100 protein-coding genes (2 of these 100 cut by a window edge) are annotated in these 115,343 nt (G+C 62.6%); 44 read left to right on the forward strand and 56 right to left on the reverse strand.

Annotated features, from left to right (window positions below):
- From ACYQ12_RS12630 to ACYQ12_RS12645, 4 genes are all read left to right on the forward strand, one after another.
- Positions 1-282 carry the 3' end of an FAD-binding and (Fe-S)-binding domain-containing protein gene (locus ACYQ12_RS12630; RefSeq protein WP_459872243.1) on the forward strand. It extends 2,916 nt beyond the left edge of the window, so 282 of the gene's 3,198 nt are visible here — the last part of the coding sequence; its start codon lies beyond the left edge, outside the window; its stop codon occupies positions 280-282.
- Positions 283-358: 76 nt separating this feature from the next.
- A complete protein-coding gene (locus ACYQ12_RS12635; RefSeq protein WP_459872246.1) occupies positions 359-559 on the forward strand; it encodes a DUF2905 domain-containing protein in 201 nt (66 codons plus the stop codon).
- Between the two features lie 207 nt (positions 560-766).
- On the forward strand, positions 767-2,566 hold the full coding sequence (locus ACYQ12_RS12640; protein ID WP_459872249.1) for a cation:proton antiporter: 1,800 nt from the start codon (positions 767-769) through the stop codon (positions 2,564-2,566).
- 178 nt (positions 2,567-2,744) lie between these two features.
- Entirely contained in the window at positions 2,745-4,760 is a 2,016-nt protein-coding gene (locus ACYQ12_RS12645; protein ID WP_459874521.1) for a TonB-dependent receptor family protein, read from the forward strand.
- 57 nt (positions 4,761-4,817) lie between these two features.
- Here ACYQ12_RS12645 and trpC read toward each other — a convergent pair whose 3' ends face one another.
- The 4 genes from trpC to ACYQ12_RS12665 all read right to left on the reverse strand — a co-directional run bounded on the left by trpC (position 4,818) and on the right by ACYQ12_RS12665 (position 8,423).
- Positions 4,818-5,630 carry an indole-3-glycerol phosphate synthase TrpC gene (trpC, locus tag ACYQ12_RS12650; protein ID WP_459872252.1) on the reverse strand — a complete coding sequence of 271 codons (813 nt, stop codon included), beginning with the start codon at positions 5,628-5,630 and terminating at the stop codon, positions 4,818-4,820.
- A 20-nt stretch (positions 5,631-5,650) separates the two neighbouring features.
- Complete coding sequence (trpD, locus tag ACYQ12_RS12655; RefSeq protein ID WP_459872254.1) at positions 5,651-6,670, reverse strand: anthranilate phosphoribosyltransferase; 1,020 nt, start codon at positions 6,668-6,670, stop codon at positions 5,651-5,653.
- A gap of 16 nt (positions 6,671-6,686) precedes the next feature.
- Positions 6,687-7,274, reverse strand: a complete 588-nt coding sequence (locus ACYQ12_RS12660; RefSeq protein ID WP_459872257.1) for an anthranilate synthase component II — start codon at positions 7,272-7,274, stop codon at positions 6,687-6,689.
- 270 nt (positions 7,275-7,544) lie between these two features.
- Positions 7,545-8,423, reverse strand: a complete 879-nt coding sequence (locus ACYQ12_RS12665; RefSeq protein WP_459872260.1) for a hypothetical protein — start codon at positions 8,421-8,423, stop codon at positions 7,545-7,547.
- Positions 8,424-8,561: 138 nt separating this feature from the next.
- Here ACYQ12_RS12665 and ACYQ12_RS12670 point away from each other — a divergent pair, with 138 nt between their 5' ends.
- Together ACYQ12_RS12670 and ACYQ12_RS12675 are read left to right on the forward strand one after the other, a co-directional pair.
- The gene (locus ACYQ12_RS12670; protein WP_459872263.1) at positions 8,562-9,713 is read left to right on the forward strand and encodes a glycosyltransferase family 4 protein; all 1,152 of its coding nucleotides are present in this window, start codon (positions 8,562-8,564) and stop codon (positions 9,711-9,713) included.
- Between the two features lie 40 nt (positions 9,714-9,753).
- The gene (locus tag ACYQ12_RS12675) at positions 9,754-10,413 is read left to right on the forward strand and encodes a YrbL family protein (protein ID WP_459872265.1); all 660 of its coding nucleotides are present in this window, start codon (positions 9,754-9,756) and stop codon (positions 10,411-10,413) included.
- Between the two features lie 21 nt (positions 10,414-10,434).
- On the opposite strand, the gene ACYQ12_RS12680 is transcribed toward ACYQ12_RS12675, so the two are convergent.
- From ACYQ12_RS12680 to ACYQ12_RS12705, 6 genes are all read right to left on the reverse strand, one after another.
- Entirely contained in the window at positions 10,435-11,616 is a 1,182-nt protein-coding gene (locus ACYQ12_RS12680) for a glycosyltransferase (RefSeq protein WP_459872267.1), read from the reverse strand.
- Positions 11,617-12,918 (reverse strand): O-antigen ligase family protein, encoded by a 1,302-nt coding sequence (locus tag ACYQ12_RS12685; protein WP_459872270.1) that lies wholly within the window; start codon positions 12,916-12,918, stop codon positions 11,617-11,619. It lies immediately after the preceding gene.
- A gap of 324 nt (positions 12,919-13,242) precedes the next feature.
- Entirely contained in the window at positions 13,243-13,518 is a 276-nt protein-coding gene (locus ACYQ12_RS12690) for a hypothetical protein (RefSeq protein WP_459872272.1), read from the reverse strand.
- A 135-nt stretch (positions 13,519-13,653) separates the two neighbouring features.
- Positions 13,654-14,793, reverse strand: coding sequence for a mechanosensitive ion channel family protein (locus ACYQ12_RS12695; protein WP_459872275.1), 1,140 nt, complete (start codon positions 14,791-14,793; stop codon positions 13,654-13,656).
- A gap of 161 nt (positions 14,794-14,954) precedes the next feature.
- Positions 14,955-16,442: an anthranilate synthase component I gene (trpE, locus tag ACYQ12_RS12700; RefSeq protein ID WP_459874522.1), complete on the reverse strand. Its 1,488-nt coding sequence runs from the start codon at positions 16,440-16,442 to the stop codon at positions 14,955-14,957.
- A gap of 183 nt (positions 16,443-16,625) precedes the next feature.
- A complete protein-coding gene (locus ACYQ12_RS12705) occupies positions 16,626-17,291 on the reverse strand; it encodes a phosphoglycolate phosphatase (protein ID WP_459872277.1) in 666 nt (221 codons plus the stop codon).
- 238 nt (positions 17,292-17,529) lie between these two features.
- On the opposite strand from ACYQ12_RS12705, the gene ACYQ12_RS12710 reads away from it, so the two are divergent.
- Both ACYQ12_RS12710 and ACYQ12_RS12715 read left to right on the forward strand, forming a co-directional pair.
- The gene (locus tag ACYQ12_RS12710) at positions 17,530-18,828 is read left to right on the forward strand and encodes an NAD(P)/FAD-dependent oxidoreductase (RefSeq protein ID WP_459872280.1); all 1,299 of its coding nucleotides are present in this window, start codon (positions 17,530-17,532) and stop codon (positions 18,826-18,828) included.
- Positions 18,829-18,844: 16 nt separating this feature from the next.
- Entirely contained in the window at positions 18,845-20,527 is a 1,683-nt protein-coding gene (locus tag ACYQ12_RS12715) for a dihydroxyacetone kinase subunit DhaK (RefSeq protein WP_459872283.1), read from the forward strand.
- A 67-nt stretch (positions 20,528-20,594) separates the two neighbouring features.
- On the opposite strand, the gene ACYQ12_RS12720 is transcribed toward ACYQ12_RS12715, so the two are convergent.
- Together ACYQ12_RS12720 and rpe are read right to left on the reverse strand one after the other, a co-directional pair.
- On the reverse strand, positions 20,595-20,831 hold the full coding sequence (locus tag ACYQ12_RS12720; protein WP_459872285.1) for a GIY-YIG nuclease family protein: 237 nt from the start codon (positions 20,829-20,831) through the stop codon (positions 20,595-20,597).
- Between the two features lie 77 nt (positions 20,832-20,908).
- Complete coding sequence (gene rpe, locus ACYQ12_RS12725) at positions 20,909-21,601, reverse strand: ribulose-phosphate 3-epimerase (protein ID WP_459872287.1); 693 nt, start codon at positions 21,599-21,601, stop codon at positions 20,909-20,911.
- Positions 21,602-21,861: 260 nt separating this feature from the next.
- Here rpe and ggt point away from each other — a divergent pair, with 260 nt between their 5' ends.
- The 8 genes from ggt to ACYQ12_RS12765 all read left to right on the forward strand — a co-directional run bounded on the left by ggt (position 21,862) and on the right by ACYQ12_RS12765 (position 29,938).
- Positions 21,862-23,592, forward strand: coding sequence for a gamma-glutamyltransferase (gene ggt / locus ACYQ12_RS12730; protein ID WP_459872290.1), 1,731 nt, complete (start codon positions 21,862-21,864; stop codon positions 23,590-23,592).
- 134 nt (positions 23,593-23,726) lie between these two features.
- Complete coding sequence (locus tag ACYQ12_RS12735) at positions 23,727-24,890, forward strand: MFS transporter (RefSeq protein WP_459872292.1); 1,164 nt, start codon at positions 23,727-23,729, stop codon at positions 24,888-24,890.
- 151 nt (positions 24,891-25,041) lie between these two features.
- The gene (gene cysP, locus ACYQ12_RS12740; RefSeq protein WP_459872294.1) at positions 25,042-26,064 is read left to right on the forward strand and encodes a thiosulfate ABC transporter substrate-binding protein CysP; all 1,023 of its coding nucleotides are present in this window, start codon (positions 25,042-25,044) and stop codon (positions 26,062-26,064) included.
- 14 nt (positions 26,065-26,078) lie between these two features.
- Complete coding sequence (cysT, locus tag ACYQ12_RS12745) at positions 26,079-26,921, forward strand: sulfate/thiosulfate ABC transporter permease CysT (protein WP_459872297.1); 843 nt, start codon at positions 26,079-26,081, stop codon at positions 26,919-26,921.
- The gene (cysW, locus tag ACYQ12_RS12750) at positions 26,921-27,748 is read left to right on the forward strand and encodes a sulfate ABC transporter permease subunit CysW (protein ID WP_459872300.1); all 828 of its coding nucleotides are present in this window, start codon (positions 26,921-26,923) and stop codon (positions 27,746-27,748) included. Before cysT ends, cysW begins: the two co-directional genes overlap by 1 nt.
- Positions 27,745-28,827: a sulfate/molybdate ABC transporter ATP-binding protein gene (locus tag ACYQ12_RS12755; protein ID WP_459872303.1), complete on the forward strand. Its 1,083-nt coding sequence runs from the start codon at positions 27,745-27,747 to the stop codon at positions 28,825-28,827. The genes cysW and ACYQ12_RS12755 overlap by 4 nt, the downstream gene beginning before the upstream one ends.
- A 72-nt stretch (positions 28,828-28,899) precedes the next feature.
- Positions 28,900-29,499, forward strand: coding sequence for a YajG family lipoprotein (locus ACYQ12_RS12760; RefSeq protein ID WP_459872306.1), 600 nt, complete (start codon positions 28,900-28,902; stop codon positions 29,497-29,499).
- A 142-nt stretch (positions 29,500-29,641) separates the two neighbouring features.
- Positions 29,642-29,938, forward strand: coding sequence for a hypothetical protein (locus tag ACYQ12_RS12765; RefSeq protein WP_459872309.1), 297 nt, complete (start codon positions 29,642-29,644; stop codon positions 29,936-29,938).
- Between the two features lie 196 nt (positions 29,939-30,134).
- On the opposite strand, the gene ACYQ12_RS12770 is transcribed toward ACYQ12_RS12765, so the two are convergent.
- The gene (locus ACYQ12_RS12770; RefSeq protein ID WP_459872312.1) at positions 30,135-30,386 is read right to left on the reverse strand and encodes a hypothetical protein; all 252 of its coding nucleotides are present in this window, start codon (positions 30,384-30,386) and stop codon (positions 30,135-30,137) included.
- 221 nt (positions 30,387-30,607) lie between these two features.
- Here ACYQ12_RS12770 and ACYQ12_RS12775 point away from each other — a divergent pair, with 221 nt between their 5' ends.
- From ACYQ12_RS12775 to ACYQ12_RS12805, 7 genes are all read left to right on the forward strand, one after another.
- Entirely contained in the window at positions 30,608-31,600 is a 993-nt protein-coding gene (locus ACYQ12_RS12775) for a Bug family tripartite tricarboxylate transporter substrate binding protein (RefSeq protein ID WP_459872314.1), read from the forward strand.
- 89 nt (positions 31,601-31,689) lie between these two features.
- Positions 31,690-32,061 (forward strand): hypothetical protein, encoded by a 372-nt coding sequence (locus tag ACYQ12_RS12780; protein WP_459872316.1) that lies wholly within the window; start codon positions 31,690-31,692, stop codon positions 32,059-32,061.
- Between the two features lie 103 nt (positions 32,062-32,164).
- Complete coding sequence (locus ACYQ12_RS12785) at positions 32,165-32,947, forward strand: helix-turn-helix domain-containing protein (RefSeq protein WP_459872319.1); 783 nt, start codon at positions 32,165-32,167, stop codon at positions 32,945-32,947.
- A gap of 254 nt (positions 32,948-33,201) precedes the next feature.
- Positions 33,202-36,393 carry a bifunctional proline dehydrogenase/L-glutamate gamma-semialdehyde dehydrogenase PutA gene (gene putA, locus ACYQ12_RS12790; protein ID WP_459872322.1) on the forward strand — a complete coding sequence of 1,064 codons (3,192 nt, stop codon included), beginning with the start codon at positions 33,202-33,204 and terminating at the stop codon, positions 36,391-36,393.
- Between the two features lie 224 nt (positions 36,394-36,617).
- Positions 36,618-38,096 carry a sodium/proline symporter PutP gene (putP, locus tag ACYQ12_RS12795; protein ID WP_459872324.1) on the forward strand — a complete coding sequence of 493 codons (1,479 nt, stop codon included), beginning with the start codon at positions 36,618-36,620 and terminating at the stop codon, positions 38,094-38,096.
- 246 nt (positions 38,097-38,342) lie between these two features.
- A complete protein-coding gene (locus ACYQ12_RS12800; protein ID WP_459872327.1) occupies positions 38,343-38,945 on the forward strand; it encodes an OmpW/AlkL family protein in 603 nt (200 codons plus the stop codon).
- Between the two features lie 187 nt (positions 38,946-39,132).
- A complete protein-coding gene (locus tag ACYQ12_RS12805) occupies positions 39,133-39,756 on the forward strand; it encodes an OmpW/AlkL family protein (protein WP_459872330.1) in 624 nt (207 codons plus the stop codon).
- Between the two features lie 84 nt (positions 39,757-39,840).
- Here ACYQ12_RS12805 and ACYQ12_RS12810 read toward each other — a convergent pair whose 3' ends face one another.
- Complete coding sequence (locus ACYQ12_RS12810; RefSeq protein WP_459872333.1) at positions 39,841-40,263, reverse strand: gamma-glutamylcyclotransferase family protein; 423 nt, start codon at positions 40,261-40,263, stop codon at positions 39,841-39,843.
- Between the two features lie 75 nt (positions 40,264-40,338).
- Positions 40,339-40,665: a YqcC family protein gene (locus ACYQ12_RS12815; RefSeq protein ID WP_459872336.1), complete on the reverse strand. Its 327-nt coding sequence runs from the start codon at positions 40,663-40,665 to the stop codon at positions 40,339-40,341.
- A 348-nt stretch (positions 40,666-41,013) separates the two neighbouring features.
- Between ACYQ12_RS12815 and ACYQ12_RS12820 the strand changes: the two genes are divergently transcribed.
- From ACYQ12_RS12820 to ACYQ12_RS12835, 4 genes are all read left to right on the forward strand, one after another.
- Positions 41,014-42,042 carry a DUF3549 family protein gene (locus tag ACYQ12_RS12820; RefSeq protein WP_459872338.1) on the forward strand — a complete coding sequence of 343 codons (1,029 nt, stop codon included), beginning with the start codon at positions 41,014-41,016 and terminating at the stop codon, positions 42,040-42,042.
- A 3-nt stretch (positions 42,043-42,045) separates the two neighbouring features.
- Positions 42,046-42,483: an ATP-dependent zinc protease family protein gene (locus ACYQ12_RS12825; RefSeq protein WP_459872341.1), complete on the forward strand. Its 438-nt coding sequence runs from the start codon at positions 42,046-42,048 to the stop codon at positions 42,481-42,483.
- 154 nt (positions 42,484-42,637) lie between these two features.
- Positions 42,638-43,549, forward strand: a complete 912-nt coding sequence (gene rimK, locus ACYQ12_RS12830) for a 30S ribosomal protein S6--L-glutamate ligase (RefSeq protein ID WP_459872344.1) — start codon at positions 42,638-42,640, stop codon at positions 43,547-43,549.
- A gap of 116 nt (positions 43,550-43,665) precedes the next feature.
- Positions 43,666-44,112: a hypothetical protein gene (locus ACYQ12_RS12835; protein ID WP_459872347.1), complete on the forward strand. Its 447-nt coding sequence runs from the start codon at positions 43,666-43,668 to the stop codon at positions 44,110-44,112.
- A 1-nt stretch (position 44,113) separates the two neighbouring features.
- Here ACYQ12_RS12835 and ACYQ12_RS12840 read toward each other — a convergent pair whose 3' ends face one another.
- The 7 genes from ACYQ12_RS12840 to ACYQ12_RS12870 all read right to left on the reverse strand — a co-directional run bounded on the left by ACYQ12_RS12840 (position 44,114) and on the right by ACYQ12_RS12870 (position 50,974).
- Complete coding sequence (locus tag ACYQ12_RS12840) at positions 44,114-44,797, reverse strand: SanA/YdcF family protein (RefSeq protein WP_459872350.1); 684 nt, start codon at positions 44,795-44,797, stop codon at positions 44,114-44,116.
- A gap of 121 nt (positions 44,798-44,918) precedes the next feature.
- Positions 44,919-45,482, reverse strand: a complete 564-nt coding sequence (gene sufT / locus ACYQ12_RS12845) for a putative Fe-S cluster assembly protein SufT (protein WP_459872353.1) — start codon at positions 45,480-45,482, stop codon at positions 44,919-44,921.
- Between the two features lie 8 nt (positions 45,483-45,490).
- On the reverse strand, positions 45,491-46,732 hold the full coding sequence (locus ACYQ12_RS12850; protein ID WP_459872355.1) for a SufS family cysteine desulfurase: 1,242 nt from the start codon (positions 46,730-46,732) through the stop codon (positions 45,491-45,493).
- A gap of 2 nt (positions 46,733-46,734) precedes the next feature.
- Positions 46,735-48,075, reverse strand: a complete 1,341-nt coding sequence (gene sufD / locus ACYQ12_RS12855) for a Fe-S cluster assembly protein SufD (protein WP_459872358.1) — start codon at positions 48,073-48,075, stop codon at positions 46,735-46,737.
- A complete protein-coding gene (sufC, locus tag ACYQ12_RS12860) occupies positions 48,072-48,824 on the reverse strand; it encodes a Fe-S cluster assembly ATPase SufC (RefSeq protein ID WP_459872361.1) in 753 nt (250 codons plus the stop codon). Before sufC ends, sufD begins: the two co-directional genes overlap by 4 nt.
- Before the next feature lie 180 nt (positions 48,825-49,004).
- Positions 49,005-50,447, reverse strand: coding sequence for a Fe-S cluster assembly protein SufB (gene sufB, locus ACYQ12_RS12865; protein ID WP_459872364.1), 1,443 nt, complete (start codon positions 50,445-50,447; stop codon positions 49,005-49,007).
- Between the two features lie 59 nt (positions 50,448-50,506).
- Positions 50,507-50,974 carry an SUF system Fe-S cluster assembly regulator gene (locus ACYQ12_RS12870; protein WP_459872367.1) on the reverse strand — a complete coding sequence of 156 codons (468 nt, stop codon included), beginning with the start codon at positions 50,972-50,974 and terminating at the stop codon, positions 50,507-50,509.
- Between the two features lie 844 nt (positions 50,975-51,818).
- Between ACYQ12_RS12870 and ACYQ12_RS12875 the strand changes: the two genes are divergently transcribed.
- From ACYQ12_RS12875 to ACYQ12_RS12910, 8 genes are all read left to right on the forward strand, one after another.
- A complete protein-coding gene (locus tag ACYQ12_RS12875) occupies positions 51,819-53,216 on the forward strand; it encodes a UDP-glucose dehydrogenase family protein (protein WP_459872369.1) in 1,398 nt (465 codons plus the stop codon).
- Positions 53,217-53,770: 554 nt separating this feature from the next.
- Positions 53,771-55,708: a glycosyltransferase gene (locus tag ACYQ12_RS12880; RefSeq protein WP_459872371.1), complete on the forward strand. Its 1,938-nt coding sequence runs from the start codon at positions 53,771-53,773 to the stop codon at positions 55,706-55,708.
- A 55-nt stretch (positions 55,709-55,763) separates the two neighbouring features.
- Entirely contained in the window at positions 55,764-57,284 is a 1,521-nt protein-coding gene (locus ACYQ12_RS12885; protein ID WP_459872374.1) for a PilZ domain-containing protein, read from the forward strand.
- Positions 57,285-57,405: 121 nt separating this feature from the next.
- Positions 57,406-58,299 carry a polysaccharide lyase gene (locus ACYQ12_RS12890; protein WP_459872377.1) on the forward strand — a complete coding sequence of 298 codons (894 nt, stop codon included), beginning with the start codon at positions 57,406-57,408 and terminating at the stop codon, positions 58,297-58,299.
- 116 nt (positions 58,300-58,415) lie between these two features.
- A complete protein-coding gene (locus ACYQ12_RS12895; RefSeq protein WP_459872380.1) occupies positions 58,416-59,669 on the forward strand; it encodes an alginate lyase family protein in 1,254 nt (417 codons plus the stop codon).
- A 346-nt stretch (positions 59,670-60,015) separates the two neighbouring features.
- Positions 60,016-61,260: an alginate lyase family protein gene (locus ACYQ12_RS12900; RefSeq protein WP_459872383.1), complete on the forward strand. Its 1,245-nt coding sequence runs from the start codon at positions 60,016-60,018 to the stop codon at positions 61,258-61,260.
- Positions 61,261-61,302: 42 nt separating this feature from the next.
- Positions 61,303-63,195 carry a tetratricopeptide repeat protein gene (locus ACYQ12_RS12905; protein WP_459872386.1) on the forward strand — a complete coding sequence of 631 codons (1,893 nt, stop codon included), beginning with the start codon at positions 61,303-61,305 and terminating at the stop codon, positions 63,193-63,195.
- 167 nt (positions 63,196-63,362) lie between these two features.
- Entirely contained in the window at positions 63,363-66,005 is a 2,643-nt protein-coding gene (locus tag ACYQ12_RS12910) for an SEL1-like repeat protein (RefSeq protein ID WP_459872389.1), read from the forward strand.
- A 163-nt stretch (positions 66,006-66,168) separates the two neighbouring features.
- On the opposite strand, the gene ACYQ12_RS12915 is transcribed toward ACYQ12_RS12910, so the two are convergent.
- The 11 genes from ACYQ12_RS12915 to ACYQ12_RS12965 all read right to left on the reverse strand — a co-directional run bounded on the left by ACYQ12_RS12915 (position 66,169) and on the right by ACYQ12_RS12965 (position 79,459).
- Complete coding sequence (locus ACYQ12_RS12915; protein WP_459872392.1) at positions 66,169-67,461, reverse strand: adenylosuccinate synthase; 1,293 nt, start codon at positions 67,459-67,461, stop codon at positions 66,169-66,171.
- A gap of 55 nt (positions 67,462-67,516) precedes the next feature.
- Complete coding sequence (locus ACYQ12_RS12920) at positions 67,517-68,698, reverse strand: ATP phosphoribosyltransferase regulatory subunit (RefSeq protein WP_459872395.1); 1,182 nt, start codon at positions 68,696-68,698, stop codon at positions 67,517-67,519.
- Positions 68,699-68,950: 252 nt separating this feature from the next.
- Positions 68,951-69,856, reverse strand: a complete 906-nt coding sequence (gene hflC / locus ACYQ12_RS12925; protein WP_459872397.1) for a protease modulator HflC — start codon at positions 69,854-69,856, stop codon at positions 68,951-68,953.
- Positions 69,856-71,082 carry an FtsH protease activity modulator HflK gene (hflK, locus tag ACYQ12_RS12930; protein WP_459872400.1) on the reverse strand — a complete coding sequence of 409 codons (1,227 nt, stop codon included), beginning with the start codon at positions 71,080-71,082 and terminating at the stop codon, positions 69,856-69,858. Before hflK ends, hflC begins: the two co-directional genes overlap by 1 nt.
- A gap of 61 nt (positions 71,083-71,143) precedes the next feature.
- Positions 71,144-72,463 carry a ribosome rescue GTPase HflX gene (hflX, locus tag ACYQ12_RS12935; protein ID WP_459872403.1) on the reverse strand — a complete coding sequence of 440 codons (1,320 nt, stop codon included), beginning with the start codon at positions 72,461-72,463 and terminating at the stop codon, positions 71,144-71,146.
- A 15-nt stretch (positions 72,464-72,478) separates the two neighbouring features.
- Positions 72,479-72,730 carry an RNA chaperone Hfq gene (hfq, locus tag ACYQ12_RS12940; protein ID WP_459872406.1) on the reverse strand — a complete coding sequence of 84 codons (252 nt, stop codon included), beginning with the start codon at positions 72,728-72,730 and terminating at the stop codon, positions 72,479-72,481.
- Between the two features lie 127 nt (positions 72,731-72,857).
- Positions 72,858-73,796, reverse strand: a complete 939-nt coding sequence (miaA, locus tag ACYQ12_RS12945) for a tRNA (adenosine(37)-N6)-dimethylallyltransferase MiaA (RefSeq protein ID WP_459872408.1) — start codon at positions 73,794-73,796, stop codon at positions 72,858-72,860.
- A gap of 2 nt (positions 73,797-73,798) precedes the next feature.
- The gene (gene mutL / locus ACYQ12_RS12950; protein WP_459872411.1) at positions 73,799-75,886 is read right to left on the reverse strand and encodes a DNA mismatch repair endonuclease MutL; all 2,088 of its coding nucleotides are present in this window, start codon (positions 75,884-75,886) and stop codon (positions 73,799-73,801) included.
- 29 nt (positions 75,887-75,915) lie between these two features.
- The gene (locus ACYQ12_RS12955; protein ID WP_459874523.1) at positions 75,916-77,331 is read right to left on the reverse strand and encodes an N-acetylmuramoyl-L-alanine amidase; all 1,416 of its coding nucleotides are present in this window, start codon (positions 77,329-77,331) and stop codon (positions 75,916-75,918) included.
- An 80-nt stretch (positions 77,332-77,411) separates the two neighbouring features.
- Positions 77,412-77,885, reverse strand: a complete 474-nt coding sequence (gene tsaE, locus ACYQ12_RS12960) for a tRNA (adenosine(37)-N6)-threonylcarbamoyltransferase complex ATPase subunit type 1 TsaE (RefSeq protein ID WP_459872414.1) — start codon at positions 77,883-77,885, stop codon at positions 77,412-77,414.
- A 14-nt stretch (positions 77,886-77,899) separates the two neighbouring features.
- A complete protein-coding gene (locus tag ACYQ12_RS12965) occupies positions 77,900-79,459 on the reverse strand; it encodes an NAD(P)H-hydrate dehydratase (RefSeq protein ID WP_459872417.1) in 1,560 nt (519 codons plus the stop codon).
- Positions 79,460-79,571: 112 nt separating this feature from the next.
- On the opposite strand from ACYQ12_RS12965, the gene queG reads away from it, so the two are divergent.
- Complete coding sequence (gene queG, locus ACYQ12_RS12970) at positions 79,572-80,678, forward strand: tRNA epoxyqueuosine(34) reductase QueG (protein WP_459874524.1); 1,107 nt, start codon at positions 79,572-79,574, stop codon at positions 80,676-80,678.
- 34 nt (positions 80,679-80,712) lie between these two features.
- Here queG and orn read toward each other — a convergent pair whose 3' ends face one another.
- The gene (gene orn / locus ACYQ12_RS12975) at positions 80,713-81,276 is read right to left on the reverse strand and encodes an oligoribonuclease (protein WP_459872420.1); all 564 of its coding nucleotides are present in this window, start codon (positions 81,274-81,276) and stop codon (positions 80,713-80,715) included.
- An 86-nt stretch (positions 81,277-81,362) separates the two neighbouring features.
- On the opposite strand from orn, the gene rsgA reads away from it, so the two are divergent.
- Positions 81,363-82,385, forward strand: a complete 1,023-nt coding sequence (gene rsgA, locus ACYQ12_RS12980) for a small ribosomal subunit biogenesis GTPase RsgA (RefSeq protein ID WP_459872422.1) — start codon at positions 81,363-81,365, stop codon at positions 82,383-82,385.
- A gap of 30 nt (positions 82,386-82,415) precedes the next feature.
- A complete protein-coding gene (locus ACYQ12_RS12985) occupies positions 82,416-83,333 on the forward strand; it encodes a thioesterase family protein (RefSeq protein ID WP_459872424.1) in 918 nt (305 codons plus the stop codon).
- 108 nt (positions 83,334-83,441) lie between these two features.
- On the opposite strand, the gene ACYQ12_RS12990 is transcribed toward ACYQ12_RS12985, so the two are convergent.
- Positions 83,442-84,776, reverse strand: coding sequence for an NCS2 family permease (locus tag ACYQ12_RS12990; RefSeq protein WP_459872427.1), 1,335 nt, complete (start codon positions 84,774-84,776; stop codon positions 83,442-83,444).
- A gap of 205 nt (positions 84,777-84,981) precedes the next feature.
- On the opposite strand from ACYQ12_RS12990, the gene ACYQ12_RS12995 reads away from it, so the two are divergent.
- Positions 84,982-85,812, forward strand: coding sequence for a sulfurtransferase (locus ACYQ12_RS12995; protein ID WP_459872429.1), 831 nt, complete (start codon positions 84,982-84,984; stop codon positions 85,810-85,812).
- Between the two features lie 81 nt (positions 85,813-85,893).
- On the forward strand, positions 85,894-86,739 hold the full coding sequence (gene asd, locus ACYQ12_RS13000) for an archaetidylserine decarboxylase (RefSeq protein WP_459872432.1): 846 nt from the start codon (positions 85,894-85,896) through the stop codon (positions 86,737-86,739).
- A 51-nt stretch (positions 86,740-86,790) separates the two neighbouring features.
- Here the strand turns inward: asd and epmA are convergent, their stop codons facing one another.
- Both epmA and efp read right to left on the reverse strand, forming a co-directional pair.
- Complete coding sequence (gene epmA / locus ACYQ12_RS13005) at positions 86,791-87,765, reverse strand: EF-P lysine aminoacylase EpmA (protein ID WP_459872434.1); 975 nt, start codon at positions 87,763-87,765, stop codon at positions 86,791-86,793.
- A gap of 130 nt (positions 87,766-87,895) precedes the next feature.
- A complete protein-coding gene (gene efp, locus ACYQ12_RS13010) occupies positions 87,896-88,462 on the reverse strand; it encodes an elongation factor P (protein ID WP_459872437.1) in 567 nt (188 codons plus the stop codon).
- Between the two features lie 97 nt (positions 88,463-88,559).
- On the opposite strand from efp, the gene epmB reads away from it, so the two are divergent.
- Positions 88,560-89,576, forward strand: a complete 1,017-nt coding sequence (gene epmB, locus ACYQ12_RS13015) for an EF-P beta-lysylation protein EpmB (RefSeq protein WP_459872439.1) — start codon at positions 88,560-88,562, stop codon at positions 89,574-89,576.
- A 168-nt stretch (positions 89,577-89,744) separates the two neighbouring features.
- Here epmB and ACYQ12_RS13020 read toward each other — a convergent pair whose 3' ends face one another.
- From ACYQ12_RS13020 to ACYQ12_RS13050, 7 genes are all read right to left on the reverse strand, one after another.
- Complete coding sequence (locus ACYQ12_RS13020; RefSeq protein WP_459872441.1) at positions 89,745-90,335, reverse strand: DUF4202 domain-containing protein; 591 nt, start codon at positions 90,333-90,335, stop codon at positions 89,745-89,747.
- Positions 90,336-90,429: 94 nt separating this feature from the next.
- Complete coding sequence (locus ACYQ12_RS13025; RefSeq protein WP_459872444.1) at positions 90,430-90,861, reverse strand: DUF3465 domain-containing protein; 432 nt, start codon at positions 90,859-90,861, stop codon at positions 90,430-90,432.
- Positions 90,862-90,922: 61 nt separating this feature from the next.
- Positions 90,923-92,632: a 2-isopropylmalate synthase gene (gene leuA / locus ACYQ12_RS13030; protein ID WP_459872447.1), complete on the reverse strand. Its 1,710-nt coding sequence runs from the start codon at positions 92,630-92,632 to the stop codon at positions 90,923-90,925.
- Positions 92,633-92,768: 136 nt separating this feature from the next.
- Complete coding sequence (locus ACYQ12_RS13035; RefSeq protein WP_459872449.1) at positions 92,769-93,095, reverse strand: protealysin inhibitor emfourin; 327 nt, start codon at positions 93,093-93,095, stop codon at positions 92,769-92,771.
- Positions 93,092-94,141 (reverse strand): M4 family metallopeptidase, encoded by a 1,050-nt coding sequence (locus ACYQ12_RS13040; RefSeq protein ID WP_459872452.1) that lies wholly within the window; start codon positions 94,139-94,141, stop codon positions 93,092-93,094. The genes ACYQ12_RS13035 and ACYQ12_RS13040 overlap by 4 nt, the downstream gene beginning before the upstream one ends.
- 91 nt (positions 94,142-94,232) lie before the next feature.
- Positions 94,233-95,195: an alpha/beta hydrolase gene (locus tag ACYQ12_RS13045; protein WP_459872455.1), complete on the reverse strand. Its 963-nt coding sequence runs from the start codon at positions 95,193-95,195 to the stop codon at positions 94,233-94,235.
- A gap of 73 nt (positions 95,196-95,268) precedes the next feature.
- Positions 95,269-97,299, reverse strand: coding sequence for a TonB-dependent siderophore receptor (locus ACYQ12_RS13050; RefSeq protein ID WP_459872458.1), 2,031 nt, complete (start codon positions 97,297-97,299; stop codon positions 95,269-95,271).
- A 290-nt stretch (positions 97,300-97,589) separates the two neighbouring features.
- Between ACYQ12_RS13050 and ACYQ12_RS13055 the strand changes: the two genes are divergently transcribed.
- Positions 97,590-98,582 carry a helix-turn-helix domain-containing protein gene (locus ACYQ12_RS13055; protein ID WP_459872460.1) on the forward strand — a complete coding sequence of 331 codons (993 nt, stop codon included), beginning with the start codon at positions 97,590-97,592 and terminating at the stop codon, positions 98,580-98,582.
- Between the two features lie 48 nt (positions 98,583-98,630).
- Here ACYQ12_RS13055 and ACYQ12_RS13060 read toward each other — a convergent pair whose 3' ends face one another.
- From ACYQ12_RS13060 to pgi, 6 genes are all read right to left on the reverse strand, one after another.
- Positions 98,631-100,328 carry an HD domain-containing phosphohydrolase gene (locus tag ACYQ12_RS13060; RefSeq protein WP_459872463.1) on the reverse strand — a complete coding sequence of 566 codons (1,698 nt, stop codon included), beginning with the start codon at positions 100,326-100,328 and terminating at the stop codon, positions 98,631-98,633.
- Positions 100,329-100,571: 243 nt separating this feature from the next.
- Positions 100,572-101,795 carry a phosphoserine phosphatase SerB gene (serB, locus tag ACYQ12_RS13065; RefSeq protein WP_459872466.1) on the reverse strand — a complete coding sequence of 408 codons (1,224 nt, stop codon included), beginning with the start codon at positions 101,793-101,795 and terminating at the stop codon, positions 100,572-100,574.
- A 90-nt stretch (positions 101,796-101,885) separates the two neighbouring features.
- Positions 101,886-104,156 carry a DNA topoisomerase IV subunit A gene (gene parC, locus ACYQ12_RS13070; protein WP_459872468.1) on the reverse strand — a complete coding sequence of 757 codons (2,271 nt, stop codon included), beginning with the start codon at positions 104,154-104,156 and terminating at the stop codon, positions 101,886-101,888.
- A 339-nt stretch (positions 104,157-104,495) separates the two neighbouring features.
- Positions 104,496-106,376, reverse strand: a complete 1,881-nt coding sequence (parE, locus tag ACYQ12_RS13075) for a DNA topoisomerase IV subunit B (RefSeq protein ID WP_459872471.1) — start codon at positions 106,374-106,376, stop codon at positions 104,496-104,498.
- 117 nt (positions 106,377-106,493) lie between these two features.
- Entirely contained in the window at positions 106,494-107,159 is a 666-nt protein-coding gene (locus tag ACYQ12_RS13080) for a YqiA/YcfP family alpha/beta fold hydrolase (protein WP_459872474.1), read from the reverse strand.
- A gap of 48 nt (positions 107,160-107,207) precedes the next feature.
- A complete protein-coding gene (gene pgi / locus ACYQ12_RS13085) occupies positions 107,208-108,893 on the reverse strand; it encodes a glucose-6-phosphate isomerase (RefSeq protein WP_459872477.1) in 1,686 nt (561 codons plus the stop codon).
- A 220-nt stretch (positions 108,894-109,113) separates the two neighbouring features.
- Here pgi and cmoA point away from each other — a divergent pair, with 220 nt between their 5' ends.
- Together cmoA and cmoB are read left to right on the forward strand one after the other, a co-directional pair.
- Entirely contained in the window at positions 109,114-109,887 is a 774-nt protein-coding gene (gene cmoA / locus ACYQ12_RS13090) for a carboxy-S-adenosyl-L-methionine synthase CmoA (protein WP_459872479.1), read from the forward strand.
- Between the two features lie 4 nt (positions 109,888-109,891).
- Positions 109,892-110,881: a tRNA 5-methoxyuridine(34)/uridine 5-oxyacetic acid(34) synthase CmoB gene (cmoB, locus tag ACYQ12_RS13095; protein WP_459872481.1), complete on the forward strand. Its 990-nt coding sequence runs from the start codon at positions 109,892-109,894 to the stop codon at positions 110,879-110,881.
- 100 nt (positions 110,882-110,981) lie between these two features.
- Here the strand turns inward: cmoB and cysN are convergent, their stop codons facing one another.
- The 6 genes from cysN to ACYQ12_RS13125 form a co-directional block, all read right to left on the reverse strand.
- Complete coding sequence (gene cysN / locus ACYQ12_RS13100) at positions 110,982-112,433, reverse strand: sulfate adenylyltransferase subunit CysN (protein WP_459872484.1); 1,452 nt, start codon at positions 112,431-112,433, stop codon at positions 110,982-110,984.
- 42 nt (positions 112,434-112,475) lie between these two features.
- Positions 112,476-112,829: a four helix bundle protein gene (locus ACYQ12_RS13105; protein ID WP_459872487.1), complete on the reverse strand. Its 354-nt coding sequence runs from the start codon at positions 112,827-112,829 to the stop codon at positions 112,476-112,478.
- Positions 112,830-112,885: 56 nt separating this feature from the next.
- Positions 112,886-113,797 (reverse strand): sulfate adenylyltransferase subunit CysD, encoded by a 912-nt coding sequence (cysD, locus tag ACYQ12_RS13110; protein WP_459874525.1) that lies wholly within the window; start codon positions 113,795-113,797, stop codon positions 112,886-112,888.
- Positions 113,798-113,999: 202 nt separating this feature from the next.
- On the reverse strand, positions 114,000-114,722 hold the full coding sequence (locus ACYQ12_RS13115) for a phosphodiesterase (protein WP_459872490.1): 723 nt from the start codon (positions 114,720-114,722) through the stop codon (positions 114,000-114,002).
- A gap of 153 nt (positions 114,723-114,875) precedes the next feature.
- Positions 114,876-115,322 (reverse strand): DUF1249 domain-containing protein, encoded by a 447-nt coding sequence (locus tag ACYQ12_RS13120; protein ID WP_459872493.1) that lies wholly within the window; start codon positions 115,320-115,322, stop codon positions 114,876-114,878.
- 4 nt (positions 115,323-115,326) lie between these two features.
- Positions 115,327-115,343, reverse strand: the 3' end of a protein-coding gene (locus tag ACYQ12_RS13125; RefSeq protein WP_459872496.1) for an NUDIX domain-containing protein. 613 nt of this gene lie beyond the right edge of the window; 17 of the gene's 630 nt are visible here — the last part of the coding sequence; its start codon lies off the right edge, out of view; its stop codon occupies positions 115,327-115,329.

Here is a 115,343-nt window from a genome sequence, read left to right on the forward strand (position 1 = left end):
AAGGCCTGGCAGCAGGTATTCGCCACCTTCGGCCTGGACCTGGCACTGGTCGCTACCGGTTGCTGCGGCATGTCCGGCACCTACGGCCATGAGGCGCGCAACCGCGACACCTCCGAGCGGATCTATGATCTTTCCTGGCGGGAGGTGACGGAGGATCCGGCCAACAGCGGACGCCTGCTCGCCACCGGCTACTCCTGCCGCAGCCAGACCAAACGCCTGTCGGATGAGGCGCTGCTGCATCCGCTGCAGGGACTTCTCGCGGCGCTCAAGCGCGCCAGTTGAGCCACATAAAGTCCGATTGCATCGCGAGGGCACATCGTGCGCCCCGCCGCTTTCCACCCTCAAAGAGGATATCGGCATGTCTCGCACGCTGATCGTCATCGGTCTGCTCGTCGTGGTCATCGGACTGTTATGGCCGTGGCTGTCGAAACTCCCCTTCGGCCATCTGCCCGGCGATATCGTCATCAAGCGCGAGAACTTCGCCTTCTACTTTCCCATCACCACCATGATTCTCATCAGTGCGCTGATTTCGGCCGTGTTATGGCTGTTCAACCGTTGACATCCGGTGAGCATCGTCACGCCTGACGACACGAAAGCCTCTTTCATCTCCGCCGCCGCGATGCCGCCACCACCATGGCGGCACTGCAGGCCCTGGCGGATCATCGCGCGGGTAACCGAACCTCCGCAGCCATGTGCCAAGGCACATGGCCTTGCAAGGCCACCGACACGACGCTAGGCTGCGCGCTCTTTTTCATGGAGCTCGACGATGCAGCATTCCGCCCTGGCGCTGACAGCGATCGGGTTATTGGCCCTCATCTGTCAGTGGGTTGCCTGGCGCCTGCGCCTGCCGTCCATTCTGCTGCTGTTGCTGGCCGGGATCGCCTCGGGCCCCGTCACGGGATTGCTGGAGCCCGACGCTCTGCTCGGCGATCTGCTGTTTCCGCTGGTATCGCTGTCGGTGGCCGTGATCCTGTTCGAGGGCAGCCTGACCCTGGACTTCAAGGACCTGCGCGGTCACGGCCACACGGTTCGCCGCCTGGTGACCTGGGGCGCGCTGATTACCGCCCTGATCGCCACCACCGCCTCGCACTTCCTGCTCGGCCTGTCCTGGGAGATGGCCAGCGTACTGGGGACACTGCTGGTCGTCACCGGCCCCACCGTGGTCCTGCCGCTGGTGCAGACCCTGCGCGCCCGCGCCCATCTGACGCAGATCCTGCGCTGGGAAGGCATCCTCATCGATCCGGTGGGTGCCATCGGCGCGGTTCTGGTCTACGAGTTCGTCGCTCTGGGCCAGGCCAACGGCGCGGCCACGCATACCCTGCAACTGTTTGCCCAGACTGCCGCCATCGGCTTTGGCCTGGGGGTGGGCGGCGGTTACCTATGGGGGCAGGTGCTGCGCCATCACTGGCTACCGCAACATCTGCACAACTTCGGCACCCTGATGATGGTGCTTACGCTGTTTACCGCTTCCAATACACTGTTTCACGAATCGGGCCTGCTCACCGTCACGGTGATGGGCGTGTGGCTGGCCAACATGCGCGGCGTGCCGACTCAGCAGATCATCGAATTCAAGGAGACGCTTTCGGTCCTGCTGATCTCGGGTCTGTTCATCCTGCTCGCCGCTCGCCTGACGGTGGAGCAGCTCGCCCTGCTGTCGTGGCCGGCCTGGGCGTTTCTGGTCGTCCTGATCTGGGTAGCCCGCCCTCTGGCGGTATGGCTGTGTACACTGGGCAGCGGTCTGCAGTGGCGCGAGAAGGCACTGCTGGCCTGGCTGTCGCCGCGCGGCATCGTCGCCGCTGCCGTCGCCTCGCTGTTCGCCATCAAGCTCGAGGAAGCCGGCGTACCCGGTGCGGAAATGCTGGTTCCCGTCACCTTCCTGATCATCATCAGTACCGTGGTCATCCAGAGCCTGCTGTCGCGTTACGTTGCCCGCCTGCTGGATGTCAGCGAAGCATCGCCCTCCGGCTTTCTCATCATCGGCGCCAATCCCGTGGCGCGTGCCATCGGCAGAGCCTTGGTCGATGCCGGTTTCACCGTGCGCCTGACCGACAACAACTGGGATGCCGTACAGGAGGCGCGCATGGCGGGCCTGCCGGTCTATTACGGCAATCCGCTTTCCGAACACGCCGCCCAACACCTGGAGCTGACCGGCATCGGCCATCTGTTGCCGCTGTCGCCCTATCGTGAGCTGAACAACCTCGCCGCCCTGCACTTCGAGCATTTGCTCGGGCACGGCAAGGTCTTCCGTCTGGCCGTGGATGTAGGCAAGAACGCACGGCGTCACCAGGAACAGGCGCTCGGTCATCTGCCGCGGCTGTTCGACGAGGACACCACCTATGCCCGCCTGTCGAGCCTGCTGGCTCAGGGCGCCAAGCTGCGCAGTACCAAGCTGACCGAAAGCTTCAGCCTCGAGGATTACCTTGCGCTTCATCAGCAGCGCCTGCTGCCCCTGTTCGGCATCAATAGAAACGGCCGAATCCGGGTCGCCACTGCCGAAACGCCGCTCGCGCCCAAGCCCGGCGAAACGCTGATCAGCCTGATTTTCCCCGACTCGCCGGAAACCTAGCGTCTGTCCGCAACTAGACCTGTCCGCAACTAGACCTGTCCGCAACTAGACCTGTCCGCAACTAGAATAGCCTTAAGCCGTTTCGAACGGTCCCGCATCGGGACGCTGCATGTTAGGGTCGGAGAAAACCACCGACCAGGAGGGGATCATGACAAGGAATGTGTTCCGTCATCTGACGATGTTGAGCTGTCTGTCGGCAGGAGCGGCCTGGGGGCAGGATGCCCCCGAAACGTTGACGACGATCGAGATCAGCGCCCCGCGCCTCGAGCGTGAACTCTACGCGACGCCAGCCGCCGTCTCCACCCTGGACGAGCAGCAGATTCAGCGCGGTCAGCAGCGCGTCCGCCTCGATGAGTCGCTGAATAGGGTGCCCGGTGTGTTCCTGCAGAACCGCAACAATTTCGCCCAAGGCCAGCGCATCGCGATTCGTGGCTTCGGCGCCCGGGCGCCCTTCGGCGTGCGTGGCATCACCGTGATGGTGGACGGTATTCCCTATACCTTGCCCGACGGTCAGGCCCAGCTCGATGCCATCGATCTCGACAGCGCCGAGCGCATCGAGGTGATTCGCGGCCCGGCCTCGGTGCTTTACGGCAATGCCGCCGGCGGAGTGATCTCGGTCACGACCGCCGACGGGCGCGATACGGAGACCAGCCCCACGCTACGCGTGGAAGGCGGCAGCGACGATTATCGCAAGATGGCCATCCAGGCCGGGGGGCAGCAGGGCGACTGGTCTCACCATGTCAGTCTTTCGGCGCTGAATTACGACGGCTATCGCGAACAGAGCCAGGTGGAAAAGTACCTGCTCAACGCCAAGCTACGTCGCGAGCTGGGCAGCGACCGTGCGCTGACGGCGATCGTCAACCTCCTCGACAATCCACGCTCCGAGGATCCCGGCGGGCTGAATGCCGGCGAGGTGGCCGAGGACCGTCAGCAGGCCGCGCCCAATTCGCTGGCCTTGGACGCCGGGCAGAGCGTCGATCAGCAACTGCTGGGGCTGCAGTACGAAGATCTCTCGATGGGGCCTGGCAAGCTGTATGTCAGGGGTTTCGTATCGCAACGCGATTTCGAACAGCAATTGCCCTATGTCGGCGATAGTCTGATCGATTATCAGCGCGACTATTATGGGGGCAGCGCCGAATTCCATCATTCCCTGACGCTCGGCGACATGCCGCTACGCTATGTCGCCGGCGTCGACATGGCGCGCCAGGAGGACGATCGTGGGCGCCGCGATGTCGACGAGACCGGGCAGGCTCTCGCCGAGGTGGCGGACGAGACGCAGACAGCCACCTCGGCCGGGATCTTTCTGCAGGGCGACCTCGAGTTGACCGATCGGCTCACGCTGGCGCTGGGGGCGCGCTACGACCGCGTCGAACTCGATATCGATGACGACTTTCTCAGCGACGGCGACAACAGCGGCGAGCGCACCTTTCACGAATGGAGCGGGTCCGCCGGGCTCAGCTACCGTTACCGGCCGAATCATCAGGTCTACCTGAATACCGGCACCGCCTACGAGACGCCGACCTTCTCGGAGTTCGCCAACCCCTACGGTGGCGGCGGCTTCAACCCGGACATCGAGCCGCAGAAGGCCTGGAATCGCGAGATTGGCCTGCGCGGCAATTTCTCCAATGGACTCGATTATGACGTCGCGCTGTTCTCGGTCCGGGTACGCGACGAACTGGTCCCCTACGAGATCGCCGGACGCTCTTTCTACCGCAACGCCGGTGACACGGATCGTGACGGTATCGAAGTGGCCCTGGGCTGGCGATTGACGCCCCACTGGCGTCTCGATAGTGCGCTGACGCTGGCGCGTTACGAATTCGATAGCTTCGATAGCGAAGATGGCGCGTACGACGGTAACCGCCTCCCCGGCCTGCCGGAGAGGACGTGGATCAACCAGCTGACATGGCAGGGGCTCGATCAGCGTTTCGCCACGCTGGAAACCGAGTACATCGGCGATCTTTACGCCGACAACGCCAACCAGGTCGACGTCGACAGCTACTGGCTGGTCAACCTGCGTGCCGGCGACGGCTGGCGTCTGGGGGGCAGTGATACACGCCTGTCACTGTATGGCGGAGTACGCAACCTGTTCGACGAGGAACACTTCGCCAACGTACGCATCAATGCCAACTACGGCCGCTACTACGAACCGGCTCCCGGACGTACCTTCTATGCCGGAGTGGAAATCGGTTTCTGATACCGACCGGTACGGGGCACTTGGCTGGCCCATGCGCCCCGTACCAAGGCATTCCGGCTAGAAGAACATCCTGCGCAGGGCATCGCCGGGATCCGCCTCGCGCATGAAGGCCTCACCGACCAGAAAGCCATTCACGTTGTGCTCGCGCATGTGCTCCACGTCGCCGCGGCCATGAATGCCCGACTCCGTCACCACGACCACGTCGGGCGCAATCCTGCCCAGCAGTTCGAAGGTGGTGTCGAGCGAGGTTTCGAAGGTGCGCAGATCACGGTTGTTGATCCCCACCAGCGACAGGTTCAGCGCCATGGCGCGCTCGAGTTCCAGCGCATCGTGCACTTCCACCAGCACATCCATGCCGAGCGCTACGGCCTGCTGGTAGAGATCCTTGAGGCGCGCATCGTCGAGCGCCGCTACGATCAGCAGAATGCAGTCGGCTCCGATGGCCCGGGCTTCCGCGACCTGATACCCCTGGGTAATGAAGTCCTTGCGGATCACCGGCAGCTCGCAGGCCTCGCGCGCGGCCACCAGATAGTCCTCATGCCCTTGGAAGAAATCCGCATCGGTGAGCACCGACAGGCAACTCGCACCGGCGCCGGCGTAGGCCCGGGCAATCTCGGCAGGGTCGAAGTCCTCGCGAATCAGCCCCTTGGAGGGTGAAGCTTTCTTGATCTCGGCGATCACGGCGGGATCGCCCGCCCCGATGCACTCGACAAGCGCACGGGTGAAACCGCGCGGCGCGCTCTGCAGGCGTGCCCGCTCGAGCAGCTCGGCCTCGGTAATCCGGGCCCGACGCTCTGCAACTTCCTCGTCCTTGCGCGCGAGGATTCTGGCCAGGATGGTCGGCAGCGCCGCATCGTTGTTCTGATTCATCTCGTGTCCTTGGGTACGGGCTATGCGGAGAAAACGCGCGAAAAGAGCGCCAGCTCCTTCATTTTTTCCAGCGGCAATCCCGATGCCTGGGCATCCTGCGCCATCGCCACGCCCTCCTTGATGCTATCGGCGACATCCGCCGCATACAGGGCCGCGCCAGCATTGAGGGCCACGATATCCGCAGCCGCCCCTTCGCCCTGCAGCGCCTCCTTGACCAGCCTCAGGCTATCCTCGGCGGTCACCACCTTCAGCGGCGCCAGTGGCTGGCGCTCGATGCCGAACTCCTCGGGGGCGATGGTATATTCGCGAATCTCGCCATCCCTGAGCTCCGCCACTTGGGTCGGTGCCGCCAGAGAGATTTCATCCAGCCCATCCTCTGCATGGACCACCAGCACATGACGGCTGCCAAGTCGCTTGAGCGCTTCCGCCATCAGCGGGACCAGCGCCGCATCGTAAACCCCCAGCACCTGATTGGGAGCTCCTGCGGGATTGGTCAGCGGCCCCAGGATATTGAAGACGGTGCGCACCCCCATTTCACGGCGCGGGCCGATCGCATGACGCATGGCCTGATGATGCATCGGCGCAAACATGAAGCCCACGCCGACCTCCTCGATGCAGCGCGCCACCTGAGCGGCATCGAGATCGAGCTTGATGCCCGCCACGTCGAACAGGTCGGCACTACCCGAGGAGGAGGACACGCTGCGGTTGCCATGTTTGGCGACACGTCCTCCCGCTGCCGCGACGACGAAGCTGGCCGCCGTGGAAACGTTGAACAGATTCGCCCCGTCGCCCCCGGTACCGACGATATCCACCAGGTTTTCGACATTGACCCTCACCGGCAGCATCAGCTCGCGCATGACCTGGGCCGCGGCGGTAATCTCCTCGGCGGTCTCGCCCTTGACCGACAAGCCGATCAGAAAGCCGCCGATCTGGGCATCCGTGGCCTCCCCCGTCATGATGGCGCGCATGACTGCATGCGTCTCGTCGAAGCTCAGGTCCTGACGGCGCATCACCGCACCGATGGCATCCCGCATCTGCATGTCTGCGTATCCTCTGTTAAGCGCGGCGTTTCAGGAAGTTGGCGAGCAGCTCGTGGCCCTGCTGCGTCAGAATCGATTCAGGATGGAACTGCACGCCCTCAATATCCAGCGTCTTGTGGCGCAATCCCATGATCAGCCCCGGTGTGACATCATCCTCTCCCGCCCAGGCGGTTACCTCGAGACAGTCCGGCAGGCTCTGCGCCTCGACCACCAGCGAATGGTAGCGCGTCACCTCCATGGGATCGGGAAGCCCTTCGAAAACTCCCTGATGGCCGTGATGAATCGTCGACGTCTTGCCGTGCATGACCTGAGACGCCCGAATCACCTTGCCGCCGTAGACCTGGCCGATCGCCTGATGCCCCAGGCAGATGCCCAGGATCGGCAGCTTGCCGGCGAAATGGCGAATCGCCTCCAGGGAAATACCAGCTTCATTGGGAGTGCAGGGGCCTGGAGAAATGACCAGATGGCTCGGCGCCATGCGCTCGATCTCCTCCAGCGTCAGGGCATCGTTGCGTATCGTCTCGACATCGGCGCCCAGTTCCGAAAGATACTGCACCACGTTGTAGGTGAAGCTATCGTAATTGTCGATCATCAGCACGGACATAGCGATAAATCCTTGAATATATTGAATGTACCAAAATCTTTCGATGCGCTATCCAGCACGTCACCTAGATCGTTCAAGTCGTCATCGCCAACCGTGAAGGACCCCAGACACAAAAAAGCCGCCCTCACGGCGGCATTTTCCTTCAAGACGAGTGAAAGCGCCGCGCCAGGTTAAGCGCGCCACCACTGCAGGCTTGAAGTCGAGTGTACTGGTTTTTGCATGCCTCAATAGTGCGGATTGCAGGATGAGGTGTCAAGACGAGAGCATGCCCTAGGATGCCGGCCGGCATTCCGACAGGGCCTGCACCATCCGCTTGAGCGCCGGCTCGCCGTATTCCCCCTGAGTGACACTCTCCCACCAGAGTTCATGTACCGCCCGAACCCGCACCACGATGTCATCCAGGCCCAGCACCTGCGCCATGGCTAGGCGATGAAGACCTCGATTGACCTTGAGGATATCCCCGTGGCGACCGATCACCACGCCCAGCGGATCCTTCCCCAGCCCCTTGTCGAATCCCTGGCCTGCCATGCTTTCCATATAGCCGATATAGATCTGCAGATACGCCAGTATCTTGTCCGGGGTATTGAGCAGGATGCCCTTCTGGTGCGAGCGAAACGGTTTCCCCGCCTCCAGGCGCTGCAGGAGCTGTCGATAGGCGTCGCTCCGGGACAGATCGAGGCGATGCTGCCAGATATCCTGAATAAAGACGTAGCGGGAACCCTCGCGGAAGTCGTAGCGCGCCAGGTCCCAGTCGCCCTTCCAGATGAAGGCGCTGGCCGCCCGGCTTCGCTCGCGCTTGCCGGGAAACGACGCTTTCATCGAAAGCGACTGCACTAAATGCTGCGGATCGACATGCAACTCCAGCGCAGGTCCCAGATAAGCGCTAACGCTTCGATAAGGGAGTCCCATGGCTTCGATCTGATGGCCGGGTGGATCCTGCTTCAGCCAGCGTTCGAACAGACGATCTTCCACCGGCCGGACAAGTCGGGCCGTGAATGACTCGCGTACGACGTATGCCCAGCGTGCACGCAGCATGCTCCAGCGTAGATGGGGATCGTACAGCGCAGCATGGACTTCTTCGCCAGAGGGTGTTCTAACCGCCATCTCGTTGCTCTGCCCCCTTCCCGCCGGGTCACTTCGTTTCCACATGCGCCAGATACTCAAGTGATGCCGCAACGAAGGACAGGGTATTAATGATGTTAAGAGTACCTTAAGATATCACACCCCCAACGAATGACGCTGCGCCCCATCCCCTTGTTTAGGGTGGTGGTGACCTCTCATAGAGACATGAACAGACCCAAGCCGATCTTGAAAGAATCGAAACAGAAGCCGTTGGCCGTCATCGCTATTCGCCAGGTCGAAAAGAGCACCGGAGCTTCACGCATCGCGTTTCAGCAGATGGCACTTTTGGCTGAACAGGGATACCGCGTGACTGTCCTGGCTGAACGGGCCGATCGGAAGCTGGTCGGGGCACAAGGTGCCACGCTTGTGCGTTTGCCACGCTGGCCGTTCAAGGGCGCCTTCCGACGATTCTGGTTCAACCGCCGGGTCAAGTCCTGGTGCAAGCGCCATCACCCCGATCTGCTGGTCAGTCATGGCGATGCGGAGAGCCCAGACGTCATCTACATGCACAACTGCGTGCATCTGGCCAGCCAGCGTATTCATGGCAGAGAACTGCCTGCCAATCATGAAGTCGCCGCCATCCACGACCACGTCCTGACTGGCAAGCATTTCCAGAGAGTCGTGGTCAATTCGCAGATGATGGCCGATGACTTCAAGGCTCGTTACGGTATCGAAGACCATCGGATCGAGATCAACTATCCCGGTTACGACCCCGAGCAATTCAACCCGAAGCACGCACGTCGCGAGCGGCAGGCCATACGCGCCTCGCTCGGCGTCGCCGAGGATGAATACCTGATCGGCCTGATTACCTCGGGCAACTTCAAGAAGCGCAACGTGGCGGGTTTCGTTGATATTGCCGCGCGTCTCGAAAAGCATCTGCCTTCGCGCTGCCGATTTATCGTCGTCGGCAAGGACGACGCCTCTCCCTACCAGCAGCAGGCGGAATCGCTCGGCTTGGGCAAGCGTTTTATCTGGCGCTCGACCATATCCGAGGTGGAATCATTGTATGGAGCATTGGATATATTCGTCTTGCCAGCGCATATCGAGGAATTCGGCTGTGTTGTGCTGGAAGCGATGGCCTGTGCCACTCCCGTTGTCGTATCGCCATGGACAGGCGCTAGCGAACTGCTGCAGGACAGCTTCGCGGAACTGATATTGGACGATTCCAGTTTGGAAGCCTGGGCATCGCGTATCGAACAAATATTAAACGACACTCCTCAGGACCTTGGAGTCCAGCTGGCTCAACTGGCTTCAAACTACTCTTACCAACAGCAAGATGAGAAGCTCAAACACTCGCTTTCTTCCTTGAGTACTTGAAAACATCTTTCGGATTGAAGCTTGAACAGGAAATACGACGTTGAAGTATGCCATACCCGACTTCCCCAGCCAGCCTTGCTATCAACTCTCCGACGCCACACTCATAGGTCGTGGAAACAAGCGCGATTGCCATGCTCACCCTACCAATCCCGAGCTATGCATCAAGGTGGCTCGTCACCCTGAACGCTGGAGAGAGTGCCAAGAGCAGAACATTGTCGAATGGCATTACACCAACCATTTAAAGCAAAGTGGGGTCCCGCTCGACCACGCGGCGGATTGCTATGGATGGGTTAACACCAATTATGGTGCCGGCCTGATCATGAAACGCATACGTGAAGCCGATGGCTCTTCTGCCTTAACGCTAAGGAAAGCGCTGATCAAGGACAGGATCGACATCAAGGACACAAAGCTCATGCTAGCGGAGCTTAAGCGCTGGGCTTTTCAACATGCCGTAGTGATTGCCGACCTGAACACGGACAATCTCATGGTCGAAAACCATAACGGCAAGCTGAACTTTGTCTTCATCGATGGCTTGGGTAGCCGTAAAGCGGATAGAAAGTTTACGCTATATCAGCGCTTCCCTTCGATAGCAAGGCTTAAGACCTACCGTCAGTGGAAGCGTCAGGAAAAGACACTATTCAGGACAGTGAATAGTTTAAAAAGCCACTCCGAAGATATTGAGAACGCTGGATACAAATAGATGGCATCATCCCATCAAGGATTATGATTGTTTTGTCTTTTCTTTAATCTCATACGGACAAACCGAGGCTTCGATAAAGCGTTCCACTACTCTTTGCGGCAGGAAATCCTGCAACCAAGCATCGTTAATGACTGGTTTCGGCTCCTGCAGACTGCTTTGAATCTTATCGGCCAGCGCTGTCTCATCATGAGCGGCGATCGCACTCTCCAGCTCGCCTTTGAGCACCTCACGAATACCGCCAGGACAATCAACAGCAATGACGGGGGTACCACATGCCAAGGATTCGGTCAGCACGATGCCCATTCCCTCCACACGCGAGCTCAGCACGAAGAGACGAGCGCGATACATCCAGGGATAGGGATTGGCCCGGTGCCCGACAAAACGCACCTTATCGGCAATTCCCAAGGATGCCGCCAGCGTTTCCAGGGAGGCTCTCTGCGGCCCATCACCGACAATGACCAGCAACTCATCCGGACGGGCTTGCGCATACGCCCGCAATAGTAACGCATGATCTTTTTGCGGCACCAGACGCGCCACATTGACGATGTATGGCTCGTCAGGCACATCGGGCTCGTCTGCAAGCATGTGCTGACGGATGCTGCCTACCGGGCAGGGATTGACGATCACCGTCAGCGAGGCGGGCCGAAAGCCCCAGCGCTCCCGGGCCTCACGCACGGTTTCCGCGACCCCTTCGGACACGGCGACCAGAGGTTTCCCTGAAAACAGGCATCGGGAAAACAGCTTGTGTTTCCAGGATTTGTTGTTGATCGGAAGCGTGTTTTCAAGGACGAAGCGGGCCCGATCATCACGGTAACTCCAGACCGGCTCGATTGTACCAATCCCGCGAAAGATGATCCGATCCAACCGGCCATAACGCCTCTCGAAGCGCCACAACCAAAAACGCAGCAGATACCCCCCAAGGAAGCCGGTCCAGACGAAATGCGAGCGTCGAATCAGAGGATTGAGCAGCAAGCGTGAAATCAGCTCCAGCAACAAGCCGACCCCGGTCAGGCGCTGCCACCAGCGCAGAGCAAAGACGTGCATCCGGACGTTGGGGTTTTCGGGCGCCAGGCCATCGCTGCGCTTGCGATACACCATAAGATGGCTCTCATGTCCCGCTTCCGCGAAGGCATCGGCCAGGTTACAGGCAACCCGCTCCATCCCTCCCATTTTCAGGCTTCTGACGACGACCAGAGTACGCAATCAGTTTTCCTCGCTTCCGGCATGGTGCATTCGCTCAGGGCCAAGGGAATCGCTCCCTCCCGTCAGTTGCCAGCGCCAGTAGTGCGTCACCAGCCCTCCCAGAACCAGATTGTGCACGTAAACCCCGGTCCAGAAGGAGTTGTAAGATTCGAACTGGTTGACGATGACCCAGAAGACAAAGAATGCGGCCCCGAACAGCGCCATGTCGCCCGGCATGACGCCGCCCCGCCACGCCAGCCATGTCGCGCGCCCGACCCATGCGGCCAAGCCGATGAACACGGCGAGCCCCAGCACCCCGTAGGCGACCCAGACTTCGAGGAAATAGTTGTGCAGATGACCGAACTGCTGCTTGATCTCCTCGGGCAGCCACGCCGTCTGATCAATGGCCAGACTGCGTCCGTCACTCCCCCATCCTACGAGCGGACGCTCGGCAATCCACTCACTGGCCGCCCGCCAGGTCTGGACACGGATACCGATACTGGAATAGGGCACCTCGGCAATATCGCCAGACGCCAACATCTCAATGACCGCACGCTCCTGTTCGAGACGCGTCTCGACCGTATCGTAGGCTAAATCACCCGTCCCTATCCCCAGGACGACAAGGGCTGCCGCCCCCGTCACCAGATTCCTTCGGGTAATTTTCGTGTCTTGTCTGCGCCGGAAGGCCCATAGCCATAGCCCTCCCATGACAGGCAAGGCGATCACCAGGGCCAGCCACACCGCCCGGGTCTGGGTGATGACAATCCCTGCCAGACAGAGGGTGACAGCCACGCTCCAGAGAGCTAAGCGCCACACTACGAGCCGCTGACGGTAAATGCTGCGATGCGAGAATGCGACCAGTCCCAGCAGTCCCGAACCGAAAAACATCGACGTATGCTGGGCGTTACGGATATTGAAATCGACGCGAGTCCCTTGCAGCCCCAACCACCATTCCGGGAGGCCATTACCTTGGACGAACAGCGCCGCGAGAAACGCCACCAGCGCCAGCGACCAGAGCAACAATGTGTTGCGAGTGCTGCCACCCAACCACCAGGCTAGCGCGATGAAGATGAACAACTTGGCGAGACGGTCGATCTGCGGATTGTCATCGATCCACTGGGGGTGGTGATAGTAGCCCAGTCCCCAGGACAATACCTGAACCGCAATGGCCGCGAGAAGCAGCCAGATTGCTGCGCTCCTGCGCAGACCACGCCCCCAGACCAACAAGGCGACCAGGCCCAGCACGGCCGTCGCCGTTTCCGCGGGACTCCCCAGCTGGGGCCACATCACCCGGCAGAGGGCGTACAGTACCGTGCAAAGCACACCCACCGCCCACAACACTTGTGGGCAATGCCATGCGACCGCCGGCCGCCATGGGTTCAGGTCACCCAGCTTCATCCGCGTTTCTCGAATCCTTCCCGTAAAGGAGCGCTACCTTAGCAGAAGGCCGAACCCCAGCTAAAGCGTTTCCTGCAGCATTCGAAACGGGATGAGAGAGGAACGAAGCAATGCGTACCGCTTCCTTCCGGAGGTATCAGAAAATGCATACATGCACGAAATAGCCCGCCAATCGAGGACGGGCTAACGAGATAGCTACGAGAATGACATGATGCGCAGACTCGGCAACTGAGTCGAAGCCGCCGCCATTTACGGTCGTCTTGCGGTTCCCAGGTTGAGCTTCAGAGCAATGCCCGTTTCCTTGTCCAGACCACAGACGTTACGCGCATGCGCCGTCATGTCGGCCTCCAACTGGCTGAGCGCGTCGGGATCGCGCTCCTGCAGGGCATACAGGTCATTTTCGCTAAGGTCCCTGCCGCCGATATAGTCGTTACCCGCCTTTCTCAACGCCGTACCGGTTTCCCCCGTGGTCAGTGCACGGAAGGTATCCTCACCCATTCCAGCATTGTGAATCGTGATATCCATGTACGATCCTCCTTGCCTTCTGCATGTTTACGCCTAGAGCCTAGCAATCATTGCTCTGCTCGCAACCGCAGGCATGCCAGACATGGATTCCGGATACGAATCGTGCGCCATCAGGATCACGGCTCCTGCCAGCTTCTATGAGGCTCCTGGCAGCGACGATGCCTCTCCCGACGGTTCCCCTGCCGATATTGTCCCTTCTCCCCGCGCCAGCGGGATATCGTCGAGGAATTCGAGTGAACGCACCGGCATGGCGAACTTGATGTCACGCTCGTCCAGCGCATCGAGCAGGGCCAGATTGATGGCCTGCTGCACATCCATATAGAGGTTGTAGTCCGCACTCAGGACGTAGTAGACCACCTCGAACTTCAGGGCATGCTCATCCAAGGCAAGCAGGTGCGCGCGATCGAAGCGGGTATCGTCGAGCGAAGTGACGATCCGCTTGAGCAGTGGAGGAATCTCGCGAACCTTGTGACCCGGGGTGCGATAGGAGATCGCGAAGGAAAACACCACGCGCCGCTCCTGCATGCGCTTGTAGTTGTGAATGGTCTGCTGCAGCAGTTGGGTGTTCGAACAGATCACCTGCTCTCCGCTCAGGCTGCGGATACGCGTGGTCTTCAGCCCTATGTACTCGACCGTCCCTGCGATATCCCCGAACACGATGAAGTCACCGGTCCGAAAGGGCTTGTCGACACCGATGGACATCGATGCGAACAGATCGCCCAGCACCGCCTGTACCGCCAGTGCAATGGCGATCCCCCCAATCCCCAGACTGGCAATGAATGCAGTGATGTTCACGCCCAGGTTGGCCAGGACCGACAGCACGACCACCGCCCACAACACGACGCGCAGCATCAGCGCGATCATGGTCACGGTCAACTGGTTGTCCAGGCCGAACCCGCCATGAATGGACTCGGCTTTCCACAGCGTAATGGCAGCATCCGCCCATAGCCCGAACTGCACGGCCAGCACCAGAAACCATAGGTGGCTGATCCGCGCATCCCATCCCGGCCCCAGATCGACGACCAGAAGCCCGATCTGCAAGGCCATCACGGCAATGAGCCAACGCTTGGTATGCTTGAATATCTCGGCGGCGTAATGTCCCCAGCGCCCCGGGGTGCGGGAAAGCCAATGGACCGTACGGTTGATGACAATGCTCATGACGGCCCGCAGCACGAGGTAGCTGACGATGGCGATGCCCAGCACCAACGCGAAATTTACCAGGACAGGACCATACGCCCACGCCATCCAGGCGTCCCATGACCTCCAGTCGAACATGAAGCGGCTCCGCTTTGGCAATGACAGGAGCTGTCATTATGGTCAACCGAAAGGCAACATGCTTAACCGGCTAGCGGCTTGACCGCCGTGGCGCTGCGGGAAGGTCGACGCCACGGTGGCCAGAGAAGCGCGCGCAAAGGCGCGCAATGTGAAAGGCTGCGCTATGACAGGTTATCCAGACCGCGCTCGGCCATGGCCACGGCCCGAAACAGAGCACGCCCCTTGTTGAGGGTTTCCTGCCACTCGAGTTCGGGTACCGAATCCGCCACGATCCCTGCGCCAGCCTGGATGTGCAACTGGCCATCCTTGATCACCGCGGTACGAATGGCGATGGCCGTATCCAGGTTGCCGTGCCAGGAGAGGTAGCCTACCGCCCCGGAATAGACGCCCCGCTTGACCGGCTCGAGTTCGTCGATGATTTCCAGCGCACGAATCTTGGGTGCGCCGGAGACGGTGCCGGCCGGAAAGGTGGCGCGCAACACGTCCATTGCCGACAGTCCCGGCTTGAGACGCCCGGTGACGTTGGAGACGATATGCATGACGTGGGAATAGCGCTCCACCACCATGCGGTCGGTGAGCTTGACCGAACCTGTCTGGCTGATGCGCCCCACGTCGTTGCGGCCGAGATCGATCAGCATGAGGTGCTCGGCGAGCTCCTTGGGATCGGCCAGCAGGTCGGCCTCGAGCGCCAGGTCCTCTTCCTCGTTGTGTCCGCGCTTGCGCGTCCCGGCGATCGGACGCACCGTGACCTCGCCATCCTCGAGACGCGTGAGGATCTCGGGTGACGAGCCCACCACGTGGTGGTCAGCGAGATTGAAGAAGAACATGTAGGGCGAGGGATTGAGGCTACGCAGGGCACGATACAGATCCAGCGGCGGCGCCTGGTAGGGAATCGACATGCGCTGCGAGGGCACGCACTGCATGACGTCTCCGGACAGCACGTACTCCTTGATCTTTTCCACCGCCGCCTTGAAGCCCTCCTCGGTGAAGCCCGAGGTGAAGTGGCCCTCCTCGACCGCACTGCGTCCGCTGCCGGGACTGACCGTACTGAGACTGGCGCCGCGCAGCTGCTGCTCCAGACCGTCAAGACGTGCCAGCGCCTTCTCATAGGCTTGCGGCAGGGCCGGATCGATATGCGTCCACAGCGTCAGACGCCCGGACAGATTGTCGAACACCACCAGCTCATCGCAGACCATCAGCAGGATGTCGGGCACGCCGATCGGGTCGGGCTTCTCCACGCCTTGCAGACGAGGCTCGATGTAGCGAATGGTGTCGTAGCCGAAATAGCCGACCAGACCGCCATCGAAGCGCGGCTGATCGTCCAGCAGCGGCACCTTGAAGCGTGCCTGGAACTGCTCGATCCACGCCAGGGGGTCCTCGACTTCAGCGACGCCGATCTGCTCGCCGTGGGAAATGTGTCGCACCACATGGCCGCGCACCTCGATGCGCTCGCGACAGGGCAGGCCAATGATCGAATAACGCCCCCACTTCTCGCCGCCCTGCACCGATTCGAGCAGGAAGGTCCAGGGCGCATCGGCCAGTTTAAGGTATGTGGAAAGGGGGGTATCGAGATCGGCCAGCACCTCGCGGGTGACCGGAATTCGGTTGTAGCCGGCATCGGCCAGCTCGGCAAAACGCTCAGGGGTCATCATGGCCCGGCGGTTCCTCGGTCAGGTTCTTGCGGATCAATGCATAGCGGGCATAGCGAAAAGCGACAGCGTCACCATCGCCAACGCTTCACTTCACGCATCAACGCGTGAGCCTTCCGGGAGAGCCGGGAATCCAACGTCATGAACGCCTTCCATGAGAATGCGGGGTACCAGCGAGCCACCCTAAAGGAGTTCCACCAGCGATTCAACCATCGCATCGGGACGGCTCGTGGCGACCGGCTCGCCATGGTTGTAACCGTAGGGTACGGCCAGGGTGCGAAAGCCGGCCCGCCTGCCGGCCTCGACGTCATGCCGCGAATCCCCCACCATCAGGCAGGCGCGTGGAGGAACGCCGAAACGCTCCGCCACATGCAGCAGAGGAGCGGGATCAGGCTTCTTCTGCGGCAACGCGTCCCCGCCCAGCGTCAACGAGAAGTACCCGGTCAGGGAGAAGCTTTCCAGAATCGGTGCGATGAACGCCTGGGGCTTGTTGGTCACCACCGTGAGAGTCAGACCCTGCCGATGAAGCCCTTCCAGTCCCTCCCGTACGCCGGGAAACGGGGCTGAGAACCGGCTGAGCACGTCCCGGTAATGGTGCAGGAACCGCTCGTGAGCGGCATTCACCCTGTCGCTTCCGGGCTCTTCATTCAGGCTGCTGCGCAGGGCCCGCTCGACCAGCTTGTGCGATCCGTTGCCCACCCAGTCGCGTACGGCATCCTCCCCGGCACGGTTCAGCCCCAGTTCTTCCAGCATGGTATCGATGGCCACCGCCAGATCCGGTACGGAATCGATCAGGGTGCCGTCGAGATCGAACGTCACCAGACGAACGTCGTCGAGGATGGAATGCATGCAACTCTCCCAAACAGATAGCGGAACAGAAGGTCGTCATTTTACGAGCTCTTCGCACCATCCGGCGCGTAATGCCGTGTTTTTTCAATGTTACCGGCGTTATCCTATGCGCCATTCATCGCCGACTCCAGGCGCCACGTCCCGCGGCCGATCAAAAGCACCGTGGAGACGTCTGCCTGACCCGGGCGAACCCTTTTCTTCTTCCGCTTTCAGCTTTTAACAATCTCAGGAGTCATGCATGTCCACTCCACGCATCGTGGTGGTCGGCGGCGGCGCCGGCGGGCTAGAGCTGGTCACCCGGCTCGGGCACAAGCTCGGCAAGCGCCGTCAGGCCGAGATCGTGCTCGTCGATCGCAACCCCACCCATATCTGGAAACCCCTGCTCCACGAAGTCGCCACCGGCGTTCTCGACTCCGGCCTCGACGAGGTCTCCTACCAGGGCCACTCCAAGGCTCATGGCTATCGTTTCCAGCGCGGCGTGCTGAGCAATCTCGATCGAGAGGCCCGCACCATCACCCTGGCGCCGATTCTCGATCACGACGACACCGTGATCCTGCCCGCCCGCACGTTGGAATATGACTACCTGGTGCTGGCACTGGGCAGTGTCTCCAATGATTTCGGCACCCCCGGTGTCGCCAAGCATTGTCACTTCCTCGACAGCCCGCAACAGGCCGAGGTGTTTCACCATGACATGCTCAACACCTTCCTGCGCTACAGCGATCCGGAGCGACGTGTGCATCCCAAGCTCGCGGTGGGCATCGTGGGCGCCGGCGCAACGGGCGTGGAACTGGCCGCCGAGCTGTTCGGCGCATCCAGGATGCTGCACAGCTACGGTTTCACGGCGCTCGACAGCGGCCAGCTGGAAGTCCACCTGATCGAGGCTGCACCGCGCATCCTGCCGGCGCTGCCGGAACGGATCGGCAATGCCGTACATGCCGAGCTGGAGCGTCTGGGAGTGAAGATCCATACCGATACCCGGGTCAATTGTGCCGATGAAGACGGTTTCATGACCGCCGACGGCAAGCGTATCGAGACCGACCTCAGCGTATGGGCGGCAGGCATTCGCGCACCATCGTTTCTTTCGGAACTGGGGCTGTCCACCGAACGCAACCATCAGGTCAAGGTCCACCCGACGCTGCAGAGCATCGATGACGAGCGCATCTTCGCCATGGGCGACTGCGCCTCCTGTCCCCAGCCGGGCGACAAGCGTGTGCCGCCCCGCGCCCAGGCGGCCCATCAGCAAGCTAGCCTGCTCTATCACAACCTGCGCCTGGCCATGGCGCAACGGCCGCTCAAGGAGTTCGTCTTCCAGGATCGCGGCTCGCTGATCTCGCTGGCCCACTTCGAGGCCGTGGGCAGCCTGATGCGCGGCGCCTCGGCGCGCAGTCTGTTCATCGAGGGGCGCCTGGCGAAGCTCTTCTACGCCTCGCTGTATCGCATGCACCAGTTCGCCATTCATGGCGCGGTCAAGACCGGCATGACCGTGGTGGTCGATGGGCTGAACCGCTACCTGCGCCCCCGCATGAAGTTGCACTAACCCCCCGATGGCGACCATGATCGGAACATTTCCGATCATGGAGCCCAACATGCAGCACTTCTACAATCAACCCGCCCACGTGGTCGATGAGCTACTCTTCGCCGCCAGCCACGTGGCGCCTTTGCGCATCGCGACGCCGGAAAGCGGGGTCAGGATTCTGGTTCGCGCCGACTGGTCGCGTGACGGCCAGGGTCGGCAACAGGTGGCGATACTCTCCGGTGGCGGCGCCGGCCACGAACCCTCCCACGCCGGATTCATTGGCCAAGGCATGCTGACCGGCATCATTTCGGGAAGCCTGTTTGCCTCTCCCAGCGTTGACGCGGTGCTGGCGGCGATACGAGAAACCTGCGGCAGCGCGGGCTGCCTGCTCATCGTCAAGAACTACACGGGAGACCGTCTCAACTTCGGCCTTGCCGCGGAGCAGGCGCGACGCGAAGGGCTGGATGTTGCCATGGTCATCGTCGGCGATGACATCGCCCTCCCCGACTCGCCGCAGCCACGCGGCATTGCCGGGACCGTGCTGGTTCACAAGGTCGCGGGTCACTCCGCTCAGCAGCGGGCCTCGCTAGAGGAAGTTCATGCACAAGCCACTCGACTATGCGAGCGTATGGCGTCCCTTGGCATGGCCCTGGCACACGCCGCGCTACCGGGCCAGCCGGTCAGTGAATCGGGGCCGGAACTCGGGCTGGGAATCCACAACGAATCCGGTGCCCGACAGGTTGAGCCCCAAAGCGCCCAAGCCGCGGTAGAAATGGTGCTGACCCCGCTGATGGCCCACCTGGAGGCACGGGGATACCCGCAGCGCTGGATAGCGCTTCTCAACAACCTGGGTAGCTGCTCCACCCAGGAAATGGGAGTGCTTGCTCACGACGTGATCACCCAGTTGGGCACGCAGCGCTTGAGCCACCTGATCGGCCCGGCTCCTCTGATGACCTCGCTGGACATGCATGGCTTCTCCATTACCCTGCTGGCTGCGGACGACGCGCTGCTGGAAGCGCTTTGCGCCCCGACCGAAGCCCCCGCATGGCCCGGCCTCTCCCGCATACGCACACCCGAAACGTTTTCGCCGGACCTGAACAGCGCGGATGCCGGCCTGCAAGACAATGCACCGCAGGAAGCGTCCGTCACGCAGGCGCTGCATCGCGTCATTGCGACACTGCGTCAGGCACAACAGCCACTGGATGCGCTGGATGCCAAGAGCGGTGATGGCGATGCGGGCAGCAGCATGGTGGAGGGAGCCGACGCCATTCAGCGCGCCCTCGAAGCAGGCCGATTGAACACGGCACAGCCGGACAAGCTCTTTGCCGGCATCGGGCAGTGCCTCTCGCAGGGCATGGGCGGCTCGAGCGGTGTGCTGCTTTCCATTCTGTTCACCGCCGCTGCAGCCGAGACCGCACGACACTCGCTCGTCGCGGCCTTGCAGAAAGGGGTGAAGCGCATGCAAACCTATGGCGGCGCCCGCCTTGGCGATCGCACCATGCTGGACGCGCTGATTCCCGCCCTCGAAGCATTACACGCCGGTCAGTCCATGCAGGAAGCCGCAGCGGCGGCCCGTCAGGGCGCCGATCGCACGGCAGAGATGGGACACGCTCAGGCAGGTCGCTCGGCTTACGTACCGGAAAGCGCACTCAAAGGGGTCGTTGATCCCGGCGCAGAAGCCGTGGCCCGCGTCTTTGCCACACTGGCGGAGGCGCTGTAGAGCATGCAAGGCACCGCCTCGCGAAAGACGGTGCCTTGCCTCAGCGGGACATCGGTACGCAGGCCGTTCAGCGCTGCTGCCCGACGATCCAGGCTCGCTTGGCAGGCGGACTCAATGTCTTGATGTAGGCCTCCAGACGCAGCGCCTCGCCATGCGATCCCACCGTCTGCCAATGCCGTAACGTCAACGGGCCCTTACCGCGCAAGGCCCGTGCGCCCCGTTTTCCATTGCGGTGTTCTCGAAAGCGCCGCTCGACATCGGTGGTGATGCCGGTATAGAGCGCGCCTGCCGCCGTCTCGATCATGTACAGGTACCATGTGGGTCCCGACGCGCACGCCTCACCGGAGGATGTTTCCTGCGCCGGCTCCCGTGAGGGCTCGCTCACTTCGAGGCCTTGGTCAGTTCGTCGTGCAGCGCCTGGATGACGCTGTCGTAATGATGGGGATCCTCTTCCCGGCGCGCCTTGAAGATTGCCGACCCGGCAACGAAGGTGTCGGCCCCCGCCCGGGCGATTTCGGCGATGTTATCGACTTTGACCCCCCCATCGATCTCGAGGCGAATCGCCCGCCCGCTGGCATCGATGCGTGCCCGCACCTCGCGCAGCTTGTCGAGCGTGGCGGGAATGAACGACTGCCCGCCGAAGCCGGGATTGACGCTCATCAACAGGATCATGTCGACCTTGTCCATGACGTAATCGAGATAGGACAGCGGCGTGGCCGGGTTGAACACCAGACCCGCCTTGGCGCCGCCAGCGCGGATCAGCTGCAGCGAACGATCGATGTGCTCGGACGCTTCCGGGTGGAAAGTGATGTAGGAAGCCCCGGCATCGATGAAATCTCCGATCAGCCGGTCTACCGGCTTGACCATCAGGTGGGCATCGATCGGCGCGGTGATGCCGTACCGGCGCAGGGCCTCGCATACCATCGGGCCGATGGTCAGGTTGGGTACATAGTGATTATCCATCACATCGAAATGCACGATGTCCGCACCGGCAGCGAGGACGTTTTCGACTTCCTGCCCCAGGCGAGCGAAGTCGGCGGAGAGTATCGAAGGGGCAATCTTGAAATCGGGCATTGGCATGTTCCGCAGTTCAATGATAGAGCGTCGAGCGCATTCTAAAGGAATGGGAGACGGGCTGCATGAAGCGCTCCTTCTCCATTGCCGACGCCTCCTGGCGTGCGCTCAGGCTCTTCCCCCGCGCAGGGCCTGCCCAGCGTTCCGGTGAAAAGCACTATACTCACTCGCGGGCAGCCTCTCGCTGGCCAGGGCCGTGCCGGATGACGCGGCTTCCGTTATTGTTCCGCTCCCCCCTTCGGTCATGACAAGGAGATCCCATGCGCACCGGATTGCAAGGCTGGCACCGTATCCTCGTAATATTCGTCGCACTCAGCACCGTCTCCCTCTCGGTCAGCGCCCAGGAGGCGATCCTCGAAGGCGAGCGCTTCCACCCCGAACAGGGCCGCCATGGCATGGTGGTCACCAGTCACTATCTGGCCAGCCGGATTGCCCGCGACGTCATGGCCAAGGGTGGCAACGCCGTGGATGGCGCCGTGGTGGCAGGCTTCGTGCTGGCCGTGGTGCAGCCGCGCTCGGGCAATATCGGCGGCGGCGGGTTCATGCTCATTTCCGACGAGAAGAGCGACGAGGTGATCGCCATCGACTATCGGGAAAAGGCGCCCTCCGGTGCCTACGAGACCATGTTTCAGGACGAGCAGGGCAATGCGGTGTCAGAGCTGTCGCGCTACACCCACAACGCCTCCGGCGTACCGGGTACCGTCGCCGGTCTCGCGCTGGCGCTGGAGAAGTACGGCACCCTGACACTGGCCGAGGCGCTGGCGCCGGCGATCCGCCTTGCCGAAGAGGGTTTCGTGGTACCGCCGCGCTTTGCCGAGGGGCTGCGCGAGGCGCAAGGTCGCCTGCAGAAATGGGACTCGACGCGCCAGGTATTCTTCAAGGAGGACGGCAGCGCCTATGAAGTGGGGGACGTCTTTCGTCAACCGGACCTGGCGGCGACGCTCCGGCGTATCGCCGAGCACGGCCCGCGTGAATTCTATGAAGGCGAGACAGCCGACCTGATCGTGGCGGAAATGCAGAAACATGGCGGTCTCATGACCCGGGAGGACCTGGCCGACTACCAGCCGGCGATACGCCAGCCCAGCCACGGCACCTACCGCGGCTACGACGTTTACGCCATGAGCCCACCCTCCTCGGGTGGCGTCCACATCGTGCAGATGCTCAACATCCTCGAGGGGTACGACATCAAGGCCATGGGCTTCAATTCGGCACGCACGATCCATGTCATGGCCGAGGCCATGAAGCGCGCCTACGCCGACCGCTCCCAGTACCTGGGCGACACCGATTTCGTCGACGTGCCTCTCGAAGGCCTCACCTCCAAGGCCTATGCCGACGAACTGCGCGCGCAGATCGATCTCAACCGGGCCACGCCCAGCACCGAAATCGCACCCGGCAACCCGCTGCCCTATGAATCCAACGAAACCACGCATTTTTCCGTGGCCGACGACAAGGGCTTGGCGGTATCCAATACCTACACCATCAACTTCAGCTACGGCTCGGGAATCGTCGTCGACGGTGCAGGTTTCCTGCTCAACAACGAGATGGATGACTTTTCGGCCAAACCCGGCGTCCCCAACGCCTATGGGCTGATCGGCGGCGATGCCAACAGGATCGCCCCCGAGAAACGCATGCTCTCCTCCATGACGCCGACCATCGTCAAAAGGAATGGCCGGAACTTTCTGGTCACCGGGAGCCCCGGCGGTTCGCGCATCATCACCACCACTCTGCAGGTGGTCATGAACGCCATCGACCACGACATGAACATTCAGACCGCCGTCAGCGTGCCACGCATACATCATCAGTGGCTGCCCGACGAGATCCGCGTGGAACAGGGCATCAGCCCCGACACGGTGAGCCTGCTCGAGGCCATGGGGCATACCGTCACCCGCCAGGACGCCATGGGAGCCGCGCAATCGATCATGGTCCGTGACGCCATGTTCTACGGCGGCAGCGATCCTCGCCGGGCCACCTCCTCTGCCATCGGCTGGTAACTCCGCCTGCTCCGGACTCGGCAAGTGCCGGCCGGAGCCTCCTCGGTTGTACGCCCGGCTCACGACCTTGGTGTCATCGACACCCCGGTTGTGCCATGGCACAACCGAGGTTTCCCTCGCCGGGTAACCTCGTTATGCCAATCGTCATCATCGCCATCGCCGAACTCCTGGGAACCGCCCTGTGGTTTACGCCCAATGCGGTGATGGGCGATCTGGCCTCGCTCTGGCAACTGGCCCCGGGAGATCTGGGCTGGCTGACCGGTGCCGTACAGGTCGGTTTTCTCTGCGGCACCCTGGGCATCGGCCTGAGCGGGCTGGCCGATCGGCGTGACGCCAGTCGCATCTTTGCCTTGAGCTGCCTGCTTGGTGCCCTGAGCAACGCGGCTCTGCCCTGGGCCGGTGGCCTGTGGCCCGCCGTGGGCCTGCGCCTGGTGACCGGCATGGCACTGGCCGGCATCTATCCGGTGGGTATGAAACTGATGGTGGGCTGGGCCCCGGGGCGTACCGGCCTGGGCCTGGCCTGGCTGGTCGGGATGCTGGTGATCGGTACCGCCATGCCGCATGCCCTGGCCGCCCTTTCGCTGGGCTGGGACTGGCGCCTGAGCGTGACAGGCGCCTCACTCCTGGCTCTGCTCGGAGGCGTCCTGATCTGGCGTCTGGGCGAGGCTCCCGACCTGCGCAAGGCCGGGGTGGGGAACGCTTCCCGTCTGGCCGGGCTTGGCGCCTTTCGCATCGCCGGTTTCCGCCGCGCCGCCAGCGCCTACTTCGGCCACATGTGGGAGTTGTACACCCTGTGGACGCTGATTCCGCTACTGCTACTGCAGCGCCTGCCGGAACTCGCCCCCCGCGACGCCGCGTTCGGCGCCTTCGTGCTGATCGCCGTTGGCGGGCCCGCCTGCTGGATGGGCGGGTGGCTCAGCCTGCGCCTGGGCAGCCGGCGCGTGGCGCAGTTCGGTCTGGCAGGCTCCGCCACCTGCTGCCTACTGTATCCTTGGCTAGCCAGCGGGCCGGCCCTGATGGTGATCGGCGTTCTCGCCCTATGGAGCTTGCTGGCGGTGATCGACTCGCCCCAGTTCTCCGCCCTCTCGGCCATGGCCTGTCCGGCCTCGCTGGTGGGCAGCGCCCTGACCCTGCAGAACGCCATCGGCTTCGCCATTACCGCCATGTCCCTGGCGCTGCTGCTGCCCTGGTGGCCCGTGCTGGGTCCGCAACTGGCCTGGGCCCTGCTGCCTGGCCCGTTGCTGGGGTTATGGGCGCTTCGCCAACCGATCCCGGCGACTTCCCGCCAGGTCGTGTGACCTCCTGCTACAGGTGACGCTGTCGGGTGGGATATGGGAAGCGGCGCATCGATTATTCGAATAAAGAATAAGAATCAGGATTGTAATTCCTTTACGCAGTGATTAGCCTTGACATCCATATTCTCCGTGTCATTGGCTGATAAGGGTTTTTATGTCCTGGCTTCCTACCGCACGTCATCTCGTTGCCTCTTCTCTTCTCGGCGCCGGCCTGATCGCCGGAATCGCTGCACCTGCCGCCGCGGCCGAGCGGGAACTGCTCAACTCTTCCTACGACATCGCCCGCGAGCTGTTCGCCACGATCAATCCGCACTTCGTCGAGTGGTGGCAGGCCGAGCATGGCGATGACGTCACGGTCAAGCAGTCGCATGGCGGCTCCTCGACCCAGGCCCGCGCGATCATGCAGGGCCTGAAGGCCGACGTGGTGACCTATAACCAGGTGACCGACGTCAACGTGCTGGCCGAGGCTGGCCTGGTAGCCGAGGACTGGCAGCAGCAGTTCCCCAACAACGCCTCGCCCTACTACTCCACCACCGCCTTCCTGGTGCGCGAGGGCAACCCCAAGGGTATCGACAGCTGGGACGACTTGGTCAACGAAGATGTCGACATCGTCTTCCCCAACCCCAAGACATCCGGCAATGGCCGCTACACTTATCTGGCAGCCTGGGCCTATGCCGATAAGGCCTATGACGGCGACGAGGAGAAGATTCATGACTTCATGAAAAAATTCCTCAATAACGTCAAGGTCTTCGACAATGGCGGACGTGGCGCCACCACCACCTTCGTCGAGCGCGGCATCGGCGATGTGCTGATCAGCTTCGAATCCGAGGTCAACAACATCCGCAAGGAATACGGCGAGGATGACTACGACGTCGTGGTCCCGCCGGTCAGCATTCTCGCGGAGTTCCCGGTCGCGGTGGTCGAAGAGTATGCCGAGCGCAACGGCAATACCGACCTGGCCCGCGGTTACCTCGATTATCTTTATACCGAGGAAGCCCAGCGTCTGCTGGCGGGCTTCAACTACCGCGTCAACAACGACACCGTCAGCGAGGAGTTTGCCGACCGCTTCCCGCAGACCGAACTGCTGCGCGTCGAGGACGTCTTCGGCAGCTGGCCGCAGGCCATGGAGACGCACTTCGCCTCCGGCGGTGAGCTGGACCAACTGCAGCGTCGATGACTGCGCCGGCTTTCATGACAAGGGCCGCCACGTCGAAACGGGTCCTGCCGGGTTTCGGTCTGTCGCTCGGCATCACCCTGACGTTCGTCTCGCTGGTCCTGCTGTTGCCATTGACCAGCCTCGTGGGTCAGCTCTCCGAGCTGACCCTGGCGCAGTACTGGGCGGTAATCACCGAGCCGCGAATCGTGGCCAGCTACGGCGTGACGATCTTCGCCGCCGCCGTGGCGGCGATCATCAACGCCCTGTTCGGCCTGCTGATGGCCTGGGTGCTGGTGCGCTACGAGTTTCCGGGCAAGCGTATGGTCGATGCCTTGATGGATCTCCCCTTTGCGCTGCCTACCGCCGTCGCCGGGATCACCCTGGCCACGCTCTACTCGAGCAATGGCTGGGTCGGCCGTCTGCTCGAACCGCTGGGCCTGCAAGTGGCCTATACCTGGGTGGGCATCGCCCTGGCCATGGCCTTTACCAGCATTCCTTTCGTGGTACGTACCGTGCAACCGGTGCTCGAGGATCTGCCCAACGAGATCGACGAGGCGGCGCTGACGCTCGGCGCCACTGACGCCATGGCCTTTCGTCGCGTCATCCTGCCGCATCTGTGGCCAGCGCTGGTCACCGGCACCGGCCTGGCCTTCGTGCGCTCGCTGGGCGAGTTCGGTGCCGTGATATTCATCGCCGGCAATACCCCCTACGAGACCGAGATCACCTCGCTGATGATCTTCGTACGTCTGCAGGAATACGACTACGCCGGCGCCTCGGCAATCGCCTCGGTGGTACTGGCGACCTCGCTTGTACTGCTGCTGGTGCTGAATCTCTGGCAGGGCCGCTTCATCAAGCGATTGCATGGAGGGAAAGGCTGATGTACCGCATCGGTGACGCGCCGCGCATACGCCGCACTCTGATCGCGCTGGCGCTGGTACTGACCGCGCTGTTCCTGCTCCTGCCGCTGGTGGCGATCTTCACCCAGGCCTTCGTCAAGGGCTTCGACGTGTTCTGGGCCAACCTGACCGACACCTATACCCTGGCGGCGATCTGGCTGACGCTGTTCGTCACTCTGCTGACGGTGCCGGTCAATCTGGTATTCGGCGTCTTCCTGGCGTGGCTGATTACCCGTTTCAGCTTTCCCGGTCGTCGTGCGCTGCAGACATTGATCGATATCCCGTTCGCCGTATCGCCGGTGGTCGCGGGGCTGGTCTACCTGCTGCTGTACGGGCGCAACGGCTGGATCGGCGGCTGGCTGGACAGCCACGACATCCAGTTGATGTTCGCCTGGCCGGGCATCGTGCTCGTCACCATCTTCGTCACCTGCCCGTTCGTGGCTCGGGAACTGATCCCGCTCATGCAGGCCCAAGGGTCGCGCGAGGAAGAGGCCGCCGTGACGCTCGGCGCCTCGGGATGGACGATCTTCCGTCGGGTGACGTTTCCCAATATCCGCGGCGCGCTGCTCTACGGCGTGGTGTTGACCAACGCCCGCGCCGTCGGCGAGTTCGGCGCCGTCTCGGTGGTTTCCGGCGCCATACGCGGGGAAACCAACACCCTGCCTTTGCAGGTCGAACTGCTCTATCAGGACTACAACACGGTCGGTGCCTTCACCGCCGCCTCGTTGCTGGCCCTGATCGCTCTGCTCACGCTGGCCGCCAAGGCCGGCCTGGAATGGCGCGCCACGCGCCGGGAGAATGCCGCATGAGCATCCGTCTGACGAACATCGCCAAGACCTTCGGTCGCAATACCGCGCTCGAACCGCTTGACCTGGATATTCGCGAGGGCGAACTGGTCGGTCTGCTGGGGCCCTCCGGTTCCGGCAAGACCACCCTGCTGCGCATCATCGCCGGCCTGGAGCAGGCCGACAGCGGCACCATCCGCTTCGGCGAGCGTGACGTCACGCATGTCCATGTGCGCGAGCGGCGCATCGGCTTCGTCTTCCAGCACTACGCCCTGTTCCGTCACATGAGCGTGTTCGACAACGTTGCCTTCGGCCTTACCGCCCTGCCCAAGCGCGAGCGCCCCTCGAGCGGCGAAATCCGTCAGCGGGTCCAGCGCCTGCTGGAGATGGTCAAGCTCGAGGAGTTCGCCAACCGCTACCCGGCCCAGCTCTCCGGCGGCCAGCAGCAGCGTGTTTCCCTGGCTCGCGCCCTGGCGCTGAAGCCTGACGTACTGCTGCTCGACGAGCCTTTTGGCGCACTCGATGCCAAGGTGCGTCAGGAACTGCGCCGTTGGCTGCGCCATCTGCACGACGAGTTGAACTTCACCAGCGTCTTCGTCACGCACGATCAGGAGGAGGCACTGGAGCTGTCGGATCGCGTGGTGGTCATGAGCAACGGCCGGATCGAGCAGATCGATGAGCCGGACACACTCTACCGCCACCCGGCCAACCGCTTCGTGTTCGAGTTTCTCGGTGATGTCAATCGCCTCGAGGGCGACGTCCGCAGGGGAGTGCTGACCTGCGGCGATGCGCGCCTGGCGGTCGAAGGCATGGAGAATGGCCGTCAGGAGCTGTTACTGCGCCCTCACGAGGTCACACTGGCCGAGAAACCGCAGACTACGGCGCATTTGCCGGTCAGCGTCACCTCGATCTCCCCGGTCGGTGCCGAGGTCCGCGTGGAACTGGAAGCCGACTGGCTGGGCGAGCCATGGCTTGCCACCATCAGCCATGGCGATTTCGATCGCCTCGCCGTCAAGCGTGGCCAGCGTCTGTTCGCTCATCCACGACGCTGGCACCGTTTCGAACAGCGGCCCGCCTCGCTCGAATCCCTAGCCACCACCTGACCCTATCCTCAACGCCAGGGCATCCCGCTATACTCGGACGCCTCACGCGTCAATTCTGCAAGGAGTTCAGGAATGCATAAACGTTGGAACTCAGGCCTTGGCACGTTGCTGCTGGCCGTGCTCATGCTGGTCCTGGCAGGCTGTGCCCAGAGCCCTCAGGTACTTCGGGTCAGTCCCAAGGTCAGCGGGAATTTCCTGCACGCGGGGCAAGGCCAGGAAGTCACGGTCACGGCAGTCGACGGCCGGACTTCGGACGTGCTGGGTACGCGCTCAGGCTCGGCCGCCTCCACTGCCACCATCAGCGTCTCACCGCATGACGTGGTGCCCAAGCTTCAGGAGCAGGCGGAGATCGCACTGCGCAGCATGGGCTTCGTGCCGACTCAACAGGCCGGTAACCATCCCAGCCTGACATTGACGCTGCAGCAGCTGCAGTACACACGAGGCAATGCCGACAAACCGCTGCTCGATGCCGCTCACCTGCAGGCGGTGATCGAAGCCAGGGCGGTTAACGGGCGCAACACCTATACCGGTACCTATACCGCCAAGCGCGACCAGAGCTATGCCATCAAGCCGGACTGGGAAACCAACAACCGCATGGTCAGCGATCTGCTCAGCGATGCCTTGAACCGAGTCTTCAGCGACCCGGAGATTGCCCGAACACTGGAGCGCTGAGTCGTCTCTTCGTTCCTTCACATCTTTCCAGGGAGCCTACCCGCGGCCGGATTCACAGGCTTGCGTGGGCAGGCTCGCTTGAATCTTCCTGCTGACGCTCACTATGTTGGGGGTGTCATCGTCAACGGGAAGAGGCCACATCATGAAGCTGGATATCATCGATCCGCCTATCGAACGGGCCAAGGATCTGCAGCCCGGCGATCAGGCTCAGGCACGTGCCGGAAACCGGGCCCTGACATTGAAGATCATCGAACGCCACCCGGACAGCAGCTATCGGGTCCAACTTCTTGAAGGAGGGCCGCCCTCCGATACGAACGAGACAGCGAGCGAAGGCGGGCTGACGGCACATTGGTTCAACTTCGTCAGGATTCGCCAACAGGGAAACGCCGAGTGGGACGATGGCCTGAGCTTCCCTGACGAGAAGCCTGATACCTACTAGAGTCCAGCGCCTCGTCCAGGCCAGGAATCGGAACCAAAAAAAAGCCCAGCGTTCGACAGACCGCTGGGCTGAAAAAGTTAAGGATATCGCCATCCATTTTAGGAGCCTACACACCGGGCCGAAACGGTGAGTAAGCGCTATCTCACGCTCTATTTCACTCTTCACTTCATAATCGCCTTCGATATCAGGCGGCTTCTCATTGTGCGATGTCCGTACCACTACCCATGGTGTTGCGCGTCTTGGCAACCAGTTCGTCGAGCCGCCGGGGATCGCTGTACAGGCCTGGACTTATAGGCCTGTCGATATATAAAGCGCCGCTGTGCTTATCCATGACACGCAGACGCAGAAAGCCACCCGATCCCTCTTCCTTGACGATAACCTGATAATCATTGAACGCATCCATGAGAAAGCGCGACGCGTCTTCGGGGGTCAACGTTTCCTTGTCCATACGAAACGCCTCTTTTCGATGTCATCGTTGTTGTCCTTCGAGTATAGGCAGTCCCGCAGGCGCCATGCCGCGTTTTTGCAATGCCGGGATGCCTCCCGGCAAGTGACCGACGCAGAGCTGGCCGCCGTCATGTCTTCACCTTTCGCATGAGACGTCTCCCCAAGGACAAAAAGTTGGTTAGGCTAACGTTTCTGGACACTAGCCGGATACTACAGACCATCATGACAACTCAACGCTCGCTTATCCGGGCTTTGGTGCTCGGCACCTCGCTCCTTGCCGGAACGGCCTCGATGGCCTTGGCAGCCCCCCAGGGCAAGACGGAGTGCATCGCCCCTGCGCAACCGGGGGGCGGCTGGGATTTCACCTGCCGCTCCGTGGCCCGTACCCTGCAAGAGCTGGATCTGATTCCGGCCGGCATGCAGACCGTCAACATTCCCGGTGCCAGTGGCGGTGTGGCCTTCAGCCATGTGCTTGCCAAGCAGCAAGGCAACGAGGACATGATCGTCGCGGCCTCGACGGCTACCACGACGCGTCTCGCTCAGCGCCGTTATGCCCAGGGACGTCCCGATCAGGTCCGCTGGGCCGCAGCTCTGGGCGCCGATTACGGCATCATTGCCGTGCCGAGCGACTCACGCTTTCAGGACCTGTCCTCCCTGCTCGATGCTCTGCGTGACGATCCGCGCAGCGTCAACTTCGCCGGCGGCGATGTGGTCGGGGGCTTCGATCATCTCAAGGTATTGATGGCGGCTCGCGAGGCCGGGGTCGAAGAGCTGCGCAGCATCAAGTATCTGGCCTTCGATTCCGGCTCGGTGGCCATCACGCAGCTGCTCGGTGGACATCTGGACGCCTTCACCGGCGACCTGTCGGAGGCACTGGGCTTCGTCGAAAGCGGAGATCTACGCCTGTTGGCTGTATTTGCCGAGGAACGCCTGCCAGGCGAATGGCACAGCATCCCCACTGCCCGCGAACAAGGCATCAACGTCGTCGCGCCCAACTGGCGGGGGTTCTATCTGCCCGGAGGAGTCTCCGATGAAGCCTACCAATGGTGGGTTGAAACCTTCGACTCCCTGTACGACTCCGAGGCGTGGCAGACGGTGATGCAGCACAATGGCCTGCTACCCTTCCACAAGTCCGGCGAGGAGATGGAGCATTTCGTCACCCAGCAGATCAGCGACATTCGCACCCTGTCCGATACTCTGGGACTGGTGCAGTGAGCCCGCGCCTGCCTCGGCTGGGCGCTCTCGGTTCGGAATGCCGGGCATGCTAGACTGCTACCTGATACTTCTGTTACCCGGCTGCTGACATGGCGCTTTATCTGCTCGTTTTCACCGTTTGCCTGCTGGTCACGGTAGGCACCGTCACGCTACTGATGCTGTCACGCACGCCCCGCTATCGTACCGAGGCCGAGGATCTGATCGGCCTCTTCGACCAGGTTCTCGACAATCGCGCCAGCGAGGCCCAGTGGCACGCCATCATCGGCTATCCCATCCGACACAACGAGTATCTCGAAGGGGTGCGTCGCCGCTCCCAGCATCTCATGGAAGAACATGGCCGACCCTGGCAGGCGGCTCAGGGCGGCTCGCTCTTTTCACGCACCGGGCGCGAGGAACTCAAGTCCCTACGGGATCATCTCGCCGCCCACATGGCACTCGGTGAAGCGAATTATCGCGCCTGACACTCCACCCGTTCGTTATCCCACCCGTTCGCCACCCTGCCGGCCAGTGTAGAATGCATCTCTCGTATCAGGCTCGTTCGATAGTTTCACTGGAGGTTGCGACATGTCTAGCGCCATTCGCCTGACGCCTCTCGACAACATCATCAAGCACCACGATCACGACTACCATCAGATCGTTATCGGTGTGACCGGCCACGCCGAATTCGAGATCGAGGGCCTGGGCGGCACCATCGCACCGCTCTCGGGCTGCATCGTGCCCGCCAACCATGTGCACCACTACGAGGGCATCGGTGAGAACCGCCAACTGATATTCGATCTTCCCGACGATGCACCGGCCCTGACCGGCGTGCAACGCGAGCTGTCGCGCCTGTTCGACGCACCGCGTTACTTTGCCCTGGACGAACCGCTGCGGGCCTATTGCAACTTTCTGGTGCAGGAACTGACCCAACCCCGTCATGCCCGGGGAGATCTGCTGGCCGCGACCTTTCTGAGCTGCCTGCATGCCCGTCTTCATCCGGCGCTATCGGCCGATGGCGGACGTCGACTCGACATTGCCGCGCTCGACCGTTTTATTCAGCAACATCTCGACAAGAGAATCAGCGTGGCGGACCTCGCCCGACAAGCCTGCCTCAGCGAGGCGCACTTCAGCGAGCGATTCCGCATTCAGACCGGCGTCTCCCCCTACCAGTATGTCCTGCGACAGCGCCTCGAGACGGCCCGCCACCTCCTCGTGACGACCCGGCTACCGCTGGGCGAGATTTCAGCACGCACGGGCTTCGCCAGTCAGAGTGCCCTGTCCCACGCGTTTCGTCGCGCCTACGATCATCCGCCGAGCGCTCTGCGCCAGGCACCTGTTGCAACGCAGCTTCAGGCCCGCATGAGCTGAGAGGCAAAGCCGCGCGCCTCCGAACGGGTCTCGCCCCGTCCGTTTTCCCCGGATTTTGACAAATCCTGCCGTGAAATTGGCAAGACTTGCCCGCCTCTCTCACTCTACAGTCAAGGCAGAATGCCTGTAACACGCGCTTTTCGAGCGTATGCGATGTCGCCCGTCGAGCCCCGGCATGACGACCGATTGCCAAGACGGACGACGAGCCCGCAGTGACAACGACAACGCGCAGCTGCTCATCACGGGGACCTGACATGCTGAATACCCATACCATGCTGGATGCCGCCACTTGGCGGGAAGACCTGGATACGCTGTTCCGTCGCGTCAGTGAGCATTACATCGTCGATGAAGACACTTACGTCGAGGAATTGGTCAAGGTGCTCTCGGTTGACGAGGAGGATTTCCGGCGTATCGCCAGCAAGACGGCCGAGCTGATCCGCGAAGTCCGTGAGATGGACACCGCCGTCGACTCCATCGACGAGCTGCTTCAGCAGTACAGTCTGGACACTCAGGAAGGTGTACTGCTGATGTGCCTGGCCGAGGCACTGTTGCGTATTCCCGACAAGGCGACTGCCGATGCCCTGATCGAGGACAAGCTGGGAGTGGCCGAGTGGAAGAACCACCTCGGCCAGAGCGAGTCATGGTTCGTCAATGCCTCGACATGGGGCCTGCTGATGACCGGTCGCGTCATCAAGATGGACCAGCCCAGGGACGGCAGACCGGCCAGTTTCATCAACCGCCTGACCAATCGCATGGGCGAGCCGGTGATCCGCAGTGCCATGTACCAGGCGATGAAGATCATGGGCCGGCAATTCGTGCTCGGCCGCACCGTGGACGAGGCCCTGAAGCGCTCCAAGCCGCTTTTCAACAAGGGCTACACCTACTCTTATGACATGCTCGGCGAGGCTGCGCGCACCCGTGACGACGCGCGGCGCTATTTCGAAGACTATGCCAGCGCCATCAAGCGTGTCGGTGAAACCAGCAGAACCCTCTCCGAGCGCACTCCCGCACCGTCGATCTCCATCAAGCTCTCGGCACTGCATCCGCGCTACGAGTTCGGCCGCCGCGAGCAGGTACTCGAGGAGCTGGTGGGCACCGTCCGGGAGCTGGCCGCCATGGCCCGCGAACATGATGTGGCCATTACCATCGATGCCGAAGAGGTCGACCGTCTCGAGCTGTCGCTGGAAGTCTTCCGTGCCGTTTATGAAAGTGATACCTGCAAGGGCTGGGGCCACTTCGGCCTGGTGGTACAGGCTTACTCTAAACGCGCGCTGTCCGTGCTGCACTATCTCAACCGCCTCGCCGACCGGCAGGGCGACGAGATTCCGCTGCGCCTGGTGAAGGGCGCCTACTGGGACACCGAGATCAAGGAATCCCAGCAGCATGGCGTGGAGGGCTACCCGGTGTTCACCCGCAAGGCCAATACCGATGTCGCCTATCTGGTCTGCGCCCACTTTCTACTCTCGGAAAACACCCGCGGGCGCATCTTCCCGCAGTTCGCCACCCACAACGCTCACACGATCAGCGCGATTCTCGAGGTGGCCAACGCCGCCAAGCGCGCCTTCGAATTCCAGCGCCTGCACGGCATGGGCGAGGCGCTCTACGACGCGGCGCTGAAACGCGCTCCCGAAGGCACCTACTGTCGTATCTATGCACCGGTGGGCGCCCACAAGGACCTGCTGCCCTATCTGGTACGCCGGCTGCTCGAAAATGGCGCCAACTCCTCCTTCGTCCATCAGCTGGTCGACCCTCGCGTGCCGGTGGAAACGCTGTGCGTTCACCCGGTGGAACAGCTGCGGCAATATACACGCTATGCCAACCCGCGCATTCCCCTGCCATGCGATCTCTACGGCGAGAAACGCCGCAACTCGCGCGGGGTGAACCTCAACATCAACAGCCAGTACCGGCCCTTGATGGATGAGATGGCCACCTTCATGGACCGGGAGCACCATATCAAGCCGCTACTGGCTTTCAACGTTCCCGATGATGCCCCGCAGCGCCATGACGTGCTCTGTCCCTTCGACAATCGTAAACGCGTCGGCAGTGTGCAGTGGACCACCCAGGCGCAGGCGCAACAGGCGCTTGATGCCGCCTGGGCCGCCTATCCGCGCTGGGAGATCACGCCGGTGGAAGAGCGGGCTCTGATCATCGAGCGCCTGGGCGATCTCATGGAAAGCCACATGGCGGAGCTGATGACGCTATGCTCCCGCGAAGGCGGCAAGCTGCTCACCGATGGCGTCGACGAGATTCGCGAGGCAGTGGATTTCTGCCGCTACTATGCCGCCCGCGCCCGGGAGCTGCTCGGCGAGGCGACACCGCTGCCCGGTCCGACCGGTGAATCCAACGAGCTGGTGCTCTCCGGCAAGGGCGTCTTTGCCGCCATCAGCCCGTGGAATTTTCCGGTCGCGATCTTCTGCGGCCAGATCGTTGCCACTGCCGTAGCGGGCAACACCGTGCTCGCCAAACCGGCGGAGCAGACCTCGCTGGTGGCGCATCGGGTGATCGAACTGCTCTACGAAGCCGGCATGCCGCGCGACGTAGTGCAACTGCTGCCGGGCGATGGCCCCACCGTGGGCAGCGTGCTGTCTTCCGATCCGCGTATCACCGGCGTGGTGTTCACCGGCGGCACCGATACCGCGCAGATCATCAACCGCGCCCTGGCTGCGCGCGAAGGGGCCGCCCTACCCACTCTGGTCGCCGAGACCGGCGGACTGAACGCGATGATCGTCGACTCGACGGCCCTGCCCGAACAGGTGGTCGCCGATGTCGTGGCCTCCGCCTTCCAGAGCGCTGGACAGCGCTGTTCGGCGCTGCGGGTACTGTACCTGCAGGAGGATGTGGCCGACCGGGTCATCGAGGTACTCAAGGGCGCCATGGCCGAACTGCGTGTCGGCGATCCGCGGCAACTGGGCACCGATGTCGGCCCGGTCATCGATGAGGAGGCCCGTCGGGGCCTCATGCAGCATATCGAGACAATGAAGCGCGAAGGCCGGTTGATCGCCGAAACGCCGATGAATCCCGCCGATACCGCCCATGGCACCTTCGTGGCGCCCGTCGCCTTCTCCATCGAGGGTATCGAGGCGCTCGAGCGCGAGCAGTTCGGTCCGATCCTGCACATTGCACGCTACAAGGCGGGCGACATCGACAAGGTCATCGCCACCATCAATGCCACCGGGTATGGGCTGACATTCGGCATTCACAGCCGTAACGAGTCCTACGCTTACGAGATCAGCAAGAAAATTCGTGCGGGAAATGTGTATATCAACCGTAATATCATCGGCGCCGTGGTCGGTGTGCAGCCTTTCGGTGGGCAGGGCCTTTCAGGGACCGGCCCCAAGGCCGGCGGACCGCATTATCTGTTAAGCTTTGTTACCGAGAAGACACGCACCATCAATACCGCCGCTCTGGGTGGCAACGCGTCCCTGCTGGCACTCGGTGATGAATGAGCCGTGAGCAAGGCCGTCGGACGAAGCGGCTAGCCGCTTCGTCCATCCCAGGCAGTGCCTGACGTGTCAGGGCACAGCCTTTCGAAACGTCGTCACGACGTCAGCATGGCTGCGAGAAATGCTCCGACACGCTATCACTGCCTGAGTGACGGGAACCTGGAAATGCCGCCGAGACAGCGGCGTTCTCGGGTTCGACAACAACAAACGAACAGGAACAACTGACGATGGTTGAAAACAATATCACCATAGGCATCACCTTTGCCGTCTACCTCCTCGTAATGCTCGGGATCGGCATCGTTGCCTACAAGCGCACCACCAATCTTTCCGACTATATTCTCGGGGGCCGTTCGCTGGGTCCCTGGACATCGGCGATCTCCGCCGGCGCCTCCGACATGTCCGGCTGGCTGTTGCTGGGTCTGCCTGGCGCGGCCTACGTCAGCGGCGTCTCGGCCAGTTGGATCGCCGTCGGTCTGTTGGCGGGCACCTGGCTCAACTGGCTGATCGTCGCCAGGCGACTACGCATCTACAGCTTTGTCGCCAGCGACTCCCTGACGCTGCCCGACTTCTTCGCCAAGCGTTTTCGTGATACCTCGCATCTGCTGCAGGTCATCTCGGCGCTGTTCATCCTGCTGTTTTTCCTCTTCTACACCAGTTCCGGTCTGGTCGCGGGGGGCAAGCTGTTCGAGACGGTCTTCGGTCTCGACTACAGCCTGGCAGTCACCATCGGTACCATTGCCATCATCTCCTACACCTTCTTCGGCGGCTTCCTGGCGGTATCCTGGACCGACCTGATCCAGGGCTTGATGATGGCCGTGGCACTGCTGATCGTGCCGGTCATTGCCCTGACCGACATGGGGGGACTTTCCGAGGCGGCCTCGCGCATCACGGCCGAGAACCCGCAACTGCTCGAGTGGTTCCGTGACGCATCGACCGGCGAGGCCTTGTCGTTCATCGGTATCGTCAGTTCGCTGGCCTGGGGACTGGGTTATTTCGGCCAGCCGCACATTCTGGCGCGCTTTGCCGCGATCCGCAGCGAAAAGGATATTCCCGCCGCCCGCCGCATCGCCGTGACCTGGTCTGCGCTGGGTCTGATCTGTGCCGTGGGCATCGGTCTGCTGGGGCTGGTCTATGTCCCCCGCGACCTGGCCGACGGCGAGCGAATCTTCATGATCATGGTCAACTTCATCTTCCACCCGGTGGTCGCCGGCGTCCTGCTCGCCGCCATTCTCGCCGCGGTCATGTCGACGGCGGACTCCCAACTGCTGGTCTCCTCCTCCGCGCTGACCGACGATTTCTACAAGGCGATCTTCCGCAAGGACGCTTCGCAGAAAGAGCTGGTATGGGTTGGCCGCCTGTCGGTGATCGGCATTGCCATCGCCGCCTATCTGCTGGCGCTGGACCCGGATTCCAGCGTTCTGAATCTGGTCTCCTATGCCTGGGCCGGATTCGGTGCCGCCTTCGGTCCCGCGCTGATCATGGCGCTGTTCTGGAGACGCATGAATCGCTGGGGCGCTCTCGCCGGTATCATTGTCGGTGGCGTGACCGTGGTGGTCTGGAGCAAACTGACCGGTGGAATTTTCGATCTCTACGAGATCGTGCCGGGCGTCATCTTTGCCTACATTGCCATCGTGGTGGCAAGTCTCGTCACCCAGGCACCCAGCACCGCCGTAACCGACGAGTTCGATAGCGTCAGCAAGATCTGATCGCCATCCTGCGCTGGATAACAGACCGCCACACGGCGGTCTGTTGCGTTCTCAAGCATTTCCAGTATCCCGTGCTGCCTCCTTCGAAGCGCTTTAGCTCACCTCATCTCGCCTCGAGTCGATTCGAAACTCTCCCTGCGTTGCACAAAAGTTTACAAACAGTGTTTCAAAATTTTACTCGACTAGGAAACAGTGTTTCCTATACTTTGTGTGTATCTCATATCGCCGAGACTCGAGGAGAGACTCATGACCAAGACAAAACTGTTTTCCGCTGCCGTACTGGCAGGTAGCTGCATCTTTGCCACGCAAGCGGCATTCGCTTACGGTGCTGGGGATATCTTCGTTCGCGCCGGCGTTGCCAAGTCCAGCGCGGATGACGCCGAGATCCGCAACCAGGATCTGGACCTCAACGACGAAAACGGTTTCGTGGGCGGAGTCGGCTACATGTTCCACGATAAGCTGGGTCTGGAACTGAGCAGCTCCGAAAAATTCGAGCACGAATTCTCTGGCGGCTCTTTCGAGCAGCGGCCGATCAACCTGATGGTGCAGTACTATCCGCTGGGCGGGATGGATGCGCGCATTCAGCCGTATGTCGGGGCAGGCGTCAACTACACGCGTTTTTCTGATGAAAGCCTGGATGGCGGCAGCCTCAACATGGACCATTCCTGGGGCGCGGTCGGCCAGGTGGGTGTCGATCTGGCGATCATGGAAAACGTTGCCTTGAACGGTTTTGCCACGTATACCGATGTGGATTCCGATATCAATGCGAACTACGGCGGCAACTCCGCTTCGGGTAAAGCCAAGCTGGACCCGGTCACCATCGGTGGCGGCATTACCTTCCGCTTCTGACATCGAGCAGTTCAGCTTCATCCATCGCCGGGCCTCGTGCCCGGCGATGTCGTTTATAGCCCTTCTACCGTTTACACCTACCTACGCAAGGCTTGCGCTGGATCAAAACGCTTTTCCGCAACCGGAATAGACTTCTACCACGTTGGTAGTACCTCTTCTGAGCAAGACATTCATAAGGAACAGCATCATGCGTAAGCCCCTCCTCACTTCTGCGCTAGCCACGGGCCTCATGATTGGCGGCCTCGTCATCAGCAGCCAGGTTCTCGCCTACGGCGCGGGTGACATCTTCACCCGAGTCGGTGTCGCCAAGGTCTCGCCGAAAAGCGACAACGGCACTCTGAGCGGAGGAATCGACGTCGACGTACAGGATGATCAGGGGTTTGCCATCACGTTCGGTTATCGCTTCCATGACAAGCTGGGCGTCGAGCTGCTGGCCGCCGACCGCTTCGAGCATGACATCGAACTCAATGGCGATAATCTCGCCTCGACCAAGCACCTGCCGCCGACGCTGACCCTGCAGTACTACCCATTGGGCGGTACCCCGTCCCGCGTGCAGCCCTATGTCGGCGCCGGCATCAACTACACGCACTTCTCGGACGACAACAGCGCACTGGGCAATCTCGAGCTGGACGACTCCTGGGGCGCAGCCGGCCAGGTGGGCGTGGATCTGCTGATCAACGAGCACTGGGCACTCAACGCAGCCGCCTGGTATCTGGACATCGACACCGATGCCAGCCTCGATGGCACCGACCTCGGCAATGTCGACATCGACCCGGTCGTGGTCATGGGCGCCCTCAGCTTCCGTTTCTAAGTGCTCAGGATCATTCGCAACGCCAAGGCTCCGGAGCCTTGGCGTTTTGCATTCCAGAGACTCATGCGCTCGATTGGCAGCGAATCAGCGGGAGGTATCGCGAGAGAGACCCAGCATCGTCAGCGAGATCTCACACAATCCACCGACACACTCCACCTGCGTTAGCTGCGCATGGTATTCCGACGAGAGAAAGGGGCGTCCCGCCAGGAGATGCTCGAGATACTCCCGGGCCGGTTTCAGTGATGGTGCCGTCATGATCGGCGAAGCAATATAGACCCAGGCGGGCACGTCGCCTTCCGCAGTGCGCACTGGCAGCACCTCGCGAATGTAATGACGTGGGTGACCTTCGAAAGGATCCATGGCCCGGATCTGGCAATCTTCCTGCAGACGATAAAGCACGCCTTCGACCCGCGCCCCCGGCTGCGGCGTGATGTTGGCATGTGCGACTCCCGGCACGCGCGAGCGCTTGTTGAACGTCAGCCGGTAGTCTTCGAGCGTACCCCGCATGGCGCACCGATGCGTGCCATGACCCGATCGGCATTCATGTTGCTACCGTAAGCGAAGTAATAGGACATGCGGGATTCATGCCTCGGTGATGACACGATCGACTTCGGCAATGGCACTGACCACGGTCAGACGTATACTGGACGAGGCATTCTGCAACCAGGCCTCGGCGGCGGGGGCGACATCGCATTTCGCCGGCAGCGGCGCGTTGGCCTCGATCAGCGCCTCCAACCTGGGGATGAAGACGTACCTGAGCCACTGCGGCAGCTCCATGGTATCGATGCAGAAAGGCTCGGAGCTGTCATATGCAGAGGCCGGAGGCGAGGGAAAGCCCCAGAGGTCCGCGCTTTTCAACGTAGCCTCGAGACGCACCAGCGCCTGGGCGAGTTCGGCATGTGAATCCATGTCATCTTCTCCATCTCGTCATCGGACGCCTATTATCCTGTTCGACAGGGGCACTGGCCAGCCGACTATTCCACTGCCCGGCTGAAGGGCTCCCGACTGATGGTGAACGGATCGCGTCCAGCCTGCGCAGCAATTCACAGAAATCCTGCAAGACCGTGTGGATAACCTCTGGAAAAGTCGTGCTCGCCGCGACATCGCGGCGCTCTGCAAAGGTTGTACGTTTTTTGATCAGACCGCTGTCCCGGAGAACGATACCGAGCCACACATGCCGGGCAGGACTGCTTGGTCAGGCGCTGGAAAGCCTTTCAATGTCAGGTTACAGTGCGCGGCCCGATACGGAGAGAGACCATGCAACCGATCCATACGCTGACCGACTTCTTTACACGTACCGGGGCCGACGTACACTTTTATGACATGGGACGCTGCGTCGCACCTTTTGCGCCGGCCCGGTTGGCCGAATTCGAGAGCGGTACGGTGCCTTGGCCGCTTCCCTGGCAAGGACAGGCACGTTTTGCCTGCGTGTTCCGCTTCGCCGATGAAAGCATGGACCCCTTGATCTGGTTTCTCGCCCTGCCACTCGACGAGGAGGGACGGTTGGTTCTCGCACCACGCGATGCTTTCATCAGCCGCCTGATCGAGACACTGGGGCACACTGCCGAACAGGCCGGCCATCGGGGGGATGACGAAGCGGGCAATCTGATGAAGGACAATCCACTGGCCTTCACACCCGAACTGACGCAGCGGGCCATCCTGCATGCTCGGGCTGCATACGATTTCTCACGTCCCGCCAGCCAGCATCATGAGCTGACCGAGGCGTACCTGACCGGAGCGCAGGAAGTGGACTGGCAGTTTCTCGGCTTGCAGGGCATCGCCGACTTCAGTGTGCGCTACGACGACGAACAGGCCCGCATCCTGGCGAACCGCCTGGCAGGTCTCCCGGTCGAGGTGGTGCGCCCTCTCTGCTACTGTATGGAGCATGTCGGGCCTGAAGACGCCTTGGCGACGGCGCTTCATGAGCGGGGCAGACGCGCCCGGGAGGAAAGCGACATGGAGACCTTCCACGCCATCGTGCGTGCTTTGGGCGCCAGTCCGTCGCCCTTGGCGGGAGAGTGGTATGACGAGCTGCTCGCGGGAGACGCCGCCGAGGACCCGGGATTGCTCACCGCCATTGCGGCCCGCGGCTGGGCGCATCTCGAGCATGCCGAACGCCTGCCGCGCTTTCTGGCCCGGCTTGCCGAAAATTCACAGCTGGATTTCGCTGCACTGGTACGTGATCTGGCGCTGATTCCGCGTCTGCGCCTGCCGGTGCTGATGACGCTGCGTCAGGCCGAGCCGGCATCGCCAGTGGGACAACGATTGGCCGAACTGAGTCGATAATTCATGAAAGCACTGCCCTATCAGGCCAAGGCCGTGATCGGCCGCCGCGAGATGGTCACTCTGCCCGATCTGCAATTGACGCTGTGCTGCAAGGTCGACACCGGTGCCAGGACATCGGCATTGCACGCCGAGCATATCGAACCCTTCGAGCAGGAAGGTCATCTGTGGGTCAGTTTCATCACCCATATGGGCGGAACCGACACCCCGGCGCACAAACTGCGTGTACCTCTTCATGATCGTCGCAAGGTCAAGAGCTCCAACGGTCACGAGCAGTGGCGCTATGTCATTCGTACGCGCATGCTGCTGGGCGGCCTCGATTACCCCATAGAGCTGACCCTCAGCGATCGTCGCAGCATGCGCCATCCCATGTTGCTGGGTCGCCGAGCCATGCGCCGGCTGCTGGTTGCCCCGGGAGCCGCGTTCCTGCATGGCGAACCCTAGTGACGTCCGATGGCATCATGCCACCGGGGACTCGCGTCCCGGCACTGGACCTGTCCAGGCGTTGCCGGACGGAAAACCCTGACGCCTTCTGAGCGTCGGCATCCGCTTCGCCCCTTATCCGTATCCGATCCTTGTTGAGCCACTGGAGAGTCACATGCATATCGGCATTCTGTCGCGTAACCGTAATCTGTACTCCACCCGGCGGCTGGTGGAAGCCGCCGAACAGCGAGGACATAGTGCGCGTGTCATCGACACGCTGCGCTGCTACATGAACATTGCCTCGCATCGCCCATCGATTCATTACAAGGGCGAGGAGATCGAGCCCTTCGATGCCATCGTGCCGCGGATCGGCGCTTCGGTGACATTCTATGGATGTGCCGTGCTGCGGCAGTTCGAAATGATGGGAACCTACGTGCTCAACGATTCCGTCGCCATCACCCGCTCACGTGACAAGCTGCGTTCGTTGCAGTTGTTGTCACGCAAGGGCCTGGGTCTCCCCATCACCGGCTTTGCGCACTCTCCCGATGACATTCCCGACCTGATCAAGATGGTCCGTGGTGCCCCGCTGGTGATCAAACTGCTCGAAGGCACCCAAGGCATCGGCGTGGTACTGGCCGAAACCAACCAGGCGGCGGAGTCGGTCATCCAGGCATTCATGGGCATGAAAGCCAATATCATGGTCCAGGAGTACATCAAGGAGGCCAAGGGCGCCGACATTCGCTGCTTCGTGATCGGTGACAAGGTCGTGGCCGCGATGAAACGCCAGGCGGCGGAGGGCGAATTCCGCTCCAACCTGCACCGTGGCGGCAGTGCCAGCGTGATCCGCATCACACCGGAAGAGCGCTCCACCGCTATCCGTGCCGCCAAGGCCATGGGTCTGCTCGTGGCGGGTGTCGACCTGCTGCGCTCCAACCATGGCCCGGTCATCATGGAAGTCAACTCATCCCCCGGACTGCAGGGAATCGAAACGGCAACCGGCAAGGATATCGCCGGCCTGATCGTCGAGCATCTGGAAAAGAACGCCAGCACACCCCGCAAGACGACACCGCCTAAGCCCAAGGGGTAAAGGATTTGTCATCGCCGATACGCGAATATCGTCAATAATAAAAATTCTTGTCCATGGGGGTAGCAAAACAGTGTTTCCACACGCACAATTTGCGTCACCGGAGGAGGTGACCGCCCATGTTTCTCGATAATCGCCAGGTGGCGATGGATAGCGTGCTGGAAGCGCTAGCTGACAGCCTTGACTACTTCCAGGACAATCTCGAACGCCTGCGTCCCGCCCTGCGTGAAACCCTGAAACCCTACTACGGCGAGCGCGAGAAGGCCCTTCGGGAACTCCAGGTTCTGGCCAGGGAGCACCTGGATCTGCTGCCGCGCGATGCCGATGTCGAACGTGACGATTACTTGTGGCTCTGGAGCCGCATCAAGAGCTTCGTCGGCAACGACAGCCAGGTGCTGATCGGCGAGTTGCTCGAACAGGAACGTGTTCTCATGCAGGCGCTGGGCACCGCCTTTACCCATCCGCTGCCTGATCCCATCGAGCCGACACTGGAGCAGTGCTGGAAGAATTGCCGCGCCCTGATCCGTGAACTCAACCGCTTCCAGAACCAACGACACAAACGCTGACTCAAGCGCTGTCCGACAGCCTTGAAGTCGGCTCCCGCAGAGGCAAGGGCTCGAAAGGGCCCAGGAAGTAGGGTTTACGTCCCCAGAGATAGAGATCTCCTACGGTGGCAGCTCGTGCCAGCCATTCACGCAACCAGAGCTGCCAGGCGCCGGTCGCCGGCTCTCCGGGCGCAGCGCAACCATAAGCCTCGATTCCCATCGCATCGGCGATGAAAAGCGCTCGCGGCAGGTGCCAGGCCTGAGAGATCAATAGCACTCGCCTGACGCCGAACACCTCCTTGGCTCTCACGATGCTATCGAACGTACTGAACCCCGCATAGTCGAGCGTCATGGCCCCTTTGGGCACGTTATGTCCCCGCAGATCACGCCACATGGTGATGGGTTCATTGTAAAAGCGCGTGCGGTTGTCACCCGACAGCAGCAGATGCTGAACGCGCTGCAGACGCAGCAGGCGCGCTGCCGCCATGATCCGTGCCGAAAAATAGGGATTGCGACCGCCTCCACGCAATCCCCGCGCCGTTCCGAAGACCAGCCCCACCGGCTCGGCGACACATAGCGGCAGGTCATGCTCGATTCGAGAGTGCGTCTTGGCGAGAACCCAGACATTGAGCGCCACGACAATCAGGCAGAGCGTGAGCAATGCACCGAACAGCGCGAGTAACAGACGCTTCAATACGCGCCACATGCGAATCTCCACCCGCCATCAATCCCGTTGGCCAGCGGCCCTTCTGGCCGGCTCCTGACCCATCAAACTCGGTGGAGAATACGGGGTTGCCGCCTGATCTGTCACGCTCTGAGGCAGGCGTCTAGAACATGCCCAGTTCAAGTCGCGCCTCTTCGCTCATCATTTCCCGGCTCCAGGGAGGATCGAAGACCGTTTCGACATGGACCTTGGAGATCTGCGGCGCCCCTAGAATCTTGCGGCGCGCATCTTCGGCAATGACGTCTCCCATCCCGCAGCCGGGCGCGGTCAGCGTCATGCGGATCGTCACGATCTTTTCACCGGACAGCAGATGCTCGATGCGGCAACCATAAACCAGACCGAGGTCGACGATATTGACCGGAATCTCGGGGTCATAGCAAGTCCGTAACTGATCCCAGATGAACTGCTCCAATGCCTCTTCACTGGCATCCTCGGGCAAGGTGGGACGAGGCAGCGACTCGAGGCCCAGGGCGTCCAGGTCGCTGCCCTCGATCAGGAACAGGCGCCCTTCGAACGACACGCTGACCGAGCTGCCCTTGGCCTGCATGATACTGACGATACTGTCCTCGACGAGCGTCACCACCTTGCCAAAGGGGATGGAAATGGCCTCGACATCGCGCTGCAGGGGCATCTGCTGCCCCTTGTTCAGGCCTTTCAGTTGATCCATGCCGTCTCCTAGCGCACCATGCCGATGACGCGGATCAGCGCCTCGACGAACTGATCGATCTCTTCCGGCGTGTTGTAGGCAGCAAACGACGCGCGACAGGTCGCATCGACGCCGAAGTGGCCCAGCACCGGCTGCGCGCAGTGATGCCCGGTACGGATCGCCACGCCCAGCTGGTCGATCAGCAGCCCGATATCCTGGGCATGCGCGCCATCCACGATAAAGGACACCACACCCGCCTTGTCGGGTGCCGTACCCAGGATCCGCAGACCATCGATGCCGGACAGCTGCTCGGTGGCATGCGAGAGAAGACGCTGCTCCCAGGCACCAATCAATTCGATACCGATAGCGCTCACCCAGTCCAGCGCCACGCCCATGGCAATGACTTCCGCAATTGCCGGCGTACCCGCCTCGAAGCGGTGGGGAATGGTGTTGTAGACCGTGCCGCGATCGAACGACACGGTCTTGATCATCTCCCCGCCTCCCTGCCAGGGCGGCATCGCCTCGAGCAGCTCCGATTTCGCATAAAGCGCGCCGACTCCCGTCGGTCCGTAGACCTTATGACCGGAGAAAGCGTAGAAATCGGCGTCGATCTCCTGCACGTCCACCCGCTGATGAGGAACCGCCTGGGCACCATCGACCAGGATCAGCGCTTCATGGGCATGCGCCACCTCGGCCATCTCACGGATCGGATTCACCGTTCCCAATGCGTTGGAGACGTGGTTGACGCAGACCAGACGCGTACGCTCGCCGAACAGAGCGCGATAAGCGGCCATGTCCAGCACGCCACGATCGTCGACGGGAATCACCCTGATCACGATGCCTAGCTGCTCGGCCAGCAGTTGCCAGGGCACGATATTGGAGTGATGTTCCATCAGCGAGACCAGCACTTCGTCACCGGCCTTCAGGTTGGCCCGCCCCCAGCTGTTGGCCACCAGATTGATGGCTTCGGTGGTGCCCCGTGTGAACACGATCTCACGGGTCTCACGGGCCCCCAGCATGGCGCGCACCTTGTCACGGGTGCCTTCATAGGCGGCAGTGGCCTCGTCGGCCAGGGTGTGCAGACCGCGATGGATGTTGGCGTTGTAACGGCTGTAATAATCCTCGATCGACTCGATGACGGCAGTCGGGGTCTGGCTGGTTGCCGCATTATCGAGGTAGATCAGCGGCTTGCCATGGACTTGCCGATTCAGAATGGGAAAGTCCCGACGTACCTTTACCACATCAAGTGTCAGATCCTCGAAGGAGGTCATGATCATGCCTCCTCTGCGCTGTCGGCAGCCTCGACCAGGCCGGTCAGGTTGAAGCGCTCCGGCAGTTTGCCGGCCACGGCTCGCTCGACACGTTCGGCAACCTCGGGCAATCCCACCTGCTCCATGACCTCGCCGGCAAACGCCAGAGTCAGCAGTCCTCTCGCCAGCTGTTCGCTGAGGCCGCGGGTGCGCAGGGCAAAGACCGCTTCTTCGTCGAGCTGCCCCGTGGTGGTGCCGTGGGAGCACTTGACATCATCGGCATAGATTTCGAGCTCCGGCTTGGTGTCGACCTCGGCCCGGTCGGACAGCAGCAGGTTGGCGTTGCTCTGGTAAGCCTCGATCTGCTGGCTGTCGCGCTTGACGATGACCTTACCGTTGAACACGCCCCGGGCACGCTCGCCGAGAATCCCCTTGTAGTTCTCGTTGGAGAAGGTGCGCGGCGCATTGTGATTGACCAGCGTGTGGTTATCGATGTGCTGACGCCCCTGACCGAAGAACAGGCCGTTGTAGTTGGCCTCGGCACCCTCGGCGTTGAGATCGGCCACCAGATCGTTGCGCACCAGGGCACCGCCCAGATTCAGGTTGAATGAAGCGAAACGGCTGTCGCGACTCTGATCGATATGGATACTGGCCACGTGCAGGTCATCGGTCGAGGCCTCCTGCAGCTTGTAGTGCTTGAGTATCGCCCCGCGCTCTAGCAGCACTTCGGTGACCACGTTGGTGAAGTTGGCGGCACCCGACTCGCCGGCATAGTGCTCGATGACGGTGGCCTCGCTGCGCCCACCGCCCATGATCAGCACTCGCGGGTGACTCATGACCGGCTGGGCATTCTGGCGAGAAACGAAGCAGAGGTAGATGGGAGCTTCCACCACCGTGCCCGGCGCTAGACGTACCACGGCACCTTCATGGGCAAAGGCCGTGTTGAGCGCGGTAAACGGCGAGAACTCGACCCCCGCCAGACGCCCCAGCGCACCGCCGATCGCCTCGTGATTGATCTCCATGGCAACCGACAGCGGCTCGACGCTGACCCCGGCAGGCAGGCTGTCGACATCGGAGAGCTCCGCCGAGAAGAGACCATCAACGAAGACCAGCCGATGAGCATCGCTGGACAGTGCCAGCGCATCAAAACGTTCCCTGTCGAGCCGGGCATCCTGAGGCAGAGAGAAGTCGGTCTGCGCGATGCGGCGCACATCGGTATACTTCCACGCCTCGTCGCGCGAGGTGGGAAACCCCATCGCTTCAAAGCGCGCCGCGCCGGCTTGGCGACGTGCCGCGACCCAGGTCGGGTCGGCAGCGCCGTCACGCTCGGCGAGGCGCTGCAGAAACAGTTCCGGTGCACTCATGCCGCTGATTCCTCCAGTACCCATTCATAACCGCGGGCTTCAAGTTCGTGGGCCAGATTCTTGTCGCCTGTCTTGACGATGCGGCCGTCGACCAATACATGCACCACATCGGGCACGATATAATCGAGCAGACGCTGATAGTGAGTGACCATGAGAATCGCGCGATCCTCGGCACGCAGCGAATTGACCCCTTCGGCCACGACCTTCATGGCATCGATATCCAATCCGGAATCGATCTCGTCGAGCATCGCCAGCTTGGGCTGCAATATCAGCATCTGCAGAATCTCGTTGCGCTTCTTCTCGCCTCCCGAGAAACCTTCATTGACGGCGCGTTGCAGGAAGCTCGCATCCATCTTCATGTAAGCCAGCTTTTCCTTGACCAGCTTCATGAACTCCGGCGCCGGCATCTCGCCCTCACCGCGTGCTTCACGCTGGGCATTGAGGGCTGCCTTGAGCAGATAGATGTTCTTCACGCCCGGTATCTCGACCGGGTACTGGAAGCCCAGCAACAGCCCGGCCTGCGCCCGCTCCTCGATTTCCATGTCGAGCACGTCACGCCCCTCGAAGGTGATGGATCCTCCGGTTACCTCGTAGCCATCCTTTCCGGCGATCACCGCCGACAGGGTAGACTTGCCCGCCCCGTTGGGCCCCATGATGGCGTGGATCTCTCCTGAATTGATCGTCAGATTCAGGCCCTTGAGGATTTCCTTGTCTTCCACCGTGACGTGAAGATCTTTGACTTCGAGCATGTTTGCCACCTTTGAATTCTGGTTTCGCGAGGCCGACAGCGCGTCCTCTCTAAAACGTTTCGAGAAACGAGCGAGCGGCGCCTGAACACGGCGGAAGCTGCAGAGAAGCGGAGTTTACTGAAGTAAATGAGCATTCTCGAACCAGCTTCCAACGCCGTGCAGGCGTTGCGCAGCCGTTTCTTATCCCACCGCGCCTTCGAGCGTCACGTTCAGCAGCGCCTCGGCTTCCACCGCGAACTCCATCGGCAGCTCTTGGAAGACGTCCTTGCAGAAGCCGTTGACGATCATGTTGACCGCATCCTCCTCGGAGATGCCGCGCTGACGGCAATAGAAGAGCTGGTCCTCGCCGATCTTCGAGGTGGTCGCCTCATGCTCGAGAGTCGCCGTGCTGTTGCCGATTTCCTGATAAGGGAAGGTATGCGCACCACAACGATCACCGATGAGCAGTGAGTCGCACTGAGTGAAGTTGCGCGCCCCCTTGGCCCGTGGCCCGATCTTGACCAGCCCGCGGTAGGCCTGATCACTGTTGCCTGCAGCGATACCCTTGGAGACGATGGTGGAACGGGTACCCTCACCGATATGGATCATCTTGGTGCCGGTATCCGCCTGCTGACGACCGTTGGTCACGGCGACGGAGTAGAACTCGCCGACACTGTCCTTGCCGCGCAGCACACAGGAGGGGTACTTCCAAGTGATGGCGGAGCCGGTCTCGACCTGGGTCCAGCTGATCTTGGCGCGATCGCCGCGGCAGTCGCCGCGCTTGGTGACGAAGTTGTAGATGCCGCCCCGCCCTTCTTCGTCTCCCGGATACCAGTTCTGTACGGTGGAGTACTTGATGTAGGCATCTTCCAGCGCGACCAGCTCGACGACCGCGGCGTGCAATTGGTTCTCGTCGCGCATCGGCGCGGTACATCCCTCCAGATAGGAGACCTGGGCCTGCTTGTCGCAAATGATCAGCGTCCGCTCGAACTGGCCGGTGTTGGCGGCGTTGATACGGAAGTAGGTGGACAGCTCCATGGGACAGGTCACGCCCTCCGGCACATAGACGAAGGAGCCATCGGTGAAGACCGCCGAATTGAGCGCAGCAAAAAAGTTGTCGCCCTTGGGCACGACCGTTCCCAGATACTGGCGTACCAGCTCGGGATATTCGCGAATCGCCTCGGAAATCGAGCAGAAGATCACACCCGCTTCCGCCAGCTTCTCCTTGAAGGTCGTGGTCACCGAAACCGAGTCGAATACCGCATCTACCGCCACGCCTGCCAGGGCCGCGCGCTCATGCAGAGGGATGCCCAGCTTCTCGTAGGTCTCGAGCAGCTTGGGGTCGACCTCATCGAGACTCTTCGGCGCATCGTCTTTCTTCTTGGGGGCGCTGAAATAGGAGATTCCCTGATAGTCGATCGGCGGATAGTTGAGATGCGCCCAGGAGGGCTCTTTCATCTTCAGCCACTGATGGTAGGCATCCAGGCGCCATTCGAGCATCCACTCGGGCTCGCCCTTCTTTTCCGAAATAAAGGCGATGACGCTTTCGTCCAGACCGGGCGGAACCGTGTCACTCTCGATGTCGGTCACGAACCCTTGGGTGTACTCGCGACGGACAAGCTGCTCCATTTCCTGACTTGCCATGATATCTCCCCTCCCGGGCGGTATGCTGTCGAACAGAATACGCGGTCAATGTCGGGCGCTTAGACCTTGGCCGAACTGGCCAGCGTCACGCTCTGTATAGGTAGTTGCACGGGTAGCTTGAGCGGTGAGTCCTGGGCCAGATGCGCCAGCGTCACGCTATCGAGCAAGGCGCCGATCGCCAGCGACACGCGCTGCCAGTTGTCTGCCACGCCACAGGTGCCGAGCAGATCACATCCTCCGTCGGCGTGGCTGCACTCCGTCACGGCAACAGGCCCCTCGATGGCGGCGATGATATCGCTCGCCGTGATGCTGGATGCCGGGCGCGCCAGACGATACCCTCCCAGCACGCCACGCCGCGATTCCAGCAATCCTGCCCGCGCCAGCATTTTGAGTGTCTTGCTTACCGTGGGGTAAGGCAGCTGCACCACCTCGGAAAGCTCCGCGGCAGCATGCGCCTGCTGAGGGTGGCGCGCGATCTGCGCCATCACGACAGCGGCGTAATCGGTCAGCTTGGACAACTTCAACATGCCTGCTCCACCATGTTGGATTCGGTACCATTTTAGTCCTATATGGCCCGCATGTGAAGCATGACCCGCCCGGCCACGCGATGAGGGGCGCAAACGGGCGACAAGAGCGGCCATAAAAAAATAAATAAAATTAACAAAATTTAACCATTTAAAATAATGTAAGCTCTTCTTGGCCATAACCTCCCAACTTTCCTGACAAAAGAAAGGATGTGAAAAAATTTCTCACTTACTTATCTTGCCCCACCTTCTCTCCTTGCGCCCAATGCAGAATCGCCCGTACTGAAACGCCCCAGGCACTTCGGTATAATCTTCCTTTTATGGCAACGCGCACTCTTGAGTCGAACCGGGAAGGAACGCGCACCGCCCTCTGATTCGACGGCTATTTGGCCATGTGGACAACCACCCCTGTCGCCAGAAAGGAAATGCGCCTACAATGCGCCCTACAGCGACACGAAACGAAACCCGAGGCGAAGCGACTGAAACGATTCAGGATAATGGCGCAATACGCTCATCGATTTCTGGCATGCGCAAGAGCTTGTGCTAGTTTTGTTAGGCACGGCTTCGTATCGCTACGCAGGAATCAGTTATTTGTGTCGAAACAGACCATCGCGGATCTGCACGTGTCTTCTAGCACTGATTTATTAAGTAATTGCAGAGTCTCGCCGAGAGGTTTGAGTTCTTCTTAACCAAGAATACTTACAGAAATCATATTAGCTTTTGTAATTCAGCGTTCTCAGCTTGAAGCCAACGTATGAATTCAGTAAGGTGAGGTTATACTTGTTGCCAGTTCGAACATGCTTAGCCTTGAACAGGGAAAGAAGGTTAACCAACAGGGAGGTTTAAGATGAGAGTAACGATTTTCGGCACTGGGTATGTCGGCCTGGTCACCGGCACCTGCCTAGCTGATGCAGGTCACGAGGTGATGTGCGTCGATGTGGATGAAGACAAGATTGCCCGCATCAAGCAGGGTGAAATTCCCATCTACGAGCCAGGCCTGGAACCCTTGGTGAAGCGCAACGTCGCCGAAGAGCGCCTGTTTTTCACGACGGATGCCGCTGAAGCCGTCGCCTTCGGCACCGTGCAGTTCATTGCCGTCGGCACCCCCCCTGACGAGGATGGCAGCGCCGACCTCAAGTACGTGCTGGCGGTAGCCCGTACCATTGCCGAGCATATGCAGGATTACAAGCTGGTCATCGACAAGTCCACCGTACCCGTCGGTACAGCGGACAAAGTGAGCGATGCCATTCGTGAAGTCCTGCAGTCACGTGGCAGCGATCTGGAATACGACGTCTGCTCCAATCCGGAATTCCTCAAGGAAGGCTCTGCCGTCAAGGACTTCGCGGAAGGCGCCCGGATCATCGTCGGCACGGATTCCGAGCGGGTGAAGATGCTGATGCGTGAATGCTATGCGCCTTACAACCGCCGTCAGGAAAAGCTGATGTTCATGGACGTGCGCAGCGCGGAGCTGACCAAGTACGCAGCCAACGCTATGCTCGCCACCAAGATCAGCTTCATGAACGAAGTCTCCAACCTTGCCGAGCGCCTGGGAGCAGATGTCGATCAGGTCCGTCGCGGCATCGGCAGCGACCCGCGTATCGGCTACGAATTCATCTACCCCGGCTGTGGCTATGGCGGCTCCTGCTTCCCCAAGGACGTCCAGGCCCTGTCACGCACCGCCGGGCAGATCGGCTACGACGCCGAGCTGCTCAATGCCGTGGAAGCCGTCAACCATCGGCAGAAGGCCACGCTGTTCGGCAAGCTCTCCCAGGCTTTCGATGGCGACCTGAAAGGCAAGACGATTGCCGTGTGGGGACTGTCGTTCAAGCCCAACACCGACGACATGCGCGAAGCGCCCAGCCGCACTCTCATGGAAGCGCTGTGGGCCGCAGGTGCCAAGGTTCAGGCCTACGATCCGGAAGCCATGAGAGAGTGCCGTCGCATTTATGGCGAACGGGACGACCTCACCTTGTGCGAGAGCCGTAACGCCACCATCAATGGCGCCGATGCCCTGGTGATCTGCACGGAGTGGAAGGCCTTCCGCACCGTGGATTTCGCCTGGCTGAAGAGTCAGCTCGCCATGCCGGTGATCGTGGACGGCCGTAACCTCTTCGAACCGCATAGCGTGAAGGCCGCAGGCCTACTCTACTATGGGGTGGGACGGGGTGACTCACTGCGCATGGCATACGACGCCGGTCATAAGGCTGCGGTCGAAACAGCGACCAAACAAGCCGCCGGTGCCTGAATTATCGGCTCGATAATGCAATAACGCAGGGTAGAAGATCAAACGGATGTTGAACGATCTTCTGCCCTGCGGGGCCTGACACGACATGCGTTCGACTGTCGAGCCATTCACAAGGCAGGGTAAGCGGTAATGACTATCGCTGGAATACCTGACTTATACACGCACCGTTAATGCAAATGACAGGATGTTATATGCAAACACGGCAACTCTTGCATAAATCCCCAGGCCGGATAAATTTTAATTTATCCCTAGCCAATTCCCTGCGCTCCGTCTATCGCTCAGGTGGACTGAAGCGCTCAAGAGTATCGACGCGAAGCACCGGGATATCTGGCTGCCACTCAATATCTTTTAATACAAGAACTGCAGGCGTTAATTACAGTAATTAAAAATATAATTACTTTAAATAACATTACGACTGATCAGAAAGTCACCGATCAGATGCAGTTATGTATTCGCCATTACTGTTGACGTTTTTCCGACGTGCTCTGGCAATACGCCATATGCAATCACGGTAATGATATAGCCAACTCTGGCCGAATTGAGGGGCAGAGCCCATGTCCGAACAACCGAAGACACAAGCACAGCCGACCAAGGCGTCGCGAGTGACCGAGCTAGCGACACTGCTGTTCATGGCGGCATTACTCGTCCTGCTGATTTCCGAGTTACCTCGGGAAGTTTTCTCGCCACAATCGAAGAGCTTCATTCTGGCTATCGGCCTGATCGGTGCCTGGCGTTACTCATGGTGGTTTACACAGGCCATTCGCTCCGTCTGGTACAACCGACGCGTCTTTCCCCGAATGCGGGCCCAGGCCGACGCCGTCGGCGCGGAGCAGAAGCCGGATGCACTCTACATCCTGTGCACCTCCTACCGCATCGAATCCGACGTGACGTTCGCCGTTTATGATGCATTGATAAAGGATGCGGCACACTACGACGTGCCTACCACCATTTTTGCAGCGATCGCCGATCGCAGTGATGTCGACATCATCGATCACGTCATGTCGGACAACGGCTGGCCGAGTAACGTCGAGATCCGCTACATGTTCCAGAAAGGCGACGGCAAGCGCTCGGCAATGGCCGAGGTGCTACGTGCCATTTCCCGGCGCATGCCATCGCACCGGACGCTGGTAGTGACCATGGATGGCGATATTCGCATCGAGCCCGGTACCCTATCGCGCTCCCTGTCCTTCTTCCTGATGAAGGATGACCTGGGCGCCCTGACGACAAACAACAATTCCATCGTTACCGGCAATGACGTCACCAAGGAGTGGTACGACCTGCGCTATGCCCAACGCCACCTGGTGATGAGTTCCATGTCGCTTTCCGAGCGGTTACTGGTGCTGACGGGGCGCTACAGCGCCTTCCGCGCCGAGCTGGCAACGGATCCCGGCTTTATCGATCTGGTCGAGAACGACCACGTCGAACACTGGCGCTTCGGCAACTTCAAGTTCCTGTCCGGCGATGACAAGTCGACATGGTTCTGGCTGCTCAAGAACGGCTGGAAGATGCTCTATATTCCCGATGTCTACGTGACGGGCTTCGAGGAATTGCCTGACCGCAAGCGCTTTTTCAAATCCTCCATGGATCTCATGCGGCGCTGGTTCGGCAACATGTTGCGCACCAGTGACAGAGCGATCCAGTTGGGACCTCGTTCCATGGGCATGTTCACGTGGTGGAGCCTGGTCGACCAGCGACTCTCCATGTGGACGACGCTGATCGGTCCCTCCGTGGCCATCATGCTGACGCTTTTCGTGCGCCCGTCGTTCATCTTCGCCTACATGCTGTGGATCCTGTTCACTCGTAGCATGGCGACGCTGGTCCTGGCGGCGCAACGCGGACGCGCCAGCCTGTTGTGGGTGCCGCTGCTCTATTACAACCAGGTGCTGGGCGCCGCACTCAAGACCTATGTCAGCTTCCGCTTCAACCGTCAGAAGTGGTCACGTCAGGGGATCTCCGCCGGTGAGCCCGACGATTTCAAGGCAGCCCGTCGCCAGCGTCGCATGGGGCATGTCATGCATGGTCTGTTCATGGGAACACTGCTGCTGATACTGGCGATTTCGGTCGGTGTACTCGCGCCACCCGACCGGGTATCCATCGCCGCCATGAATGGCGATGAAAACCCTCTGGCCGAAGAGCGGCGGGACGAAACACGCAATGACGGTTACTGGGTAGCGCTGGCGATGAGCGACGCGCCCCAGGATGGCGAGGTCTATCTTCCCCCCGAGACGATCGTGCTCGGCTCCGAACTGACCGAGAAACTCGCTACCGTCGATCGGATCCGGGCAGCCTGGATATATGGGGCCGACGCGGCAGAGCCCACCATTCTGGAAGTCACCCCGGACGTCGCCGCCATCATTACCGACTCTCGTGGTCGGACATTGGGAGACATCGGCTCCCTTCGCTGCGATAGGCAGGCCGCTTGCAGCATGCACGTCAATGAAAGCCTCGTAAGGCTATCTGACATGGAAGTAAGGCTACGTCACGGCACCTGAACGTGGCGTTCCACAGGATGACTGGATCAAGAGATAACGCGAGGAGACCACGAACATGTCTGATCACACCCCTCCCAACGGTGGCCAGGAGACGCCTCGGCCGAACAATCAGGGCGGACGCGGAGCCGATGAGTCTTCGCGCATGGATGCCGCCCGTGAGGACCAGTTGGGCCATGAGCGCCGCGATGAGCGACATTTCATTCGCGTCCAGGTCCCTTTCAGCGTCAAGCTCGAAGATGGCCGCTCCTTCCAGGGTCACGACCTTTCCCTGGGCGGCTTCTCCCTGGTCAGCCAGGAGTCGTTCGATACCGGTAAGGTCGTTTCGGTCTCCCTGCTGATCACTGCAGGTACCGCGGAGCTGATCGTGCCGGCAGCCGCACGCGTCATCCGTGACGAAGCACAGGGCAGCCGCGACACGGTCGCCTTCGAATTCACCCAGATCGACCGACGCCACCGCGAGCTGCTGCGCCGCGTGATTCGTGCCCACCTCAGCGGCCGTTATGCCAGCGTCGAAGCGCTGCTGGACGAGGAGGACCCGCAGACGCCGCATAAGCGCCGGGCGGCACCCGCTGCCGACAAGCCCGAGCGTCATTCGAAGCCTTGGGGCCGCTATGTCGCGCTGGCTCTCGCGGCCATCGTGCTCTGTGCCGTCGCGGTGGCCACGGCCTATCGCAACTTCATGCTGATCGAGCCCGACTTTGCCGCTGTCACGGCCCCGCGCATCGACATCCTTTCGCCCGGCGCAGGTCAGCTGAGCGAACATGACCTGCAGGCCGGCGACCGGGTCGAGCGCGATCAGCCGCTGGCGCGAGTCAAGGACAGCGATCTGGAAACCGACCTGATCCTGGCACGAGCGGCACACAGCTACAACGCTCAGTTGATCGAAAACATGCGTCAGCGCTTCGACGATCCCAGCGTGCAGCAGGTCAGCATGGCACAGTCCACCACCCCTTCCGATGGGCGTCCGCCGAGCTTCGAGACCGTCTCGCCCGAGATCGCCAAGGTGCGTATCGAACAGTTCGAGACCGCCCGGGATTATGAGAATGCCCGCATCGACGCTCTCGAGGCTCGCATGGCCTCCAACACGATCTATAGCCCCTGCGAATGCCTCGTCGCCTGGGCGCTGAGTAGTGGTGGCGGGACCTATATCAACGAGAGCGACCGCATCATGACGCTCATTCGTACCGGTCCCAACGACGTGATGGTCGAAGCGCTGGTCCACATGGACAAGATTGGTGACATCGAGCCCCACCAACGTGCCTATATCGCGCTGCCCAACGCCTCCGAGCCCATCGCCGCTCGCGTACGCTCCGTGGCACTGGATGTCGAGCGCCAGCCCCGTGCCGGCTTCCCCGAGTGGGTCCGCCAGCAGCAGAACGTCGCCAGTGTGCTACTGGTCCCCGAGGAGCCCCTGCCCGCCACCATGGTCGGTGTACCTGTAGATGTCCGCTTCTCCGAAGCGCCTGTACTCGACGAGGCGGTCGAGTGGGTCTGGCAGGGTGGCCGGGCCGTGGCTCAACAGACGGCACAGCTGTTCAATGCAGCCAAATCCACGGTGTATGACGCGGTTCAATAACCGTGCTCAGGCCCCGGCTTCGGAATTTCTCGAAGTCGGGCCGGTCCATACACTGTCAATGATACTCAAGGAGTCCGTAATGCCACGCATCTGCTCCGGTCGGTTTCTCCGGCAAGCGTCGATGACAGGTCAGACGGCCCCAGACAAGCGATGCACGCCACTCATGGCGCTGGCCGTGACGGGGATACTCATGGGACTGTCCTCCTCCGCCTTCGCTGACGAGGAAAAGGATGACCTTTCCCGTCCTACCGTCGCAACCTGCTCGGCTCGCTACCCCCTGGTGGCCTCTCCTGCCCCGACTGCAGGCATGGGTGATCCCGAGCGGGCCATCGAAACGGGCTATCGGGCCGAGAAGAACTGGGGGCTCGACCGCAACGTCACCCTGCTCTCATCTGCGGAATCCGGCCTGAGCGGAACCGCCATGCGCGTTCTATACCCCAAGGGGACTTCGGCGCCCAGCGATCAAGGGCGCGGAGGTGCCGGCTTCTATGCCCGCCTCGACGATCTGCATGGCACCGAACGGGCCTGCCTGCGTTACAAGGTGCGTTTCGAGCCCGGCTTCGATTTCGTCAAGGGCGGCAAGCTACCGGGGCTGTACGGAGGAGACGCGCCCAGCGGCGGGGACGAGGTGACGGGAACCAACGGCTTCTCCATGCGCTTCATGTGGCGCCAGGATGGCCAGGGCGAACTCTACGAGTACGTGGTCAACAAGGATACGAAGTATGGCGAGTCCGTCGGGCGTGGCGAATGGACGTTCCCGACCGGGCAATGGGTCAGCGTGGAGCAGGAGATCATTCTCAATGACCCCGACAGGGAGAATGGAATCGCGCGCGTCTGGATAGACGGCGAACCTCAGTTGGAGCAGCACGGTATCGTCTACCGCACGACCGGCGACGTGACGATCGATGGCGTCATGTTCTCCACCTTCTTCGGCGGCCATGGCAAGGGGTGGCGCACCCCGCGCGATCAGGTCGTGGATTTCGGCGATTTCCAGGTCTATGCACCCGACCGCTGAGTGAGTCTGCAGGTCCAGCCCTGCAGCTCCCGGATAAGCAGCAGCAATCACTCAATGGAACGCCATCCTCGGCGGAAGCCGGCTTCGCGATGGCGTAAGATCAAGGATGATCGGCTATGCGTTTCATGCCCGTCTCTTTTTACAGCACGGTACGCTTCTTGTTGTGCAGCGTGCTGCTCGCGTCTTGTCTGTTCAGCGTCATGCCACAGGCCTACGCCCTGACCTACGAAGAGCGCCAGCAACTCGATCTCTCGGAGTATGTGGTCAAGAATCCCGATGCCTCCTATTTCGATGTCGACAAGCGTCTCGAGACACTGGCCAATACTCAGAATCCGTTGCTGCTGGGACAGATGGACCAGTTGCAGATCGGTGCCAGCTGCCAGCAGTTGCTGGAAATCCCGCCGCTGGATCAACGCATCCGCATGCCGGGTTTCTATCCCAGCCCGGAAGCCTGGCGTCTGGCGTCGGAGCCAATGTTCCAGTTCGAGGATACCGTCAGCGGCCTGGCAGGCTCCTTCATGTCCACCGGCGATACCTACTATGGCGAGTGCCTGATCCGTTTTCTCGATCACTGGGCCCAGTCCGACGCGCTGATGGACTTCTACTACAGGAGTGATGACCGGCAGGCCTGGTATGCCACGGAGTCGATGATGTTCGCCGCCTCCATGGCCTACTCCATCGTGCGCCCGCGGGTGGAAGGCATGGATGAGGAAAAGACCCGCATCAACGACTGGCTGAACCGCCTGGCGCACAAGCACTCCGGCATCGTTGGTGGTCTCAACGGGAGTTGCTGCAACAACCACTTCTATCGGCGCTCCATCTATGCCGCCATGATCGGTGTGCTGACCAACGATAACGAACTTTTCCGCTTCGGCGTCAGCTCGGTCTACTCGGCTCTCAACGACCTGACCCCGGAAGGTGCGCTCCCCCTGGAGATGCATCGCGGCCGCCGCGCCAGCCACTATCAGAACTATGCCCTGCTCTATCTGATCACGGCCATGCAGGTCGTTGCCCGCCAGGGCTACGATGTCTTCAATCTCGAGGTTGCCGGCCACACCATCAAGGATGCCGTCGATTTTGATATGGACGTCATCGAAGACCCCAGCGAGCTGAAGGGGTACGCCCCCCACGAGCAGTATCGCGGCTTTCTCGAGGATGGGCAGTACTTCTCGTGGATGGAACTCTATCTGACCCACTTCGACGACTCTCGTATCAAGGATTTCATCAGGAAGTACCGCCCCATCGACAACCGTGGCGCGGGGGGCTATGTCACGCTCTACTTCATGGACCCCGATGCCCAGCAGCAGGTGGTGATCAGCGACTCGGTCAAGGAGCGAGTCGACGTGGTGCTGCCCGATGAACAGGGATGAAGCCGGGCACGTGCAGACCGGCTGCCGACCCGGCCGAAGAACTCGGATAAGTCGTCATCCCCTGCCATGCCGGCCGCTCGACGCCGAGGGGCCGGCTTGCAGCATGGCCGAGGTCGGCCAGACATCAGCAGCACGGTAGAACCGAGGTTCGCAACAGGACGGAGAAGCATTTTCCTAGAGGCAGGCTCTGCCACGACGGCATTGTCCGGAGCCCTGCCAAGACAGCGAGGCATCACGGACAAGACCGCACGACCGGGACCAAAAAGAGTCGGCGGTACGCAGGGAACGCATCGGCATGAACGGCTGAACAGGCCGACAACCACTGGATCACAGGATGATCATTGCTATGCGTTCACCCAATGAACTTACGCGTTATCTGACGGGCTTCGGGCTCTGGATGGGAGTGGCGTTATGCAGCGCTCTCAGTGCCGATCCGGCTCGTGCACTCAGCTATGAAGAGCGCCAGAAGCTGGATCTCTCGGCGTACGTCGTCAACGACACCGATGCGTCCTACTTCGATGTGGACAAGCGTCTCGAGACATTGGCGGAAACGGAAAACTCGATCTTGCTCGGACAAATGGATCAATTACAGATAGGCCCCAGTTGTCAGCAACTGCTGGAGATCCCGCCCCTGGATAAGCGCATCCGAATACCCGGTTTTTATCCGAGCCCCGAGGCCTGGCGCCTGGCCTCGGAGCCGCTGTTCCAGTTCGAGACGACAGTCAGCGGCCTGGCAGGTTCTTACATGTCCACGCAAGATGTCTATTACGGGCAATGTCTGATCCGCTTTCTCGATCACTGGGCCCAAGCCGATGCCCTGATGGATTTCTATCATGCTCCCAGCGACCGTCAGGCCTGGTACGCCACGGAATCGATGATGTTCGCCGCCGCCATGGCCTACTCCATCGTCCGGCCTCGGGTGGAAGGCATGACCGAGGAGAAGGCTCGCATCAACGATTGGCTGAATCGCCTTGCCCACAAGCATTCTAAAATTCCCGGTGGCGAGGCCAGTTGCTGTAACAACCACTTTTACCGTCGTGCCCTTTATGCCTCGATGATCGGCGTTCTGACCAATGACGATGAACTTTTCCGTTTCGGTGTCAGTGCCATCTATTCCGCTCTGCACGACCTGACGGAAGAGGGCGGCATTCCCCTCGAGCTGTTACGTGGTCGCCGCGCCACGCACTACCAGAATTACGCCCTGCTCTACCTGATTACCAACATGCAGGTCATCTACCGCCAGGGTTACGACATTTTCAATCTGGAAATCGACGGGCGCACCATTCACGATGCTGTCGATTATGCCCTGACCATCATCGAGAACCCCGAAGCGCTAAAGGATTATGCACCGCACGAACAGTACCGCGGCTTCCTCGAGGACGGTCAGTATTTTTCCTGGGCCGAGATCTATCTTTCCCATTTCGACGACGCCCGTCTCGAGGACTTCATTAGACGATATCGCCCCATCGACAATCGCGGTGCAGGCGGCTACGTGACGCTCTATTTCATGGATCCCGAGGCGCAGCAACAGGCCGTAGTCACCGAGACGTCGGCCAACAGAACCGAGATTGTCGTCCCCGACGAGGAGTGATCTACACAAGAAATGCATGATGTCATGCAGGGAGCACCGCTTATGTCCGGACTGAAAAAAAACCGTCCCGCCAGGTTACGCATGATGCATACCGCACTGATCTCGGTCATGGCTGCGACCGGGCTGAACGGCTGCGCAGTGGGTAGCAGCCAGCGCATGGACGAAGTGACTGCGCGGCTGGACCCGCAATATTATGACTGGTTCGATGGCGGAGCGCCGGTCGAGATGAACGCTTTCGACTGGAATCACGTCGAATTCGCCCATCAGGCCCTGGCAGCCGGGAATACGCAAGAAGCCGTCGGCATCCTGCACGCCATGATGGAGCGGGGCTTCCCCCCGGGCTACTACGAACTTGGCCAGATGTACGAAAAGGGACTCGGCGTGCCCCGTGACCCAGCCAAGGCGGCCCAGTTGTATGGAGAGGCCCTCCGCCGCCCATCTTCCATTCTCGACAATGCTTCATTACGTCTGGCCAGACTGTATCGCGACGGCATTGGCGTGGAACATGACGACACTCTGGCTTATCTCCTCACGCGTCAGGCCGTCGACGCCGGCGGTGACGCCAATGCCAAACTGGAGCTGGCCGATATGCTGGTGGCCGGACGCGGCACCACGGCCAATCTCCAGGAAGCGCGTCTTCTTTACCAGTCCGCGGCGGAGGCTGGCAGTTCCCGGGGATTTTATGCTCTGGCGCAGGCGTACTCCCCCGGCGGCTGGCTGCCGGAGGACCAGAACAGCGCCAGCACGTACATTCAGCGCTATGAAGCCATGCTCGAGCCCCGCGCGCAGTCAGGCGACACTGGTGCCATGGCGCAGCTCGCCCGGCTATATGCCGATGATGGCCTGTTGCCCCGACCGGAGAGGCACCGTGACTGGTGGCTGCAGGCAGCCGAGGCGGGAGACACCGACGCTCAGGGGGAAGCCGGGGAGATCCTGCTGAACGAAGGCCATGCCGCACGCGGTTTGACGATGCTGCGCAATGCGGCCGAAGCCGGTGATGTCGAAGCCATGATGCACCTGGGCCGGGCCTATCAGGGGAAAAACGGTGTCACAGCCGACTCCGGTCAGGCCGTGCACTGGCTGGCCGAAGCCGCCTCGCGGGGGTCTGCCAGTTCGGCGGCCGCACTCGGGCGCATGTACCTGCATGGCCGTGGCGTCGGGCGCGACGCCGCCAAGGGGGTCCGCTATCTCGAGCAGGCCGTTGCCCAGGGACATGCCAGCGCCCGAGCCGATCTCGGTGAAGCGCTACTGCACGGCGACGGCGTATGCGCTGACCCCGAACGTGGCGTTGCCCTGCTACGCCAGGCAGCCCCGGGTAATGCCTCCGTCCAGTTGATCCTGGGTCGCGCCTATCTCGAAGGCACGGGCGTCCGACAGAGCAGCGATCAAGCACGGCGCTATCTCACCGGATCAGCCAATGGCGGAAACGCCTACGCCGCGCAGTTGCTCGGAGAGGCCTATCTGACAGGCCAGGGCATGCCGCAGGATGCCCAACAGGCCGATCAATGGCTTTCACGGGCCAGCCAGGCGGGGCGCCTGTCGGCACGCACCCTGCTGGGGCGGGCACTGCTGCGCGGCGAGGATGGCCTGGCCCAGGACATCGAGCGTGGCCGACAACTGCTACTCAGTGCGGCGGTACGCGGACACGCCGGTGCCCAAGCCACGCTGGGACGCGAGCTGCTGACTGGAGAACACCTCCAGGTGGATCGCGACCAAGGCGTCGAATACCTGGTCAAGGCAGCGCAACAGGGCCACCCTACTGCGCGCCTGGCCCTGGCCAAGGCCTATTTGTGGGCCAACGGGCTGGAGAACGCCAACCAGCAGCAGGCGCTACTGTGGCTGGACAAGGTCATCGATGGTGACAGTCAAATGGCGCTGGAAACCATGCGCCAGTTGCTCACCGGCAACGATTCAATGGCAATCACGATTTTATGAGACCGTAAGAAGCAACCGCACGGTGCCAACTGTCGAAGCCAAAATTGGCCGTCGAATCCAGGTTGGCCGTCGAAATCCGATTGGCATAAGCGGACCGACTCTTTCATGCTGATAGGAATCGCATTGTTTCGAGTCGCGCCGCTACACAACACCAAGGAAGGGATACCATGAAAGATCCGAGAAACTATCTTCGACACTCGCGCGGCACTGCCGTCCAGACGCTGGTCATGGTTACGGCCGTGGCCTGGCTCGGAGGGTGTGCCACGGGTGGCGGCACACACATGGACGAGGTGCATGCGCGTCTCGATCCCCAGTACTACGACTGGTTCGATGGCGGCACACCGGTGGAGATGAGCTCCTTCGACTGGAACCACATCGATTTTGCCCATCAGGCCCTGGAAGCCGGCAACACCCAGGAGGCCATCGGCATCCTGCAGGCCATGCAGGCCCAGGGATTCCCTCCCGGCTACTATGAGCTGGCGAGGATGTACGACGACGGCATCGGCGTGGCCCGCAATCCCGCCAAGGCCGCCGAGCTTTACGGGGAAGCCATCCGCACGCCCTCCTCCATTCTCGACAACGCCTCCCTGCGCCTGGCGCGCCTCTACCGCGACGGCGATGGCGTGGAGCGCAACGACACGCTGGCGTACTTCCTGATGCGCCAGGCCGTCGAGAACGGCGATACCGCCAGCGCCAGGCTGGATCTGGCCGAGATGCTGGTGGCCGGCCGGGGCACTGCCGCCGATCCCCAGCAGGCTGCGGAACTCTATCAGCAAGCCGCCGAGCTCGGCGGCACTCGAGGACTGCATGAGCTGGCCGAGGCCCACGCGCCCGGCGGCTGGCTCGAAGAGGACCCAGAACTCGCCCAACAATATGCGAAGCGTTATGCAGACGCACTTCAGGAGCCGGCTCAGGCCGGTGACACCCAGGCCATGGTCAACCTCGCCCGGCTCTACGCCGATGACGGTCTGCTCGGTCCGCAGCCCCAGTTGCAACGCAAATGGCTGATGAGAGCGGCCGAATCGGGCGACCCTGACGCCCTGGGCGAAGCCGGGGAGCTCCTGCTGTCTTCGGGCGACACCCAGCGCGGCCTGTCCATGCTGCAACAGGCGGCCGAAGCCGGTGATGTGGAAGCCATGACTCACCTGGGCCAGGCCTATCTGGGACAGGAAGGCGTTCCGCCGGATCCCGCAAAAGCGGAACGCTGGTTGAGCGCCGCCGCCGACCAAGGGGCGACCAATGCCGCGATCGCTCTCGGCCGCGCCTATCTCGCCGGCGACGTGCTCGGCCATGCCCCCCAACGGGGTATCGAGCTTCTCGAGCGTGGCGCTGAGCAGGGTGATCCACTGGCCTATGCCGTGCTCGGCAATGCCTACATGGAAGGCAATGGCGTTCCGGCCCAGCCTTCGCGTGCCATCGATTATCTGCAGCGTGGGCACGAGGCGGGCCACCCTTATGCCACCGCGCAACTCGGCGATGCCTATCTCGCCGGAGTGGGTGTCGCCCCGGATCCCGAACGTGCCGAATCCCTGCTTCGCGAAGCGGCCTCCCAGGGCCAGACGACCGCTGCCCGACGCCTGGGCGAAGCCTATCTGGAGGGCAACACGCTCCCCTTCCAACCCTCCGAGGCCGAACGCTGGTTGCGTCGAGCCGCCGATGAAGGCGACGTCACCGCGGCGACCAAGCTGGCCGACGCCTACCTGAGCGGTCAGCTCACCGATGGCCGGCCGGAGCAGGCTATCGCCATGCTGGAGAAATCCGCCAATCAGGGCGATGCCTACGCCATGGTGGTGCTGGGGCGCGCCTACCGCGAGGGGACCGGCGTGCCACGCGATTTCGCCAAGGCCAAGGAGTGGCTGGACAAGGCGCGGGCAGCGGGTCATCCCTCCGCCCAGGAAGCCCTGGCGCGAACCTACCGCGAGCAAGGCCGGCGCGGTGATATCGATGCCCTGCGTCAGGCAGCCGAAATGGGTGACGCCCCCGCCATGGCCGACCTCGGACGTGTCTATCTCGATAGAGGGAATTCCCGTCAGGCACGCCAATGGTTGCAGCGCGCTGCCAGCGAGGGACACGCGGGCGCGACCGCCACACTGGGCCGCATGTATCTGGAGGGCAACGGTGTCGCCAGGAATCCCGACAAGGGGATCCAATATCTGGAACAGGCGATTGCCCGCGGCCATAGCGGCGCCCGCGCCGATCTGGGCGAAATCCTGCTCAAGGGAGAGGGAGTCCCCGCCGATCCGGAACGCGGCCTTTCCCTGCTACGCAGTGCAGCCTCTGCAGGCAACACCTCGGCCAGAATGGTCCTGGGACAGGCCTATCTCACCGGCGACGGGGTCGATCAGGATACCCAGCAGGGCGTGAAGATGCTCAAGCAGGCCATGAACGCCGGCGACCTGACGTCTCGGTACTATCTGGGCCGCGCTTACCTGTATGGCGATTACGGTGTCCCGCAGGACGTCGACCAAGGTCTCGAACTGCTGACCCAAGCCGCCGACAAAGGCCACGTGGCCTCCATGGCCACCCTGGGCCGCGAATACCTGCGTGGCGATATTCTTGCTCAGGATCGTGACCGCGGCGCGGAATATCTGTTCCAGGCCGCCCAGCAGGGCCACCCCACGGCGCGACTGGCACTGGCCAAGGCGTATCTCTGGGCCAACGGGCTGGAGAATGCCAGCCAGGAACAGGCGCTGTTGTGGCTGGACAAGGTCATCGACGGCAACAGCCAGACGGCGCTGGAAATCATGCGTGAGCTGCTCACCAACGACAAGGCCATCGCGGCCGCGGCCGAACAGGCCAAGCAGATCTGAGAAGCTCTGTTTCCGCCCCGTTCAAGCGGGGCGGAGAACGCCGCATTCCTCTGCATCAACTGTACTTGGCACTCGGCTATACTTGGCTATGTGGCCCCGAGACGAAGAAGCCGGCAAATCGCCGGCTTCTTTGCGTCTGTCCTCAGCAGAGTGTCAGCAACGCTCATCCGAAGGGGTTGCGCAACACGATGGTCTCGTTGCGATCCGGCCCGGTCGAGATGATATCGATGGAAGTTCCCACCTGTTGCTCGAGATAGCTGATATAGGAGCGGGCATTGTTGGGCAGATCCTCGACACGCTTGATACCCAGTGTCGATTCGCTCCAGCCCGGCAGGTCCTCGTAGACCGGTTCGATGGCCTCATAGCCCTCGGAGTCGATGGGCGTGTCGAGCATCTCGCCGTCCTTGCTGCGATAGCCCACACACACGCGGATGTTTTCCAGGCCGTCGAGTACATCCAGCTTGGTCAGGCAGATGCCCGATACCGAGTTGATCTGCACGGCATGACGCAGCGCCACGGCATCGAACCAGCCACAGCGGCGCGCGCGCCCGGTAGTGGCACCGAACTCGTGCCCCTTCTCGGCCAGGTGGCGGCCGAACTCGTCGAACAGCTCGGTGGGGAACGGGCCGGAACCGACGCGCGTGGTGTAGGCCTTGGTGATGCCCAGCACGTAATCGAGATACAGCGGTCCCACTCCGGAGCCGGTGGCCGTACCCCCTGCAGTGGTATTGGAGCTGGTCACGAAGGGATAGGTGCCATGATCGATGTCGAGCAGCGAGCCCTGAGCCCCTTCGAAGAGGATATTCTCGCCCTGCTTGCGGATATTGTGAACCAGACTGACGGTATCGCAGACCATCGGACGCAACTCTTCGGCCATTTCCATGGCCTCGTCGAGGACCTGCTGAAAATCGACCGGCGCCTCGCCGTGATAGTGCTGGAGCACGAAATTGTGATAGTCCAGCACCTCGCCCAGCTTGGAGGCGAAGCGCTCGCGATGCAGCATGTCGCCGAGGCGCAAGCCACGACGCGCCACCTTGTCTTCGTAGGCCGGCCCGATGCCGCGACCGGTGGTGCCGATCTTGGCCACGCCGCGCGCCTTCTCACGGGCCTGATCGAGGCGCACGTGATAGGACAGGATCAACGGACAGGCCGGCGACAGGCGCAGACGCTCGCGTACCGGCACCCCCTTGGCTTCCAGCTCGCGGATCTCGCTGATCAGCGCCTCGGGAGACAGCACCACGCCATTGCCGATCACGCAGGTCTTGTCGTTGCGCAGAATGCCGGAAGGAATCAGGTGCAGAACGGTTTTCTCACCGTCAATGACCAGCGTGTGGCCCGCATTATGGCCCCCTTGGAAGCGCACGACTGCCGAGGCCGACTCCGTCAGCAGGTCGACGACCTTGCCCTTGCCCTCATCGCCCCATTGGGTGCCCAGTACGACTACGTTCTTGCCCATTGCTCTCGTCTCTTGAACTAAGGTCTTGACTGAAAGATGTCTGCGCCAGCCCGGCTCATTCCAGGGGTGAAACCTGCCATTCCGCGCCCACCTGCACCAGCTGGCGGTCGCAGCGGTGCGCTTCGGGACCGGTTCGCTGTCCCGGCAAGCCCTGGACGATCCGCTCGCCGGCGTTGCGCAAGCGCACTATGGCAGCCCGCAGCTCGGCGGAGTCGACGGCCGGTGCCCAGATCCCTTCGTGGGGCGGCTCTCGCTCGGCCAGCGACGCCAGCAGCTTGAGGTCCATGGAGAACCCCGTGGCCGGTCGCGCCCGCCCGAAGGCGCGACCGGTATCATCATAGCGTCCCCCCTTGGCCAGCGCCTGTCCATAGCCCGGGACATAGGCGGCAAACACCATGCCGGTGTGGTACTGATAGCCACGCATTTCGGCAAGATCGAAGTACATGTCCACATTGGGATGCTCGTTGGCCACGCCCTGACACAACGCATCGAGCTGATCCAGGGCCATGGCCACAGCCGCCGGGGCACCGGCGAACACCTCACGTGCCTGCGCCAGTATCTCAATGCCGCCGTGCAGACGCGGCAGCTCGGTCAGCATGTCCACCAGAGCCGGATCGCTCACGCCCTCGGTCACCAGACGGTCGACCTCATGATACGCCTTGCGCTCGATGGCCTCGAACAAGGCACGCTCACGTTCGGCCTCGATGGCCGCGGACTGGATCAGGGCCCGGTAGATGCCGATGTGGCTGAGAGCGAGGTGCACTTCCTGCGCTCCGGCCGCCGCCAGGCTGGACAGCGCCAGACGCAACACCTCGAGATCGGCCTCAAGCCCCGCATGCCCGAACAGCTCGACGCCCACCTGCACCGGGCTGCGCCCGCCCTGATGCTTGTCCGCCTTGGCACGCAGCACATTGGCGCAGTAGCACAGTCTTACCGGTCCCTGACGCCGCAGGGAATGCGCATCCATGCGAGCCACCTGCGGCGTGACGTCAGCGCTGGCCCCCATCATGCGTCCGGTGAGTTGATCGGTCAGCTTGAAGGTCTGCAGATCCAGATCAGTGCCGGTACCGGTCAACAGCGAGTCGAGGAACTCCACCGGAGGCGGCATGACGAGATCGTAGCCCCAACAGTGATAGAGATCGAGCAACGTCCGGCGCAGCTCCTCCATGCGGGTCGCCTGCGGCGGAAGCACCTCGTCCATGCCGTCGGGAAGCAGCCAGCGGTCAGCGATGGTCATTAGCCTGTCCTGCCAGAAATGGATGGCCTGTCAAAAGCCTGTCAAAAGAAAGCGATACCGGAGCCGTCCAAGAAAAGCTGTCCGGGAAAACACGCAGGCGGGCAAGGCGCATCGGGTCCGGACATGCTGAAGATATCCATCGCGACGACCTCACCCGGCACAAAAAAACCGGGCCACGCCCGGTCTCATGAGTCTATCACGTTTGGCCCCCGGGTGTACCCCGCGCGGGGTGTCCGGAGGCCAACGGGAGTCCTACTCCCCGGCCCCTTCCTCCGACCCCGCGCCACCAGGCGTCGGGCTGTTCAGATAGCGGAAGAAGTCGCTGTTCGGCTCCAGCACCAGCACGTCGTCCTTGCCGTTGAAGCTGTCGCGATAGGCATTGAGGCTACGGTAGAAGCGGAAGAACTCCGCATCCTGCTGATAGGCCTGCGCATAGATGGCCGCCGCCTGGGCATCACCCTCACCACGCAGCGTCTGCGCCTTGGATTGCGCTTCGGCGATCAACACCTGGCGGCGACGGTCGGCATTGGCCCGGATCTTCTCGGCCTCCTCCTCCCCTTGCGCCCGATACTCACGCGCCTCGCGGTGACGTTCGGTCTGCATCCGCGCGTACACGGCCTGCGACACCTCTTCGGGGAGATCGATCCGCTTGATGCGAATATCCAGAATGGCGATCCCCAGCTCCTCGCGCAGCAGCTCGTTCAGCGTCTGGGTCGGCCCCTGCATCAGATCGTCACGCTTCTCCGAAATGATCTCGGAGAGCTCGTAACGGCCGAACTGGTTACGCAGGCTTTCGTCAACGCGTGGTTCGATCAACCGTTCCGCGACCTGTTCGCTACCCGATGTCGCCTCGTAGTAACGCACCGGATCGACGATCTTCCACTTGACGAAAGAGTCGACGATGACCGCCTTCTTCTCCCGGGTCAGATAACGGCTTGCGTTGGCATCCAGAGTCAGCACGCGGCTATCGAACATGCGAATGGTATTGTAGACCGGCAGCTTGGCATGCAGGCCAGGTTTGATGTTGCCTTCCACCACTTCGCCAAAGCGCAGCTTGATGGCCCGCTCCGTCTCATCGACGATGTACAGGCTGCTGCTGCCCACCCAGGCGACAACGGCCACGCCGGCAACGATAAGTAGGGCTTTGTTGTTAATCATTAACGGCCCTCCCGACGGATCGTGTTGCTGCGCTGATCGCCAAGTCGCTGAATCACGTTCGGATCGACATTGCCGCTCTGCGCCCCGCTCATCTCGGTGCCGCTGTCATCGGCGCTGTCCTGACGCGCCTGGCTAGCCGCCCCCGTCAACTTGTCGAGCGGCAGCACCATCAGCGGACTATTGCGGTCGACATCGATCAGTACTTTGCTGGTATTGCCCATCACATCACTCAGGGTCTCGATATACATACGATCACGCATGATGTCCGGCGCACTGCGATACTCCGTCAGCAGGGAATTGAAGCGGTTGGTTTCCCCCTGGGCCTCGGCCACGACCGACTCACGGTAACCCTCGGCCTGCTCGATCAAGCGCTGGGCATGGCCCTGGGCCTGCGGAATGATCGCATTGGCATAGCCCACGGCATCATTGATGGTCCGCTGGCGATCCTCGCGCGCCTTGATCACGTCATCGAAGGCATCCTGCACCGGGTCGGGAGCGGACGTCGACTCGACGTTGACTGCCTGAATCTCCATGCCCAGCCCATAGCTGTTGAGATAGGTCTGCAAACGGCTGGAGACGGTGTCGGCCAGCAGTTCACGTCCCGAAGTCAGGATAGCGTTCATGTCGGTGCTGCCCACCACGTGGCGCAAGGCCGAATCGGCGGCGTTTTCCAGACTCGTCTCGGGGGTACGCACGTTGAGCAGATAGTCGCGCGGTTCGGCGACCTGGTACTGCACGGACATTTCCACTTCGACGATGTTCTCGTCCTGGGTCAGCATCGATTTGTTCAACGACAGCGAGCGCACCTGGGTCACGTTGACTTCGCGTACGTCATCGATCAACGGCGGGCTCCAATGCAGGCCCGGTCCGACCGTATCGAGATACTTGCCAAAGCGCAGCACGACACCCCGCTCGGCCTGATCGACGAGGTAGAAGCCCGACGCGGCCCAGATGGCGATCACCACCACGGCCAGCAGCCCCGGCAGGGCAAAAGTGTTGCGCCCGCCATGGTCGCCACCACCTCCGCCCGTGCCGCCACCGCCGCGCTTTCCACGGCCCCCGAGCATCCGGTTGAGCTTGTCCTGGAACTTCTTCAACGCTTCGTCGAGATCCGGTGGCCCCTGATTGTTGCCTCCGTTGCCGCCCCCTCCCGGACGACGTCCCCCGCCACTCCAGGGGTCCTGCTTGTTCCCACCACCACCACCACCAGGCTCGTTCCAAGCCATACGTTGTCTCCACTATGCGTTGATTGCGATGCAAGAGTCACCGCCACGTCCGGAGCGCCCTTCAGGCACGTTCCCACTCCGGTACGTCATCATCCTTGAGCGGTAAATAATCGAGCGCATTTTCCCCGAGTCGGGCCAGTAGCTGAAGAAAGTCTCGCTTCGGTAGACGGATATCCAGCAATATTTGGCCCTGCTCGTCAAATTGTTCTTCGCGTACGGCATTCAGCTCGTGCAATCCGGCACGCAGGCGCCCCTGTTCGGGGGGCAGCGTCAGACGGGTATCGAGAACATCGTCGGCCAGCAGCTCGCTCAGCGCCTGCGCCAGCAGCTCGAGTCCCTGGCCGTCCCGGGCCGAAAGCCAGACCACCTTGGGGAGCCCATCGGTGCCATGTTCGATACGCGGCGCCATGTCGAGCAGGTCGATCTTGTTCATCACCAGAAGGCGCGGCACGCTATCGGCGCCGATCTCCTTGAGCACCTCATCGACCTGGGCCACGTTGAGATCGCGATCGGGGTCGGCGGCATCGATGACGTGAACCAGAAGCGACGCTTCCGTAGCTTCCTGCAGGGTGGCCTGGAATGCCTCGACCAGCTTGTGCGGCAGGTGGCGAATGAAGCCGACCGTGTCGGCCATGACCACCGGTCCCACGTCCGGCACTTCGAGACGCCGCAACGTCGGATCCAGCGTGGCGAACAGTTGATTCGCGGCATACACCTCGGCACTGGTCACGGTATTGAACAGCGTCGATTTGCCGGCGTTTGTGTACCCGACCAGCGACACGCTGGGAATCTCGGCACGCTCTCGGGCGCGCCGGTTCTGGTCACGCTGCTTGCGTACCTTGTCGAGCCGCTTGTGGATCGACTTGATTCTCGCCCGCAGCAGGCGGCGGTCGGTTTCGAGCTGGGTTTCACCCGGCCCGCGCAGGCCGATGCCGCCCTTCTGGCGTTCGAGGTGCGTCCAGCCGCGCACCAGGCGCGTGGACATGTACTCCAGCTGAGCCAGCTCGACCTGCAGCTTGCCCTCGTGCGTCCTGGCCCGCTGGGCGAAGATATCGAGGATCAGACCGGTGCGGTCGAGAACGCGGCACTGCAGGACACGCTCGAGGTTGCGCTCCTGGGAGGGGGAAAGGGAATGGTTGAAAATGACCAGTTCGGCCTGGTGCAGCTCGCGCAGTTCGCGCAGCTCCTCCAGCTTGCCGCTACCGATAAAAGTCTTGGGATCGGGCCGGTGCCGGCTCCCCTGCAACAGGGTCGCCGGCTCGGCCCCCGCGGAGCGCACCAATTCCAGAAACTCACCTGGATCTTCGCGCTCCTGCTCGTCATGAAAATCGATATGGACGAGAACTGCCGTTTCACCGGCGTCGGGACGTTCGAAAAACAATCAGCGCCTCACGAATTAGCTGTCTTGGCCCGCCGGCGCATTGGGATCCTGGGCCGGCAGCCGCACGTTACGTGACGGAACGACCGTCGAGATCGCGTGCTTGTAAACCATCTGGCTGACGGTATTGCGCAGCAGGATGACGAACTGATCGAAGGACTCGATCTGGCCCTGCAACTTGATACCGTTGACCAGGAAAATAGATACCGGAATGCGCTCCTTGCGCAGAATATTCAGGTATGGGTCTTGAAGGGACTGCCCTTTGGACATTTCGCTCTCCCTAACTCTGTCTCTAGATTATGGTTCGTTTTCAGCATGACGGCCGTCACGGGGATGGCCCGTCTCAGTCTTTCACCGGGCGCTGCCCCCGGCATTTTACGTGACCGAGCATCTTACGCTAAGTACCGCTTGCGCGCACGATTTTCAGAACTTCACCCAAAGGATCTGCGCCGAGCGCATCGACCCAGAGTACGTCCTTCCAACTACGCAGCCAGGTGATCTGACGCTTGGCCAGTTGCCGGGTCGCGACAATCCCCCGGTGGCGCAGGGTCTCGTCATCGTGGGCACCCTCAAGATACTCCCACACCTGACGATAGCCTACACTTCGCATCGAGGGGAGCCCCGAATGCAGTTCCGGACGCTGCCTGAGCGCCGCGACTTCCTCAACGAACCCCGCCGCCAGCATGGCGTCGAAGCGTGCCGCGATACGCTCATGCAGCACACTGCGCTCGGCCGGCACGAGAGCTATGGACAACGTTCTCCAGGGAAAGTTTTCCGGTTGCTGTTCCTGCCACAGCTCGCTCATGGGGCGGCCACTGACGCGCTGGATCTCCAGCGCGCGCATCAGCCGCTGCGGGTCGTTGGGATGAATGCGCGACGCCGAGGCGGGATCGACCCGCTCCAGTTCGGCGTGCAGGGCCCCCAGCCCATCGCGCTCGGCCCAGGCGGCCAGCTCGGCACGCAACGCGGCATCGGCACCGGGCAGGTTGGCCACGCCCTCCAGCAACCGCTTGTAATACATCATGGTGCCGCCCACGAGCAGCGGGATCCGGCCGGCGGCGCTGATGGCCTGCATCTCGCGGTGCGCGTCCAGGCGGAATTCCGCCGCCGAGTAGGTCTGCTCAGGATCACGGATGTCGATCAGGCGATGCGGTGCCCGTGCCAGCTCTTCGATGCTGGGCTTGGCCGAGCCGATGTCCATGCCGCGATAGACCATGGCCGAGTCGACGCTGATCAGCTCGCAGCCCAGGCGTTCGTGCAGCGCCATGGCCATGTCGGTCTTGCCCGAGGCGGTCGGCCCCATGAGCAGGATGGCCAGCGGCCGGCGATCCCCCATGCTCATTGTCCTCGCAGAAACAGCTTGTCGAGCTCGGCCATGGACATCTCGGTCCAGGTGGGACGGCCATGATTGCACTGTCCGCTACGCTCGGTACGTTCCATATCCCGCAACAGCGCATTCATTTCGGGAGTCGTCAGCCTGCGGTTGGCCCGGATACTGCCGTGGCAGGCCATGCTGGCCAGGAGTTCGTTGATATGCACCTCGAACCGGTCGGAGCGGCCGAAGCGTTCCAGGTCGCCGAGCATGTCGCGAATCAGCGGCTCGACATCCGCCTGCCCCAGCAATGCCGGCACCTGACGTACCAGCAGCGTTTCCGGGCCCGCCACGTCGAGCTCCACCCCGAGCCGGGCGAAGGCCTCGCGCTCGCGCTCGGCGGTTTCCACCTCGCCGCCACTCACCGCCAGCGAAACCGGCACCAACAGCGGCTGAGCGTCCAGCGCACCGCCATGCACCTGGCGCTTCATACGCTCATAGGTGATCCGTTCATGGGCGGCATGCATGTCGACGATTACCAGGCCACGAGCCGTCTGCGCCAGAATGTAGACGCCATGTAACTGGGCCACGGCATAGCCCAGCGGCGGCGCCTGAGTAGCATCGGGCTCAGGAATGGCAGTAGCATCGGACTCAGGAATGACAGTAGCGTCGGGCCCGGGAACGGCAGCAACGTCGCGCTCAGCAGTAACAGCGGAATCGGGTATGGGGAAATCAGCGGTATCGGAACCTGATCGAAGAGCAGCACCGGGCTCGGCCAGAGCGCCATCGCCGGGTCGCGAAGCCGACTGCCCCTCGCCCCACGCCGGGCCTTGAGTAGCGGAAGACGGTGATTGCGGCGTCAGCAACTGCTCCTCATGATCGGGATGAAGTGCCCGGTAACCGGCCATGAACTCGCGAACCCGCGCCGCGTTCGGGCGCGGCTCCCGGCCCTCGTCGTAGCGCGAGTGCAGCGCCATGGGCTGCTGCTGCCAGCGAGGTGCGTCAACGCCCCCAGCCGGCGCGGCACCGGTCTGCGGCTCGGAGACCGACGACGAGGCGTCGCCAGGCGCAGGCTCCTCGGAGCGCAGCGATTCGTTGGGCCGGACCTGAGCCAGCGCCCGATGCAGGCTCGAGAACAGGAAATCGTGCACCAGACGCCCATCGCGAAAGCGCACCTCGTGCTTGGTCGGATGGACATTGACGTCGACGACCCGGGTGTCGAGCTCCAGGTACAGCACGAAGACCGGATGTCGACCATGAAACAGCACGTCGCGATACGCCTGACGCACTGCATGCGCGACCAGCCGATCACGCACCACCCGGCCATTGACGAAGAAATACTGCTGGTCGGCCTGGGCCCGGGAATGCGTGGGCAACCCGACCCAACCCCATAGGCGCAGGCCGGATGCCTCGAGATCGAGATGCAGGGCATTGTCGAGAAACTTGCTGCCGAGCAGGCCTGCCACCCGGCGCTCCATGGCGTGCTGGTCGTCACCGGCGCGCAGCTGGTGCACGGTCTTCTGATTGTGACGCAACACCCAGCCGATGTCGTAGCGCGACAACGCCAGGCGGCGGAAGGCCTCTTCCACATGGCCGAACTCGGTCTTCTCGGTACGCATGAACTTGCGACGCGCCGGCGTGTTGAAGAACAGATCGCGCACCAGCACCGAGGTGCCTCGCGGATGCGGGGCGGGCGAGACGCGCGGCTCCATCTGACGCCCCTCGGCCACGACGCGCCAGCCGCCGCGCGGATCCTCTTCGGCATTGGAGATCAGTTCGAGCCGGGACACCGAGCTGATAGAGGCCAGGGCCTCGCCACGAAACCCCAGGCTGGCGACCTCCTCGAGCTCCTCCAGCGACAGGATCTTGCTGGTGGCGTGGCGCGCCAGGGCCAGCGGCAGATCGTCCTGAGCGATACCGGAACCATCGTCACGCACCCGGATCAGCCGCGCCCCACCGGACTCGAGTTCGATCTCGATACGCCGACTGCCGGCATCGATGGCGTTCTCGACCAGTTCCTTGACCACCGAGGCCGGACGCTCGACGACTTCACCCGCGGCAATCTGGTTGGCCAGACGCGGGTCGAGTACCTGAATTCTTCGACTATGGATCATGTGGCCTCTTGCGCTGAGCGTGGCATCGATCACGTCCGCGGGATCTTCAGCACCTGCCCCACGCGGATGACATCGCCGTTGAGCTCGTTGCTCTGCTTGAGCGCCTGCAGCGACACCTGGTGACGCGCAGCCACTTCGGAAAGCGTATCGCCAGGCTGGATGCGATACTCGTCGGCGCCGCTCCCGCGCCCCTGGTCGCGCTGCCATGCCAACAGGCTGCTGGGCGGCGGATGCTGCTGGAAATGGGCACGAATGCCTCCCAGAATCGCCTTGGCCAGTTGCATCTGGTGCGCCGAGGAGCGCAGCTTGCTCTCCTCCGTGGGATTGGAGATGAACCCGGTCTCGACCAGCAACGAGGGAATGTCCGGCGACTTGAGCACCACGAAGCCGGCCTGCTCCACCCGCGAGCGATGCAGACGGTTGATGCGGCCCAGTTGATCGAGCACCTGGGCGCCCACCGCCAGCGAGTCGTTCATCGTCGCCGTCATGGTCAGATCCAGCAGTACGCCGCGCAGCACCTCGTCCTTGTCGGACAGGCTCAGACTGCCCTCGACACCGCCGATCAGGTCCGAGCGGTTTTCGGTCGCCGCCAGCCATTTGGCCGTTTCCGACGTCGCCCCGCGCTGCGACAACGCATAGACCGAGCTGCCGCTGGGCTGACGACTCTTGACCGCATCGGCATGAATCGAGACGAAGAAATCGGCCTTCTGTTCACGCGCCAGGATGGTGCGCTGCTGCAACCCGACGTAGTAATCCCCATCCCGGGTCAGGAACGCCTTGAATCCCGGCGTCTGATCGAACAGCGCCTTGAGCTTGCGGGCGATGCCGAGCACGACATCCTTCTCCCGCGTGCCGTGAGGCCCGATCGCGCCGGGGTCCTCCCCCCCGTGCCCCGCATCGACGGCGATGATGATGTCGCGCTTGGGATGCGGTTGCGCCTTGGTCTTGGCATTCACGACGGTTTCGGCCGGCTCGACACCGGCCATTTCGGCCTTGGCCAGAGCCCGGCCGGCGGCGATCTCCTGTTCGCGGATCTTGGCCTCGATGGGATCGATGGGATCCTCGATGGCGCTCTCCCCGGGGTATTCGAGATCCACCACCAGACGGTTGCCGTACTGGTCGTTGGGCGCCAGGGCGAAGTGTCGCGGCACCACCTGGCGCTTGAGATCCAGCACCACGCGCAGCCCGGTGCCATTGCGCACGCCGGTACGTATCGCGTCGATGGCGCTGCCGTCGAGCTCGATGCTTTCCGGATCGATCTGCAGGCGACTGTCGTCGAGATCGATCACCAGCCGCTGCGGATTGTCGAGGGTAAAGACATTCGCCTTGGCCGGCTCAGTCAGATCGAAGACCAGCCGCGAGTGATCCGGCGCCGCCCACAAGCGGACATTGTTGACGTCATTGGCGCCCGCCACTGCCGAGAGCAGCATCATCATTCCCGTCATGACCAGGGACAGCAAAAGCCTCGTCGTTCCTGCGCGCAGCAGACCGCCTCCCACTCGCGGCCAACGGCAATTCATCTGCATCATGTTTCCTTGTCGCCGACACTGCGTTCCAACTGCGCGATCACCGCCTCGCCATGGCCGCTACCGGCCTCGAGCCAGGCTTCCCGCCCCGGGCCGACCACCACCAGTCGCACCGTCAGATCCGGCTCAGGCAGCCACCCGGCGCCCCGGCTGGGCCACTCGATCAGACTCAGGCTGTCGTCACCGAGCATGTCGCGGGCCCCCATGAACTCGAGCTCCTCGGGATCGCCGAGGCGATAGAGATCGAAGTGCTGAATGTGAATACCGCCCAGCTCATAGGGTTCTACCAGGGTATAGGTGGGACTCTTGACCGCGCCCCGATGGCCGTAGGCCCGCAGAACGCCTCGGGTCAGCGTGGTCTTTCCGGCGCCCAGCTCGCCTTCCAGGTGGACGCGGCCTCGGCCGTCGAGCGCCCGCCCCAAGGCCTCGCCAAAGGCGACCTGGGCGGTTTCATCAGGCAGTGTGATGCGCATGCTTCATCTTCAATTTACGGATTGGCCAACTTGTGTACATAGCATGCCAGATCGCTGGCGAGCAGACCACGTTCCCCGGCGTCACGCGCGGCTTCATCGGCTGCCATGGCATGCAGGATCGCGCCAACGCGAGCGGCATCTCCCGGCCCGAGACCCTGGGCGAGCAGCGCCCCCAGCACACCGGACAGCACATCGCCCATGCCGCCGCTGGCCATGCCCGGATTGCCGAACGGGCAGACCGTCACGCCGTCGGCATCCGCGATCAACGAGCCGGTCCCCTTGAGCAGAATGGCACCGCCGTAGCGTCGCTGCAGTTCGACGACTGCGCTATGCCGGTCATGCTGAATGTCACGCGTCGAGCAGTTCAGCAGGCGTGCCGCCTCGCCGGGGTGCGGCGTCAGGATCCAGTCGTCGCGACGGATTCCGGCGCCGGAGGAAGCGTCGGCGGTGTCAGCGGAGTCGCTGTTATTGGAACCGGTATCATGGGAGCGATTGTGACAGGGATAGTCGCGTGCCAGCAGATTCAGGCCGTCGGCATCCACGACCAACGGTTTGCCGGACTGAAGCGCGGCCTGCAGCAGCCCCTGCCCCCAGGCGTCCTTGCCCAGCCCCGGCCCCACCACGAGGACATCGCCCGTTTCCAGCAGCGCCGCAAGATCCGGCGCCCCGCGCACACCGCGCACCATCACCTCGGGCAGGCGCACCAGGGCCGCCGTGACGTGTACGGCATCGGTGGCCAGGCTGATCTTGCCGGCGCCGGTGCGTGCCGCCGCCTCGCAGGCCATCAATGCCGCCCCACCGAAGCCGGGCGCACCGCCGATCACCAGCACGTGTCCATTGTGCCCCTTGTGACTGGTACGCGGACGCGGCGGCAGGAACCTGGCGAGCAGGTCCGCATCGAGCAGCTCGCCGGCGGGAGCGAGATCCCCGTGGGCTCTCGGCTCCACCCCCAGCGGCGCCAGATGCAGGTCACCGACATGATCCGCCGCCGCGCCGGTGTGCAGACCGAACTTGTCGGCGATGAAGGTAGCCGTCAGCGTGGCCTTCACCGCAACGCCCAGCACGTTACCGGTATCGGCGGAAAGCCCCGAAGGCACATCCACCGCCAGGACCGGGATCCCGCTGGCATTGATCGTCTCGATCGCGCCACGGAAGGGCTCGCGAACCTCGCCGGACAGTCCGGTGCCCAGCAGGGCGTCGACGATCACGTCGCCTTCCAGACTCATTCCGTCACGCCAGGAGATCGCCTCGAGTCCGGCGTCACGGGCCATGGCATGGGCACGCGCCGCATCGCCTTTCAGTTCGGCAGGATCCTTCACTGCAACCAGTTGAACCGGCAGTCCTGCACTCGCCGCCAGCGTTGCCATGACATAGCCGTCACCGGCATTGTTGCCGGCGCCGCACACCACACTCAGGCGCTGCGCCTGGGGCCAACGTTCGCGCAGCATCCCGAAGGCGGTCATCGCGGCGCGCTGCATCAGGGCGAAACCGGGCAAGCCACCCGCGATGGCGCGCCGGTCGAACTCGCGCGTCTGGGCGGAGAAATACAGCGGTTTCAGGGTCGAAGTCGGCATCCTGTCCTCCACGATTATGTCATTCGGCATGACGTCATACTGAGCTTGATGTAGGGTGAGCGCCCACACTGGCGCGGGTTTCTTCTACTCCATGCCTGAAAATACCGATTCCATGCCCGAAAGTACCGATTCCCTATCCGAAAGCATCGATTACGCCACGCTGGCCGACACCATCAAGCAATGGGGCCGCGAGCTGGGCTTCCAACAGATCGGCATTGCCGACACGGATCTCGAGGCGCATGAACGCTATCTCGAGCGCTGGCTGGCGGCAGGTCATCACGGCGAAATGGGCTTCATGGACAAGCACGGCACCAAACGCACCCGCCCGGCGGAGCTGGTGCCCGGCACCCTGCGCGTCATCAGCGCGCGCATGGACTATCTGCCTCCCGAGGTGGAAACCACCCGCGTGCTCGGCCAGGGCGAGCGTGCCTATGTATCACGCTACGCGCTGGGGCGCGACTATCACAAGCTGATCCGCAAGCGTCTGGCCGAACTGGCTCGCAGAATCGAGAGCGAGGTCGGCGCTTTCGGCTACCGCGCCTTCGTCGACTCCGCCCCGGTGATGGAGCGCGCCCTGGCGCAGAAGGCCGGCCTGGGCTGGTTCGGCAAGAATGCGATGCTGCTCAATCCCCAGGCGGGATCGCTGTTCTTTCTCGGCGAGCTGTATACCGATCTGCCGCTGCCCGTCGACGCCCCCTTCGAGAGCGAGCACTGCGGCAAGTGCTCGCGCTGCCGCAGTGCCTGCCCCACCGGCGCCATCGTCGATGACAAGATCGTCGATTCGCGGCGCTGCATCTCCTATCTCACCATCGAGCTGCACGGTGCGATTCCCGAGCAGTATCGCGAGGCGATGGGCAACCGGGTCTACGGCTGCGACGACTGTCAACTGGTGTGTCCGTTCACCCGTTTCACCCGGGCCAGCCACGAAGAGGATTTCGCCCCCCGCCACGATCTCGATCGCGCATCGCTGGTCACGCTGTTCACCTGGAGCGAGGAGGAATTCCTGGAGCGTACCGCCGGCAGCGCCATCCGTCGCATCGGCTATCAGCGCTGGCTGCGCAACCTCGCCGTGGGCCTGGGCAACGCCCCGTGGAGCGAGAGCGTCGAAAGTGCCTTGCGCGCGCGACTGCCCTACCCGTCCGACCTGGTCCGCGAACATGTCCGCTGGGCGCTGGCACGTCAGCAGCGCAAGCGCCCCGCCCTCATCGCCCGGGGCTGAGGGCGTCCGACACGGTCCGACACCGGGAGCGTGTTCAGGTCTTGAGAAACGTCTTGCGGTAGTGCGCCAGCTCCGCCAGCGACTCGCGAATGTCATCCAAGGCCTGATGCGTGTTGCGCTTGGTGAAGCCCTCCAGCGCCTTGGGATTCCAGCGCTTGGCCAGTTCCTTGAGCGTCGACACGTCCAGATGACGATAATGGAAGAAGGCTTCCAGCGCCGGCATTTCGCGCTCCAGGAAGCGCCGGTCCTGGTGCACGCTGTTGCCGCACAAGGGCGAACTGCCCGGGGTCACGTAAGCGCGCAAGAATTCCAGCGTCTGGCGTTCGGCCTCGGCCGTGTCGGCCTTGCTGTGCCTGACCCGCTCGATCAGTCCCGAATCGCCGTGGGTGCGGGTGTTCCACTCGTCCATGGCCTGGAGCTGACTGTCGGGCTGATGAACGGCAATGACCGGCCCTTCGGCGATCAGATTGAGGTCGGCATCGGTGATCAGCGTCGCCACCTCGATGATACGCTCCTTGTTGGGGTCGAGCCCGGTCATCTCCAGGTCGATCCAGACGAGTAGATCGGAGCGCGGTTCGCGGGGCTGAATATCGCTCATGAGGTCTCCTTACGACGTGCCGCAGGGCGGACAGAAAAGAATGTGAACGCTACAATGCCCGGCATTGTACGCTCTCCCGAGGTCGCATGAGCAAACGCAAGTTGTCCCGCCAGCAACGCTGGCGTATCGAAAAGATCCAGGCCGAACGTGCCGCCCGGGCCGAAAGGAAGTCGTCCGAGGATGACCTGAAGATGGATGCCGGCGAATATGGGCCCGAGCGCCCCGGCCGGGTGATCGCCCACTTCGGTCGCACGCTCGATGTCGAAGCCACCGACACCCGGGAAAATGCTTCGCTGCATCGCTGCCATCTGCGCGCCAACCTCGATGCGCTGGTCACCGGCGATCGGGTGGTGTGGCGCGAGGCCGGCGACGGCAGCGGCGTGGTGGTGGCCAAGGGCGAACGCGACAACGTGCTCGAGCGCCCGGATCCGCGCGGTCAGCTCAAGCCGGTGGCCGCCAACATCGATCAGATCCTGATCGTCTTCGCCGTGGAACCGGCGCCTCACGCCAACCTCATCGATCGGTATCTGGTCGCCGCCGAAGCGACCGGCATCACCCCGGTGCTGGTGCTCAACAAGGTCGATCTTCTCCCGGCGGAAGGTGGCGAGCTGCGAGCCCTGCTCGGCCGCTACGCTGCCCTGGGCTACGGCGTGGTCAGTGCCACGACCCAGCACGCGCACGGACTCGACGCCCTGCACGAGCGGCTTACCGGCCGCACATCGGTATTCGTCGGCCAGAGCGGCGTCGGCAAGTCCTCGCTCATCGGGCGGCTACTGCCCGACGAAGAGTTGCGCGTCGGCGCCCTGTCGGTCGACTCGCGCAAGGGCACTCACACCACCACCACCGCACGGCTCTATCACCTTCCCGCCGGAGGCGATCTGATCGATTCGCCGGGGATCCGCGAGTTTGGCCTCGTTCATCTCGACGAGCGTCAGGTCACCGAGGGCTTCATCGAGTTCCGGGAGTTTCTCGGTCACTGCCGCTTCCGCGACTGCCGTCACGACAACGAACCCGGCTGCGCGCTACTCGAAGCCATCGAGCGTGGCGACATCGCGCCTGAACGATTCGCCAGCTATCGCCAGATTCTGGCATCGTTACCCCCCGCGTGATTTCAATAACAACCACAGGAAAATGACAGCATGGCTGAGCTGATCGACGTCTACCGTGGCAGTGTCCAGACCTGGGAATGCGACCAGATGGGCCACCTGAATGTGCAGTTCTACGTGGAGAAGGCAACCTCCGCCCTGGCCGTATTCGGCGAGAGGATCGGCCTTGGCCCGGTCTTCGTTCGCCAACAGGGCGCGAAACTGGTCGCCCATGATCAGCACATCCGCTTCCTGCGCGAGCAGCACCCCGGCGCGGCGTTGGCCATTCGCGCCGGCGTTCTCGAAGCCGGCCCGCAGGAGATCCGCGTCTATCTGGAAATGATCAGCCGCTCGAATGGCGAGGTGGCCGCCACCTTCGTCACCCGAGCGCACCTCGCCGACATCGGGACCCGGGAAACCCGGTCGATTCCGGCCCATGCGCTGGATGCCGCCGGGGCGTTACGCTGCGACCTGCCCGCTCACGGCCAACCGCGCGGCCTGGAACCCTATCCGCCGCGCCAGCGGCCGACACGGGACGAGGCCCGGCAACGGGGCATGCCCGTGACCTACCTCAATACCGTCAGTCCCGCCCAGTGCGACAGCCAGGGCTTCATGGCCACCCGCCACTACATGGGGATCGTTGCCGAAGCCGTTCCCAACCTGCTGGTGGAAGCCGGCGGCGATGACCGCTCCCGCGGGCGCATCGGCGGTGCCGCCCTGGAGTATCGCTTCGTCTATCATCAGGCGCCCCGCGAAGGCGACGTGATCACCCTGCACAGCGCAGTGAAGGAAGTGGGGCCCAAGGCCTACAAGCTCGGCCACTGGCTGCTGGATGCCAGCACCGGCGAGGCCTTGGCGACGTCCGAGGCGGTCGTGGTGCTTTTCGACCTCGATGCGCGCAAGGCCATCACCATTCCCGACGACCGCCGCGCGGCACTGGAAGGCTTGATCGTACCTGACCTGAGCGTCTAGCGCCCGGAAGCGTCCGAAGAGCGGCGTCGCGAACTTCATCAGGTCGTAGCGCGCCTCGCTGATGCGAGGCGCGCCTGGCGTCCTTTTCAGTCCTCGAACCGCAACGGCTCAACCTTCGAACAGCAATAGCAGCGACAGCACGAACAGCACCCACATGGTGGGCTTGATCTCGTGGCGCTTGCCCACGCCCAGCTTGATCAGCACGAAAGCCAGGAAGCCGAACACGATGCCATGGGTGATCGAATAGGTCAGCGGGATCAGGAGCATGGCCAGGAAGGCGGGAATGGCGTCATCGAAGCTGTGCCAGTGAATCTGGCGAATCGGCTCCATCATGAACACCCCGACCAGAATCAGCGCGGGGGCCGTGGCGATGCCCGGCACCAGCGACAACAGCGGCGACAGAAACAGAAACGGCAGGAACAAGAGCCCCGCCACCACTGCCACCAGGCCGGTCCGCCCGCCCTGACTGATGCCTGCGGCGGACTCCACGTAGGCGTTGGCCGGGCTGGTGCCCAGCGGGCCGGAAAGCAGCGCGGCGCTGGCATCGACGATCATCGACTGACGGATGTTGCGCGGGTTGCCATCCGCGTCCTTCAGGTTGCCCGCCTCGGAGACGCCCATGAAGGTCGACAGCGCATCGAAGAAGGTGGTGAACAACAGCACGAAGATGAACGGTGCATAGGCGATATGCAGCGCCCCCCAGATATCCAGCGCCAGCAGGCCGCTGAAGTCCGGCATGGCGAAGACGCCGTTGAAATTGACCAGCGTCGACGAGGCGATCTCCTCGGGAAAATAGCGGCTGCCGTCGCCCCACCAGCGTCCGATCGGGATCGACGCCAGGGTGGTGAAGGCGATGCCCAGGATCAGTGCGCCGGGAATCTTGCGCACCACCAGAATTGCCGTGACCGCCAGGCCGATCAGGAAGGTCACCAGCACCGGATCCAGCGGCGCCATGCCCACCACCGTCACCGGGTTGGGCACCAGGAACTTGGCATTGACCAGACCGATCACGCTGATGAACAGGCCGATGCCGCTGGCGATCGCATAGCGCAACTGTTCGGGAATCGCGTCGATGACCTTCTGGCGCACGTTGAATACCGCCAGCAGCGCGAACAGCACCCCGGCCCAGAACACGCAGCCCAGCGCAGTTTCCCAGGCGATGCCGGCGCCCAGCACCATGGTGTAGGCGAATAGCGCGTTGACGCCCATGCCGGGCGCGACCAGCACCGGGTTGCGGGCATAGAACCCCATCATCACGCTGCCGAATAAACTGACCAGCACGGTGGCGGTCAGTGCGCTGGAAAACGGTACGCCTGCAGCACTCAGGATCGAGGGGTTGACCACGATGATGTACATCGAGGCCAGAAAGGTGGCGATCCCCGCGAGGATCTCGATGCGCGGGGTGCTGCCCTGGGCGCGGATGCCGAAGAGTCGTTCGAACACGACGGTTCTCCATGAGGTTGGATGAGAGAGCGGCACGGAGTATACCCAATCGTCCCCATCGGCCTCATCCTTCTCGCCCAACTCATGTCCCACTTCCCATCTGTCTACCCGGACCGGACTTACCGCTCGTCCCGTCCTGACGGTTATGCCATCATCACCGCAAGCCGCCCAATCCGCTTCATCCATCGCTTTTCAGGAGGGCCCCATGAGCTCCGAGACCAACCCGTTACCGCTGATCGTCGAGCCCGAACAGCTCGCCGCCCATCTGGGCGATCCCCAACTGTTGATCATCGATGTCCCGCTCAAGGCCGAGAGCTACACCGACGGGCACGTTCCCGGTGCGGTCCTGCTCGACTACCGGCGCCTGTTGGCCGGCACCGGCAAGGTGCCCAACGACGTGCCCGACGAGGCCGCGCTTTCCGAGCTGTTCTCGTCGCTGGGCCTGACCCGGGACACCCATGTGGTGGCCTACGACGACGAAGGCGGTGGCTGGGCCGGCCGCCTGCTGTGGACGCTGGAGCTGATCGGCCATACCCGCTACTCCTATCTCAACGGCGGCATTCATGCCTGGCGCGCCGACGGCCAACCCGTCGCCACCGAACCCAGCATGCCGACGCGCAGCGACTACGAGGCGCAGACTCTGCACCCGGAGGCGATGATCCGCCGAGAGGAAATCGTCGAGCGTCTGGGGGATAAGAATCTGGCGGTGTGGGATGCCCGCTCCCCAGAGGAGTACCGCGGCGAGAAGGGCCAGAATGCGCGGCTAGGCCACATTCCCGGCGCGGTCAACATCGAGTGGACCCGTGCCATGGACCCGGAGCGTCAGCTACGCATCCGCGACTATGCCGAACTGACCACCGAGCTCGAGGCCAGCGGCCTGAACGCCGACATGGAGATCGTCACCCACTGCCAGACTCATCACCGCAGCGGCTTCACCTGGCTGGTGGGCAAGGCGCTGGGCTTTACCAACATCCGCGCTTATCCCGGCTCCTGGCAGGAGTGGGGCAACCGCGACGACACGCCGGTCGAAACCTGAGCGCGTCTTGCGCCCTCGATCTTGCGACAACAGGGCCCGCCCGTTATCGTGGCGGGCTCATCCGTGCCAGGAATCTGCAACGTGGATCGCGACAAGCTGTTCTCCCTCATCCAGTATCCCCTGCCCCACCACCTCATCTCGCGTCTGGTGGGATACGTTGCCGAGAGCCGCACCGCTTGGGTGAAGGATACCTTCATCCAGCGTTTCATCCGCGCCTACAACGTGGACATGAGCCAGGCGCTGGAGCCCGATCCCACGGCTTATACCTGCTTCAACGACTTCTTCACCCGAGCGCTGAAGCCGGGGGCACGCCCCATCGAGACAGGGCTGGTCTCGCCCACCGACGGCACCCTGGCGCAGTTCGGTCGCATCGATAACGGTACACTGGTGCAGGCCAAGGGACACTCCTATTCCCTGAACGCCCTGCTGGGCGGGGATGACGAACGCACCGCACCCTTCCGTCACGGTAGCTTCGCCACTGTCTATCTTGCGCCGCGCGACTATCACCGCATCCATATGCCGGTCAGCGGCACGCTGCGCGAAATGGCCTACGTGCCGGGCCGAATCTTTTCGGTCAACCAGGCCTCGGTCAACCACATTCCCGGCCTGTTCGCTCGTAACGAACGTCTGGTCTGCATTTTCGACACCGAGCACGGGCCGCTGGCCATGGTACTGGTGGGGGCGATGATCGTCGCCGCCATCGAGACGGTCTGGGCCGGCCAGATCACGCCCAGGACGGGACAGGTGCAGACGACCCGTTACAACGCGCCGATCACGCTCGCCAAGGGCGACGAGATGGGGCGCTTCAAGCTCGGCTCCACCGTGGTAATGTGCTTCGCCGATGAGGTCGACTTCTCCGGCGAGCTGACGGACAACTTCATCGTGCGCATGGGGCAGCACCTGGGCGGCTGGCCGACACCGGCCTGATTCACCTTTTCTCCCGGCCTACCCCGCTTCGCTCGAGACCAGCGCTCTTGCCTAACAATCCTGCCAGGCAAAGGCCATCACCTCGCTGACCTGCAGCTTGCCCAGCGCCAGCTGCAGCAGCCGGTCCACGCCCAGCGCCACTCCGCTGCCTGCCGGCATGCCCGCCTGCAGCGCCCCGATCAGGCGCCGATCGACATCGACCTCGGACTTGCCGAGGCGTCGGCGCGCGGCGTTGTCGGCGTCGAATCGCCGGGCCTGTTCGTCGGCATCGGTCAGCTCGTTGTAGCCGTTGGCGAGCTCCAGGCCCTGCAGGTAGACCTCGAAACGCGAGGCGACCCATTCGCCATCCTCCGGATCGCGATGACGGCGGGCCAGCGCGGCCTGGCTGGCCGGATAGTCGATGACCACATCGAGCCCCTCGCAACCCAGCGTCGGCTCGATCGCCACGCTCATCAGCAGATCGAGACATTCGTCGCGCTCGGCCGTGGCCATGTCGAGCTCGCCCTGCACCTCGGCCAGCCGGCGCAGCGCCTCGAGGGGGACATTGAAGGGATCGATGTCGAGCCGTTCGCGAAACAGCTCGCGATAGCGGCGCAGGCGCCGCGGCCCGGGATCGAACGGCAGCACCTCGCGGATCAGCGCTTCGCTCTCGTCGATCAGCTCGGCCAGCGAGAATCCCGGTCGATACCACTCCAGCATGGTGAATTCGAGGTTGTGACGCCGGCCGACCTCACCGTCGCGGAAGCTGCGCGCCAGCTGAAAGATCGGCCCGCTTCCCGCCGCCAGCAGGCGCTTCATGTGAAATTCCGGCGAGGTCTGCAGCCACAACCGCTCGCGGCCATGCGGCGTCAGTGCCGTCAGCGAAAGCGCATCCAGATGGACATCGGTGCTGCCACCGTGACCGAGGATCGGTGTCTCCACCTCCAGCACGTCGCGTTCGGCGAAAAACGCTCGAATGCCAGCCAACAGGCGCGCCCGCTCGCGTAGCGTCTCGATGCCCGCCGAAGGGCGCCAGTCGTCAGTCATGTGTGCTCCTTACCGAAACCAAAAGGCCACGCTTGAAAGCGTGGCCTTATAGCAGTAACCATGCCCCCAGGCGTGTCATGAGCTTGGCGAGCCTGTTTTAACGCTGCATTACCAAGCGCAATAGCGCCGCTCAGGCCCGGGAAACGTACTCGCCGCTGCGTGTATCGATCTTCAGCACTTCGCCCTGGTTGATGAACAGCGGCACGCGGACCACGGCACCGGAGGAGAGCGTGGCCGGCTTGGAACCGCCTTGGGCGGTGTCGCCCTTGAGGCCCGGATCGGTCTCGACGACTTCCAGCTCGATGAAGTTGGGCGGCGATACAGCGATGGCGTTGTCGTTCCACAAGGTAACGGTATAAGGCACCTGCTCCTTGAGCCACTTTTCGGTGTCCCCCAGGGCGCGCTTCTCGACCGCATACTGCTCGAAGGAGCCGTCAGTCTTCATGAAGTACCACATGTCGCCGTCGTTATAGAGATACTCCATCTCGATATCCATGACGTCGGCGCCCTCCAGGGATTCGCCGGACTTGAAGGTGCGCTCCCAGACGCGCCCGGTGATCAGGTTGCGCAGCTTGACCCGGTTGAAGGCTTGCCCCTTGCCCGGCTTGACGAATTCATTCTCGAGAATGTTACAGGGGTCGCCGTCGAGCATGACTTTCAGACCGCCCTTGAATTCGTTGGTAGAATAGTTCGCCATGAGTCCTCGCTATTGAGTGCGTCGCGGGCCGGGCCCGCGATCGTCATATTTTCCCGAAACGCCTGCGCGTTTCGCATACAGTGATCAAGTGGGCCGCATGATAACCCGAACCTTCTCTCCTGTGCAGACCATTGCCCGCTCCACCGACTGGCGGGCTCAGTTGAGCCATGCCGTACGCGATCCGCACGCTCTGTGCCGGCGCCTGGGCCTCGATCCCGCCTGGCTGCCAGGCGCCCGGGAGGGGCACGCATTGTTCGAGGTGCGCGTACCGGAGGCCTACCTGGCACGCATTCGCCCGAATGATCCCCACGATCCGCTGCTGCGTCAGGTCCTGCCGCTAACGGCCGAACGCGATGTCGTGTCGGGCTTCGTCACCGACCCGCTCGAGGAGGCCGAACATACGCCGCGTCCGGGCCTGATCCACAAGTACCGGGGCCGGGTGCTGCTGATCGGCAGCCCGACCTGCGCCATCAATTGCCGCTACTGTTTCCGCCGTCACTTTCCCTATGCCGAGAATTCACCCTCCCGGGCCGAATGGGAAACCACACTGGATTACCTGCGCCAGGACGCCTCGATCCACGAGGCGATCCTCTCCGGCGGCGATCCGCTGGCCAACCGCGACGAGCGTCTGGCCTGGCTGGTCGGGCAGCTCGGCGGGATCGCGCATCTCAGGCGGTTACGGATCCACACGCGCCTGCCGGTAGTGATTCCCGACCGGGTCGACGACGCCCTGCTCGGCTGGCTCTCGGCCACCCGGCTGCAGACGGTGATGGTGCTGCATATCAACCATCCTCAGGAGATCGATCCTGCGGTGGTCGATGCCCTGGCCCGGCTGCGCTGCGCCGGCGTGACGCTGCTCAACCAGAGCGTGCTGTTGCGTGGCGTCAACGACGATGTCGCCACGCTCGCCCAGCTCTCCGAGACGCTGTTCGCCGCCGGAGTGATGCCGTACTACCTGCATGTGCTGGACCCGGTCAGCGGTGCGGCCCACTTCGATGTGCCCGACGCCGAGGCCCGAGCGCTGATGGACGCGCTACGCCTGCAACTGCCCGGCTTCCTGCTGCCGCGTCTGGTGCGGGAGGTGCCCGGCGAAGGCTCGAAGACGCCGCTTTGACGACCGGTCTCGGAGATTGAGCCTGCTCGAGGCCTGCAAGCTGGCATCCCACCAGGGAAAACGGCTGAGGAAAGGACCGGGCTCGCGTACGAGCCTACAAGGCGTAAATGCGAGTTCCGAAGCCGTCTTCAACGACGTTCGATCGACGCGCAGCAGTCTTGGCCAGGCTCAGGCAATGCCGAGCGCCTTCCTGACGTACCCCTGCTCCCGCTCCGGCAGGGTAATGGTCGCGGCGAGTTCATGGCCATGCGGCGACATCTTGCGCCAGGTCTTCTGCACGATACGCACGATCTTCTCCTCGTCGTGGCCGTTAGCGAATTCGGGGAAGTAGTACTGCAGAAAGACCAGGCAGGCGGTATCTTCCAGCGCCTGGGTATCGGCATCCTGGCGCAGATTTTCCTTGCGGATCAGACTCGCGACACGCTCGCAGGTCGCTTCGTCGTAACCCACGTCGCGCAGGATCTCGGCCGCCTGCTCCGCCTGGGTCCTGCCGAGCTCGCGGCGCCAGGCCAGATAGGCGGGCCGCCCTTGGGGATAATCCTCCCTCGGGCTCTGCCAGCGGCGCAGGTGCTGCGCACGCACCGCCAGGCGCAGCGTTTCCGAGGCCTCGGGAGCCACGCGCTCCAGCCAGGCGCTCATGCGCCGGGCGTACAGCAGCTCGTAGGGATAATCCACGCCAGCCACTCTTTCCTGGCGCGGATCCTCGGCGTGAGCGGCGTCCAGGCGTTCGACGGCAATGGCAAAACGATCGGATGACATGGTGGCGTTCCCGGTGAGGTATGGTCGGTTGTGTGGATGTTGCGCCTATGCTGGCACGGCTTGGCCACGAGGCTAACGACAGGCCATGTCGCTCTCATCGATAGCGTCTGTTGTCATGCTCCAGCCAGCCGTCGACATGACGTCCCGCGGGATCATGATGCGTCCAGTGCACCACGCCCCCCTGCTCGTTCCATTCGTACTCGCCATGAAAGGCGACGTGGTCGCCCTCCTGCAGTTCGGGAATGCGCGGCGCCAGGTCGATATTATGCGCCACGAGTACCGTCTGCCCGCCGGGCAGGCGCAGGATGAAGCGCTGATGGCGACTGCCCCGGTTGTCGTCCGCCAGTACCTGCACGACCCGGCCGTGGCCTTGGACCTGCACATCGCTGCGCCGATCTTCGAAGGCCTCCTCGAGTGACGTTTCGGCCACCGAAGACTGCAGCATCGCCGGCGCGATGTCGGTCCGTTCGACGACATAGCCGACACCTGCCAGCGCCAGGACGAAGACGATCAGATAGCGCTTCACGTGGGCCGCCTCGGCGGCCGTTCGCGAGCGTTACGCGCTTTCACGAGCATTCACGCCTCTCTCATCCCAGCGTGTCGGCCGTGACATTGGGCGCCGCCACCTGCCCTGCCGCCTGATGGCGATTCAACGCAGCGAGTACCGCCTTCATCGACGCGCTGGTGATGCTCTCGTCGAGTCCCACGCCGAATATCGGCTGCCCGTCGATACGCACCTCGACATAGGCGATGGCTTCGGCATCCGCTCCCTGGCCGCGGGCATGCTCATGATAGTCGATGATCTCGACATCGAGGCCGTGCCCTCCCAACGCCTTGACGAAGGCCGCCAGCGGCCCGTTGGCGTCGCCCGAGACCGCCCTGCGCTCACCGCGCTCTTCGATGACCGCATCCAGCCGGATACGTGCGCTGTCGGGCTCGGAGGACAGGCGGTGGCTGACCAGCGCATAGGGCGAGGCTGCCTCCAGATATTCGTCGGCGAAGGCCTGATAGATCATCTTCGAGGTAATCTCGCGCCCGGTGCGGTCGGCGACCTGCTGGACGACCTGGCTGAACTCGATCGACAGTCGACGCGGCAGCTCGATGCCGTACTCCTGCTCCAGCAGATAGGAGACGCCGCCCTTGCCGGACTGGCTGTTGACGCGAATCACCGCCTCGTAGCTGCGTCCCACGTCCATCGGATCGATGGGCAGATAGGGCACTTCCCAAAGGCCCTCGCCCTGCTCGCGCCGCGCCGCCAGGCCCTTCTTTATCGCATCCTGATGCGAGCCGGAGAACGCCGTGAATACCAGATCGCCGACATAGGGATGACGCGGGTGAACCGGTAGCTGATTGCAGTACTCCACCTCGCGCATGATCGGCGTGATGTTGGAGAAGTCGAGCTGCGGATGCACGCCCTGGGTATAGAGGTTCATCGCCAGGGTCACGATATCGACGTTGCCGGTGCGCTCGCCGTTGCCGAACAATGTCCCCTCGACCCGATCGGCACCGGCCATCATCGCCATCTCCGCCGCCGCCACGCCGGTGCCCCGGTCGTTGTGCGGGTGCACGCTGACGACCAGGCTGTCGCGATGCTTGACGTGCCGGCAGAACCACTCGATCTGGTCGGCATAGTGGTTGGGTGTGGCCACCTCCACCGTCGCCGGCAGGTTGACGATCATCGGCTGCTCGGGCGTCGGCTGGTAGACGTCCATCACCGCCTCGACGATGTCCACCGCGAAATCCAGCTCGGTGGAGGTGAACACCTCCGGCGAGTACTCGAACTGCCAGGCGGTTTGCGGATGCTCGGCCATGCGCTGCTTGATCCGCGCCGTGGCATCGGTGGCGATCTGGATGCATTCGGGCTTGTCGACGTCGAACACTACCCGGCGGAAGACCGGTGCCGTGGCATTATAGACATGCACGATGGCACGCCTGGCCCCTTCGAGCGCCTCGAAGGTACGATCGATGAGATGCGGCCGCGCCTGGGTCAGCACCTGGATGGTCACGTCGTCGGGGATACGGTCGTTCTCGATCAGATCGCGCACGTAGTCGAAGTCGACCTGCGAGGCCGACGGGAAGCCGACCTCGATCTGCTTGAAACCGATCCTGACCAGCATTTCGAAGAAACGCTGCTTGCGCTCGAGATCCATGGGATCGATCAACGCCTGGTTGCCATCGCGCATGTCCACGCTGCACCACTGCGGCGGTTGCGTAAGGCGCTTTGACGGCCAGCGGCGATCGGGCAGATCGACAGCTTCGAAGGGGCGATATTTCACCGTTGGGTCCTGCAGCATCATGGCGTGGTTCCTCGATTGACAGGTAAAGCGAGATGGCAAGGCGGGAGCCTTTGCTTCCGAGGATATCGCAGAAGACCGGGCGTGACTGCCCGGGAAGCAACGGACTCCTGCAGGAGCGCCAGACAACCGGACGATGTCACCGGTCCATGCCGCCGCGCTTCCATAGCATGATCAACTCATCCGGCGTCTGCTCCTCTGACACGACTGCCGTCCATCGAGGCTGGGCTTCCTCCTCCACGGCCAGGCGAAAGATACGCCGGTCGGCTCCGCAGACCGGCTCCTCGCTCACGTCATGCTGGGCGGCCCACGTCAGCAGTTGGTGCAGGTGTCGGCGCTGCTCGTCACTGCACTGTGCACAGGGAATACGCCGGGGCGCGGCCAGCCCCGGCAGGTGAGCCAGCCCGCCCTCGCGACTGACGGCGACGACGCTGGACGCTCCCAGAGGCGGCGGTGACGGTTTCATGCCAGCACCCCCACCTCGCGCCAGGCGGCGAAGATCGCTTCCATCTCGCGGCTGCTCCTGCCGAAACGGCGATCGGCATTGTCCACTGTCAGGCTGGCGAAGGTCTCGAAGTCGATCTCACGCGTGAGGCGAGTATCGTGCAGGGTGTCGTACCAGACGCGCCCAGCCGTCTCCCAGGCGTATCCGCCCAGCGCCACGGCCGCCAGATAAAAGGCGTGGTTGGGAATGCCCGAATTGATATGCACGCCGCCATTGTCGGCCTGGGTATCGACATAGCCGCTCATGTCGCCCGGCTGGGGGTCGCGCCCCAGTACCGGGTCGTCGTAGGCCGTCCCGGGAGCCGCCATGGAGCGCAGCGCCCGGCCTGCCACCCGCTCCGTCAGCAGCCCGGCGCCGATCAGCCAGTCGGCCTGATCGACGCGGTGGCCGCGATGGTACTGCTTGACCAGGCTACCGAAGACATCCGATAGCGACTCGTTGAGCGCGCCGGATTGATAGGCATAGACCAGCCCCGCATCGCGCTCCGTCACGCCATGCGAAAGTTCATGCGCCACCACGTCCAGAGCGATGGTGAAGCGGTTGAACAGTTCGCCATCGCCATCGCCGAACACCATCTGCGCGCCGTTCCAGAACGCATTGTCGTAATCCTGACCGAAGTGCACGCTGCCGAGCAGCGGCATGCCTCGCGTGTCGATGGAGTCGCGCTGGAAGACTTCCCAAAAGAAGCGATAGGTCGCGCCCAGGCCGTGATAGGCCTCGTCCACGGCCAGGTCCCCGGTCTCGGGCTGCCCTTCCCTTCGCACCAGGCGTCCGGGAAGCGTCTGCCGGTTTTCGGCCGTATGGATATAGCGCATCGGCTGGCCCGGTCGTGATCCCGGTTCGGGCCTCGGGGCGGCACTAAAGGACGTCCGCGCACGAAACTGCTGGTCCGCCCGCAACGTGTGCTCGGCGCTCTGGCGCAGACGATCGGTGCCGTGCGCGATGATCCGCTCGAGCACATAGGGGGGAATCACTCCCGGCGTTCGGGAAAGGAGGGGGTAAGCCATGTAGAGCCTCCTGGCAGTGACGACCGGGCGCATTCCCGGGCGTCGTGACTGTCAGTGTGGCTCAAGACTGCCAGTGTGGCTCAAGTTGGCGTTAATGGGGGTCGAGGCCCTTCGATCGCGGCGTCTCTCCAATGCTCTTTTTCTGAACCGGACCAAGAAATTCGATGGCTTGACGGGCAGCCGGCCACATCACGCTGCCATGATCCTCGCCGGGATAGACCACGAATGTCGTCGCCAGCGCCGGTCGTTCACGAACCAGGCGCTGCGCCAGCTCACGGGCATTGTCGACCATGGCATTGGCGCGGCGACGCTCGCCATGCGGCGTGCCCCGCTCGGACGCAAAGGGGGTCTGCTCGAGCCCGCCCACGCCGATCAACAGGCGACGTCCGGCAGCCTCGGCGCCGGTGCTGGCCAGGAACGTCTCGAGCTCCTCGAACGCCACACGCTGCTTCCACCACAGGGAGGGACTGATCGCCAGATAATTGGTGAAACATTCGGGACGCGTGAAGAGGACATGCAGAGCGAACAAGCCTCCATAGGAGTGCCCCAGCAGGGACTGCTGCCTGCCGTCGATCGGATACTGCGAGGCGATTTCAGGCTTGAGCCGTCGTTCGATGAAATCCAGAAAACGATCCGCACCGCCGTGAAGACGCCCGGGCGACTCATCCTCCTCTTCTCCCCTGCCACGATGGCTTGCAGGCGGCGTGTAATCTTCGGCCCGCGCCTCGACGGCGAAGCGCTCGGCACCGGGATAGCCGATACCGACGATCAGCAAGGGGCTGCCATCGCCCCGCGGTCCACCGCGGGTCAGGGTCTCGCGGGCTTCACGCAGCAACGGGAACCGGGCGTTGCCATCGAGGACGTACAGGACGGGATACCCTTCGGGAGGAGGTGCCGCACTGGGCACCGCCACCTGAATGAGGTAATCGCGACCGGTCTCTGTCGAGTTGAGAACGAACTCCCGGGTAAGCGGCAGCGAGACCGCCAACGCCTCGTCCTGCACCGGCTCGGCATTGGCATTCGCAAGCGCGCTCGCCATCAGCCAGAGCGCCATCGTCTGCCAGCCTCCCCGCCGCCGCCAGGCTCGCACGGAGCCTGGCGAACGCCTGCCGCTTCGTACGCCCCTCTTAAAAATCATAGCGCAGCGACGCCACGACACTGGCCGGCTCGCCCAGCATGTTGAAGGTGCCGGTACTGCCCACCCGGGTGTAATACTCCCGGTCGAAGATATTGTTGAAGTTGAGCTGGCCCGTCAGTTGCGAGGTGAAATCGTAGCCGAGCATGGCGTCGAACACGGCATAGCCCGGCGCATGCACGGCAGTCGTCTCGAAGTCGCTCATTGCCGTCACACCGCCCCCCAGATGGACGCCGTCGAGCCTACCTCCCGCGAAGCCGTACTGGGTCCAGAGATTGACTGTATGCCGCGGCATCAGCATGAACGTGGTCGGCACATCGCCGCGATCCACGTCGGTTTCCATGTAGGCGTAACCGGCGATGATGTCCCACTGTTCGGTGACGCTGCCGGTGAGTTCGATTTCCCCTCCCTGGATGCGACGCTCACCGATTGCGTCGGAATAACTCTCGCTGGGCACGCTGGCCGCGAAATTGTCGTCGTACAGGCGGAAGGCGGAGAGGCGCGCGCCGAGATCGCCGCCGAAGTAGCTACCCTTGACGCCCACTTCGTACTGGGTGCCCTCGCGCGGCTCGAGCAGATCGCCCTCGGCGTCGTAGTCGGTCTGCGGCTTGAACACCTCGGAGTAGCTGGCATACAGCGAATGATGCGAGTCGAGGTCGTAGACCGCGCCAGCGTAGCCGGTGAACTCGTTGTCGTCGCGCGTATAGTCGTTTCCGGACAGGTGGTTTTCCAGCTCGACCTCATACCCGCTGATGCGGCCGCCGACGATCAATGCCAGCGGCGCGACCGGCCGGAACGTCAGCTTGGAATATAGCCCGGTTTCCTTGAGCGTTTCCCGCGTATCAGCCGACAGGTAATTGTCGAGAATATCGACGTAGGCGATGTCGTCGAACGCGTCGACGGTGGTAGTGCCCAGACGCGCCCGACCGTTGAGCGAATCGGTCTCGTAGTGCTTGTAGTCGGCTCCGACCACGAATTCACTGACGTTGCCCAGCGCGGCAAAGGGCTGGCTGTAACTGGCATCCATGGAAAGTGCCTGCTGATCGATGTCCCCCGCCGTGCCCGCGACGCTTAGCGTGCCGGCATCGGTGATGCTGCCACCGCCAAAAGCGTAGTTGTAGTCGGCCTTGCGATCGGAATAGCGCACTGCGAAACGCCCGTAGCCGCCATTGCTGAACCGATGGGTCAGCTCGGCGAAGGTGTCGTTGCTCTGCATCGTGAAGTCGTTCCAGTCCGCCCCGAAGAAGGCCGAACGATCGGAATACAGCAGGTTTCCATTCGCGTCGGTTGCCTGGCCGTTGTTGACCGTGATGTCCTTGAGCTGACGCAGGAAGGCCAGTGACAGCGTCGTGGCCTCGTCGAGATCGAAATCGAGCGCCCCGTAGAAGGTCTGGTTCTCGTTATCGTTGTGATCGACGAAACCGTCGGTACTGCGGTCGGTAATCACCAGTCGCCCGCGCACCCGTCCTTCGGCATCGATCGGTCCGGCAATGTCGGTTTCCAGGTAGCGCTGGTCCCAGCTGCCGTAGCGGCCGGTGACATGGCCCTGAAAATCATGGGTCGGACGCTTGCGCACCAGATTGACAATACCGCCCATCTCGCTGGTGCTGTTGAACAGCCCCGACGGGCCGCGCATCACCTCGACCCGGTCGAAAGCGGCAAGGTTGGGCACGGTACCGTTGATGCTTTGCATCGGCGCCGGCAGGCCGTCAATGTTGTATTCGTCGTACTCATAGCCGCGGGCATAGATCGACGAGCGGCCATCGTCATTGCTCAGCACGCGCATACCCGGCGTACGCCGGCCCAGCTCGTCGAGGGTGTCGAGATTGCGATCCTCGATGGCATCGCGCGTGATTACCGTGATCGACTGCGGAATGTCGCGCAGCGCTGCGGGCACCTTGGTCCCGACGGTAGCGGCATCCACGCTGTAGCCTTCGGTCTCCTCCGAGGGCAGCATTTCATAGAGCCGGTTACCTTCCACGGTAATGGTATCAAGGCGAGCATTGGAATTTTCCGTTGCCAAAGTCTCCTGCGCCCAAACATGAGAAGACGTGCCTAGCAGCAAGATCCCGCCAACCGCCAGGGGCAAGGCCGTTTTTCTACTCGTGTCGCTCAAGGTGTTGGTTCCCATTTGCACCTACCCAATCAAGTGGCAATGATAATCTATTGCAACAAATGCCGAAGCCAAGCATTATTCCAGTTACAAGATCGCCTTGCCTTTGCGAAATCAGCGAATTGCTTTGTGAATCGGGCAAAATGTCCAGCCCCTTGGAACCTTTCTCAGCCGCAACCAGTGACACAAGAGTCCGCACCATGTCTGCCACTTCCTCGCCGACAATCGATCAGCAGCGACTTCGTGCCATGGCATCACCACTCGTAACGCGTCATCAACTGCATGCGCTGGACTGGGATCAGCATGCGCCCCTGCTTGAGGGCAGCATGCGCATGATTCAGCCCCAGCCCGGCATGTATGTCCGGCTGACGGACGTCAGGGATTTCTATGATCTGCTCAGCGAGGCTGAGTTACCGCCCGGCATTCGACTGGCCCTGGTCCTGTCCGGGCAGGCTCGAGTCAGGTTCGGCCAACATCAGCTCACTCTGGGACCGGAAAACGCCGAGGGCCCCGCAATACAGGCCATGCTGGTTTCGCTGAACGAAGCGGAAGCCTTCCGGCGCGAAGGGCATGCCGGTGGACACGAGCGGACCCTGACGATCACCCTCACGCCCGAATGGCTGCAGCGTCATCTGGTCTCCGAAATGGACAGCGAGCTCAGCAGATGCCTTGAGCGGCACCTGACGCTGACGACCTGGTTGCCGTCACCTGCCTTGCAGGCCCTGGCCCGAGGGCTGTTTGAACCCTCGCCGGCGCATCCGGGCAGTTTTGCGCAACGGCTGCAAGTCGAGGGATGCGCCCTGTCGCTCATCAGCGAGGCGCTAGCCGCGGTACACCCGCCGGATGAGCCTGCCACCGCCCGGGCAAGCGCTCATGAGAGCCGCCGCTTGAAGCGCCTGCGCGAGATGATCGAGAGTGGCGAAGCCGCGTGCTTGACGCAGGGGGAGCTGGCGGAGCGCCTCAGCATGAGCAACAGTAGCCTGCAGCGCCAGTTTCGCGCCCATTTCGGCATCAGTCTGGGACGCTACCTGCGTCAGCATCGGCTGAATGCGGCACGTCACGCGCTATGCCATGAGCGGATCAGTGTAGAAACCGCAGCGGCGCTCGCCGGATACACCAGCGCCGCCAACTTTGCCACCGCCTTCAAGCGTCATTTCGGAGAGAGTCCCAGCGACGTTCGTCGCCGGAAATGATTCACGTCCCGGCCACGCTCTGGGGCCCGCGAACACCGCCGCCCATGGCTACACCGGTGTCAGGCCAAACTCTCGCGCCTCGACCGTTCCCTCCAGGCGACCCAACTGGCCAATCTGGCCCTCGTCGAGACGCTGATCGAAGCGTCGTTCGCGGTTGTTGAGATTCATCACCGCCCGGACTTGGGCCGGCTGCCCGCGGATATCCAGGCGCTGCACCCAGGCCAGCGTGCCGCTGGAGTACTTGACCAGCGAGCCAATGGGCGCCATGCCGAAGCGCTTGATGTAGCGTTGCACCCAGACATTGTCGAACTGGGCCGGACTGCCGAGCAGATGGCGATAGATGTCCATCAGCGGCCAGGCGGGCCGGTCGACGCGCTTGCGTCCCATGGCATCCGCCACATCGACGATAGCCATCATCCGCGCCAGCTCGGGAAGTTGCTTCCCCTGCGTCGCCTGCGGATAGCCGCTGCCGTCGAGCCGTTCGTTGCCCATGCCGATCACCGCGGCCACCACTTCGGGTGACAGCCAACGACACGTCTCGAGACGCGCCATGAGCAGCGCCACATGCTGCTGCATGTCCTGGCGTTGAGCGGCAGAGAACGGCGCGGTGGCCTGGAGAAGTGTCTCGGGCAGCAAGGCCTTGCCCAGGTCGTGCACCAGAGCGCAGGCGATCATCGCCTTGATCACATCCGGCGCCAGACGCCGGGCCTGGCCCAGATCGGCCAGGCGTACCGCCACCGTCAGGGAGTGCTGGACCAGCAGCGGCTGCTGGGGCAGGCATACCGTGGAGTACAGCAGCGCTTCGCGGTCCTGCTGCAGCAGCGCCAGCAAGGCATCGCTTTGGCGTGACAGCAATGCCGGCTCAACCGCTTCACCGGCCTGCAACTGCAGCAGCTGGGCATTGAGGTAGGCGGCCACCTTGGCCAGCCGTCGGGTCATCGCCCCCCCCGCGAGCTGTACCGCCGATTCGGATTCCAGCGCCCGGTTCGTCGCGTCGTTCGCCGGCTGGAACAGTGCGGAAGGTGACAAGGCGCTATTGCCCTCCAGCGCGTTGCGTGCACTCTCCCGCTCGATCTCCTTGACGAAGTACCACACCAGACGCTCGACGCTGGGCGTGGCACCGACGAACTCGCAACCGACCAGCGCCGTGGTCCAGGTATCGTTGGTCCGCACGTGGCGGATATGAGCCTGCGCCTCGAGCGCCTGTCCATTGGGAAAGTGGGCTCTCAGCCGGGTGGCGTGCCGGGCGTTCTTCAGCAGCACGGCGTTCGACAGTGACACTTCCAGCATGCATCCGCCCAGCGACAGGTTCTTCAGCTCGCCCCGGATCGCTTCAGGCTGAGAGGGCAGGAACAGATCAGCGTGGACGTCCATGCCGGGCTTGAGTTCGGCACGAAAGGCGTTGCGCCGATGCACGACATTGGCCGATTGCGGATATTCGCAGCGAAACTGTAGCCGCTCAGGCGTCTCGAGGCGCTCGCCAGCGACCAGTGAAGCCGTCCTCACCATGGCGCCGTGGGCCTGGCCGATCAGACAGAATGCTTGCCCCGCCATGAGGCGCTGGGCGATTTCGGGCGTCGCCGTCACGTCCAGGATCAGTTTCTCGCCGGGAGATATCTCCATCAGCAGTGCCGGCCACAGGACCCCCGCCGCTTCTTCGAAGCACAGGCTGGCTCCCCCCGGCTGACACAAGGCTTCCAGCAGCGAGAGCAACTCGCCTGGATGATTGACTTCGGTGGGAGACATGCTTGGCTCCAGCATATGGGCCTCTCGTTGCGATGAAGGAAGACGCGGATCCAACCATGGACATGGATGCTTTTCCTGACTATCGGCAGCGATGGTTCTGACTTGAGTCAATGAACGGGTTCGGGCGTGATATTTCGTCAGCTATCGATTTTCTTGCCGGGCATAAAAAACCGGAGGCAGGACATCCAGCCTCCGGAGCCGTTCACGGCGGGAGTGACGGTGATCACCCGGCGATACCGGGCCTCAAGGCAGTCGTGTACGCTGCTCTTCCAGATCCCCTTCCCGGTAGCCGATCAGATAGAGCACGGCATCCAGACCCAGCGTAGAAATCGATTGACGCGCCTGCTGGCGTACCAGCGGTTTGGCACGAAAGGCAATGCCCAGCCCGGCGGTCGCCAGCATCTTGAGATCGTTGGCGCCGTCGCCCACGGCAATGGTCTGCTCCAGGCATAGCCCCTCACGCTCGGCGATCTCCTTGAGCAGCGCGGCCTTGCGGTCGGCATCGATAATCGGCTCGCGTACTTCCCCGGTGACCTTACCGTCGCGGATGACCAGTTCGTTGGCATGCACCTCATCGAAGCCGAGCCTTGCCTGAAGATAACGGGCGAAATAGGTGAAGCCGCCAGAGAGGACGGCGGTGCGGTAACCCAGCCGCTTGAGGTGCGCCATCAGACGTTCGACACCATCCATCAGTGGCAGGCTCTCGGCGATCTCCACGAGCACCGATTCATCCAGCCCCTCGAGCTTGCTCATGCGCTCGCGAAAGCTCTGCTGGAAATCCAGCTCCCCGCGCATGGCTCTCTCGGTGACGGCCGCCACCTCGTCATAGACGCCGTGACGGCGCGCGAGCTCATCGATGACCTCGGCCTGGATCAGTGTGGAGTCCATGTCGAAGCAGATCAGACGGCGGTGACGGCGCCAGATGGAATCCTCCTGCAGCGCGATATCGACGCCATGCATCGCGCCCAGCGCCAAGGCCTTCTCGCGCAGCCGTTCGAGATCGATCTCTTCACCGCGCAGCCAGCACTCCACGCAGGCACCACGCGGCGTGATCTCGCCATCCAGCGGCTCGCGCCCCGACAGGCGGTGGATCAGCTCCACGGTGAGCCCATGCTCGGCGGTCAGGGCGCCTACCTCGGCCAGGATGCCGGCCGGCAGGCGCGGCGCCAGCAACGTCAGAATCAGTCGCGGACGGCTGGCCTGCGTGCTCCAGCGCTGATACTCCTCGGCACTCACCTGCAAAGCCTGCACATCCAGTCCCAGGGCTTCTCCGGTGTCGTTCAGCGCCGTCTCGAGATCGGCGTCGCGCTCGAGCGCCACCAGGGCTTCCAGCGACACGATACCGAAGGTCACGCTCTGGTTGATGTCGAGCAAGCGGGCGCCGCTTTGCGCCAGCGCCCGTCCCAGGCCAGCCAGTTGGCCAGGCCGGGCATGGCCCGTGGCACGGATAAGAATGCGTTGCGTCATATTACCCCTTAGAAGAAAGAAGGAAGTGCGGCGCTTCGCGCCTGCAAGAAGGAAAGAAAACCATAACGGCCACCGTCCGTCTTCCCTCTTCTATCGTCCCTCCTCCGTCTCGAGTCGATCGACCTTCTGGAAGCCACGCGGCAACTTGTTGCCGCGACGTCCGCGTTCGCCGAGATAATACTCGAGATCGGCCGGCTTCAGGGTCAGCTTGCGCTTGCCCGCATGCACGGTCAGCGTCGCACCGGGTGCCAGCAGCAGCATATCCCGTACGAACTCCTCGCGGTTCGCGGCTCGCGCACCGGGTATGTCGAGCATCTTGTTGCCCTTGCCCTTGGCCATCTCGGGCAACTGATCGAGACCGAAGATCAACAGACGTCCCTCGTTGGAGACGACCGCGACACGTAGCTCGGCATGATCCTCCTGCGGATAGGGAATCACCACCGGCGGCAGCACATTGCAGCCCTTGGGCACCGAAAGCACCGCCTTGCCCGACTTGTTCTTGCCGATCAGATCTTCCAACCGGGCCACGAAGCCGTAACCGCCATCGGAAGCCAGCAGGAAGCGGGTTTCCGGCGCCGCCAGCATCAGCCCCATCATGTGCGCCCCCGCGGCGGGATTGATGCGCCCGGTGATCGGTTCGCCTTGGCTGCGTGCACTGGGCAGATTGTGTGCGGCCAGCGTATAGGTCCGACCACTGTCGTCGAGCAGCACCAGCGGCTGGTTGGTCTTGCCACGGGCGGACAGATGGAAACGATCCCCGGCCTTGAACGACAGACCGGCCGGATCGATCTCGTGGCCCTTGGCACTGCGAATCCAGCCCTTGTCGGAGAGCACCACGGTCACCGGATCGGCCCCCATCAGCTCGACCTCGGAGAGCGCCCGGGACTCCTCGCGCTCGACCAGCGGCGAACGCCGGACATCGCCATGCTCGCGTGCCGCCTCGCGCAGCTCCTTCTCGATCAGATCGGTGAGTGCCTTTTCGCTGCCGAGCAACCGGGTGAGCCGTTTGCGCTCCTTCTCGAGCTCGTCCTGCTCGCCGCGGATCTTCATCTCCTCGAGTTTGGCCAGATGACGCAGACGTAGTTCGAGAATCGCTTCGGCCTGGCGTTCGGAGAGGCCGAACGCCGCGATCAGCGACGCCTTGGGCTCGTCCTCCTCGCGGATGATCCGGATCACCTCATCGATGTTGAGGTAGGCGGTGAGCAGCCCCTCGAGGATATGCAGGCGATCCTCGACCTTGCCCAGACGATGCTCGAGGCGCCGGCGTACCGTGGCGCGGCGGAAGGTCAGCCACTCGCCGAGCATGTCAGACAGCGGCATGACCCGCGGACGCCCGTCGAGCCCGATGATGTTGAGATTGACGCGAATGTTCTTCTCGAGGTCGGTGGTGGCGAACAGGTGCGCCATCAGCGCCTCGACGTCGACGCGGTTGGAACGCGGCTCGATGACCAGGCGCGTCGGCGTCTCATGGGTCGACTCGTCACGCAGGTCGGACACCATCGGCAGCTTCTTGGCCTGCATCTGGGCAGCGATCTGCTCGAGCACCTTGGCCCCGCTGACCTGATAGGGCAGCGCGGTGACCACGACATTGCCTTCTTCCAGGACGTAACGGGCACGCAGCTTCACCGAACCGCGTCCGCTCTCGTAGAGCTTACGCAGGTCGCTGCGCGGGGTGATGATCTCCGCCTCGGTGGGAAAATCGGGCGCCGGGACATATTGGAGCAGATCGGCAACCGTCGCCTCGGGATGGCGCAGCAGATGGCAGGTCGCCTCGACCACCTCGTTGACGTTATGCGGCGGGATGTCAGTGGCCATCCCCACCGCAATGCCGGTGGCGCCGTTGAGCAGCACGTGCGGCAGACGCGCCGGCAGCACCGCCGGCTCGTTCATGGTGCCATCGAAGTTGGGCATCCAGTCGACGGTGCCCTGCCCCAGCTCGCTGAGCAGGACCTCGGAGAATTTCGACAGCCGCGCCTCGGTGTAACGCATCGCCGCAAACGACTTGGGATCGTCGGGACTGCCCCAGTTGCCCTGGCCGTCGACCAGCGGATAGCGATAGGAGAATGGCTGCGCCATCAGCACCATCGCCTCGTAGCAGGCGCTGTCGCCATGCGGATGGAACTTGCCCAGCACGTCGCCGACGGTGCGCGCCGACTTCTTGTACTTGGCATTGGCGGTCAGCGACAGCTCGCGCATGGCATAGATGATGCGCCGCTGCACCGGTTTCATGCCGTCGCCGATGTGCGGCAACGCGCGGTCGAGAATCACGTACATCGAGTAGTCGAGGTACGCCTTCTCGGTGTATTCCTTGAGGGAAAGGCGTTCGACGTCGCCCTCCGCCACCTGGATATCCATGATCATAGCAAACGACCTTGATCAAGTTGTGAAATCAGGGGCATGCCTCTCCTCATGTATCACGCAGCTACTCTGGCGTCAGGCCCCGGGGTGCCGGACCATCGCGAAGACGCTATACCCCTTCCCTGGGCGCTCCCTTTTTCCTCCATGAAAAAGGAGCTTCGCTCATACCTGCCGCCAGCGCTGCTCACGCTGACGGTTTTATCTCAACCATTCCAGAGGCCGAGAACCTTGCCGAGCGAAGGCAGGACAAGGCGAACGGCGAGCGACAATGCGGAGTTTACATGCTGTAAATGAGCAATTGGCGCTCGCCGTCCAACGCCGTATTGGCGAGCGCAGGCAGGTTCATACCTCTATGTCGGCAAGATTGCCATAATCTTCCAGCCAACTCTTTCTATCCGAGGCGCGCTTCTTGGCCAGCAGCATGTCCATCATTTCCAGCGTACCGTCGCCCTCTTCGCGGGTCAGCTGGACCAGCCGCCTGGTGTCGCGGGCCATGGTGGTCTCGCGCAGCTGTAGCGGGCTCATCTCGCCCAACCCCTTGAAACGCTGCACGTTAGGCGTGCCGCGCTTGCCTTCCAGACGCTTGAGGATGGCCGCCTTCTCGCTCTCGTCGAGGGCGTAGTGCACCTCCTTGCCGAGATCGATGCGATACAGCGGCGGCATGGCGACAAAGACATGACCGGCATCGACCAGCGCCGGGAAGTGGCGCACGAACAGCGCGCACAGCAGCGTGGCGATGTGCAGCCCGTCGGAGTCGGCATCGGCGAGGATGCAGATCTTGTGGTAGCGCAGCTTGGAGAAGTCATCGCTGCCCGGGTCCATGCCGATCGCCACGGCGATGTCGTGCACCTCCTGGGAGCCGAAGATATCGTGAGAGTCGACCTCCCAGGTGTTGAGAATCTTGCCGCGCAGCGGCAGGATCGCCTGAGACTCTCGGTCGCGGGCCTGCTTGGCACTGCCACCGGCGCTGTCCCCCTCGACCAGGAACAGCTCGCTGGTCACCGGGTCCTGTCCCGAGCAGTCGGCCAGCTTGCCGGGCAGGGCCGGGCCCGCCGTGACCTTCTTGCGCACCACCTTTCTGGCGCTCTTCTGGCGGCGCTGGGCGGCATTGATCACCATGTCAGCCAACGCCTCGGCCTGGTCGACATGATGGTTGAGCCACAGCGAGAAGGCGTCCTTGACCACCCCGGAAACGAACCCCGCCACCGTACGCGACGACAGGCGCTCCTTGGTCTGGCCGGCAAACTGCGGATCGAGCATCTTCACCGACAGCACGAAGGAGACCCGCTCCCAGAGATCATCGGGGGTGAGCTTGACGCCGCGCGGCAGCAGGTTGCGGAACTCGCAGAACTCGCGCAATGCCTCGAGCAGGCCGCTGCGCAACCCATTGACATGCGTGCCGCCGAGCGGCGTGGGAATCAGGTTGACGTAGGACTCGGTCAGCGGTTCGCCGCCTTCCGGCAACCACTGGATCGCCCAGTCCACCGCCTGTTCCTCGTCCTCGAAGTGGCCGGTGAACGGCGAGGCCGGCAGCACCTCGAAGCCATCCGTGGTCTGGGCCAGATAGTCGCGAAGGCCGTCCTCGTACTGCCACTCGCTTTCGGCGCCGTCGGTTTCGGTCAGCACCACCTTGAGACCGGGACACAACACCGCCTTGGCGCGCAACAGGTGCTTCAGGCGCGGCAGCGAAAGCCGGGGACTGTCGAAGTAGTGCTCCTCGGGCCAGAAGCGCACCACCGTGCCGGTGGCCCGCTTGGGGCAGCTGCCGATGACCGACAGCTCCTCGACCTTGTCGCCCTTCTCGAAGGCCATGGCATAGCGGCTTCCTTCACGGCACACCTCGACCTCGAGCCGCCGCGACAGGGCATTGACGACCGAAACGCCGACACCATGCAGGCCGCCGGAAAAGCGGTAGCTGGATTGGGAAAACTTGCCCCCGGCATGCAACCGGGTCAGGATCAGCTCGATCCCCGAGACGCCATGCTCGGGATGTATGTCGATGGGCATGCCGCGCCCGTCATCGCTGACCTCGATTCCGCCCTCGTCGATAAGACGCACGCGAATTTCGCGGGCATGCCCGGCCAGCGCCTCGTCGACGCTATTGTCGATGACTTCCTGGGCAAGATGGTTGGGGCGCGTGGTGTCGGTGTACATGCCGGGGCGCTTGCGCACCGGCTCGAGACCGGAGAGGACCTCGATGGAGCTGGCACTGTATTGCGTCATGCGTCGTCCGAAGAAGTGGCTGATATTCGATACATTCGGATACGGGAAGGACCTCGATCCTTTCTCTAATGAACCCCGCTCTGAACCCGGTTCTGCAATGAACCCGGCGATAGCGTTTCAGGCGCCGTGCGTCACGGTATCGCCGGGCACACGCGATACCGGCAGAGGGTGCCCGCCATGGGCCAGTACCGCCGGCAGGTAACGCGCAAGAGCGCTGAAACCATGGTCGCCCCCCGGATGGATGATGGTTCGGCATCCCGAGTAGGCATGCAGAGCGTCACGACAGTCAAGGGTTTCGTCGGCACTGCCCAGCAGCAGCAGGTAACGCTGCGGGCGGCTGATGCCGCGCGGCGTGAGCCTCTCGAGTTCATCGGCATGTTCCGCCCCGACCACGAAGTGCTCGCCCGTGTAGTCGTTGACGAAGGCGGCGCCCAGCCATTCGCTGACCAACCGCGCCGGACGCACCGCCGGGTTGATCAGCACGGCTCGCAGCCCGTGATGTTCGGCCAGGCAGGTGGCGAGAAAGCCGCCCATGGAGCTCCCGACGACCAGCGTGTCCTGCCCCAGCGTCGCCAGCGCCGTCTCCGCTGCCTCCATCGCCGCCTGGGGGCGATGGGGCAGCTGCAGCGCCATGAACTTCGGCGCCTTGCCGGAATCCGCCGCCAACGCCCGGCACGCCGCTTCTACCAGGCGCGCCTTGGGCGATGCCGCCCCGCTATTGAAGCCATGCAGATAGAGCACGCTCGAAACGGGAGCCACCGATCCTGAATCGTGGCTCAGCATAACGCAAAACCTGTATCAATAACCAGTATCACGAACTTACCTGCCCACCTAGGAGCGCTCCTGAGCCGCCCATACCGTCTCGATCAGGCCGCGACTGGAATCGTCGAGCGATTCCAGTCCGCGATGCGAGGCGAGAATCTGCTCGGTTTCGGTGGCGATCTTCTTGCCCAGTTCCACGCCCCACTGGTCGAAGGGGTTGATGTCCCAGACGGTGGCCTGCACGAACACCTTGTGCTCGTATAGCGCGATGAGTGCGCCCAGCGTGGTTGGCGTCAGACGGTCGAGCAGCAGCGTGGTGGAGGGCTGGTTGCCGCGATAACGCTTGTGGCTGGGGCGCGGGCCATCCTCGTTGATCGCTTCATCACCGAGCATCAATACACGCGACTGGGCGAAGCAGTTGGCCAGCGTCAGGCGATGCTGTGCCTTGAGATGGGCACGTGTCGCCTCATCCTCGACCCGGTCGTAGCGGCGCATCGGGGCGATGAAGTCGCACTCGACCGGCTGGGTTCCCTGGTGCAGCAACTGATAGAAGGCGTGCTGGGCGTTCGGCCCCAACTGTCCCCAGAGCACCGGGCATGTCGAATAGTGGGTGTTCTCGCCGGAATTGGTGGTGGACTTGCCGTTGGACTCCATCTCCAGCTGCTCGAGATAGCTGGCGAAATATTCGAGGCGCCCGTCGTAGGGCAGGATGGAGTGGGCGCGGATGTCGAGGAAATTGTTGTTCCAGATACCCGCGAGCCCCAGCAGCACCGGCAGGTTCGCCTCCAGCGGCGCCTCGCGGAAATGCCGGTCCATGTCATGCGCCCCGGCAAGCAGTGCACGGAAGTGCTTCATGCCCACGGCCAGAGCGATAGGCAGGCCGATGGCCCCCCATAGCGAGTAGCGACCGCCGACCCACTCCCAGAATTCGAGCTGATTGGCTTCGCTGATGCCCCACTCGCTCATCTTCTCGGGGCTGGCCGACACCCCGATGAAGTGCTGACGCATCACCAGCGCCTGGTCGCACTCGGCGGGCTCTTCCGGATCGTGCACCAGACGCGTCATCAGCCAGTCGCGTGCCGTGCCGGCATTGGAAAGCGTATCGATGGTGGTGAAGGACTTGGAGGAGAGAATGAACAGGGTCGTCTCGGGATTGAGGCGGGCCAGGCAGTCGACCAGCTGGGAGCCGTCCATGGTGGAGGCGAAGTGGACCTCGACCGGATGAATGTCACGCGGCCGATAGTCGGCCAGGGCATGCGAGACCATCAACGGCCCCAGATCCGAGCCGCCGACGCCCAGATTGACCACATCGGTAATGGCCTTGCCCGTGGCACCGCGCCACTGACCGGCATGGACCTTGGCGACCATCGCCTCCATGTGCGCCAGCGTGTCGTGTACGGCGGGAACCACGTCCTGGCCTTCGACCTCGAGCTGGGCGTCCTGCGGCAAGCGAAGCGCGGTGTGCAGCGCCGGACGATCCTCGGAGAGATTGACCCGCTCCCCGTTGAGCAGGCGCTGGATGGCGCCCGGCATATCGGCGGCCCGCGCCAGCTCGAGCAGCAGCTCCAGGGTGCGTGGACGCCAGCGATGCTTGGAAAGGTCGATGGTCAGCCCTGCCGCGCGATGGGTGAAACGCGCATGGCGCCCCTCGCTTTCGGCGAACAGCTCCGCCAGATGCACGTCGCGCATCTCCTCGGCATGCGCCGCCAGCGCCTGCCAGGCCGGATGCTGGTTGATCAATGTTGGACGGTTCATCAGCTCTCTCCTTGCTTGGTTAGAAGTTGTCTTCCCTGAATTCCTACCATGCCACGTACGCTTCGGTTCGTCACCAGCGTTGCATCGGCGCTCGCCGTTTCCGCATCGCCAAGGAGATGCAAGCCTACCGCCGGGTGCGTAGAATAATGCCCTCTCCCGCAGCTCGGCGGTACTGTACCCCGCCGCGACATGTCTGCCTCACCGATACGAAACCGTTTCCATGAGTAACGCATCTTACCGTGACGCCCTCTTTTCGACACCCTTGGATCGAGTCGCGAGCTTCTCCTTCGACGAGCAGGTCGTGGCCTGCTTCCCCGACATGATCCGCCGCTCGGTGCCGGGCTACGGTCAGATCCTCGGCATGCTCGGTGTGATCGCGACGCGGCATCTGCGTCACGGCGCCCACGTCTACGACCTGGGCTGCTCGCTCGGCGCCGTGGGCCTGGCCCTGGCCTTGCGGCTCCCTCCCGAGGCCTTCACCCTGACCGGGGTGGACCTCTCCCCCGCCATGGTCGAACGCGCCCGAGCGGTCCTGGCCGATGAGTTTCCCGAACATGCCATGACCATCGAGCAGGGCGACATCCGCCATCTGGCCTATCGTCCGTCGGGCATGATCATTCTCAACTTCACGCTGCAGTTTCTCGCGCCCGCGGATCGCGACGTACTCATCCAGCGGCTTTACGATGCCCTGGAACCCGGCGGCGTCCTGGTCCTTTCCGAGAAGATCGTCGCGGGCGACGAGCAGGAAAATGCCTGGCTGGTGGAACGTTATCACGATTTCAAGCGTGCCAATGGCTACAGCGAACTGGAAATCAGCCAGAAGCGCAACGCCCTGGAGAATGTCCTGGTCCCCGACACCCTCGAGAGACATCACGCGCGCCTGGCTCGCGCCGGCTTCTCGCGCAGCACCACCTGGTTCCAGTACCTCAACTTCGCCTCGATGATCGCGTTCAAGGACGCCCGGTCCCGAGAGACGCCATCGGATGAGGGATGAGCCGATGACCGACGATGCCCAGCGCCGTCTCTATCACGCCTTCGTCGACCAGGGCCTGGACAGGTGGCTGGCGCGCCTGCCCGAGCAGTTTGCGCGCGGACTCGACCGCAAGCGCCACGGCGACCTGCCGGCGTGGGAGAAGGCGGTGGCCAAGCTGCCCGACCTGCCCGGAGAACGCGGCGTGCATCTCGATAGCGACACCGTCACCGTCGAGGTTACGCTGACGGATGCCGAACACCGACGCAGCGAGAATCTGCTGCGTGCGTTGATGCCGTGGCGCAAGGGCCCTTACCGACTGGGCCGCATCGTCATCGATACGGAGTGGCGCTCCGACTGGAAATGGCAGCGAGTCGCGCCGCATCTCGCCGATCTGCGCGGCCGACGCGTTCTCGATGTCGGCGGCGGCAGTGGTTACCACGCCTGGCGAATGACGGGTGCCGGGGCGGCATTCGTGCTGGTGATCGATCCCTCGCCACGCTTCTATTATCAGTTTCAGGCGCTGCGCCATTTCATCGGCGATGCCGACGGGTACCGCACCCATTTCCTGCCGGTCGGCATCGAGGACGTCCCCGAGAAGCTTGCCGCCTTCGACACGGTATTCTCCATGGGTGTGCTCTACCATCGCCCTTCGCCGCTGGATCACCTGCTGCAGTTGAAGGACGCGCTGCGCCCGGGAGGCGAACTGGTACTGGAAACGCTGGTGGTGGAAGGCGACGCAACGACCGTGTTCATGCCCGGTGAGCGCTACGCGGCCATGCCCAATGTCTACTTTCTGCCCTCCTCGGAGGCACTCAGTCACTGGCTCGTGCGCTGCGGTTTCGACGACGTGCGCGTGGTGGATGAGGCACCGACCTCGCTGGAGGAGCAGCGCGCCACCGAGTGGATGACCTTCCAGTCACTGGCCGATTTTCTTGATCCCGAGGATCGCTCGCTGACTCTCGAAGGTCATCCTGCTCCACGGCGGGCCGTACTCATCGCCCGCAAACCCGCATAAGAGGTCGGCCGCTCACGCGCCGAACGAACAGGCCCCGACGCAAAACGCCCCGCCGGCAAATGCACCGGCGGGGCGTTGACGCTTGACGCCAGAAAGCGTCTTATCGTTTCAGCAGTTCGCGCACGTCCTTGGCTTCCCAGTGCGGGAAATGCTTGCGGATCAGGGCATTGAGTTCGAGTTCGAAGGCCTGCCAATCCACTTCGCCGCGAGCGTCGTACTGGCCGCCCTCACCCTCGGCCACGCCACGCACCATGCCCGCCCCTACGGTCACGTTGGTCAGTCGGTCGATGATGATGAAGCTGCCGGTACCCGGACTGGTGCGGTAGTCGTCCACCGGCACCTCGGCGGTCAGTTCCAGGCGACAACGGCCGATGGCGTTGAGCGTGAGACGTTCGGCCGGGTGATGGTCCAGTGTGTTGACGTCGATCTGGTAGTCGATGGCGAAGACCTGACCCGACAGGTCACGGGTAGCCAGCTTGATGTCGTAGAGCTTGCCGGGCTCGAGCGCGTTCTCGTGCATCCACACGATGTCCGCTTCGAGCGTGTGCGCCAGCGCTACCTGATCATTTGCCGCCACCAGCCAGTCGCCGCGAGAGATATCGATCTCATCGTCCAGCGTCACGGTGATCGCCTGCCCCGGAGCCGCCTGCTCCAGATCGCCATCGAAGGTGACGATGCGTTCGACCTTGCTGGACTTGCCGGAGGGCAGCACCTTGACCGCCTGGCCGGGGCGCAGGATGCCCGCCTCGAGAGTACCGCAGTAGCCGCGGAAATCGAGGTTAGGACGATTGACGTATTGCACCGGAAAACGCAGATCCCGCAGGTTCTTGTCGCGGTCGATCTCGACGCTCTCCAGCAGTTCGAGCAGCGCCGGGCCCTGTTCGCCATCCACCTGGTACCACGGGGTACGCTCGCTCTTGTTGACGACGTTGTCGCCTTCCAGCGCCGACATCGGCACGAAGCGAATGTCGCGGGCATCGAGCTTCTCGGCGAACTGGCGATACTCGGCGACGATCTCGTCGTAGCGCTGCTCGGAGAAGTCCACCAGATCCATCTTGTTGACGGCAATCACCAGATGGTGAATGCCCAGCAGATCGGCGATGAAGCTGTGCCGGCGAGTCTGGGTCTGCACGCCGTAGCGGGCATCGATCAGGATCACCGCCAGGCTCGCCGTCGAGGCACCGGTGGCCATGTTGCGAGTGTACTGCTCGTGCCCCGGGGTATCGGCGATGATGAACTTGCGCTTGTCGGTAGAGAAGAAGCGATACGCCACGTCGATGGTGATGCCCTGCTCGCGCTCGGACTGCAGACCGTCGACCAGCAACGCCAGATCGACCTTGTCGCCGGTGGTGCCGCTCTTCTTCGAATCACGGGTAATCGCGGCAAGCTGATCCTCGTAGATCATCTTGGAGTCGTGCAGCAACCGCCCGATCAGGGTCGACTTGCCGTCGTCGACGCTACCGCAGGTAATGAAGCGCAGCAGATCCTTGTTCTCGTGCTCCTGAAGGTACTGCTCGATATTCTCGGCAATCAGGTTCGATTGGTGTGACATAGCAAAACCTTAGAAATAAGAAGAAAGAGGGAAGAAACCCAATCACCCCACGTCAAAGTCGGCTTGCCTACGAATCAGCCCTGTCAACATGGCGGCAATCTCCTTGGTTTCCGCTACCCATTGGTGCCCCTTTTCTCTCTTGATGTAGTCGATCTCTATACCGATGTAGATCTGGGTCCGTAACTCGGCACACGATCCCTTGGCGATATGAAGAAACTTGGTGCGATCTTTGGCGGTTGGCCTTGTCATGCCTTCAGCGATATTACTGGGTACGGAAAGACCGGAACGCGTAATTTGATCCTTGAAGCCGAAATCGCGGGAATCGTTGAAGTAGCGGTAGAGATCAGCGGATAAGCGCGCTGACCGCTTCCAGACATCCAACTGCTCAAAATCCATGCCGTCTTCCCTCTTCCGGCTTCGTCCTTCCGTCTTTCTAGCGCGCCTTAGGCGCGCTAGAAGTACCCCTCGCGTTTCTTGCGCTCCATCGAGCCGGCCTGATCGTGGTCGATGGCACGACCGCTGCGCTCGCTGGTACGGGTCAGCAGCATCTCCTGGATGATCTCGGGCAGCGTGGCGGCCTCAGACTCCACGGCGCCGGTGAGCGGGTAGCAGCCCAGCGTGCGGAAACGCACCGACTTTTCCTGCGGCACTTCGCCTTCGGCGAGCGGCAGGCGCTCGTCGTCGACCATGATCTGCATGCCGTCACGCTCGACGACCGGACGCTTGGCGGCGTAGTACAGCGGGACGATGGGAATCGACTCGAGATAGATGTACTGCCAGATGTCGAGTTCGGTCCAGTTGGAGAGCGGGAAGACGCGGATCGATTCGCCCTTGTTGACCTTGCCGTTGTAGAGGTTCCACAACTCGGGGCGCTGGTTCTTGGGATCCCAGCGATGGTAGCGATCGCGGAAGGAGTAGACACGCTCCTTGGCCCGCGAAGCTTCCTCGTCGCGGCGCGCCCCGCCGAAGGCGGCATCGAAGCCGTACTTGTCCAGCGCCTGCTTGAGCGACTGGGTCTTCATGATATCGGTGTACTTGGAGCTGCCATGCTCGAACGGGTTGATGTTCGCGGCGCGGCCTTCCTCGTTGATATGCTCGATCAGCTCCATGCCGACCTCCGCCGCCATGCGGTTGCGGAACTCGATCATCTCGCGGAACTTCCAGGTGGTGTTGACGTGCATCAGCGGGAACGGTGGCGTGCCCGGATAGAACGCCTTGCGCGCCAGGTGCAGCATCACCGAGGAGTCCTTGCCGATGGAGTACAACATCACCGGATTGCGAAATTCGGCAGCCACCTCGCGAATGATATGGATCGATTCCGCTTCGAGCTGCTTCAAGTGGGTCTGTCGCTCGGGAGAAAGCATCGCGGTCAGGCAACCTCTCATGGCAATGCGTCCCGGCGATGGCCTGTTCGGACCGCAGGGACGGCGTGAATACGACGTGACGCTGCGTTCTTGTGTTTCAAGCAACGAATGCAGCAATGATGGGGACACGTTACGAGGGCGGGGTGATAACGTCAAAGAATTAACGACTATCTTTTTAGCATTTCGGGCTATATACGATTCATCATAGATCGACACGCTCGATCCAGGTCTCCAGCATGTCGCCATCCAGATCCACGACACGAAACCCCACACGCGAGGCCTCGTCCACGGCAAACTCGGCAGACCCCGGCAGGAACTGGTCGGACGTCGAGGGACAACCATAGACCGCGACGGTTCCTTGATGGGCCGCAAACGCCTGATGAATATGGCCGCACAGGATGGCCTTGACCTGGCCATAGGCCGCCAGGGTCTGCCACAGTGCATCGCGATCGGCGAGGCCGAGGCTGTCCATCCAGCGCGAGCCGACCTCGACCGGGGGATGATGCATGGCCAGCAGCGTCGGACGCTCGTCCTCCTCCAGGCGCCAGGCCAGTTCCTGCAGCTGGCTCTGTCCCAGTTCGCCCCCCGTCTGCCCTGCGACCCGGGAGTCGAGCATCAGCAGACGCCAGTCGCCGAGATCGAGCTCGTCATGGAAGGGCTGCAATTCTTCCATGCACTGGGGATTGTCGTGGTTGCCGGCAAACCAGAACCAGGGACAATCGAAGCGCGAAAAGGCTTGGCTGGCATGCCGGTAGGCCGCCGGCGTCTCGTCCTGGCTGACATCGCCGGTCACCAGCACCATGTCGGGGCGCAGCTGCCGCGCCCGTTCGACCACGGCCTCGAGCTGACGCAGGGGAAACCCCACCCGTGACCGCGCCTGGGGATCCGCATGGAGATGGCAGTCGGTAATCTGAATCAGCCGCATCAGGCCATCGCCCCCGCCACTGTCACGCGCGGACGGCTCCGCATTCCGCTACCCGGCCGCAAAAGGGCCGCTCCGCCTGACTGCATGTCATGTCGCATCCGCTGCGCCGTACATCTCGCCATCATTGGGTTCACCTACCTTTGGCACAGCCGCTCAGGGCAGCTCCGGCACGTCCAGCGCATGGCCATGCGCCAGGCCGTGCTCCAGCCACTCGCCGAGGAAGCGATTGAGCTGCAGCTTCTCGTCCGGCTGGTGCATGCGCGGGTTGGGATAGCGATAGCGTCCGTTGAAGTGGCGCTGGCGCTGGAAATCGGTGACTTCCGCCATGCGCACGTCATGATAGAGATGCACCTTCATGCGCGGCGTCTCGATGATACCGTCGAGCACGCCACTCTGGGAGACGCGCACCATGGTGGTATAGGGCGCGCGCTCCGTCACTTCCAGCAGCAGTGTACCGAAACGCGCCCGGCTGCCGGACAGAGGCACCTCGCGTGCCTCGCCGGCGCTCATGTCGCCCAGCAGCTGGCTCATGCGCAGATAGTTGGCGGCACACTCTGCCTGCAGGCTCTTCAAGTCGGTGACGTAGGCCGTTTTCGCCATACAGTTATCTCCTTGCACGCA

Source organism: Halomonas shantousis (genome assembly GCF_054654615.1).

What these genes read in the sequence shown, in the direction of transcription:
- ACYQ12_RS12635 (WP_459872246.1), top strand. Translation starts at nt 359, where the DNA reads ATGTCTCGCACGCTGATCGTCATCGGTCTGCTCGTCGTGGTCATCGGA.
- ACYQ12_RS12640 (WP_459872249.1), top strand. Translation starts at nt 767, where the DNA reads ATGCAGCATTCCGCCCTGGCGCTGACAGCGATCGGGTTATTGGCCCTC.
- ACYQ12_RS12645 (WP_459874521.1), top strand. Translation starts at nt 2,745, where the DNA reads ATGTTGAGCTGTCTGTCGGCAGGAGCGGCCTGGGGGCAGGATGCCCCC.
- trpC (WP_459872252.1), bottom strand. Translation starts at nt 5,630, where the DNA reads ATGAATCAGAACAACGATGCGGCGCTGCCGACCATCCTGGCCAGAATC.
- trpD (WP_459872254.1), bottom strand. Translation starts at nt 6,670, where the DNA reads ATGCAGATGCGGGATGCCATCGGTGCGGTGATGCGCCGTCAGGACCTG.
- ACYQ12_RS12660 (WP_459872257.1), bottom strand. Translation starts at nt 7,274, where the DNA reads ATGTCCGTGCTGATGATCGACAATTACGATAGCTTCACCTACAACGTG.
- ACYQ12_RS12665 (WP_459872260.1), bottom strand. Translation starts at nt 8,423, where the DNA reads ATGTGGAAACGAAGTGACCCGGCGGGAAGGGGGCAGAGCAACGAGATG.
- ACYQ12_RS12670 (WP_459872263.1), top strand. Translation starts at nt 8,562, where the DNA reads ATGAACAGACCCAAGCCGATCTTGAAAGAATCGAAACAGAAGCCGTTG.
- ACYQ12_RS12690 (WP_459872272.1), bottom strand. Translation starts at nt 13,518, where the DNA reads ATGGATATCACGATTCACAATGCTGGAATGGGTGAGGATACCTTCCGT.
- ACYQ12_RS12695 (WP_459872275.1), bottom strand. Translation starts at nt 14,793, where the DNA reads ATGTTCGACTGGAGGTCATGGGACGCCTGGATGGCGTGGGCGTATGGT.
- trpE (WP_459874522.1), bottom strand. Translation starts at nt 16,442, where the DNA reads ATGACCCCTGAGCGTTTTGCCGAGCTGGCCGATGCCGGCTACAACCGA.
- ACYQ12_RS12705 (WP_459872277.1), bottom strand. Translation starts at nt 17,291, where the DNA reads ATGCATTCCATCCTCGACGACGTTCGTCTGGTGACGTTCGATCTCGAC.
- ACYQ12_RS12710 (WP_459872280.1), top strand. Translation starts at nt 17,530, where the DNA reads ATGTCCACTCCACGCATCGTGGTGGTCGGCGGCGGCGCCGGCGGGCTA.
- ACYQ12_RS12715 (WP_459872283.1), top strand. Translation starts at nt 18,845, where the DNA reads ATGATCGGAACATTTCCGATCATGGAGCCCAACATGCAGCACTTCTAC.
- ACYQ12_RS12720 (WP_459872285.1), bottom strand. Translation starts at nt 20,831, where the DNA reads ATGATCGAGACGGCGGCAGGCGCGCTCTATACCGGCATCACCACCGAT.
- rpe (WP_459872287.1), bottom strand. Translation starts at nt 21,601, where the DNA reads ATGCCCGATTTCAAGATTGCCCCTTCGATACTCTCCGCCGACTTCGCT.
- ggt (WP_459872290.1), top strand. Translation starts at nt 21,862, where the DNA reads ATGCGCACCGGATTGCAAGGCTGGCACCGTATCCTCGTAATATTCGTC.
- ACYQ12_RS12735 (WP_459872292.1), top strand. Translation starts at nt 23,727, where the DNA reads ATGCCAATCGTCATCATCGCCATCGCCGAACTCCTGGGAACCGCCCTG.
- cysP (WP_459872294.1), top strand. Translation starts at nt 25,042, where the DNA reads ATGTCCTGGCTTCCTACCGCACGTCATCTCGTTGCCTCTTCTCTTCTC.
- cysT (WP_459872297.1), top strand. Translation starts at nt 26,079, where the DNA reads ATGACAAGGGCCGCCACGTCGAAACGGGTCCTGCCGGGTTTCGGTCTG.
- cysW (WP_459872300.1), top strand. Translation starts at nt 26,921, where the DNA reads ATGTACCGCATCGGTGACGCGCCGCGCATACGCCGCACTCTGATCGCG.
- ACYQ12_RS12755 (WP_459872303.1), top strand. Translation starts at nt 27,745, where the DNA reads ATGAGCATCCGTCTGACGAACATCGCCAAGACCTTCGGTCGCAATACC.
- ACYQ12_RS12760 (WP_459872306.1), top strand. Translation starts at nt 28,900, where the DNA reads ATGCATAAACGTTGGAACTCAGGCCTTGGCACGTTGCTGCTGGCCGTG.
- ACYQ12_RS12765 (WP_459872309.1), top strand. Translation starts at nt 29,642, where the DNA reads ATGAAGCTGGATATCATCGATCCGCCTATCGAACGGGCCAAGGATCTG.
- ACYQ12_RS12770 (WP_459872312.1), bottom strand. Translation starts at nt 30,386, where the DNA reads ATGGACAAGGAAACGTTGACCCCCGAAGACGCGTCGCGCTTTCTCATG.
- ACYQ12_RS12775 (WP_459872314.1), top strand. Translation starts at nt 30,608, where the DNA reads ATGACAACTCAACGCTCGCTTATCCGGGCTTTGGTGCTCGGCACCTCG.
- ACYQ12_RS12780 (WP_459872316.1), top strand. Translation starts at nt 31,690, where the DNA reads ATGGCGCTTTATCTGCTCGTTTTCACCGTTTGCCTGCTGGTCACGGTA.
- ACYQ12_RS12785 (WP_459872319.1), top strand. Translation starts at nt 32,165, where the DNA reads ATGTCTAGCGCCATTCGCCTGACGCCTCTCGACAACATCATCAAGCAC.
- putA (WP_459872322.1), top strand. Translation starts at nt 33,202, where the DNA reads ATGCTGAATACCCATACCATGCTGGATGCCGCCACTTGGCGGGAAGAC.
- putP (WP_459872324.1), top strand. Translation starts at nt 36,618, where the DNA reads ATGGTTGAAAACAATATCACCATAGGCATCACCTTTGCCGTCTACCTC.
- ACYQ12_RS12800 (WP_459872327.1), top strand. Translation starts at nt 38,343, where the DNA reads ATGACCAAGACAAAACTGTTTTCCGCTGCCGTACTGGCAGGTAGCTGC.
- ACYQ12_RS12805 (WP_459872330.1), top strand. Translation starts at nt 39,133, where the DNA reads ATGCGTAAGCCCCTCCTCACTTCTGCGCTAGCCACGGGCCTCATGATT.
- ACYQ12_RS12810 (WP_459872333.1), bottom strand. Translation starts at nt 40,263, where the DNA reads ATGCGGGGTACGCTCGAAGACTACCGGCTGACGTTCAACAAGCGCTCG.
- ACYQ12_RS12815 (WP_459872336.1), bottom strand. Translation starts at nt 40,665, where the DNA reads ATGGATTCACATGCCGAACTCGCCCAGGCGCTGGTGCGTCTCGAGGCT.
- ACYQ12_RS12820 (WP_459872338.1), top strand. Translation starts at nt 41,014, where the DNA reads ATGCAACCGATCCATACGCTGACCGACTTCTTTACACGTACCGGGGCC.
- ACYQ12_RS12825 (WP_459872341.1), top strand. Translation starts at nt 42,046, where the DNA reads ATGAAAGCACTGCCCTATCAGGCCAAGGCCGTGATCGGCCGCCGCGAG.
- rimK (WP_459872344.1), top strand. Translation starts at nt 42,638, where the DNA reads ATGCATATCGGCATTCTGTCGCGTAACCGTAATCTGTACTCCACCCGG.
- ACYQ12_RS12835 (WP_459872347.1), top strand. Translation starts at nt 43,666, where the DNA reads ATGTTTCTCGATAATCGCCAGGTGGCGATGGATAGCGTGCTGGAAGCG.
- ACYQ12_RS12840 (WP_459872350.1), bottom strand. Translation starts at nt 44,797, where the DNA reads ATGTGGCGCGTATTGAAGCGTCTGTTACTCGCGCTGTTCGGTGCATTG.
- sufT (WP_459872353.1), bottom strand. Translation starts at nt 45,482, where the DNA reads ATGGATCAACTGAAAGGCCTGAACAAGGGGCAGCAGATGCCCCTGCAG.
- ACYQ12_RS12850 (WP_459872355.1), bottom strand. Translation starts at nt 46,732, where the DNA reads ATGACCTCCTTCGAGGATCTGACACTTGATGTGGTAAAGGTACGTCGG.
- sufD (WP_459872358.1), bottom strand. Translation starts at nt 48,075, where the DNA reads ATGAGTGCACCGGAACTGTTTCTGCAGCGCCTCGCCGAGCGTGACGGC.
- sufC (WP_459872361.1), bottom strand. Translation starts at nt 48,824, where the DNA reads ATGCTCGAAGTCAAAGATCTTCACGTCACGGTGGAAGACAAGGAAATC.
- sufB (WP_459872364.1), bottom strand. Translation starts at nt 50,447, where the DNA reads ATGGCAAGTCAGGAAATGGAGCAGCTTGTCCGTCGCGAGTACACCCAA.
- ACYQ12_RS12870 (WP_459872367.1), bottom strand. Translation starts at nt 50,974, where the DNA reads ATGTTGAAGTTGTCCAAGCTGACCGATTACGCCGCTGTCGTGATGGCG.
- ACYQ12_RS12875 (WP_459872369.1), top strand. Translation starts at nt 51,819, where the DNA reads ATGAGAGTAACGATTTTCGGCACTGGGTATGTCGGCCTGGTCACCGGC.
- ACYQ12_RS12880 (WP_459872371.1), top strand. Translation starts at nt 53,771, where the DNA reads ATGTCCGAACAACCGAAGACACAAGCACAGCCGACCAAGGCGTCGCGA.
- ACYQ12_RS12885 (WP_459872374.1), top strand. Translation starts at nt 55,764, where the DNA reads ATGTCTGATCACACCCCTCCCAACGGTGGCCAGGAGACGCCTCGGCCG.
- ACYQ12_RS12890 (WP_459872377.1), top strand. Translation starts at nt 57,406, where the DNA reads ATGACAGGTCAGACGGCCCCAGACAAGCGATGCACGCCACTCATGGCG.
- ACYQ12_RS12895 (WP_459872380.1), top strand. Translation starts at nt 58,416, where the DNA reads ATGCGTTTCATGCCCGTCTCTTTTTACAGCACGGTACGCTTCTTGTTG.
- ACYQ12_RS12900 (WP_459872383.1), top strand. Translation starts at nt 60,016, where the DNA reads ATGCGTTCACCCAATGAACTTACGCGTTATCTGACGGGCTTCGGGCTC.
- ACYQ12_RS12905 (WP_459872386.1), top strand. Translation starts at nt 61,303, where the DNA reads ATGTCCGGACTGAAAAAAAACCGTCCCGCCAGGTTACGCATGATGCAT.
- ACYQ12_RS12910 (WP_459872389.1), top strand. Translation starts at nt 63,363, where the DNA reads ATGAAAGATCCGAGAAACTATCTTCGACACTCGCGCGGCACTGCCGTC.
- ACYQ12_RS12915 (WP_459872392.1), bottom strand. Translation starts at nt 67,461, where the DNA reads ATGGGCAAGAACGTAGTCGTACTGGGCACCCAATGGGGCGATGAGGGC.
- ACYQ12_RS12920 (WP_459872395.1), bottom strand. Translation starts at nt 68,698, where the DNA reads ATGACCATCGCTGACCGCTGGCTGCTTCCCGACGGCATGGACGAGGTG.
- hflC (WP_459872397.1), bottom strand. Translation starts at nt 69,856, where the DNA reads ATGATTAACAACAAAGCCCTACTTATCGTTGCCGGCGTGGCCGTTGTC.
- hflK (WP_459872400.1), bottom strand. Translation starts at nt 71,082, where the DNA reads ATGGCTTGGAACGAGCCTGGTGGTGGTGGTGGTGGGAACAAGCAGGAC.
- hfq (WP_459872406.1), bottom strand. Translation starts at nt 72,730, where the DNA reads ATGTCCAAAGGGCAGTCCCTTCAAGACCCATACCTGAATATTCTGCGC.
- miaA (WP_459872408.1), bottom strand. Translation starts at nt 73,796, where the DNA reads ATGGGGGATCGCCGGCCGCTGGCCATCCTGCTCATGGGGCCGACCGCC.
- mutL (WP_459872411.1), bottom strand. Translation starts at nt 75,886, where the DNA reads ATGATCCATAGTCGAAGAATTCAGGTACTCGACCCGCGTCTGGCCAAC.
- ACYQ12_RS12955 (WP_459874523.1), bottom strand. Translation starts at nt 77,331, where the DNA reads ATGACGGGAATGATGATGCTGCTCTCGGCAGTGGCGGGCGCCAATGAC.
- tsaE (WP_459872414.1), bottom strand. Translation starts at nt 77,885, where the DNA reads ATGCGCATCACACTGCCTGATGAAACCGCCCAGGTCGCCTTTGGCGAG.
- ACYQ12_RS12965 (WP_459872417.1), bottom strand. Translation starts at nt 79,459, where the DNA reads ATGCCGACTTCGACCCTGAAACCGCTGTATTTCTCCGCCCAGACGCGC.
- queG (WP_459874524.1), top strand. Translation starts at nt 79,572, where the DNA reads ATGCCCGAAAGTACCGATTCCCTATCCGAAAGCATCGATTACGCCACG.
- orn (WP_459872420.1), bottom strand. Translation starts at nt 81,276, where the DNA reads ATGAGCGATATTCAGCCCCGCGAACCGCGCTCCGATCTACTCGTCTGG.
- rsgA (WP_459872422.1), top strand. Translation starts at nt 81,363, where the DNA reads ATGAGCAAACGCAAGTTGTCCCGCCAGCAACGCTGGCGTATCGAAAAG.
- ACYQ12_RS12985 (WP_459872424.1), top strand. Translation starts at nt 82,416, where the DNA reads ATGGCTGAGCTGATCGACGTCTACCGTGGCAGTGTCCAGACCTGGGAA.
- ACYQ12_RS12995 (WP_459872429.1), top strand. Translation starts at nt 84,982, where the DNA reads ATGAGCTCCGAGACCAACCCGTTACCGCTGATCGTCGAGCCCGAACAG.
- epmA (WP_459872434.1), bottom strand. Translation starts at nt 87,765, where the DNA reads ATGACTGACGACTGGCGCCCTTCGGCGGGCATCGAGACGCTACGCGAG.
- efp (WP_459872437.1), bottom strand. Translation starts at nt 88,462, where the DNA reads ATGGCGAACTATTCTACCAACGAATTCAAGGGCGGTCTGAAAGTCATG.
- epmB (WP_459872439.1), top strand. Translation starts at nt 88,560, where the DNA reads ATGATAACCCGAACCTTCTCTCCTGTGCAGACCATTGCCCGCTCCACC.
- ACYQ12_RS13020 (WP_459872441.1), bottom strand. Translation starts at nt 90,335, where the DNA reads ATGTCATCCGATCGTTTTGCCATTGCCGTCGAACGCCTGGACGCCGCT.
- leuA (WP_459872447.1), bottom strand. Translation starts at nt 92,632, where the DNA reads ATGATGCTGCAGGACCCAACGGTGAAATATCGCCCCTTCGAAGCTGTC.
- ACYQ12_RS13035 (WP_459872449.1), bottom strand. Translation starts at nt 93,095, where the DNA reads ATGAAACCGTCACCGCCGCCTCTGGGAGCGTCCAGCGTCGTCGCCGTC.
- ACYQ12_RS13040 (WP_459872452.1), bottom strand. Translation starts at nt 94,141, where the DNA reads ATGGCTTACCCCCTCCTTTCCCGAACGCCGGGAGTGATTCCCCCCTAT.
- ACYQ12_RS13045 (WP_459872455.1), bottom strand. Translation starts at nt 95,195, where the DNA reads ATGGCGCTCTGGCTGATGGCGAGCGCGCTTGCGAATGCCAATGCCGAG.
- ACYQ12_RS13055 (WP_459872460.1), top strand. Translation starts at nt 97,590, where the DNA reads ATGTCTGCCACTTCCTCGCCGACAATCGATCAGCAGCGACTTCGTGCC.
- ACYQ12_RS13060 (WP_459872463.1), bottom strand. Translation starts at nt 100,328, where the DNA reads ATGTCTCCCACCGAAGTCAATCATCCAGGCGAGTTGCTCTCGCTGCTG.
- serB (WP_459872466.1), bottom strand. Translation starts at nt 101,795, where the DNA reads ATGACGCAACGCATTCTTATCCGTGCCACGGGCCATGCCCGGCCTGGC.
- parC (WP_459872468.1), bottom strand. Translation starts at nt 104,156, where the DNA reads ATGATCATGGATATCCAGGTGGCGGAGGGCGACGTCGAACGCCTTTCC.
- parE (WP_459872471.1), bottom strand. Translation starts at nt 106,376, where the DNA reads ATGACGCAATACAGTGCCAGCTCCATCGAGGTCCTCTCCGGTCTCGAG.
- ACYQ12_RS13080 (WP_459872474.1), bottom strand. Translation starts at nt 107,159, where the DNA reads ATGCTGAGCCACGATTCAGGATCGGTGGCTCCCGTTTCGAGCGTGCTC.
- pgi (WP_459872477.1), bottom strand. Translation starts at nt 108,893, where the DNA reads ATGAACCGTCCAACATTGATCAACCAGCATCCGGCCTGGCAGGCGCTG.
- cmoA (WP_459872479.1), top strand. Translation starts at nt 109,114, where the DNA reads ATGAGTAACGCATCTTACCGTGACGCCCTCTTTTCGACACCCTTGGAT.
- cmoB (WP_459872481.1), top strand. Translation starts at nt 109,892, where the DNA reads ATGACCGACGATGCCCAGCGCCGTCTCTATCACGCCTTCGTCGACCAG.
- cysN (WP_459872484.1), bottom strand. Translation starts at nt 112,433, where the DNA reads ATGTCACACCAATCGAACCTGATTGCCGAGAATATCGAGCAGTACCTT.
- ACYQ12_RS13105 (WP_459872487.1), bottom strand. Translation starts at nt 112,829, where the DNA reads ATGGATTTTGAGCAGTTGGATGTCTGGAAGCGGTCAGCGCGCTTATCC.
- cysD (WP_459874525.1), bottom strand. Translation starts at nt 113,797, where the DNA reads ATGCTTTCTCCCGAGCGACAGACCCACTTGAAGCAGCTCGAAGCGGAA.
- ACYQ12_RS13115 (WP_459872490.1), bottom strand. Translation starts at nt 114,722, where the DNA reads ATGCGGCTGATTCAGATTACCGACTGCCATCTCCATGCGGATCCCCAG.
- ACYQ12_RS13120 (WP_459872493.1), bottom strand. Translation starts at nt 115,322, where the DNA reads ATGGCGAAAACGGCCTACGTCACCGACTTGAAGAGCCTGCAGGCAGAG.